This is a genomic window from Streptomyces sp. S.PNR 29, from assembly GCF_030386795.1.
Taxonomy (GTDB): domain Bacteria; phylum Actinomycetota; class Actinomycetes; order Streptomycetales; family Streptomycetaceae; genus Streptomyces.
This window is the reverse complement of record NZ_JANUQM010000003.1, coordinates 57,672-173,014: the sequence shown is the minus strand read 5'-3', so window position 1 is coordinate 173,014 and position 115,343 is coordinate 57,672. Positions and strand designations below refer to the sequence as shown.

At 71.5% G+C, this 115,343-nt stretch carries 92 protein-coding genes, 2 pseudogenes and 2 riboswitches (1 of these 96 only partly in view); of the genes and pseudogenes, 40 read left to right on the top strand and 54 right to left on the bottom strand.

Annotated elements, in window-relative coordinates; genetic code table 11:
- On the bottom strand, positions 1-8,344 hold the 5' portion of the coding sequence (locus tag NW895_RS09635) for a DNRLRE domain-containing protein (RefSeq protein WP_354670079.1). The gene continues 779 nt to the left of window position 1, outside the view; the window shows 8,344 of its 9,123 coding nt (coding positions 1-8,344); it begins with the start codon at positions 8,342-8,344; its stop codon lies beyond the left edge, outside the window.
- Positions 8,345-8,751: 407 nt separating this feature from the next.
- On the opposite strand from NW895_RS09635, the gene NW895_RS09630 reads away from it, so the two are divergent.
- Entirely contained in the window at positions 8,752-9,252 is a 501-nt protein-coding gene (locus tag NW895_RS09630; RefSeq protein ID WP_289934965.1) for a hypothetical protein, read from the top strand.
- Positions 9,253-9,455: 203 nt separating this feature from the next.
- Here the strand turns inward: NW895_RS09630 and NW895_RS09625 are convergent, their stop codons facing one another.
- Positions 9,456-9,851, bottom strand: coding sequence for a hypothetical protein (locus NW895_RS09625; RefSeq protein ID WP_289934964.1), 396 nt, complete (start codon positions 9,849-9,851; stop codon positions 9,456-9,458).
- A gap of 167 nt (positions 9,852-10,018) precedes the next feature.
- On the opposite strand from NW895_RS09625, the gene NW895_RS09620 reads away from it, so the two are divergent.
- Positions 10,019-10,513 carry a DUF1877 family protein gene (locus NW895_RS09620; RefSeq protein ID WP_289934963.1) on the top strand — a complete coding sequence of 165 codons (495 nt, stop codon included), beginning with the start codon at positions 10,019-10,021 and terminating at the stop codon, positions 10,511-10,513.
- Between the two features lie 21 nt (positions 10,514-10,534).
- On the opposite strand, the gene NW895_RS09615 is transcribed toward NW895_RS09620, so the two are convergent.
- The 3 genes from NW895_RS09615 to NW895_RS09605 all read right to left on the bottom strand — a co-directional run bounded on the left by NW895_RS09615 (position 10,535) and on the right by NW895_RS09605 (position 13,422).
- Positions 10,535-11,134 (bottom strand): hypothetical protein, encoded by a 600-nt coding sequence (locus tag NW895_RS09615; protein WP_289934962.1) that lies wholly within the window; start codon positions 11,132-11,134, stop codon positions 10,535-10,537.
- Positions 11,135-11,229: 95 nt separating this feature from the next.
- Positions 11,230-11,733 (bottom strand): hypothetical protein, encoded by a 504-nt coding sequence (locus NW895_RS09610; protein ID WP_289934961.1) that lies wholly within the window; start codon positions 11,731-11,733, stop codon positions 11,230-11,232.
- 93 nt (positions 11,734-11,826) lie between these two features.
- Positions 11,827-13,422 carry a glycoside hydrolase family 20 protein gene (locus NW895_RS09605; RefSeq protein WP_289935503.1) on the bottom strand — a complete coding sequence of 532 codons (1,596 nt, stop codon included), beginning with the start codon at positions 13,420-13,422 and terminating at the stop codon, positions 11,827-11,829.
- Positions 13,423-13,651: 229 nt separating this feature from the next.
- Between NW895_RS09605 and NW895_RS09600 the strand changes: the two genes are divergently transcribed.
- The 8 genes from NW895_RS09600 to NW895_RS09565 all read left to right on the top strand — a co-directional run bounded on the left by NW895_RS09600 (position 13,652) and on the right by NW895_RS09565 (position 19,993).
- A complete protein-coding gene (locus NW895_RS09600; RefSeq protein ID WP_289935502.1) occupies positions 13,652-14,140 on the top strand; it encodes a 2-oxo-4-hydroxy-4-carboxy-5-ureidoimidazoline decarboxylase in 489 nt (162 codons plus the stop codon).
- 189 nt (positions 14,141-14,329) lie between these two features.
- The gene (gene sdhC, locus NW895_RS09595) at positions 14,330-14,710 is read left to right on the top strand and encodes a succinate dehydrogenase, cytochrome b556 subunit (protein ID WP_289934960.1); all 381 of its coding nucleotides are present in this window, start codon (positions 14,330-14,332) and stop codon (positions 14,708-14,710) included.
- 5 nt (positions 14,711-14,715) lie between these two features.
- Complete coding sequence (locus NW895_RS09590; RefSeq protein ID WP_289934959.1) at positions 14,716-15,198, top strand: succinate dehydrogenase hydrophobic membrane anchor subunit; 483 nt, start codon at positions 14,716-14,718, stop codon at positions 15,196-15,198.
- A gap of 19 nt (positions 15,199-15,217) precedes the next feature.
- Positions 15,218-16,972 (top strand): succinate dehydrogenase flavoprotein subunit, encoded by a 1,755-nt coding sequence (sdhA, locus tag NW895_RS09585; RefSeq protein WP_289934958.1) that lies wholly within the window; start codon positions 15,218-15,220, stop codon positions 16,970-16,972.
- On the top strand, positions 16,972-17,751 hold the full coding sequence (locus NW895_RS09580; protein ID WP_289934957.1) for a succinate dehydrogenase iron-sulfur subunit: 780 nt from the start codon (positions 16,972-16,974) through the stop codon (positions 17,749-17,751). The genes sdhA and NW895_RS09580 overlap by 1 nt, the downstream gene beginning before the upstream one ends.
- Positions 17,752-18,006: 255 nt before the next feature.
- The gene (locus NW895_RS09575; RefSeq protein ID WP_289934956.1) at positions 18,007-18,777 is read left to right on the top strand and encodes a hypothetical protein; all 771 of its coding nucleotides are present in this window, start codon (positions 18,007-18,009) and stop codon (positions 18,775-18,777) included.
- A gap of 31 nt (positions 18,778-18,808) precedes the next feature.
- Positions 18,809-19,219 carry a VOC family protein gene (locus NW895_RS09570; protein WP_289934955.1) on the top strand — a complete coding sequence of 137 codons (411 nt, stop codon included), beginning with the start codon at positions 18,809-18,811 and terminating at the stop codon, positions 19,217-19,219.
- Positions 19,220-19,264: 45 nt separating this feature from the next.
- The gene (locus NW895_RS09565; protein ID WP_289934954.1) at positions 19,265-19,993 is read left to right on the top strand and encodes a TetR family transcriptional regulator; all 729 of its coding nucleotides are present in this window, start codon (positions 19,265-19,267) and stop codon (positions 19,991-19,993) included.
- Here NW895_RS09565 and NW895_RS09560 read toward each other — a convergent pair whose 3' ends face one another.
- The 3 genes from NW895_RS09560 to NW895_RS09550 all read right to left on the bottom strand — a co-directional run bounded on the left by NW895_RS09560 (position 19,994) and on the right by NW895_RS09550 (position 23,387).
- Positions 19,994-21,550: an ABC transporter substrate-binding protein gene (locus tag NW895_RS09560; RefSeq protein ID WP_289934953.1), complete on the bottom strand. Its 1,557-nt coding sequence runs from the start codon at positions 21,548-21,550 to the stop codon at positions 19,994-19,996.
- A 222-nt stretch (positions 21,551-21,772) separates the two neighbouring features.
- Positions 21,773-23,122: a metallophosphoesterase gene (locus NW895_RS09555; RefSeq protein WP_289934952.1), complete on the bottom strand. Its 1,350-nt coding sequence runs from the start codon at positions 23,120-23,122 to the stop codon at positions 21,773-21,775.
- A gap of 25 nt (positions 23,123-23,147) precedes the next feature.
- Entirely contained in the window at positions 23,148-23,387 is a 240-nt protein-coding gene (locus NW895_RS09550; RefSeq protein ID WP_289934951.1) for an SCO4848 family membrane protein, read from the bottom strand.
- 172 nt (positions 23,388-23,559) lie between these two features.
- Between NW895_RS09550 and NW895_RS09545 the strand changes: the two genes are divergently transcribed.
- Complete coding sequence (locus NW895_RS09545; protein WP_289934950.1) at positions 23,560-24,834, top strand: D-alanyl-D-alanine carboxypeptidase; 1,275 nt, start codon at positions 23,560-23,562, stop codon at positions 24,832-24,834.
- On the opposite strand, the gene NW895_RS09540 is transcribed toward NW895_RS09545, so the two are convergent.
- The 4 genes from NW895_RS09540 to NW895_RS09525 form a co-directional block, all read right to left on the bottom strand.
- A complete protein-coding gene (locus NW895_RS09540; RefSeq protein ID WP_289934949.1) occupies positions 24,782-25,690 on the bottom strand; it encodes a YihY/virulence factor BrkB family protein in 909 nt (302 codons plus the stop codon). The two genes, NW895_RS09545 and NW895_RS09540, sit on opposite strands and share 53 nt — an antisense overlap.
- Positions 25,678-26,118 (bottom strand): GtrA family protein, encoded by a 441-nt coding sequence (locus tag NW895_RS09535; protein WP_289934948.1) that lies wholly within the window; start codon positions 26,116-26,118, stop codon positions 25,678-25,680. Before NW895_RS09535 ends, NW895_RS09540 begins: the two co-directional genes overlap by 13 nt.
- Positions 26,119-26,436: 318 nt before the next feature.
- Positions 26,437-27,381 carry a decaprenyl-phosphate phosphoribosyltransferase gene (locus tag NW895_RS09530; protein ID WP_289934947.1) on the bottom strand — a complete coding sequence of 315 codons (945 nt, stop codon included), beginning with the start codon at positions 27,379-27,381 and terminating at the stop codon, positions 26,437-26,439.
- Entirely contained in the window at positions 27,374-27,874 is a 501-nt protein-coding gene (locus tag NW895_RS09525; protein ID WP_289934946.1) for a phosphatase PAP2 family protein, read from the bottom strand. The genes NW895_RS09530 and NW895_RS09525 overlap by 8 nt, the downstream gene beginning before the upstream one ends.
- 133 nt (positions 27,875-28,007) lie before the next feature.
- Between NW895_RS09525 and NW895_RS09520 the strand changes: the two genes are divergently transcribed.
- Both NW895_RS09520 and NW895_RS09515 read left to right on the top strand, forming a co-directional pair.
- The gene (locus tag NW895_RS09520; RefSeq protein ID WP_289934945.1) at positions 28,008-29,351 is read left to right on the top strand and encodes an FAD-binding oxidoreductase; all 1,344 of its coding nucleotides are present in this window, start codon (positions 28,008-28,010) and stop codon (positions 29,349-29,351) included.
- Positions 29,352-29,359: 8 nt separating this feature from the next.
- Positions 29,360-30,115: a decaprenylphospho-beta-D-erythro-pentofuranosid-2-ulose 2-reductase gene (locus NW895_RS09515; RefSeq protein ID WP_289934944.1), complete on the top strand. Its 756-nt coding sequence runs from the start codon at positions 29,360-29,362 to the stop codon at positions 30,113-30,115.
- A gap of 42 nt (positions 30,116-30,157) precedes the next feature.
- Here NW895_RS09515 and NW895_RS09510 read toward each other — a convergent pair whose 3' ends face one another.
- The 5 genes from NW895_RS09510 to NW895_RS09490 all read right to left on the bottom strand — a co-directional run bounded on the left by NW895_RS09510 (position 30,158) and on the right by NW895_RS09490 (position 35,296).
- Positions 30,158-30,736, bottom strand: a complete 579-nt coding sequence (locus NW895_RS09510) for a 2'-5' RNA ligase family protein (protein WP_289934943.1) — start codon at positions 30,734-30,736, stop codon at positions 30,158-30,160.
- A 180-nt stretch (positions 30,737-30,916) separates the two neighbouring features.
- The gene (gene trpS, locus NW895_RS09505; RefSeq protein ID WP_289934942.1) at positions 30,917-31,930 is read right to left on the bottom strand and encodes a tryptophan--tRNA ligase; all 1,014 of its coding nucleotides are present in this window, start codon (positions 31,928-31,930) and stop codon (positions 30,917-30,919) included.
- Between the two features lie 99 nt (positions 31,931-32,029).
- Positions 32,030-33,478, bottom strand: a complete 1,449-nt coding sequence (locus tag NW895_RS09500) for a glycine hydroxymethyltransferase (protein ID WP_289934941.1) — start codon at positions 33,476-33,478, stop codon at positions 32,030-32,032.
- Between the two features lie 31 nt (positions 33,479-33,509).
- Positions 33,510-33,609, bottom strand: a riboswitch (ZMP/ZTP riboswitch).
- Between the two features lie 103 nt (positions 33,610-33,712).
- Positions 33,713-34,906, bottom strand: a complete 1,194-nt coding sequence (locus tag NW895_RS09495) for a glutathionylspermidine synthase family protein (RefSeq protein WP_289934940.1) — start codon at positions 34,904-34,906, stop codon at positions 33,713-33,715.
- Positions 34,907-34,933: 27 nt separating this feature from the next.
- Complete coding sequence (locus NW895_RS09490; protein WP_289934939.1) at positions 34,934-35,296, bottom strand: hypothetical protein; 363 nt, start codon at positions 35,294-35,296, stop codon at positions 34,934-34,936.
- A gap of 318 nt (positions 35,297-35,614) precedes the next feature.
- On the opposite strand from NW895_RS09490, the gene NW895_RS09485 reads away from it, so the two are divergent.
- Genes NW895_RS09485 through NW895_RS09460 form a run of 6 tightly spaced genes read left to right on the top strand, consistent with a single transcriptional unit; the run spans position 35,615 to position 43,886 of the window.
- Positions 35,615-36,202 carry an antibiotic biosynthesis monooxygenase gene (locus NW895_RS09485; protein ID WP_289934938.1) on the top strand — a complete coding sequence of 196 codons (588 nt, stop codon included), beginning with the start codon at positions 35,615-35,617 and terminating at the stop codon, positions 36,200-36,202.
- 47 nt (positions 36,203-36,249) lie between these two features.
- Positions 36,250-38,529 carry an aminodeoxychorismate synthase component I gene (pabB, locus tag NW895_RS09480; protein WP_289934937.1) on the top strand — a complete coding sequence of 760 codons (2,280 nt, stop codon included), beginning with the start codon at positions 36,250-36,252 and terminating at the stop codon, positions 38,527-38,529.
- Complete coding sequence (locus NW895_RS09475) at positions 38,526-40,289, top strand: benzoate-CoA ligase family protein (protein ID WP_289934936.1); 1,764 nt, start codon at positions 38,526-38,528, stop codon at positions 40,287-40,289. Before pabB ends, NW895_RS09475 begins: the two co-directional genes overlap by 4 nt.
- Before the next feature lie 32 nt (positions 40,290-40,321).
- Complete coding sequence (locus NW895_RS09470) at positions 40,322-41,881, top strand: AMP-binding protein (RefSeq protein ID WP_289934935.1); 1,560 nt, start codon at positions 40,322-40,324, stop codon at positions 41,879-41,881.
- Positions 41,878-43,077 (top strand): FAD-dependent monooxygenase, encoded by a 1,200-nt coding sequence (locus NW895_RS09465; RefSeq protein WP_289934934.1) that lies wholly within the window; start codon positions 41,878-41,880, stop codon positions 43,075-43,077. The genes NW895_RS09470 and NW895_RS09465 overlap by 4 nt, the downstream gene beginning before the upstream one ends.
- A gap of 14 nt (positions 43,078-43,091) precedes the next feature.
- On the top strand, positions 43,092-43,886 hold the full coding sequence (locus tag NW895_RS09460) for an aminotransferase class IV (RefSeq protein ID WP_289934933.1): 795 nt from the start codon (positions 43,092-43,094) through the stop codon (positions 43,884-43,886).
- 81 nt (positions 43,887-43,967) lie between these two features.
- Here NW895_RS09460 and NW895_RS09455 read toward each other — a convergent pair whose 3' ends face one another.
- Both NW895_RS09455 and NW895_RS09450 read right to left on the bottom strand, forming a co-directional pair.
- Positions 43,968-44,486, bottom strand: a complete 519-nt coding sequence (locus NW895_RS09455) for a carboxymuconolactone decarboxylase family protein (RefSeq protein ID WP_289934932.1) — start codon at positions 44,484-44,486, stop codon at positions 43,968-43,970.
- Between the two features lie 24 nt (positions 44,487-44,510).
- Complete coding sequence (locus tag NW895_RS09450; protein WP_289934931.1) at positions 44,511-45,920, bottom strand: PLP-dependent aminotransferase family protein; 1,410 nt, start codon at positions 45,918-45,920, stop codon at positions 44,511-44,513.
- A gap of 47 nt (positions 45,921-45,967) precedes the next feature.
- Here NW895_RS09450 and NW895_RS09445 point away from each other — a divergent pair, with 47 nt between their 5' ends.
- From NW895_RS09445 to NW895_RS09435, 3 genes are read left to right on the top strand one after another with little or no spacing between them, the layout of a single operon-like run.
- Complete coding sequence (locus tag NW895_RS09445) at positions 45,968-46,477, top strand: carboxymuconolactone decarboxylase family protein (protein WP_289934930.1); 510 nt, start codon at positions 45,968-45,970, stop codon at positions 46,475-46,477.
- On the top strand, positions 46,474-46,920 hold the full coding sequence (locus NW895_RS09440) for a carboxymuconolactone decarboxylase family protein (protein ID WP_289934929.1): 447 nt from the start codon (positions 46,474-46,476) through the stop codon (positions 46,918-46,920). Before NW895_RS09445 ends, NW895_RS09440 begins: the two co-directional genes overlap by 4 nt.
- Positions 46,917-47,642 carry an isocitrate lyase/phosphoenolpyruvate mutase family protein gene (locus NW895_RS09435; RefSeq protein WP_289934928.1) on the top strand — a complete coding sequence of 242 codons (726 nt, stop codon included), beginning with the start codon at positions 46,917-46,919 and terminating at the stop codon, positions 47,640-47,642. The genes NW895_RS09440 and NW895_RS09435 overlap by 4 nt, the downstream gene beginning before the upstream one ends.
- A 7-nt stretch (positions 47,643-47,649) precedes the next feature.
- On the opposite strand, the gene NW895_RS09430 is transcribed toward NW895_RS09435, so the two are convergent.
- The 12 genes from NW895_RS09430 to NW895_RS09375 all read right to left on the bottom strand — a co-directional run bounded on the left by NW895_RS09430 (position 47,650) and on the right by NW895_RS09375 (position 62,865).
- On the bottom strand, positions 47,650-48,600 hold the full coding sequence (locus tag NW895_RS09430) for an ABC transporter substrate-binding protein (protein WP_289934927.1): 951 nt from the start codon (positions 48,598-48,600) through the stop codon (positions 47,650-47,652).
- 1 nt (position 48,601) lies between these two features.
- Positions 48,602-50,548: an ABC transporter permease subunit gene (locus tag NW895_RS09425; protein ID WP_289934926.1), complete on the bottom strand. Its 1,947-nt coding sequence runs from the start codon at positions 50,546-50,548 to the stop codon at positions 48,602-48,604.
- A complete protein-coding gene (locus NW895_RS09420) occupies positions 50,548-51,633 on the bottom strand; it encodes a glycine betaine/L-proline ABC transporter ATP-binding protein (protein WP_289934925.1) in 1,086 nt (361 codons plus the stop codon). Before NW895_RS09420 ends, NW895_RS09425 begins: the two co-directional genes overlap by 1 nt.
- A complete protein-coding gene (locus NW895_RS09415; protein ID WP_289934924.1) occupies positions 51,633-53,162 on the bottom strand; it encodes a GMC oxidoreductase in 1,530 nt (509 codons plus the stop codon). The genes NW895_RS09420 and NW895_RS09415 overlap by 1 nt, the downstream gene beginning before the upstream one ends.
- A gap of 103 nt (positions 53,163-53,265) precedes the next feature.
- A complete protein-coding gene (locus NW895_RS09410) occupies positions 53,266-54,795 on the bottom strand; it encodes an aldehyde dehydrogenase family protein (RefSeq protein ID WP_289934923.1) in 1,530 nt (509 codons plus the stop codon).
- Between the two features lie 167 nt (positions 54,796-54,962).
- Positions 54,963-55,925 (bottom strand): hypothetical protein, encoded by a 963-nt coding sequence (locus NW895_RS09405; protein WP_289934922.1) that lies wholly within the window; start codon positions 55,923-55,925, stop codon positions 54,963-54,965.
- A gap of 57 nt (positions 55,926-55,982) precedes the next feature.
- On the bottom strand, positions 55,983-56,339 hold the full coding sequence (locus NW895_RS09400; RefSeq protein WP_289934921.1) for a hypothetical protein: 357 nt from the start codon (positions 56,337-56,339) through the stop codon (positions 55,983-55,985).
- Positions 56,326-58,119 (bottom strand): hypothetical protein, encoded by a 1,794-nt coding sequence (locus NW895_RS09395; RefSeq protein ID WP_289934920.1) that lies wholly within the window; start codon positions 58,117-58,119, stop codon positions 56,326-56,328. The genes NW895_RS09400 and NW895_RS09395 overlap by 14 nt, the downstream gene beginning before the upstream one ends.
- A 232-nt stretch (positions 58,120-58,351) precedes the next feature.
- Positions 58,352-59,341: a malate dehydrogenase gene (locus NW895_RS09390; RefSeq protein WP_289934919.1), complete on the bottom strand. Its 990-nt coding sequence runs from the start codon at positions 59,339-59,341 to the stop codon at positions 58,352-58,354.
- A gap of 414 nt (positions 59,342-59,755) precedes the next feature.
- Positions 59,756-60,985: an XRE family transcriptional regulator gene (locus NW895_RS09385; RefSeq protein WP_289934918.1), complete on the bottom strand. Its 1,230-nt coding sequence runs from the start codon at positions 60,983-60,985 to the stop codon at positions 59,756-59,758.
- 532 nt (positions 60,986-61,517) lie between these two features.
- Complete coding sequence (locus NW895_RS09380; protein WP_289935501.1) at positions 61,518-61,958, bottom strand: DUF3017 domain-containing protein; 441 nt, start codon at positions 61,956-61,958, stop codon at positions 61,518-61,520.
- Between the two features lie 52 nt (positions 61,959-62,010).
- The gene (locus NW895_RS09375) at positions 62,011-62,865 is read right to left on the bottom strand and encodes a bifunctional methylenetetrahydrofolate dehydrogenase/methenyltetrahydrofolate cyclohydrolase (protein WP_289934917.1); all 855 of its coding nucleotides are present in this window, start codon (positions 62,863-62,865) and stop codon (positions 62,011-62,013) included.
- 274 nt (positions 62,866-63,139) lie between these two features.
- On the opposite strand from NW895_RS09375, the gene NW895_RS09370 reads away from it, so the two are divergent.
- From NW895_RS09370 to NW895_RS09360, 3 genes are all read left to right on the top strand, one after another.
- Positions 63,140-63,712: a hypothetical protein gene (locus NW895_RS09370; protein WP_289934916.1), complete on the top strand. Its 573-nt coding sequence runs from the start codon at positions 63,140-63,142 to the stop codon at positions 63,710-63,712.
- Between the two features lie 151 nt (positions 63,713-63,863).
- A complete protein-coding gene (locus NW895_RS09365; protein ID WP_289934915.1) occupies positions 63,864-64,607 on the top strand; it encodes an FHA domain-containing protein in 744 nt (247 codons plus the stop codon).
- Positions 64,604-66,178: a protein kinase gene (locus NW895_RS09360; RefSeq protein WP_289934914.1), complete on the top strand. Its 1,575-nt coding sequence runs from the start codon at positions 64,604-64,606 to the stop codon at positions 66,176-66,178. The genes NW895_RS09365 and NW895_RS09360 overlap by 4 nt, the downstream gene beginning before the upstream one ends.
- Positions 66,179-66,200: 22 nt before the next feature.
- On the opposite strand, the gene NW895_RS09355 is transcribed toward NW895_RS09360, so the two are convergent.
- From NW895_RS09355 to purN, 3 genes are all read right to left on the bottom strand, one after another.
- Entirely contained in the window at positions 66,201-66,590 is a 390-nt protein-coding gene (locus NW895_RS09355; RefSeq protein WP_289934913.1) for a hypothetical protein, read from the bottom strand.
- A 226-nt stretch (positions 66,591-66,816) separates the two neighbouring features.
- A complete protein-coding gene (purH, locus tag NW895_RS09350; protein ID WP_289934912.1) occupies positions 66,817-68,385 on the bottom strand; it encodes a bifunctional phosphoribosylaminoimidazolecarboxamide formyltransferase/IMP cyclohydrolase in 1,569 nt (522 codons plus the stop codon).
- The gene (purN, locus tag NW895_RS09345) at positions 68,382-69,011 is read right to left on the bottom strand and encodes a phosphoribosylglycinamide formyltransferase (protein ID WP_289934911.1); all 630 of its coding nucleotides are present in this window, start codon (positions 69,009-69,011) and stop codon (positions 68,382-68,384) included. The genes purH and purN overlap by 4 nt, the downstream gene beginning before the upstream one ends.
- Positions 69,012-69,337: 326 nt before the next feature.
- Here purN and NW895_RS09340 point away from each other — a divergent pair, with 326 nt between their 5' ends.
- Positions 69,338-70,117 (top strand): hypothetical protein, encoded by a 780-nt coding sequence (locus tag NW895_RS09340; protein ID WP_289934910.1) that lies wholly within the window; start codon positions 69,338-69,340, stop codon positions 70,115-70,117.
- Between the two features lie 116 nt (positions 70,118-70,233).
- On the opposite strand, the gene NW895_RS09335 is transcribed toward NW895_RS09340, so the two are convergent.
- Positions 70,234-71,643 (bottom strand): DUF6350 family protein, encoded by a 1,410-nt coding sequence (locus NW895_RS09335; RefSeq protein ID WP_289934909.1) that lies wholly within the window; start codon positions 71,641-71,643, stop codon positions 70,234-70,236.
- Positions 71,644-71,739: 96 nt separating this feature from the next.
- Here NW895_RS09335 and NW895_RS09330 point away from each other — a divergent pair, with 96 nt between their 5' ends.
- Entirely contained in the window at positions 71,740-72,825 is a 1,086-nt protein-coding gene (locus NW895_RS09330; RefSeq protein WP_289934908.1) for a helix-turn-helix domain-containing protein, read from the top strand.
- Between the two features lie 88 nt (positions 72,826-72,913).
- Here NW895_RS09330 and sucD read toward each other — a convergent pair whose 3' ends face one another.
- The 7 genes from sucD to NW895_RS09295 form a co-directional block, all read right to left on the bottom strand.
- Positions 72,914-73,798 carry a succinate--CoA ligase subunit alpha gene (gene sucD / locus NW895_RS09325; RefSeq protein ID WP_190049766.1) on the bottom strand — a complete coding sequence of 295 codons (885 nt, stop codon included), beginning with the start codon at positions 73,796-73,798 and terminating at the stop codon, positions 72,914-72,916.
- Between the two features lie 20 nt (positions 73,799-73,818).
- Complete coding sequence (gene sucC, locus NW895_RS09320) at positions 73,819-75,000, bottom strand: ADP-forming succinate--CoA ligase subunit beta (RefSeq protein ID WP_289934907.1); 1,182 nt, start codon at positions 74,998-75,000, stop codon at positions 73,819-73,821.
- 595 nt (positions 75,001-75,595) lie between these two features.
- On the bottom strand, positions 75,596-77,572 hold the full coding sequence (locus tag NW895_RS09315; protein WP_289934906.1) for a hypothetical protein: 1,977 nt from the start codon (positions 77,570-77,572) through the stop codon (positions 75,596-75,598).
- Between the two features lie 241 nt (positions 77,573-77,813).
- Positions 77,814-79,001 carry a hypothetical protein gene (locus NW895_RS09310; protein ID WP_289934905.1) on the bottom strand — a complete coding sequence of 396 codons (1,188 nt, stop codon included), beginning with the start codon at positions 78,999-79,001 and terminating at the stop codon, positions 77,814-77,816.
- A 287-nt stretch (positions 79,002-79,288) separates the two neighbouring features.
- On the bottom strand, positions 79,289-80,473 hold the full coding sequence (locus NW895_RS09305) for a VWA domain-containing protein (RefSeq protein ID WP_289935500.1): 1,185 nt from the start codon (positions 80,471-80,473) through the stop codon (positions 79,289-79,291).
- Between the two features lie 208 nt (positions 80,474-80,681).
- Positions 80,682-83,162: a DUF5682 family protein gene (locus tag NW895_RS09300; protein WP_289934904.1), complete on the bottom strand. Its 2,481-nt coding sequence runs from the start codon at positions 83,160-83,162 to the stop codon at positions 80,682-80,684.
- A gap of 120 nt (positions 83,163-83,282) precedes the next feature.
- Positions 83,283-84,413: an AAA family ATPase gene (locus tag NW895_RS09295; RefSeq protein ID WP_289934903.1), complete on the bottom strand. Its 1,131-nt coding sequence runs from the start codon at positions 84,411-84,413 to the stop codon at positions 83,283-83,285.
- A 145-nt stretch (positions 84,414-84,558) separates the two neighbouring features.
- Here NW895_RS09295 and NW895_RS09290 point away from each other — a divergent pair, with 145 nt between their 5' ends.
- The gene (locus NW895_RS09290; protein WP_289934902.1) at positions 84,559-85,914 is read left to right on the top strand and encodes an SWIM zinc finger family protein; all 1,356 of its coding nucleotides are present in this window, start codon (positions 84,559-84,561) and stop codon (positions 85,912-85,914) included.
- Positions 85,915-86,178: 264 nt separating this feature from the next.
- Entirely contained in the window at positions 86,179-87,810 is a 1,632-nt protein-coding gene (locus NW895_RS09285) for a DUF5691 domain-containing protein (protein ID WP_289934901.1), read from the top strand.
- 88 nt (positions 87,811-87,898) lie between these two features.
- On the opposite strand, the gene NW895_RS09280 is transcribed toward NW895_RS09285, so the two are convergent.
- Complete coding sequence (locus NW895_RS09280) at positions 87,899-88,315, bottom strand: cobalamin B12-binding domain-containing protein (protein ID WP_188184044.1); 417 nt, start codon at positions 88,313-88,315, stop codon at positions 87,899-87,901.
- Between the two features lie 630 nt (positions 88,316-88,945).
- On the opposite strand from NW895_RS09280, the gene NW895_RS09275 reads away from it, so the two are divergent.
- Together NW895_RS09275 and NW895_RS09270 are read left to right on the top strand one after the other, a co-directional pair.
- A complete protein-coding gene (locus NW895_RS09275; RefSeq protein ID WP_289934900.1) occupies positions 88,946-89,851 on the top strand; it encodes an alpha/beta fold hydrolase in 906 nt (301 codons plus the stop codon).
- Between the two features lie 248 nt (positions 89,852-90,099).
- Complete coding sequence (locus NW895_RS09270) at positions 90,100-91,638, top strand: M23 family metallopeptidase (RefSeq protein WP_289934899.1); 1,539 nt, start codon at positions 90,100-90,102, stop codon at positions 91,636-91,638.
- 47 nt (positions 91,639-91,685) lie between these two features.
- Here the strand turns inward: NW895_RS09270 and pcrA are convergent, their stop codons facing one another.
- Complete coding sequence (gene pcrA / locus NW895_RS09265; protein WP_289934898.1) at positions 91,686-94,163, bottom strand: DNA helicase PcrA; 2,478 nt, start codon at positions 94,161-94,163, stop codon at positions 91,686-91,688.
- A gap of 299 nt (positions 94,164-94,462) precedes the next feature.
- Positions 94,463-94,636: riboswitch (cyclic di-AMP (ydaO/yuaA leader) on the top strand.
- A gap of 8 nt (positions 94,637-94,644) precedes the next feature.
- Here pcrA and NW895_RS09260 point away from each other — a divergent pair.
- Positions 94,645-95,817 (top strand): NlpC/P60 family protein, encoded by a 1,173-nt coding sequence (locus NW895_RS09260; RefSeq protein WP_289934897.1) that lies wholly within the window; start codon positions 94,645-94,647, stop codon positions 95,815-95,817.
- A gap of 155 nt (positions 95,818-95,972) precedes the next feature.
- Here NW895_RS09260 and NW895_RS09255 read toward each other — a convergent pair whose 3' ends face one another.
- Positions 95,973-96,326, bottom strand: a complete 354-nt coding sequence (locus NW895_RS09255; protein WP_289934896.1) for a hypothetical protein — start codon at positions 96,324-96,326, stop codon at positions 95,973-95,975.
- 443 nt (positions 96,327-96,769) lie between these two features.
- Here NW895_RS09255 and NW895_RS09250 point away from each other — a divergent pair, with 443 nt between their 5' ends.
- On the top strand, positions 96,770-97,825 hold the full coding sequence (locus tag NW895_RS09250) for a C40 family peptidase (RefSeq protein WP_289934895.1): 1,056 nt from the start codon (positions 96,770-96,772) through the stop codon (positions 97,823-97,825).
- A 21-nt stretch (positions 97,826-97,846) separates the two neighbouring features.
- Here NW895_RS09250 and NW895_RS09245 read toward each other — a convergent pair whose 3' ends face one another.
- From NW895_RS09245 to NW895_RS09230, 3 genes are all read right to left on the bottom strand, one after another.
- Complete coding sequence (locus tag NW895_RS09245) at positions 97,847-98,740, bottom strand: virginiamycin B lyase (protein ID WP_289934894.1); 894 nt, start codon at positions 98,738-98,740, stop codon at positions 97,847-97,849.
- Between the two features lie 250 nt (positions 98,741-98,990).
- Entirely contained in the window at positions 98,991-99,737 is a 747-nt protein-coding gene (locus NW895_RS09235) for a response regulator transcription factor (protein ID WP_289934893.1), read from the bottom strand.
- The gene (locus tag NW895_RS09230; RefSeq protein WP_289934892.1) at positions 99,734-101,023 is read right to left on the bottom strand and encodes an ATP-binding protein; all 1,290 of its coding nucleotides are present in this window, start codon (positions 101,021-101,023) and stop codon (positions 99,734-99,736) included. The genes NW895_RS09235 and NW895_RS09230 overlap by 4 nt, the downstream gene beginning before the upstream one ends.
- Before the next feature lie 178 nt (positions 101,024-101,201).
- Here NW895_RS09230 and NW895_RS09225 point away from each other — a divergent pair, with 178 nt between their 5' ends.
- Complete coding sequence (locus tag NW895_RS09225) at positions 101,202-102,824, top strand: PspC domain-containing protein (protein ID WP_289934891.1); 1,623 nt, start codon at positions 101,202-101,204, stop codon at positions 102,822-102,824.
- Positions 102,811-103,053: a hypothetical protein gene (locus tag NW895_RS09220; protein ID WP_289934890.1), complete on the top strand. Its 243-nt coding sequence runs from the start codon at positions 102,811-102,813 to the stop codon at positions 103,051-103,053. Before NW895_RS09225 ends, NW895_RS09220 begins: the two co-directional genes overlap by 14 nt.
- 124 nt (positions 103,054-103,177) lie before the next feature.
- Here NW895_RS09220 and NW895_RS09215 read toward each other — a convergent pair whose 3' ends face one another.
- On the bottom strand, positions 103,178-103,708 hold the full coding sequence (locus NW895_RS09215) for a DoxX family protein (protein WP_289934889.1): 531 nt from the start codon (positions 103,706-103,708) through the stop codon (positions 103,178-103,180).
- A gap of 163 nt (positions 103,709-103,871) precedes the next feature.
- On the bottom strand, positions 103,872-105,146 hold the full coding sequence (locus tag NW895_RS09210) for a hypothetical protein (protein ID WP_289934888.1): 1,275 nt from the start codon (positions 105,144-105,146) through the stop codon (positions 103,872-103,874).
- A gap of 163 nt (positions 105,147-105,309) precedes the next feature.
- On the opposite strand from NW895_RS09210, the pseudogene NW895_RS41170 reads away from it, so the two are divergent.
- Positions 105,310-105,483 (top strand): annotated as a pseudogene (locus tag NW895_RS41170) (DUF4429 domain-containing protein); the annotation flags it as partial.
- Between the two features lie 97 nt (positions 105,484-105,580).
- Here the strand turns inward: NW895_RS41170 and NW895_RS09200 are convergent.
- Positions 105,581-106,384, bottom strand: a complete 804-nt coding sequence (locus tag NW895_RS09200; protein ID WP_289934886.1) for a class II aldolase/adducin family protein — start codon at positions 106,382-106,384, stop codon at positions 105,581-105,583.
- Positions 106,385-106,551: 167 nt separating this feature from the next.
- Between NW895_RS09200 and NW895_RS09195 the strand changes: the two genes are divergently transcribed.
- Together NW895_RS09195 and NW895_RS09190 are read left to right on the top strand one after the other, a co-directional pair.
- On the top strand, positions 106,552-107,178 hold the full coding sequence (locus NW895_RS09195; RefSeq protein ID WP_289934885.1) for a hypothetical protein: 627 nt from the start codon (positions 106,552-106,554) through the stop codon (positions 107,176-107,178).
- 40 nt (positions 107,179-107,218) lie between these two features.
- Positions 107,219-107,704, top strand: coding sequence for a pyridoxamine 5'-phosphate oxidase family protein (locus NW895_RS09190; RefSeq protein WP_289934884.1), 486 nt, complete (start codon positions 107,219-107,221; stop codon positions 107,702-107,704).
- Between the two features lie 12 nt (positions 107,705-107,716).
- Here the strand turns inward: NW895_RS09190 and guaA are convergent, their stop codons facing one another.
- Positions 107,717-109,297 carry a glutamine-hydrolyzing GMP synthase gene (guaA, locus tag NW895_RS09185; RefSeq protein ID WP_289934883.1) on the bottom strand — a complete coding sequence of 527 codons (1,581 nt, stop codon included), beginning with the start codon at positions 109,295-109,297 and terminating at the stop codon, positions 107,717-107,719.
- A gap of 358 nt (positions 109,298-109,655) precedes the next feature.
- Between guaA and NW895_RS09180 the strand changes: the two are divergent.
- Positions 109,656-109,943 (top strand): annotated as a pseudogene (locus NW895_RS09180) (chorismate mutase); the annotation flags it as partial.
- A gap of 758 nt (positions 109,944-110,701) precedes the next feature.
- Positions 110,702-111,667, top strand: coding sequence for an LAETG motif-containing sortase-dependent surface protein (locus tag NW895_RS09175; protein WP_289934882.1), 966 nt, complete (start codon positions 110,702-110,704; stop codon positions 111,665-111,667).
- A gap of 107 nt (positions 111,668-111,774) precedes the next feature.
- On the opposite strand, the gene NW895_RS09170 is transcribed toward NW895_RS09175, so the two are convergent.
- Together NW895_RS09170 and NW895_RS09165 are read right to left on the bottom strand one after the other, a co-directional pair.
- Positions 111,775-113,559: a GMC family oxidoreductase gene (locus tag NW895_RS09170; RefSeq protein WP_289934881.1), complete on the bottom strand. Its 1,785-nt coding sequence runs from the start codon at positions 113,557-113,559 to the stop codon at positions 111,775-111,777.
- Between the two features lie 73 nt (positions 113,560-113,632).
- Complete coding sequence (locus NW895_RS09165; RefSeq protein ID WP_289934880.1) at positions 113,633-115,246, bottom strand: succinic semialdehyde dehydrogenase; 1,614 nt, start codon at positions 115,244-115,246, stop codon at positions 113,633-113,635.
- Positions 115,247-115,343: the final 97 nt, after the last annotated feature.

The following is a 115,343-nucleotide window of genomic DNA, read 5'->3' as shown; positions in this document are numbered from 1 at the left end:
CCGGGTCGGAAGCCAGAACCAGGTCGCCCGTCTTGACGTCCTCGATGGCCTTGGTCGAGCCGTCGGCCATCAGCACCTTGGTGCCGGGGACGAAGCTGTTCTTCTTCGTCGGCTTCTTGCACTGACCGGCCTTGTTCTTCGGCTTCTTCTGCTTGGGCTTGGCATGCTTCGGCTTGCTGCTCTTTGCCTTGCTCGCCTTCGCGCCCTTGGACGCCTTGCTGCCTCCCTTGACCGCGTCGACCGCCTTCGCGCCCTTCTTGGCGTACTTGGCAGCGGTCGCCGCCATTCCCACGCCCGGGATGGCTGCCGACAGCGACAGCGCCGCGTCCGTGTAGTTGCCCTCGGCCGCGTACCAGATGCCGTTGGCGACGTCCGCCGCCTCACCGATCACCGGCACCATGCCCGCCACGTCGAGGGCCGCGTGGCCCACGTCGGACAGCGAGATGTCGAGGCCGAAGAGGTGGCCGTCGAGCTCCACGAAGGAGATCGGGTTGCCGCCCGCGAACGCGTACCGGTTGCCCGTGTACGGGTCCGTGGCCAGGGCCATGTCGTCGGCGGCGCCGCCGTACATGTCCCGGGTCAGGAAGCGGTTCAGGCCCGGGTCGTAGTTCCGGAAGCCCATGTCGTAGGTGCCGGAACCGTCGTCGTACCGCTGGGCGTTGTAGCGGTAGGCGTTGTACTGCTCCTTGTCGGGGTTGGCGGAGTCCGGCTTGTCAGCGCCCGTGAACTGCTTCTCGTCGTCCGAGCCGTACGCCGTGTAGCCGTAGGTCGCACGCGTGGTGCCGCTGTCCCTGGTGATGGCCTCCACGTCACCCTTGGGGTGGTAGAGGAACTGCGAGTACTCCTTCGTGCCGTCGGTGTTGTGCTTGATCTGGGTCAGCTTCTGGCCCCACGGCGAGTACTGGTAGGACTTGGTCGCCTTGCCGGCGACCTCCTCCCGCAGCACCTTGTCCTCCATGCCCAGGTAGGTGAAGAGCGTGGTCTTGCCGTTGGTCCCGGACGTGGTCTCCTCGGCCGTGCGGTCGAAGGCGTCGTACTTGTAGGTCGTCGTCTTCGCCGACGTGCCGCTGCCCGCCGTGTGCTTGGCGATGCGGTCGAAGCCGTCGTACGTGTACTTCTCCAGCGTCGAGCCGTTGGAGGACACCGTGTCCAGGCGCCCCAGCGGGTCGTAGTTGTACGTCGACGCGATGCCCGCCGCCGTCGTCTTCAGCAGCCGGTTGCGGTCGTACGTCGACGTCGTCTTCACGCCGCCGACCGTCTGCTCGACGATGTTGGAGTTGCCGTCGTAGAAGTACTCCTCGGTGCCCGCCGCGTCGCCGGTCTTGGTGACCTTCTGGATGCGGTCCTGCGGGTCGTAGTCGAACGTCGAGACGGTGTTCAGGTACGCCGCCGAGTTGTCGGCGTTCATGACCTTCGCGGTGTCCTTGGAGCGGTTCCCGTTCGGGTCGTACTCCAGGTCGTGCTGGGCCACGACCGTGCCGGCCGACGTCTTCTCGACCTGCTGCTTGACCGCGCCGTTGAGCCAGTACGCGTAGTCGACCGTGTTGCCGTTCGGCTTGGTCTGCTTCAGCGGCTGGCCGCGGTCGGTGTAGGTGAACGTGGTGATCTGCTGGTTGCCCGCCGTCGGCGAGTCCGCGTTGGTGATCTTGTTGACCATGTCGCGGATGTCGTACTCCGCCTTCGACCACGTCACGTCGTGGGTGGTGGTCAGCGGGTTGCCGTTGGCGTCGTAGGTCAGCGCGGTCGTGTTCCTGACCGTGCTGCCCAGCTTCTCCTCGACCTTCGACAGCTGGTCGAGTTCGTCGTAGGACATCGTGTACGTGTCGGCCTTGGCCCCGGGCGAGAGGTCGTTGACCTCCGACAGCAGGCTGTTGGCGTCGTACTTGTACGTGAAGTCCTTGCGCTCGTTGTCGGTCTCCCCGGTGTTGGAGCGCACCAGCTTGACCGTGTCGGCGACCACCGTGCCGTTCGCCGCGTCGGTCAGGGTGACCTTCTGCGTACCGGACTCGGTGAAGCTGTACGAGCCGAGCGAGATCCAGGTGTCCGACCCCGTGGACTGGTCGACCGTCTTGGTCACCGAGCCCGTGGAGTGGGTGATCTGGAACTTCGCGTCGGTGGCCGCGCCGGTCACGTCACCGTGCCGGACGAAGACCTCGTACGTGCCGTCCTGCGGGATGTTCAGCTGCCAGGTGAAGCTGTCGGCGCCCGTCCCCGCCCCGTTGGTCCGGACGTCGTAGCCCCACTGGCCCATGGCCTGGGAGGGGCTCCAGCTGCCCTGGGAGGCGGTGTTGTTGACGTCGGACGAGTCGACGACCACGACCTGGTTGCCCACCGGAATGCCGTCGTCGCTGCGCGCCTTCTGGTTGCCGGACGGGTAGAAGTCCCACGTCATCGTCCGCTGCGAGGAGCCGCCGGCGGAGATGAGCGTGTTCTTCGTCTGCTGGCCGAGGACGTTGTAGTCGTACTTCGTCGTGATGCCGAAGGGGTCCGTGGCCGTCCTGGTCCAGCCGTTGTCGTAGTAGCTGTAGGTGGTGTCGTTACGGACCGTCTGGCCCTGCGACGGCGGTGCCGAGACCCGCTCCAGCTGGCCGACCGAGTCGTAGAAGTAGTACGTCCGGTCGGGGCTGTTGTAGCGGACGTCGTCCTTGTCGAACGGCGACAGCTGCTCCTTGACCCGGTTCAGCTCGTCGTAGACCGTCTCGGTGATGTAGTCCGTCGTGTCGTCGGTGGTGGCGACGCCGCGCGGGCTGATCTCCTTGGTCTGGTTGCCGACCTCGTCGTACTCGAACTGGGTCGTGCGGTAGGTGATGGTGCCGGAGGCGTCCTTGGAGTACGGGACCTTGACCTGCTTGGTCAGACCGCGCCGGTCGTAGGTCGTCTCCGTGGTGTTGCCCTCGGCGTCGGTGGCCTGGTCGGTCCGGCCGTCGAGGTCGTAGTGGACGGTGGTGAACTTGCCCGCCGCGTCCGTCGTCTTCACGACCCGGTGGTTCAGGTCGTAGTCGAACTTCGTGGTGTAGTCGTCGGGGTCGGCGGTGGCGTTCTTCCTGGGGTCGACGACCTTGACCAGGTTGCCGACGTTGTCGTAGACGCTGGTGATCGTGTCGCCCTTGGCGTTGACCACCGAGACGGGCTGGTAGATCTCGTCGTAGGAGTAGGTGGTCGTGTAGTCGCCGACCGTGGTGGTCAGCGCGCCCTTGGGCTCGGTGACCGTCTTGACGTTGCCGACCTTGTCGTACGTCGTGACGGTGCGGCGCTCCGGGTCGGTGCTCACGTCCTTGGGTGTGAGCACGTCGGTGACCTGGTCGGCCGCGTCGTACACCGAGCTGGTCTCGGCGCCGTTCGGCGCGTACGCCTTCGTGATGTTGTTGTTGGCGTCGTAGACCGGGGCCGGAGTGGTGATGAACTCGCCCGCGGACTGGTCCTTGGGCTCCTTCTTCTCCAGCGGGCGGCCGAAGTAGTCATAGGCCTGGGTGACCTTGGCGCCCTTGGCGTTGACGACCTCGGTGGTGTTGCCGCGCTCGTCGTAGGTGAAGACCGTGGTCGACTGCTTGGCGTCCGTGATCTTCGTCGGGTAGCCGTGTGCGCCGTACTCGGCGTACAGGGTGGCGTTGCCGTTGGCGTCGGTGTCCTTCTTCGGCTGGCCGTACGCGTCGTACTCGGTCGTCGACATGTAGTCGCCGGCCGTGGCGGACGCGACGCCCTCCGGGTCGGTCACGGACGTCTGGTTGCCGAACTGGTCGTAGCCGAACTCCCAGATGTTGCCCAGCGGGGAGGTCTTGCGCCACAGGTCGGCGGAGTAGCCGTCGAGCCGGGTCTGGTACTCGTACTTGGTGGCGTTGGCCGGGTACTTCGCCGGGTCGCAGTAGTCGGTCTGGTTGAACGACGTCCACGACTTGGTGACCTCGGCGTCCCACTGGCGCAGCGGGTAGCCGGTCTTCGGGTCGTAGCAGTACGCCGTCTTGGACCCGTTGGCCTCCTCCAGGTACGTGACGTTGTTGTCGGCGTCCCAGGCCAGCTTGGTGGTCTGCGCCTTGGCGTTGGTGAGCTGCACCGGGCGCGCGAAGTCGTCGGTGACGTGGGTCGTGACGTGGTTCTCCGCGTCGGTGACCTTGGTGTCGACGAACTTCGTGTTGGAGGTGTTCGGCGCGTAGGCGAACGTCGTCGGGTAGCCCAGCCGGTCGGTGATCGTCTTGTTCCACCAGTGGAACTTGGGGTCGTCACCGGTCTGCGGCGCGTAGTACGCCAGGTCGGTCGCGTTGCCCCGGGGGTCGGTGGCCTTGACGAGCTTGACGTTCTTGTTGCCCTGCGTGGCGTCGTAGGTGAACTTGAAGACCTTCGGCTGGCTCGCCGACTCGCCGTCGATCACCTGGCCGAGCAGGCCCTTGTCGGTGTAGTAGAACGTCAGCTTGCGACCCGAGATGTCCGTGATGGACTTGACGTGGTCGTAGATCTTGGAGTTGGTGAGGTTGGTGCCGCTGACCTTCGCGCCCGTGTCGTTGATGTACGAGTAGGTCGCGTCGCCCTTCTTGTAGTAGTCGATCGTCAGCGACTGCCGGCCGGCCGGGTCCGTGATGTACGTCAGGAACTTGGTCGGCTTGTTGTTGGACTTGCGCTCCTCGTACGTGAACGTCTGCGTGTTGCCGTCGTTGTCGACCGCCGACGTCATGTAGCCGTCGCAGCCGAACAGGAACCGCGTGCCGTCCGGGCGGGTGAGCGTCCAGGCGTCCGGGATCGGGTCCTTGGCCGGGGTGCAGTCCAGGTTGGCCTTCGGCGTCAGCTTGAAGTGCACGCCCGCCGGGGCCTTCCACGTGCCGTCCGCCTGCTTGCGGAAGACGTGCGTGGTGCCGTCGCCGTCCGGGAGCTTGATCTCGGTCGGGTTCGGGTTGGGGTGGAAGTCCAGCGGTGCGCCGAGCCGGGTGGGACCGGAGATCTGCGCGGACCAGCCGTGGCCGAGGACGGTGTCACTGGTGTCCAGCGAGTTGTAGGCGATCCGGGCGAAGGTGTTCAGACCGCGGCCCGGGTTGTTGATCGCGTTGTACTGCCAGACGCTGTTGCCGGAGGCCACGTTCGTCATCAGCGACGAGCCGGCACCGGTGTTCTTGCCCGCGTAGGAGTAGAACTTCTCCAGGCCGAGCGTGTTGGAGGTCGGGTCCTCCACCGCCACGTTCTGCTTCAGCGGCGGAATGCCGCCCGTGCCCGCCGACAGCCAGCTGCCGTCGGAGACCTTGCGGATGTCCCAGCCGAGCACGTACTCGGTGCGCTTGCTGCCCGAGTCCGAGTTGATCGGCGTCTTGACCTGCGCCTGGACGGTCGCGGACTTGCCCGGCAGCAGCGCCGGGATCGCCGTGGCGACCTGATTGCCGCCGGTGGTGACGTCCGTGCCGTCGGGCAGCTTCCAGGTGTACGACAGCTCGCGCTCGCCGGCCGCCCAGGCGGTCGCCGTGGTGTTGGTGACCGTGAACTCCACCGTGTAGGTCGAGTTGGGGGTCATTCGGGCGGGGGTTCCCGGGGCGTAGTACGTGTCCTCGGTGGTCGAGTCGACGTAGATGACCTGGATGTAGGGGCGCAGCTGCGGGTCGGCGGCCTCGGCCGACAGGAACAGGGTGTGCTCCTTGGGGCCGGTGGACGACTCGTCCTTCAGCCGGACCGCGACGCCCTTGTTGGAGGTCGGGGTCTTGACCCAGGTCTGGGTGAGTCCGGTGGCGTCCCACCAGTGGCGGCCGACGTCGGAGACGCTGGCGACCGTGTCGGAGACGGTGGCGGACAGGTCACCGCCGGCCGTGGTCCACGCGGTGGTGGAGTTGGCCTTGTTCCAGGTGGCCGTCGCCTCGTCGAAGGCCCGGTTCAGGCCGTGCAGTTCGTAGATCGCGCCGTCGGAGCCGGTGGTGGTCTCCGCGCCCCACATGTACATCTTCGAGTCCAGGACCGTGGCGGTGCTGGGGATCGAGCTGGTGGGGAACTGCAGCAGCGCCCGTGTCCTGCCGTAGGTCGGTGAGTCGTTGCCGACCTCCAGCCAGGTCTGCGAGGTGCCCGTGACCGGTTCGGTCAGGCCGTTGCCGTAGTTGGTGTCCGGCTTGGTGGAGGAGACCGTGGTATCGGTGACGCCGCTCTGCGCGCCCTGGATGATCTTCATCGTCCGGCCGGCCTTGGGGATGCCCACGGTGCGGGTGGGCGAGCCGAGCAGCTGCCCGTCCTTGGTCTTCACGGCCAGCTGGTAGAAGTACGACTTGCCGATCTCGTTCGCCGAGGAGTCCGGGGTCGGTACGGCGGTGGTGTCGGTGTAGGTCGTCGCCGACTTGTCGATCGGCGCGATCAGGGTGGCCGCCGAGGGGGTGAACGCCTGCTGCGTGGAGCGGTGCAGCTGGTACTCGACGATGTCCAGGCCCGGGTCGCCGGAGGTGTTGCTGTACGCCTTCCACGACAGCTCGGGGCCCGTGGAGTGGACGACGGTCGGCGAGTTGAGGGTCGTGCCGACCTTGCCGTACGTCACCGTCAGCCGCGGGATGCTCGACGTCTCGCCGCCGTACGCGCCGTCACCCGACTCGTAGCGGGGACCGCCCACCGGCGCGGAGGTCGAGGTGTCGTTCTGGGACTGGATGACGAAGCCGTAGTTCGTCGCCGTGCCCGAGACCCACTTCTGGACGGTGTCGGTGACGGCGAACTTGTGCCACTGGTTGTGCTCGCCCTTGTTCTTGACGATCTGCGCCGGGTTCACCAGGCGCAGCGCGTCGGCGATGTTCTTCGTGGTCGAGCTGCCGGTGTCACCGAGGACGATCTTGCCCGTGGTGCCCTTCTTGAAGTAGTACTGCGTACTGCTCAGGGCCTTCCACGCGGCGGTCGTGCCGGACTGGTTGACCGTGGCGTTGGCGGTGCCGTCCCGGTGCGTGATCGTGTACGGGGCGGCCGTCGCGCCGTCCGAGGCGGGCGGGAAGCGCCCCTCGATCCGGTACGAGGCCTCCTCGTTGATCTTCGGCTGCCAGGTGTACGTCTCGCCGGTCGCGGTGTTCTTGTTGTACGCGTAGTCGTCGTTGACCGCGGCGCCGCCGGTCGTCGTGGCGCGCGGCCACTCGCCGACCGCCGCGGTTCCGGTGTCGCCGTCGTCGATCTGGACGGTGGTGCCGGACAGCTCACCGACCAGGCCGGAGGTGTTGTTCCAGGTCGCGCCGGTCTCGGTCCAGGAGCCGGTGGCCCGGTGGACCTCCATGGTGACGTCGTTGGCCTCCCCGGCGTGCACCTGGTCGAAGTACATCTCCAGGCGGGCCGAGTCGATCGTCGTCCCGGAGGGGATCTCGTTGAGCGGGAAGTAGATCAGCGACCGGGAGATGCCGCCGGTGTCGGTCCTGCCCGCGGAAAGCTTCCAGCTGGTGGCGTAGTTGGTCGTCGGGTTCTCCGACAGGACCATGGTGTCCTGGGCGCTGGAGGGGGTCGGCGCGATGGTGATCGTGGGGTCGATCTTCACCGGGTACTGGCGGTCCTTGGCGGCCAGCCACTTCGCCGAGGGGGTGACGGTGAGCTTCCAGCTCTTGCCGTCGCGGGTGAGCTTCTGCTTGACGGCGGTGGAGTAGGTGCCGCCGGTCGGTGAGCCGGGGACCTTCTTGGCGTCCGTCATGTAGGGCGCCGGGATCACCATGACCGGGGTGTTCGGCAGTTCGCCGTACAGCTCGATCGCGCCGTCCTTGCGCGCCTTCGGCGTCAGCCCGTCGGTGTCCAGGGTGAACGTGTAGCTGACCGGGCCTGAGGGGGGCTCGGTGAGGACGATGTTCTCCTTGACCTGCCCGCGGCCGACCTTGTATTCGAGGTCGGCGCCGCCGACGGCGTCCTCGTAGGTGACGGTGGCGCCCTTGGCGACGGGCTTCAGCGGGCGGTCGGCGCCGGCCAGGCCGAGCGTGACCGCGCGGCCGTCGGGTGCCTTGAAGCGCACGAGCTTGTCGCTGCGGTCACCGAACCAGCTGCGGCCGGAGTTGGTGGTGTTGGCGAACTCGTAGCCCTTGGCCCGGCTTTTGCCCACCGATGTGTCGATGGTCTTCCAGGTCTTGCCGTCCTTGTACGACAGCGGCTCGGCCGACAGTTCGGCCTCGATCCGGCCGTCGGACAGCTGCCAGTAGCGGGCCGTCGCCGTGCGCTTGGACTTCAGCTCCTTGACCCGCTTGGCGGGCGGCAGCGCCTTGCCCTTCGGCAGCTTCTGCCGGCTGGGTATCTCCAGTTTGCCGCCGACCGGCGGCTTGGCGTCGTCCTCGTCGTCGCTGAACCAGCCCGCGATCGTGTCGATGACGCCCTTGTCGTCACCGTCCGACGCGGCGGCGGGGGCGGCGTAGGCGAGCTGCGGCAGTGCTGTGGTCACCACCGCTGAAACCACAAGGCAGGAGATCAGTCTCCCGTATCGGACTTTCACGTCCAATGCCCTTTCCGTTTTAAGGTGTACCCTCCGGTAACCCACCGGAATTCGGGCACACCAAACCGCCGGGCAGGTATTCCCGACCGGCCATCTTCGTGTCATGACACGAAGAGCCGCATGTGTAAACGGAAGTTAAGGTGCAGGTCAAGCACGAGGACATAGAGGGCACTTGACGGCGAGTCCGGCATCGTACCGCATTCCGTGAGCCGGTTTGCCGGTTTTATCCGGAGGGTGGAACGGGTGGCTCTGGATGGGGTATAACCGCTCGGTTCACTCTCGGCATTGCGCGGCGTGCATTACCCGTGAATTAACCATCCATTACCTGTTCGCCGAAACAAGAGACGAAAGCCAGGGCCATGTCAGCGACCGAAACGAACGTCGAAACGAAGGCCGAAACGCAGGACCCGGCCGGGAAAGAGGAGCCGCGCGGCGGCGACCGCAGCGCCCTTGTCGTCGGCGCCGCGGTGCTGGCCGCGTGCCTGGGGCTCGTCCTGTTCGGTGTGCTCGGCGGCCTGGGCGAGGAGGACAGGCCCGAGCGGCGGGTGCCGACCGCCGCCGTGACCTACGAGGTCACCGGCGAGGGCCGGGTCGAGGTCAGCTATCTCGCCCGCAGCGAGGCGGGCAGGGCCACCGTCGAGAAGAACGTCGAGCTGCCCTGGAAGAAGACCGTCCGGGTACCGCTCGGCAAGCCGCCGACGGTCAACATCGTCCTGGACGGAAAGGGCGGCCAGGCCCGCTGCGCTCTCGCGGTCCGCGGCAAGCACGTCCAGAGCGCCACGGCGTCCGGCGCCTACGGCCGCGCCACCTGCTCCGCAGAACTGCCCGCCCCGGAGCGCACGACAGAGAGCACCGGCTGAACGCCCTCACCGAGCCCGCCGCCCTGCCGCGTGCCGTACGCACGCGGACCCGGGACCGGCTTCCCGCCGCGCGGGCCGGAAGCGCCTGGCCCCCACGCCGATTCCCTGCCCACACCCGACTTCCGCGAGCGCAGCCGAAGCCGGTCCCCCGCCCGCCCCGCCCGCCCATGCCCCACACACGCGGAACCGAGACCGGCGGCGGGTTACGGCCGCCGCTGCGCGCTCGTGGCGTCGCGGCACAGCAGCCGCAGTGAGCCGTGCCCGGCGAAGCAGCGGCGGGCCTCGTCGATCGGGTCCCACAGGCGGCCGTCGGGCGTGCGGATCCAGTGGTCGCCGCCCGTCGCCCACCACTCCCCGTCCGACTGACGGGCGATCACCTCACCGGCGTACGCCCCGAAGCCGCGCAGCACGGCCTCCACGGCGGCGAACGGTGCCCCCTCGTTCCGTATCCGTTCGATCATCCGGTCGACGCTCCAGAGGCTCTGCGCGGAGTAGTCGAGGCGCAGCCGCGCCCCCTCACGCATGGTCGCCACCGCGTCCGCCGCCCACCGCACCGGCTTCGCCGCAGCCGAGGGCCTGGTTTCCTGCTGTGTCGTCACATCGGCTAAAGCGCTGCCCAAAGGCCTTCCGTCACGCGGTTCCGGGGGGCTGCCCGCAACCGGTGCAGGACCACCCCATCCCTGCCGCAGGACGGTCACAGGACCCTTTCACCAGCGAGGTTTACGCAAGAGTGACGGTTCGGTGCCCGCGTGCGCTCCAGTCACTGATGAGCATGTACTTCCATCTGAGGGCAGTGCCGCCCCCGGCCCTGCGCAACAGCGCCACCTGGCTGCAACGGCTGTTCGAGGACGACTGGGACACGGTCCGGGAGCGGATCGGCCGGCACCGCGAGGAGGTGCTGGACAAGGGCTACCTCGGCTACGAGTTCCTGTACGCCGGAACTCCCCCGCACCAAGCCCCCGACGGCCCACGGGCCCACGTGGTCCTCGGCGGCCGCCCGCTGTCCCCGCCCGACCACGGCCTGCCCCCCTTCCTGCTGCTGACCGCGGCACAGGTGGCCCGGGTCGCCGCGTTCCTGACGTCGGCCGACTTCGAGGAGCTGTGGCGCGGCGCCCGCGACAAGCTGCTGCCGGGCTACGGCGGCGCCGACGCGGAGCCGGAGGCACGGGGCGTCTGCGCGGCGACCCACCGGGACCTGACCGCGTTCTACCGGCAGACGGCCGACCACGGGGACGCCGTGGTGAAGTGGCTGCTCGTCTGACCTGCCACGGCCACCCTGCGCTCAGCTCCGCCCGCGCGCCCGCCGCGACACCACCGCCCGCAGCACCCGCCGCCCCTCCGTCGACACCTCCAGTGCCCGGCGCAACCCCGCCGGACCGTGCCCGGCGAGCAGCTCCAGGACGGTGATCTGGCGGCGCAGCTCGGCGGCGACCAGCGGCGACACGCGCTCCGTGAGGCCCTCGACGAGAGTCCCCTCCGCCCGCACCGTGGAGAGGGCTCGGGGGAGGGCCTCGTCCGAGGACGCCTCGTCCTTCGCCGGGTCGAGGAGCCGGTGTATCCGGAGGGAGGCGACGGAGCACGCGTCGGCCCAGACCCGCATCCCGGGGGCGGACCACTCGGCCGGTGCGGCGGCGAGCATCCGGTGGGCCAGCAGCACGGCCTCGTCCTCGGACTCACCGGGGCCGGACAGCTTGCCGCGCGCCTGCTCCAGCCGCTCGCCCCAGTCGCCGCCGTCGCCGTCGCCGTCGGCGAGGCTCGCCCACAGCGGCCGGAGGATCTCGTCGTCGCCGCCCAGCAGGGGCATGCACCGATCCAAACAAGCCAGACCGCTCGCGGCCAGACCGCGTTCGTCGGCCTGGGCGATCAGTTCCACAAGGCTCATCCGCTGCCTCCCTCGGGGCCTCCGCAGGCCGCTGTCCGGGCGCCTCCCTTACGGAACCCGCACTTCCCCTTACTGCGTGCAACGTCCCCGGAGTGTCACAGGGGCACCACGCCGAGACGGTCGAGCAAGCGGAACAGAAGGTTTTCGGCCAGCGGATCAGGGTCCGAGGTCAGTACGTCCAGCAGTTCCTCCGCGTTCACCTCGTGCCCGGCCTCGGCGGCCCAGGCGACCGCGCGCTCGGCCGCGTCGGCGGGCTCCAGGAAGTAGTCCTCCAGCGTGCTCCCCTCCTTGCCGACGCCGAGGTACCCGGCCATCGCGGCCCGCGCCAGACAGGTCGTCCACGCCCCGCTCCCGGGCGCCGCCGCCTCCAGCACCACGCAGTCGCTGTCCATGACGTAGCCGAAGAGCGCGGGCGCGCCGGTCTCGCGGGCCAGGTCGTTCATGTTCCCGACGTCACCGTCGCTGCTCGGGTACTCCCACACCTGCCAGCCGCCCGGCGCCGACTCGCGCAGCACCATGCCGTCGGCGTCCGGCAGCGCGTCCAGCTCGGCGAGCGGCCGCTCGGCGCGGCCCACGACGAAATAGCCCCAGTAGCCCATGTCCCGGTCCCCCCGGCGTGTCGGTGCGGCTCGGGGCGAATACACCACAGCCGTACGCCAGTTCGCAGCGAAACGGGGCGATCCGCACCGGGCTCAGCCGAGCCGGCCCGCCAGTTCCCGGAACTGCGGCCAGGACAGCTCGGGCTGCCCGGCGTCCCACAGCTTCTGGATCGTCGCCCGCAGCGGCAGCCGGATCCCGGCCGCGACCTGCTCCTGCGTCTGGGAGCCGGCGAGGTCGCACCACACCGCGAAGCTCCCGCCGAGGATCTGGTCGTCGTACTGGGCGGGCACGGCCGTGGTCCCGCGCAGGACCCGCGGCGTCCACTGCTCGTAGATCCGCTCCCCCGTCGGATACACGAACGTCTGCGGCTGCCCGAGGACGTAGTACAGGAACTCGTCGTTGTAGTTGACGACCTTCCGGCCGGCGCTCAGATACTCCGCCGGCTGCCGGGCGCCGATCTCCTTGCCGGTCCAGTACGCGACCTCCAGGTCCCCGTCGGGCCGGACGGACGTGTTCCGGAAGAAGCCGTCGTTCCACGCCCGGGGCGTCCGGTCGTGGGCGCGGACGGTGGCGGCCCGGTCGTTGAGCCAGCCGGTGGTGAGGTCGGCGACGGTGGCGCCGGAGCCGTACCGCGCCCGCGCGGCGGTGGCCAGCTGCGGATAGGACGCCTCGGGGTCGGAGACGACCAGCGCCTGGTACTCGTCGCCGCCGAGGTGCCACTGGCCGCCCGGGAAGACGCCGGCGTACTCGTCGAGCAGGTCGTCGACGATCTCGGCGGACTCGTCCTTGGAGATGTCGATGGCGCCGCGCGTGGGCACGCCCGAGGCGTTGCGCAGCTGAAGCTCGGGATGTGCGGCGATCACGGCGCCGAGGTGTCCCGGGGAGTCGATCTCGGGCACGACGGTGATGTGCCGGCTCGTGGCGAGGTCGACGATCTTCTTCACCTGCGCCTTGGTCAGGTGCTGCCGGGAGACGATCTCCGGATGCGTGTCGGACTCGATCCGGAACCCCTGGTCGTCGGAGAAGTGCAGCCCGAGCTCGTTGTACTTCAGGTCGCCGAGCTCCCGGACCCGGTCCTCGATCCAGTCGGCCGTGAAGTGCTTGCGCGCGATGTCCAGCATGAAGCCGCGCCGCGGCTTGGCGGGCTCGTCCCGTACGACGCCCTCCGGTGCCGTACCGCCGCCGTGCACCTCCTGCTTCAGCGTGCGCGTGCCGTAGAAGACGCCCGCGTCGGCCGGCCCGCTGATGTTCACCCGCCCGCCGCGCACGGTCATGGTGTACGACTCCGGGTTCGCCCCCTCGTCGTCGCTCAGCGCCAGCCGCACGTCCCCGTCGCGCACGTCGCCCCGCTCGCCCGCGTACGTCAGTCCCAGCTCGCCGGCGATCAGCCGCCCCTCGTCGGCCAGCTCGGCGTCGTTCACGACCACGCGGTCACCGCGCTCCGGTTTCCAGCCCGGTCCGCGCGCGGGGGTGTGGGCGCTCACGGCGGGGATCGTGCGGGGCGTCCCGGACAGGGGGTACGAGCGGGTGGGGCTGGGGCTCGCACTCGGGCCCGGTGCGGTCGCCGAGCCCTGCGGCCGCGGCAGCGAACCCGCCGCCTCGCTGTCGTCGCCGGAGGCCGCCCAGATCCCGAGGCCCAACCCGGCCGCGACCACCGCCACCGCGGCGGCCACCGCCACGATCAGCACCCGCTGCTGCTTCACCTTCTGTGCCGACGCCCGGCGCCTGTGCTGACTCACTCAGCCAACCTACGACCGGTCACCCAAGACCACCTGTCCACCACGCGTTCTGAAACTCTCCCCTCCGAGTGAAATTCGGGCATCCGTCGGACACATCGAGTCCCCACTCGATAACGTATCGCCGCACCTCTCACAGGATCACCTTCCGACACACACGTGACGCCCACAAGGACCCACGCTGCCTGCTTCCACCGTCCTGGAGCACTTCAACACCGCGCCCTCCGACGAGGCCCGGCGCGCTCTGCTCGCCTGCCTGCACAGCCGGAGCTGGGCCGACCGCATCGCCGGCCACCGCCCGTACCCCGACCTGGACGCCCTGCTCGCGGCCTCCGACGAGGCCGCGTACGACCTGGCACCGGAGGACCTGGCGGAGGCCCTGACCTCCGAGTCGCTGCCAAGGCTGCCGGAGAACACGTACGCCGCCGCGCACACGGCGCTGAGCGCGGCCAACGCGGCATACGAGGCCAGATTCGGACACGTGTTCGTCATTTGCCTGGACGGCCTGGCGGAGGGCGAGGCCCTGAACCACATCCTGGCGGCCATCCGGTCACGATTGGCGAACGACCCGGAGGAGGAACGCCTGGTGACGAGAGAGGAACTCCGGCGCCTCGCGAGGGGCAGGCTGGCAAGAACCCTCAGGGGCGCGGGGCTGCATTCCGGCACATAACCGCACACCCCAACCCAGAGCCCGGCATACCCCCCGCCCGCATGCCACTTTGATCACACCGGTAGGGCCCCTGTAAGCCCAGCCGCAGCGTCTCGCTACGATGCTGGGGGCCGGTGGACCGTACCCGGCCGGGCCCGACCGACAGCACAAGCCGGCGCGGCCCCAATCCCCGCTCCCGGAGGAACTTCCGTGCCGGCTGGAACGCTGTACCGCGGCCGGGAAGGAATGTGGTCCTGGGTGGCTCACCGAGTCACCGGCGTCCTCATTTTCTTCTTCCTGTTCGTTCACGTGCTGGACACCGCGCTCGTCCGAGTGTCCCCCGAGGCCTACGACAAGGTCGTGGCCACCTACAAGACGCCGATCGTCGCGCTGCTGGAGTACGGCCTCGTCGCCGCCATCCTGTTCCACGCGCTCAACGGCCTGCGCGTCATCGCCGTCGACTTCTGGTACAAGGGCGCGCGCTACCAGAAGCAGATGCTCTGGGCCGTGGTCGGCCTGTGGGTCGTGCTGATGCTCGGGGCGATCTACCCCGTCCTCGGCCACGCCGCTCGTGAACTGTTCGGGAGCTGACGCGCATGTCCACCACTGAATCCACCGCTTCGGGTATCGGCCCCGTCGAGGGCGGCTCCGTCTACAACGTCGACAACCCGGCGCCCTACATCGAGGCCCCGCGCAAGCGCACCAAGAAGACCCCGAAGTCCACCCGGGGCAACTTCGAGATGGCCGCCTGGCTGTTCATGCGCCTGTCCGGCGTCGTCCTGGTCGTCCTGGTCCTCGGCCACCTGCTGATCCAGCTCGTGCTGGACGGCGGCGTCTCCAAGATCGGCTTCGCCTTCGTGGCCGGCCGCTGGGCCTCGCCGTTCTGGCAGGTCTGGGACCTGCTGATGCTGTGGCTCGCGATGCTGCACGGCGCCAACGGCCTGCGTACGGTCATCAACGACTACGCGGAGCGCGCGAACACGCGGCTGTGGCTGAAGGGCCTGCTGTACACCGCCACGGTGTTCACCATCCTGCTGGGCACGCTGGTGATCTTCACCTTCGACCCGAACATCCGCTAGGCACGGGGCTGCGAGAATCATGAAGATCCACAAGTACGACACCGTCATCGTCGGCGCCGGTGGCGCCGGTATGCGTGCCGCCATCGAGGCGACCAAGCGCAGCCGCACCGCTGTCCTGACCAAGCTCTACCCCACCCGCTCCCACACGGGCGCCGCGCAGGGCGGCATGGCCGCCGCGCTGGCCAACGTGGAGGAGGACAACTGGGAGTGGCACACCTTCGACACGGTCAAGGGCGGTGACTACCTGGTCGACCAGGACGCCGCCGAGATCCTGGCGAAGGAGGCCATCGACTCCGTCCTCGACCTGGAGAAGATGGGCCTGCCGTTCAACCGCACCCCGAACGGCACCATCGACCAGCGCCGCTTCGGCGGTCACTCGCGCAACCACGGCGAGGCCCCGGTCCGCCGCTCCTGCTACGCGGCCGACCGCACCGGCCACATGATCCTGCAGACGCTCTACCAGAACTGCGTCAAGCACGGCGTGGAGTTCTTCAACGAGTTCTACGTCCTGGACCAGCTGATCACCGAGGTCGACGGCGTCAAGAAGTCGGCCGGTGTCGTGGCGTACGAGCTGGCGACCGGCGAGATCCACGTCTTCCAGGCGAAGGCCGTGATCTACGCCTCCGGCGGCTGCGGCAAGTTCTTCAAGGTGACGTCCAACGCGCACACGCTGACCGGTGACGGCCAGGCGGCCGTGTACCGGCGGGGCATTCCGCTGGAGGACATGGAGTTCTTCCAGTTCCACCCGACCGGCATCTGGCGCATGGGCATCCTGCTGACGGAGGGCGCCCGCGGTGAGGGCGGCATCCTCCGCAACAAGGACGGCGAGCGCTTCATGGAGAAGTACGCGCCGGTGATGAAGGACCTGGCCTCCCGTGACGTCGTGTCCCGCTCGATCTACACGGAGATCCGGGAAGGCCGCGGCTGTGGCCCCGAGGGCGACCACGTCTACCTGGACCTGACCCACCTGCCGCCGGAGCAGCTGGACGCCAAGCTCCCGGACATCACCGAGTTCGCGCGGACGTACCTGGGCATCGAGCCGTACACGGACCCGATCCCGATCCAGCCGACCGCGCACTACGCGATGGGCGGCATCCCGACCAACGTCGAGGGCGAGGTCCTGGCGGACAACACCACGGTCGTCCCGGGCCTGTACGCGGCCGGCGAGGTCGCCTGCGTGTCCGTGCACGGCGCCAACCGTCTCGGCACGAACTCCCTGCTGGACATCAACGTCTTCGGCAAGCGGGCCGGCATCGCGGCGGCGGAGTACGCTCAGAAGGCGGACTTCGTCGAGCTGCCGGAGAACCCGGAGTCCCTCGTCGCCGAGCAGATCGAGCGCCTGCGCTCGTCGACCGGCACCGAGCGGGTCACCGTGCTGCGCCGGGAGCTGCAGGAGACCATGGACGCCAACGTCATGGTGTTCCGCACCGAGCAGACGATCAAGACGGCGGTCGAGAAGATCGCCGAGCTGCGCGAGCGCTACAAGAACGTGGCGATCCAGGACAAGGGCAAGCGGTTCAACACGGACCTGCTGGAGGCCATCGAGCTGGGCAACCTGCTGGACCTGGCCGAGGTCATGGCCGTCTCGGCGCTGGCCCGCAAGGAGTCCCGCGGTGGTCACTACCGCGAGGACTACCCCAACCGCGACGACGTCAACTTCATGCGCCACACCATGGCGTACCGCGAGGTCGGCGCCGACGGCTCCGAAACCGTCCGTCTCGACTACAAGCCGGTCGTCCAGACCCGCTACCAGCCGATGGAGCGTAAGTACTGATGGCTACCCCTGTTCTGGACAAGGAAGACGCGGCCGGCAAGCCCGAGCCCGGTTTCGCCGACTCCCCCTACATCACCGTCACCTTCCGGATCCGCCGGTTCAACCCGGAGGTCTCGGCGGACGCGACCTGGGAAGACTTCCAGATCGAGATCGACCCCAAGGAGCGCGTCCTCGACGGCCTCCACAAGATCAAGTGGGACGTCGACGGCACGCTCACCTTCCGCCGCTCCTGCGCCCACGGCATCTGCGGCTCCGACGCCATGCGGATCAACGGCAAGAACCGCCTGGCGTGCAAGACGCTGATCAAGGACATCAACCCCGAGAAGCCGATCACGGTCGAGCCCATCAAGGGCCTGACGGTCCTGAAGGACCTGGTCGTCGACATGGAGCCGTTCTTCCAGGCGTACCGCGACGTGATGCCCTTCCTCATCACGAAGGACACCAACGAGCCGACGCGTGAGCGTCTGCAGTCGGCCGAGGACCGCGAGCGCTTCGACGACACGACGAAGTGCATCCTGTGCGCCGCCTGCACCACCTCGTGCCCGGTCTTCTGGAACGACGGCCAGTACTTCGGCCCGGCCGCCATCGTCAACGCGCACCGCTTCATCTTCGACTCGCGCGACGAGGCCGCCGAACAGCGCCTGGAGATCCTCAACGACCGCGACGGCGTCTGGCGCTGCCGCACGACCTTCAACTGCACGGACGCCTGCCCGCGCGGTATCGAGGTCACCAAGGCGATCGCCGAGGTGAAGCGGGCGCTGATCACGCGCCGCTTCTGACGTCGGTCCTTGTACGTCCGCGAGGGCCCCGTTTCCCGGCTTGACGCCGGGGCGGGGCCTTCGGGCTCTTCGGGGAGACCGATCGAGTGACTCGCATGGCTCACGGCACGGCGGTGTCCAGCCCTCGCGATGATGTCCGTGACAGGACCAGCCGAAGAAGAGCGACTGACCTGATCCGGACAGAAACGGAACCCGACCGGCCACTTAGCGCGCAACCTCTGTCACAGCCGTACCGTCCGTCGCCAGACTGCCCTCATGGCAGCCCTGAGAAAAGCCGCCGCCACACTGCTGGCCGCGGCTTCCGTCCTGCTCGCCGCGGCCCCGGCGGCGCCCACCCCCCACTCCCCCCTCGCCCGGGAGACCTTCGACCGCCTCCCCCTCGGCCCGGTCACATCCGGCCGTGACTGGACCGCCGACACGTCCAACGGCACCCTCACCGTCACCCCCAGCTCCACCGGCCACGGCCGAGAACTCCGTCTCCGCACCGAGGGCAACGGCCGCGCCTTCCTCGTCTTCCCCGGACTCAAGCCGCCCGGCAACAGCTTCTGGGCCCGCCTGCGCCTGCGGGTCGACGCCTTCCCAACCGCCCCCGACTGGGCCCACTGGACGATCGCCGAGGCCTCCGGCACGGACTCGCCCACCCTCGTCCGCCCTCTGGGCGGCCAGTACGCCCCCACCGACCACGGCAACTTCTGGGGCGTCGGCTCCGACCTGGGCCCCACGGGCGACTGGACGGCGTGGAAGACCTCGGCGCCGGCGACCGCCGCGAAGTGGCAGTGCGTGGAATTCCATCTGGACGCCAAGGACAACCGCGTCACCGTCTACTTCGACGGCGTCGAACAGCCCGACCTCACCGTCTCCACCCACCACCACGGCGGCACATCGGATCCCTTCGTCTTCCCCGCCTTCGACCAGCTCAAGCTGGGCTGGCAGCTGTACCAGGCCGACCCGACGCCGTCGTCGTACGAGGTCCGGATGGACGACATCGCGCTGAGCACACGGCGCGTGGGCGGCTGCGGAGCCTGAGACCGGAGACGTCATGACCTAATCTGACGTCATGTCAGATGACGAGTCGTACGAGCTGCTCGGTTTCGACAACGTGCTGCTGCCCGTCGGGGATCTCGACGAGGCCGTGGGGTTCTACGAGCGGGCCGGCTTCGTGGTGGGCTTCCGGTTCGACGAGGGCGGGATCGCGTTGCTGAAGGTGGGGGGTGAGACGCCCGGCATTCTGCTGCGGGTGGAGGAGGGACTGGGGCACCGGACGCCTCCGTGGCCGTCGCCGCGGGTGTGGCTGGAGGTGCCCGACGCCCGGGCCGCGGCGCGGGAGCTGGCCGGTGCCGGTGTCGCGCCGCTCGACGAGCCGTTGCCCGCGGTCACCGGCTGGACCGTGGAGTTCGCCGACCCCTGGGGGAACGTCTTCGGTCTCACCGACTACACCAAGCGACCGGAGCTCGGCCGACGGCCGTGACGTCGCCCGACGGCGGCCCCGCGTCACTCGTTAGGCTCTTCTCCCGTGTCCGCGAAGAACGACGGCCCCGACGGCGGCCCCACCCCCAGCAAGTCCGAGCAGACCCGGGCCCTGATCCTTCAGACGGCCATGCGGCTGTTCCAGGAGCGCGGCTACGACAGGACGACGATGCGGGCCATCGCCCAGGAGGCCGGGGTCTCCGTCGGCAACGCGTACTACTACTTCGAGGGCAAGGAGCACCTGATCCAGGGCTTCTACGACCGGATCGCCGCCGAGCACCAGCTGGCGGTCCGTGAGGTCCTGGAGCGGGAGACCGACCTGGAGGCGCGGCTCGCGGGCGTGCTGAAGGCGTGGCTGGACATCGCCACGCCGTACCACGAGTTCGCGGTGCAGTTCTTCAAGAACGCCGCCGACCCGGACAGCCCGCTCAGCCCCTTCTCCCCCGAGTCGGCACGCGCGCGCGAGGAGGCCATCAGCGTCCACCGCAAGGTGCTCGCGGGATCCAGGACCAAGGTGCCCGCGGAACTCCGGGACGCCCTGCCCGAGTTGATGTGGCTGGCGCAGATGGGGCTCGTGCTGTACTGGATCTTCGACCGGACCGAGGGGCGTGAGCGCAGCTACCGGCTCGCCGAGCGCGGGGCGCGGCTCACGGCGCGCGGGGTCGCCCTGGCCCGGTTCCGGGTGCTGCGGCCGCTGGTGCGGGAGGTGCACGAGTTGTTCACGGACTTCCTGCCGGGGATGACGAAGGCGCTGCCCGACCCGGCCAGGAAGTGATCAGATCCAGCTGAGGCTCGACAGCCGGAAGATCCCGGTGCCGTCCGTCAGGTACTGTCCGCCGCCGACGTCCTCGCTGGTGACGACGTACTCCTTGGCCTGCCACAGCGGGATGACCGGCACGTCACGGGCGATGGTCTCCTGCACCTCGCGGAAGTCCTCACCGGCCTCGCTGCGGTCGGCGTACCGCCGGCTGTCCTTGATGAACCGGTCCACGGTCTTGCTGCTGTAGCCGGTGTTCATGGTGGCGCCGGTGCCGACGAGCGGGGCGCCGAAGGTGTCCGCGTCGGGGTAGTCGGGGACCCAGCCGACGGCGTACGCGTCGAGTCGGCCGCTCGTCCACTGCTTCTGGAAGTCGGTCCACTCGTAGCCCTTGACGGTGACCTTGAACAGACCGGTCGCCTCCAGCTCCCGTTTGATCTCCGCAGCCTCCTCGGCGCCGGAGCCGCGGCCGATCGCGTACCCGTAGGTGAAGCGGACCGGCAGCTTCACACCGGCCTCGGTGAGCAGCTTGCGCGCGTTGCCGGGGGACGGTTGGCCGTAGTCGTCGAAGAACGACGTGGTGTGCCCGGTGATGCCGGTGGGGATCAGCGAGTACAGCGGATCGACGGTTCCGTCGTACACGGTGTCGACCAGCTCCGGGCGGTTGATCAGCCAGGCCATGGCCTGCCGGACCTTGGTGTCGTGCAGCGGCGAGCCGGCCCGGGTGTCGAAGTAGAGGTTGCGGGTCTCGGAGCCGTCGGCCTCGAAGACGCGCTCGTTCGGGTCGCTCGGGTTCAGGTCGGCGAGGACCTTCGGCGGCAGCTGGCGGGTGGCGACGTCGAGCCGCTTCGCCTTCCAGGCGCTGTCGAGGGCGCCGGGGTTCGCGTAGTAGCGCAGTTCGACGGAGGGGCCGGTGTGGTGGACGGCGCCCTTGTAGTGCGGATTGGGCGCGAGGGCCGCCTTCTTGCCCTTCGTGTACGCCGTGAGGAGGTACGGGCCGGTGCCGTCGGCGGTGTTTCCGGTGCGCAGGGAGCCCGCCGGGTACTTGGTGTGGTCGACGATCGCACCGGCACCGGTGGCGACCTTGAACGGGAAGGTGGCGTCGGGCGAGGACAGGTGGAAGGTGACGGTCCGGCCGTCGGCGTCCACCGAGGCCAGGGTGTCCAGCAGGGCGGCGGGCCCGACCTCGGACTTGATCCTCTTCACCCGGTCGAAGGAGTACTTCACATCCTCGGCGGTCATCGCGCGGCCGCTCGGGAAGGTGAGGCCCTCGCGCAGTACGCAGCGGTAGGTGCGCAGATCACTGCCGACGAACCTGCAGCTCTGCGCCGCGTCGGGGACGGGCTGGGCGCCGCCCGGGCCGAAGGTCAGCAGCGACTGGAAGACGTTGTTGAACAGAGCCCAGGAACCGGCGTCGTAGGCACCGGCCGGGTCGAGCGAGGTGACGGCGTCCGTCGTGCCGACCCTGATCGTCCTGCCCGTGCCGTTCTTCGACGGCAACAGCTGCCAGCCGCCCACGGCCGCGGCCGCCAGCACGAGCAGCGCCGCGAGAATCCGCATGCGCACCGAACGCATCGGTCCTGCCCTCCCCGGGCCCCTGCGTGCCGGGGCCTGCGTGCATAGGCCACATTCCTCGTGGCGCGGCTCACCCAATCACAGGGCCTTGAGCCGAGGGAAGGAAAAACCGGGGAGTTGAGAAAACCCTTACCGCAAGCTGGCTTTCGGACAGATTTCTCACCGTTCTCACCGGGACGGCGCCGGTGGCGCCACGCGGTGCCACCTCCGGCACCGCGCGGCTCATGCCTGACGTGACGCCAGCTCGATCACCGTGATGTCCGACGGCGCCCCCACGCGCGTGGGCGGACCCCATGCGCCCGCGCCCCGGCTGACGTACAGCTGGGTGTCGCCGTAGCGCTCCAGTCCCGCCACGGTCGGGTTCGCGGCCGCCGCGATGAGATTGCCGGGCCAGAGCTGGCCGCCGTGGGTGTGGCCGGAGAGCTGGAGGTCGACGCCGTGTTCGACGGCGTCGTGGATCTGCACCGGCTGGTGGGCGAGCAGCACGCACGCGCGTGCCGGGTCCCGGTCGCCGAGGGCCCTGGCGAAGTCGGGCCCCTGGCCCTCGTCCTCGCCGGCCACGTCGTTGACGCCGGCGAGGTCGAAGTGGGGCAGTTCCGTGCGGGCGTTCTCCAGGGGGTGCAGGCCCAGGCGGCGTACCTCCTCGACCCACTGCTCGGCGCCGGAGAAGTACTCGTGGTTGCCGGTGACGAAGTAGGCGCCGTGCCGGGCCGTCAGCTGGGCGAGCGGGGCCGCCGCGGGGCCCAGGTCCTTCACGCTGCCGTCGACCAGGTCGCCGACGACCGCGATGAGGTCGGGTTGGGTCGCGTTGATCGTGTCGACGACCCGCTGGGCGAAGCCCCGGCCGAGGACCGGACCGAGGTGGATGTCGCTGACCACCGCGATGCGGTAACCGTGCGCCGCGCGCGGCAGCTTGGCCAGCGGCACGGTGACCCGCTTGACCTTCGGGCCGTTCAGGACGCCGTACGTGCCGTAGCCGACCGTCCCCACGGCGGCCGCGGCGGCGGCACCGGCGACGACCCGGGAGACGAACAGGCGGCGGGAGGGGGCGGCGAGGGGGCGCGGTGCGGCATCGGGCGCGTCGGCCCCGGGGGCCGGCTCCGGGGGCTCGGTCTCAGCGCCGGGTCTCTTCGGCCGCGCTCCCGCCGGATCCGGCTCCGCGCCGGACGCCTTTGCCGACGCTGCCGCCGGGACCGGCTCCGGGGCGGCTGCCGAAGCCGGCGCCGGCTCCCCTGCGGCCGTCGCGGCCGCCCGTCGGGCCGGCAGCCGCCGCAGCAGCGGTCGTACGGCCTCGCCCGCCAGCACCGCCAGCAGCAGGTAGACCGACAGCGCCAGCCACAGGAAGCCCGGCCAGGCCAGGACGCGCTGGAGCCAGAAGGGGGCACCGGTGCGCTCGGCGACGAGGGCGCCCACGGCCAGTGCCCAGCCGCCGGCGATCAGCACCGCGCCCGTACGGCGGACGGGACCCGGGCCACGGGTGGTGTCCCGGAACAGGCGGCGCCACATGTACCAGTTGCCCGCCACCAGCACGCTCGCCACGGCCAGCGCGACGAGCACGAAGACGACCACCATGCCGTCGTATCCCCTCGGTCGTTTCCTATGACGTGCGGCGCAGTGCCCGCACTCCGCGCAACCCGATGGCCCCGATGACCGTCCCCAATACGAAGGAAACGACGGCGAGCGTCAGGTGCACCCAGAAGTACGCCGTCGGGTGACCGTCATCGAACGCGAGCCCGCTGCTGTCCTTGATCAGGTTTTTGACGAAAGTGATCCAGATGACCCAGCTCCACACCCCGAAGGCGAGCAGGAACCAGGAGACGGGGCGGCTGAGTTTCACGCAAGCAGACCTTTCCTCACAGCGCCCGGCGCCCGGGGCCGGCCGGGGGTCCGGGGGTTGTCCCCCGGATGAGCACAGCATGCGTCCAGTATCGCCAGACCGTGTCCGGTTCCCTCTGCGGGGTAGGGGTGGGCGCGGGACTTCCCGTTCCCTGGCATGTACCTTCTCGGTCGTGCCCGCACCCAAGAAGGCCATCAGGCGATCCCTGCTGGTCACCTCAGCCGTCCTGTCGTCCCTCGCGCTCACCGCGCCCGTCGCTCTCGCCGCCCCGAAGCCCTCGGCGAGTCCGTCGGCCACTCCCCCGGCCAAGATGTCGACCGTGGGCGGTAACCGGCTCGGGCAGTCCGGCACACAGGTCAACCTGGCGGGCGGCGTACCGGTGATCCCCAAGGACGTCACCGCCCGCTCCTGGATCGTCGCCGACGCCGAGTCAGGTGAAGTCCTCGCCGCGCACAACGCGCACTGGCGGCTGGCCCCGGCGAGCACGCTGAAGATGCTGTTCGCCGACACGGTGCTGCCGAAGTTCCCGAAGACCATGAAGCACAAGGTCGAGCCCTCCGACCTGGCCGGCATAGGCGGCGGCTCCAGCATGGTCGGGATAAAGGAGAACGAGACCTACACGGTCCACGACCTGTGGCTCGGTGTCTTCCTGCGGTCCGGGAACGACGCCGTGCATGTGCTGTCCCAGATGAACGACGGCATCGACAACACCGTCAAGGAGATGAACGAGCACGCCGAGGAGCTGCAGGCCCTCGACACGCACGTCGTCAGCCCCGACGGCTACGACGCCGAGGGGCAGGTCTCCTCCGCGTACGACCTGACGCTGTTCGCCCGCTCGGGGCTGCAGAAGAAGGACTTCCGCGAGTACTGCTCGACGCTCACCGCGAAGTTCCCGGGCGAGACGAAGAAGAACAAGAAGGGCAAGAAGGTCCGCGAGTCCTTCGAGATCCAGAACACCAACCGGCTGCTGACCGGTGACTACGACATCTCCCAGTACCAGGGCATCGCGGGCGTGAAGAACGGCAACACCACCAACGCGGGGGCCACCTTCACCGGTGTCGCCGAGCGGAACGGCAGGGTGCTGCTCGTCACCGTCATGCACCCGGAGAAGGCAGAGCACAACGAGGTCTACAAGGAGACCGCCCGCCTGTTCGACTGGGGCTTCAAGGCGGCCGGCAAGGTGCAGCCGGTGGGCGAGCTGGTGCCGCCGAAGAGCGCCGTCCGGGCGAGCGCCCAGCCGGATGCCTCCGGCGAGGCCGGCGGCAGCGGGCAGGGCGGGGGCGGGACCGAGCCGGTGGCGAGCGCCCCGGCCGGGGACGGCACCAGCGGCATGGGGATCGCGCTCGCCGTCACGGGCGGCCTGCTGGTGCTGCTCGCGGGCGGTGCGTTCCTGGTCAACCGCCGCTGGCCGCTGCCGGATCTGGTACGCCGCAGGACTCGTCCGTGAGCTCCGTCTCCTTGCTCTGCGTCGCCGTCCAGGCGGCGCAGAACAGGACGAGTCTCGAGGTGAAGTTGATCCACAGCAGCAGGGCGACGGGGACCCCGAAGGCGCCGTACATGCTCTTCGTGGCCACGCCCTGCATATAGCCGCTCAGCAGCAGCTTCAGCAGTTCGAAGCCGACCGCCCCGGTCAGCGCGGCCACGAACAGGCGGTGGCGGGGCGGTTCGACGCCGGGAAGCAGCGTCAGGACGTACAGCAGGACCAGGAAGTCGGCGAGTGCGGCGACGGCGAACGCGGCGATGTGCAGCAGGACTCCGCCCCAGCCGCCCTCGTCGATGCCGAGTTGCCGGGTGATCCAGCCGACCATCGCGGAGGCGACGGTGGAGGCGGCGAGCGTGACGAGGACGGCGCCGCCGAGGCCGACGAGGATGCCCGCGTCCTTGGCCCTGCTCAGGAACGGGTTCTCGTCCTCGTCCGGCAGCTCCCACACCGCGCGCAGACAGTCGCGCATCGAGGCGACCCAGCCGATGCCGGTGAACAGCAGGGCGGCGCCCGCGATGACGCCGACGGTGCCGGCGTTCTGCACCAGGCCGTCGACGTTCAGCTGGTCGGAGATGCCGGGCACCTGCTGGGCGAGCTTGTCCTCCAGCGTGTTCTGCTGTTCGGTGCTGAGGGTGGCGGCGGTGATCGCGGCGCCCACGGTCAGCAGCGGGAAGAGCGCGACGAAACTGGTGAACGTCATCGCGGCGGCCAGCCGGGTCCACTTCACCCGGTCCAGACGCTCGTACGACCGCCACGCGTGCGTGGTCATCAGTCGTGCGGCCGCCGGCCCGACGACGGGAAGCTTTTTCAGCCAGTCCATGATCCGAACCTGCCCTCGGTGCGGAAGACCCATGTACGGGTGCCCCAAAACCTGAGGACAGTGGCGAGCGCCATACCGATTCCGGCGCCGGAGAGGATGTCGGCGCGTTGCGAGGTGAAGCCGAGGCCGTAGTGGCTGACGGCCAGGCACAGCAGTTGTACGGCGGCGCCGGCGACGTTCACCGCGAAGAAGGCGGCGTACGGGCGCAGGCCGCTGGGCCGCGTGTGCCGGTAGGTGCCGAGCGCGTTGCCCGCGTACGCCACCGTGCAGGCCACGACGAAGGCCAGCGCCTTGGCGGTGAGGGGGCCGAGGGCGGCCGGTCCGCGCAGGTAGGTGAAGAGCAGGAGGTCGACGGCGTAGGCGACCAGGCCCACGGCGGCGAAGCCGAGCACTTCACGCCGCCTTGCCCACGCACGCGCGCCGAGCACTTCACGCCGCCTTACCCACGCACGCGCGCCGAGAGCTGTCCGCCGCGCCGGCCGCTCGCGCGTACCGAGAGTGGTGCGCCGCCCGTCACGCACGCGCGTACCGAAACCCATCCGCTACCCCTCGCCCACGGCACCGAAGCCCATCCGCCGTCCCTCGCGCAGACACGCACCAAACCCCTTCCGCCGTCCCTCAAGCAGACGTGCACCGAAGCCCATCCGCCGCAGCAGCTGCATATGCGCGCCGGCCCTCCCGCACGCGGGTGCCGGGCCCAGGGGGCGGTGGTCCACAAGGACCTGCGGGGGTCCACGCGCGCGGGGTCACCAATTCGCCACCGCCAGGCCGTACATCGCCGCCCACACCAGGCCGATGAGGGTGAGGGCGCGGTCGTGCAGGACGACGTCCTCGGGTTCGCCGGCTGTGCCGCGGTCGGCGAAGACGGCGTAGCGGAGGACGGCGAGGATGAAAGCGATCATGGACAGTTGCCGCCAGGGCAGCACGCTGGTGTGCGGGACCCCGCCCTCCTCCAGGGCCCACAGGCAGTAGCCGAGGACGGCGACACCGGCCGCGAGCTGCCAGACGAAGCGGAGGTAGCCGGGGGTGTACTCGGTGAGCAACGCGCGCGTGGCGCCCGCTTTTCCGGCCATCTGGACGGCTTCGGAGTAGCGCTTGGCCGACACCATGAACAGCGCGCCGAACCCGGTGGTGATCAGGAACCAGCGCGACAGGGGGATGCCGAGGGCGAGCCCGCCGGCCATAGCCCGCATCAGGAACCCGGTCGTGACGACCGCGAGGTCGACGACCAGGACGTGCTTGAGGCTGACGCAGTACGCCAGTTGCATGCCGATGTACCCGGTCAGCAGAGCCGCGACGGGGGCCGGGCACAGCCAGGCCGCGGCGGCGGGCGCCAGGGCGCCGAGGGCGCCTCCGACGGCGTACGCGACGGGTACGGGGACCTGTCCGGCGGCGACCGGGCGGTGGCGTTTGACGGGGTGGGCGCGGTCGGCCTCGGCGTCGCGGGCGTCGTTGACGAGGTAGACCGCGGCGGCGCAGGCGGTGAACAGGAGGAAGACGAGGGCGAGCCGGCTCAGGGCGTGGGGCGTGAACAGTTCGCCGGCGGCGGCCGGGGCGGCCACGACCAGGACGTTCTTGACCCACTGCCTGGGGCGCGCGGTCCTGAGCAGGCCGCTCAGGAGGCCGCCTCTCGGGGGCGGCGCGGGCTGCCGGTGGGGGGTGCGTTGCCGCAGGACCGCCGTGTCAGCCACGGGCGTCTCCCCTCATCCAGCGGGTGCCGAGCCGGGCCGTGAGCGCGCCCAGGGCCGCGCCGGCCGCCACGTCGGAGGGGTAGTGGACGCCGGCGACCACACGCGCGAGGCACATCGCGGCGGCGAGCGGCGGGATCGGACGCGCGCCCAGTGCGCCGAAGGCGACGGCGGCGGCCGCGGCCGAGGTGGCGTGCGAACTGGGGAACGAGTGCCGGCCCGTGGTGCGCACCAGGGGCTCGACATGTGCCGGGCGCGGACGGCGCACGACCCGTTTCACCCCCATGCTGACGAGGTGCGCGCCCGCGGTGAGCGCCGTTCCGCGCAGCCAGGCGCCGCGGCGCTCCCCGTCCACGGCGGCGCCGGCGAGCCCCGCCACGAGCCACAGCGCCCCGTGCTCCCCCGCCCACGACAGGGCGCGCGCGGCGTCGGCCACGCGCGGGTCGGTGCCGCACGCCCTGAGCGCCGTAACGATCCGGTGGTCCATGTCGTCCATGTGGACTCACTGTTCACGTCCACCCGGCAGGAACTCCGGCAATATTGAGCGACATCCCATTAATCACCCATTTCGGGGAGGAATTCCATGTTTCAAAACTGATCGCTCACATAAGGGCGATACGGTCACCGACATGTCCACTGTCACCGGGTGGGGCCGTACGGCTCCCACCGCCGCCCGTCTGGTCCGCCCCCGGACGTACGAGGAAGCCGCGGAGGCCGTCCGGCGGTGCGGGACCCGCGGGAGCATCCCGAGGGGCCTGGGACGGGCGTACGGGGACGCGGCGCAGAACGCCGGCGGGGCCGTGCTCGACATGACGGGCCTGGACCGCGTCCACGCCATCGACGCCGACGACGGGACCGTGTGGTGCGACGCGGGGGTCTCCCTGCACCGGCTGATGGAGGTGCTGCTGCCGCTCGGCTGGTTCGTGCCGGTGACGCCCGGCACGCGCTATGTGACGGTCGGCGGGGCGATCGGCGCGGACATCCACGGCAAGAACCACCATGTGTCGGGCTCGTTCTCCCGGCACGTCCTGGCGCTGGAGCTGCTCACCGCCGACGGCGGGATCCGGACCGTGAGCCGCGGCACCCCCCTGTTCGACGCCACCGCGGGCGGCATGGGACTGACCGGCGCGATCCTGACCGCGACGCTCCGGCTCCAGCCGGTCGAGACCTCGCTGATGTCGGTCGACACCGAGCGCGCGAGCGACCTCGACGACCTGATGGCCCGCCTGGCCGCCACCGACCACCACTACCGCTACTCGGTCGCCTGGATCGACCTGCTGGCGCGCGGCGCCGCGACCGGCCGCGCGGTGCTCACCCGCGGCGACCACGCCCCGGTGGAGGCACTGCCGAGCGGCACACGCGCGCGCAGGGACCCGCTGGCCTTCCGGACCTCCCGCCTCCCGGCCGCCCCCGCCTTCGTCCCGGAGGGCCTGCTCAGCCGGACCACCGTGGGCCTGTTCAACGAACTCTGGTACCGCAAGGCACCACGCGCGCGTACCGGTCAGCTGCAGCGGATCTCCGCCTTCTTCCACCCCCTGGACGGCGTTCCCCACTGGAACCGCGTCTACGGCCGCGGCGGCTTCGTGCAGTACCAGTTCGTCGTCGGAGACGGCCGGGAGGACACCCTGCGCAGGATCGTGCGGCGCATCTCGCAGCGCCGCTGCCCGTCCTTCCTGGCCGTCCTCAAGCGGTTCGGTCAGGCCGACCCCGGCTGGCTCTCCTTCCCCGTGCCCGGCTGGACGCTGGCCCTGGACATCCCGGCGGGCCTGCCCGGCCTCGGCGCCTTCCTCGACGAGCTGGACGAGGAGGTCGCCGCCGCGGGCGGGCGCGTGTACCTGGCCAAGGACTCCCGGCTGCGACCGGAGCTGCTCGCCGTGATGTACCCGCGTCTCGACGACTTCCGCGCGCTGCGCGCGGAGCTGGACCCGCGCGGGGTGTTCACCTCGGACCTCTCCCGCCGACTCAACCTCTAGGAGCTGTCGTGAAGGACGCCTTCGGCTTCCCCCAGTCCCTCCTCGTCCTCGGCGGTACGTCCGAGATCGCGCTGGCCACCGCCCGCCGCCTGATCGCCCGCCGCACCCGCACGGTATGGCTGGCGGGCCGCCCCTCGCCCGCCCTGGAGGAGTCCGCCGGGCATCTGCGGGGCCTGGGGGCCGAGGTGCACACCGTCGCCTTCGACGCGCTCTCCCCCGAGTCCCACGAGGGCGTGCTCGGCAAGGTCTTCGCGGAGGGCGACATCGACATGGTGCTGCTCGCCTTCGGGGTCCTCGGCGACCAGGCCCACGACGAGCGGGAGCCGGCGAGCGCGGTGCGCGTCGCGCAGACCAACTACACGGGGGCGGTGTCGGCCGGCCTGGTCAGCGCCCGGGCCTTGCAGGCGCAGGGCCATGGCTCGCTGGTGGTGCTCTCCTCCGTCGCCGGCGAGCGGGCCCGCCGGTCCAACTTCATCTACGGCTCCAGCAAGGCCGGGCTGGACGCCTTCGCCCAGGGGCTGGGCGACGCGCTGCACGGCACGGGCGTGCACGTCATGGTCGTACGCCCCGGGTTCGTACGGTCGAAGATGACCGCCGGTCTGGAGCAGACGCCGCTCGCGACCACGCCCGAGGCGGTCGCGACGGCCATCGAGCTGGGGCTGCGGCGACGCTCGGAGCTGGTGTGGGTGCCGGGAGCGCTGCGGTTGGTGATGTCGGCGCTGCGGCACGTGCCACGGGCGGTGTTCCGGCGGCTGCCGCTGTAGCGGCCCGTCACCGGCCGTCGTCGGCTGCCCGGGGGAACGCGGTTACCGGGTCGGCAGGGAGCCGCGCTCCACGCTCCCGGCCTGAGGGGGGACCACGGACCCGCCGAAGTGGAACTCGCGCAGCTTGCGCCACACCCCGTCGGCGCCCTGCTCGTACAGCGCGAAGCCGGTGCAGGGCCACTGGGCCTCGTAGTCGGCGAGTTCCTCGAAGGCGCGGTCCATGGACGCCTCGTCGATGCCGTGGGCCACGGTGACGTGCGGGTGATACGGGAACTGCAGTTCGCGCGCCATGGGCCCGGACGCGTCCCGGACCTGCTTCTGCAGCCAGGTGCAGGCCTCGGCGCCCTCCACGACCCGCACGAACACCACCGGCGACAGGGGCCGGAAGGTGCCGGTGCCGGACAGCCGCATGGGGAACGGCCGGCCCGCCGCGGCGACCTCGGTCAGATGCGCCTCGACGGCCGGCAGCACGGCGGCGTCGACCTCCGTCGGCGGCAGCAGCGTGACATGCGTGGGGATACCGTGAGCCGCGGCGTCGCCGAAGCCCGCGCGCAGCTGCTGGAGCTGGCTGCCGTGAGGCTCCGGGACCGCGATCGAGACACCGATCGTTACGGTCCCCACGTGGTCTCCTGTCGTTTCAGTTGGTGAGCCCGTCCTGTCGGCGAGCTCGCGCCCGATGGTGAGCAGCGGTGGCCGCCGGTGCGGCCACTCGGCTATCGACTGTACGGCCACGGCGCCGCCACGGGCAGGCGCAAGCGTGGTGATGTGCAGCGCTGTGCGGTGGTACGGCCGTGGTGCGGTTCAGTGCTTGGCGGGCAGGAAGCCCACCCTGTCGTACGCCTGCGCCAGCGTCTCCGCGGCGACGGCGCGCGCCTTCTCCGCGCCCTTGGCCAGGATCGAGTCGAGGCTCTCCGGGTCGTCCAGATACTGCTGGGTGCGCTCCCGGAAGGGCGTCACGAACTCGACCATGACCTCGGCGAGGTCCGTCTTGAGCGCACCGTAACCCTTGCCCTCGTACTTCTGCTCCAGTTCCGCGATTCCCGCCCCGGTGAGGGTCGAGTAGATGGAGAGCAGGTTGCTGACGCCCGGCTTGGTCTCCGGGGCGAAGCGGACGACGGTGTCGGTGTCGGTGACCGCGCTCTTGACCTTCTTGGCGGTGGCCTTGGGCTCGTCGAGGAGGTTGATGAGGCCCTTCGGCGTGGACGCCGACTTGCTCATCTTGATCGTCGGGTCCTGCAGGTCGTAGATCTTCGCCGTCTCCTTGAGGATGTACGGCTTCGGGACGGTGAAGGTCCGGCCGAAGCGGCCGTTGAAGCGCTCGGCGAGGTCGCGGGTCAGCTCGACGTGCTGGCGCTGGTCCTCGCCGACCGGGACCTCGTGCGCCTGGTACAGCAGGATGTCCGCGACCTGGAGGATCGGGTAGGTGAACAGGCCGACCGAGGCGCGGTCGGCGCCCTGCTTGGCGGCCTTGTCCTTGAACTGGGTCATGCGGGAGGCCTCGCCGAAGCCGGTGAGGCAGTTCATGACCCAGGCGAGCTGGGCGTGCTCGGGGACGTGGCTCTGGACGAACAGCGTGCAGCGGTCCGGGTCCAGACCTGCGGCCAGCAGCTGTGCGGCGGCCAGGCGCGTGTTCGCGCGCAGGTCCTTCGGGTCCTGCGGGACGGTGATCGCGTGCAGGTCGACGACCATGTAGAACGCGTCGTGGGTCTCCTGCAGGGCCACCCACTGGCGGACGGCGCCGAGGTAGTTGCCGAGGTGGAACGAGCCGGCGGTGGGCTGGATACCGGAGAGCACGCGAGGTCGGTCAGAGGCCATGGTGTTTATTGTCGCAGAGAGCCAGGGGGGTTCGGTTCGTGGGGAACTGCGGACCGTGGTGGGCAGGTCGCGCAGTTCCCCGCGCCCTTTCGGGCCGGCTCAGCCCAGGTCGATGTCCGGGTACAGCGGGAAGCCCGCCACCAGGTCCGTCGCCCGCTGGGCGATCTCCTGCGCCACCTTCTCGTCCAGGACGTGGGCCGCCTTGGACGGAGCGCCCGACTTGGTCGTGCCCGGCTCGGTGGTGGTCAGGACGCGGTCGATGAGGCCCGCGACCTCGTCCATCTCGGCGGTTCCCAGGCCACGAGTGGTGAGCGCGGGGGTGCCGATGCGGATGCCGGAGGTGTACCAGGCGCCGTTGGGGTCGGCGGGGATGGCGTTGCGGTTGGTGACGATGCCGGATTCGAGCAGGGCGGCCTCGGCCTGGCGGCCGGTGAGGCCGTAGGAGGTGGCGACGTCGATCAGGTTGAGGTGGTTGTCGGTGCCGCCGGTGACCAGGGTGGCGCCGCGGCGCATCAGGCCCTCGGCGAGGGCCCGGGAGTTGTCGACGATGCGCTGGGCGTAGTCACGGAAGGACTCCTGGCGGGCCTCGGCCAGGGCGACCGCCTTGGCGGCCATGACGTGCGGGAGCGGGCCGCCGAGGACCATCGGGCAGCCGCGGTCGACCTGGTCCTTGAGGGAGTCGTCGCACAGCACCATGCCGCCGCGCGGGCCGCGCAGCGACTTGTGGGTGGTGGTGGTGACGATCTGGGCGTGCGGGACCGGGTCGAAGTCGCCGGTGAGGACCTTGCCGGCGACGAGGCCGGCGAAGTGGGCCATGTCGACCATGAGCGTGGCGCCGACCTCGTCGGCGATCTCGCGCATGATGCGGAAGTTCACCAGACGGGGGTAGGCGGAGTAGCCGGCGACGATGATCAGCGGCTTGAACTCGCGGGCGGAGGCGCGCAGGGCGTCGTAGTCCAGCAGCCCCGTGGACGGGTCCGTGCCGTAGGAGCGCTGGTCGAACATCTTGCCGGAGATGTTCGGGCGGAAGCCGTGGGTGAGGTGGCCGCCGGCGTCCAGGGACATGCCGAGCATGCGCTGGTTGCCGAAGGCCTGGCGGAGTTCGGCCCAGTCGGCCTCGGTGAGGTCGTTGACCTGGCGGACGCCGGTCTTCTCCAGGAAGGGGGCCTCGACCCGCTGGGCGAGGACGGCCCAGAAGGCGACGAGGTTGGCGTCGATGCCGGAGTGCGGCTGGACGTAGGCGTGGCGGGCGCCGAAGAGCTCCTTGGCGTGCTCGGCGGCGAGGCCCTCGACGGTGTCGACGTTGCGGCAGCCGGCGTAGAAGCGGCGGCCGATGGTGCCCTCGGCGTACTTGTCGCTGAACCAGTTGCCCATCGCCAGGAGGGTGGCCGGGGAGGCGTAGTTCTCGGAGGCGATCAGCTTCAGCATCTCGCGCTGGTCGGCGACCTCCTGGCCGATGGCGTCGGCGACGCGCGGCTCGACGGAGCGGATCACGTCGAGGGCCGCGCGGAAGGCGGTGGAAGCGGTGGAGAGGGGCTCGGCTGACATGGGGACCTCCGGACGTTGCGTTCAGCGTTCACGGTACGGCCCAGGCGCACGGCACTCGTTCAGGGCCCAGGACCCAGGGGCCGCTCCCCGATGGTCGGTCCCATCCCAGCGCGCCAGTCACGGCCCGCGATCAGCCTACCCGGCGCATGGTCATGCCGTGCGCCGACGTCCACCATGCGGGCCGGGGAAAAGGGGCGTACGGCAGGTCCTAGGTGTGCTGTCCGGACGGCACACCTAGAGGATCACGTGCGGCAGGAAGCGGGCGTACTCGTCCGTGATCAGGCCCGAGGACTCGCGGATGCCGAGGCCGGCGGACTCGTGCTCGACGACCCAGGCGCCGAGGACGACGTGGTTGCCGTCGAAGGCGGGCAGGGGGGCGAGCTGCTGGTAGCAGCAGGGTTCGTCGCGCACGGCGGGGGCGGCGCCCGAGGTGTCCGGCTCGTGGATCGTCACGCCGGCGCCCTCGCGGCCTAGGAGGGGCTTGGCGACGTAGCCGGTGGTGTGCGCCAGGTCGCGGGGGCCGTCCAGGTGGGCGGGGAGCAGGTTGGGGTGGTCCGGGTACAGCTCCCAGAGGATCGCCAGGAGTGCCTTGTTGCTCAGCAGCATCTTCCAGGCGGGCTCGATCCACATCGTCGTGCCGGTGCCGCCGCCGTTGTCGAGGGTGTCGAGGACGTGGTCGGCGAAGCGGTCGGTGGTGAGCCACTCCCAGGGGTAGAGCTTGAAGCAGCTGCGGATGAAGCGGAGCCGGGTGTCGACGAAGCGGCCGGAGAGGCGGTCCCAGCCGATCTCCTCCATGGAGATCCAGTCGGTGTCGAGGCCGGCCTGCTCTGCGGTCTCCTTCAGGTAGGCGACGGTCATGAGGTCCTCGCCGAGCTCGTCGGCGGAGGAGTACGCGAAGTACAGGGGACTGCCCGGCGGGAGGAGGCCGGCCTGCTTCTTCCAGGCGTCGATCAGGCGTTCGTGGAGGGAGTTCCACTGGTCGGCGCCCGGGAAGCGCTCCTCCATCCAGAACCACTGCGGCGAGGCGGCCTCGACCAGCGAGGTGGGGGTGTCGGCGTTGTACTCCAGCAGCTTGGCCGGGCCGGTGCCGTCGTAGTGGAGGTCGAAGCGACCGTAGACGGACGGGAGTTCGGCACGGCGCTGCCAGGCCTCGGCGACCGCCCGGGCCACGCGCGGGTCGGTGATGCCGAGGTCGGCGAAGCGGTCCGCTGTCACGATGTGGTCGGCGGCCGCCAGGCACATCCGGTGCAGTTCCTCGACGACCTCCTCCAGCGCCTCGACCTCGTCGAGGGTGAAGACGTAGTAGGCGCTCTCGTCCCAGTAGGGGCGCAGGGAACCGTCGGGGTAGCGGGTGAGGGGGTAGACGAGCCCCTGCTCCTCGACGGTCTGCTGCCAGCCGGGGCGGGGCTCGATCGTACGGCGTTCCATGGGCGCGGGCTCCGGTCGACGACGCGTTCAGCCGCCGCCGCTGCCGGAGCCGGAGCAGCCGAAACCGCCCCGGTCGACGGCCTCGCTGCGGCTGAAGGTGCCGTAGTCGGCGTAGCCGCCGCTGACGTCGGCGTCGTAGTACCAGGCGGCGTCGGCGCTGCTGGTCCTGCCGGTCTTCTTGCGGCTCTTGGAGGAGCCCGCCGAGGTGCCGGACGAGCCGGACGCGCAGTTCTTGTCGGCGATGATCTTGTAGCCCTCGTAGGTGTAGCTGTCGCGGTCCACGCAGCGGCGGTCGGGCTCGGAGCCGCAGGAGGTCAGGGCCGCCGCTATGACTCCCATGCCGCCGAGCACCACCGTGCTCGACCGCAGCCGTCGCCGTGTCTCCGCCATGTCCTTCTCCCCGTTGGTGATGCCGTGTCGATGCCGTTGTCCGGTGTGCCCGCGGTCCGCGGGGTGCGGCGGCCAGCCTAGTCACCCTCGGTGCGGCGGCCCGGACCGGGAGTGGGGTGCGGGTGGGGCGGCGCCGGGACAATGCCTTTTCCGCAGCTCGACAGCAATCGCTTCCGCGAATTCTCGGGAATTTACCTCTGGCATCGCTCAACAGAACACGCAAGGCCAGCTAAAGACAACCATAGGGCCACGATCCGGACACCTGAAAAACTTCGTTGAAGATTGAACGCCGAGTGCATTCTTTCCGTATTCCCAGACGTGAGCAGGAATCCCGTTACCGTCACCGTGGCCTATCAGGTGGTGCCGGGGCGTGAGGCCGACTTCCACTCATGGGGGTGGGCCCTGCTGCGTACGAGTGCGCAGCAGCCAGGGTTTCTGGGGGGTGGCGTGCTGGTCGACAAGGAAGCGGAGTGGCATGTGGTCTACCGCTTCGACAGCGAGGCTTCCGCCCGGGCTTGGGAGAACTCCCTGGCCCACGTTCAGTGGACGGCTCGCGCCGAGGGACTCGCCCGGGAGACCAGGCGCCGCAGCATGGCGGGATCCAGGGCCTGGTTCGACTCCCAGACCCCCCGGCCGCCCGCCCCGGCCGCCCCGCGGCCGCCCCCGAAATGGAAACTGTGGTTTGTGAATATGAGCGCGGTTTTTCCACCCGTCCTTCTGTTCAATCTGACCGTGCTGCCCTATCTCGACGGCATCAATCCACTGTTCCGCACACTCCTGCTGTGTCTGTCCGTAACGGCCCTGGTGACCTGGATTCTCATGCCCCGGCTCCAGGCTTTCTTCAAGAAATGGTTGTATCCCCCGTTGCAGGCGCTCCGCGGTCGGCACAAAAAACGGACCGCCTAGGTCTGCGGACCGCACAGGTCCGAGAACGATCAAAAGGAGGTGGGCGGGTGAAGACCCTGCTCATCGACAACTACGACTCGTACACGTACAACCTGTTCCAGTTGATCGCCGAGGTCAACGGCGAGGAACCGGTGGTGATCCACAACGACGCCGCCGACCGGATTCCGGATCTCGGGGGGTTTCTCGGGGAGTTCGACAACGTGGTCGTGTCGCCCGGCCCCGGGCATCCGGGCACCGCGCGCGACTTCGGCGTCAGCGCCGCCGTCCTCGCCGGGGCCACCATCCCGGTGCTCGGCGTCTGCCTCGGCCACCAGGGCGTCGCCCTGGGAGAGGGCGGCCGGGTGGAGCCCGCGCCCGAGCCGCGGCACGGGCATCTGTCCGCGATCCGGCACGACGGGCGGGACCTGTTCCAGGGGCTGCCGCAGCACTTCACCGCGGTCCGCTACCACTCGCTGTCCGTGCGCGAACCGCTGCCGGAGACACTGGAGGCCACCGCCTGGGCCGAGGACGGCGTGCTGATGGGACTGCGGCACCGCACCCGGCCCCTGTGGGGAGTGCAGTTCCACCCGGAGTCCGTCCTCACCGAGTACGGCCACCGCATGCTGGTGAACTTCCGGAACCTCACGGCGGAACGGGCCCGCAGGCCGCGGACGAAGAACACCGCGGTCCCCCCGTCCGCGGCCGCCGCCCCCCGCCCCGCGCGGCCCCGCCGGCCCGCCTACCGCCTGCACACCCGCCGGATCGCCGGCGCGGTCGACACCGAGGCCGCCTTCACGCGGATGTTCGCCGACTCACCGCGGGCGTTCTGGCTGGACAGTTCCCGGGTCGAGCGGGGCCTGTCCCGGTTCTCGTTCCTCGGGGACGGCAGCGGGCCGCTCGCCGAGTTCGTCCGCTACGACGTCGACAGCGCAGTGTGCGAGATCGAGCGGGCCGGGCGGCCGGTGCGCAAGGTCAGGGCGAGCGTCTTCGACTACCTCAAACGGCAGCTGGCGAGCCGTCACGTGGACGCGGCGGGCCTGCCCTTCGACTTCACCGGCGGCTACGTCGGCTACCTCGGCTACGAGCTGAAGGCCGACTGCGGTGCGCAGAACAATCGTCACCGGTCATCGAACCCGGACGCCTGCTGGCTGTTCGCCGACCGGCTGATCGCGGTGGACCACCAGGAGGGCTTCACCTACGCCGTCTGCCTGGCCGAGGACACCCCGCAGGCCACCCGGGAGGCGGCCGACTGGCTCGATGCCACGCTGGCCCGGCTCAGCTGCGTGTCCACGGAGTCGGACACCGCCGCGGCCGAGGCGCCCTCCGCCGCGTCGGCCGTCCCGGATCCCGGCGCCGCCGAGCCGTGGCTGGTCCGGGACCGGGCGACCTACCTCGCGGACATCGAGGCCTGCAAGCGGGAGCTCGCGGCGGGCACCAGCTACGAGATCTGCCTGACCAACGCCGCCCGGCTGCCCGCGCCGCCCGACGCGTACGCCTTCTACCGGGTGCTGCGCCGCGTCAATCCGGCGCCGTACGCCGCCTTCCTGAAGTACGGGGACCTCGACGTGGCCGGTTCCTCCCCCGAACGCTTCCTGCGGATCACCCGGGACGGCGTCGCCGAGGCCAAGCCCATCAAGGGCACCGCACCGCGCGGCGCCACGCCCGAGGAGGACGCCGGTTTACGGGACGCGCTGGCGGCGGACGCCAAGACGCGTGCCGAGAACCTGATGATCGTCGACCTGCTCCGCAACGACCTGGGCCGGGTCTGCCGGACCGGGACGGTGCGTGTCTCCCGGCTCATGGCCACGGAGACGTACGCCACCGTGCACCAGCTCGTCTCCACCGTGGAGGGCAGGTTGCGCGAGGGCACGGACGTGGTGGACTGCGTGCGTGCCTGCTTCCCCGGCGGGTCGATGACCGGCGCGCCGAAGCTGCGCACGATGGAGATCATCGACTCGCTGGAGACCGAGGCCCGCGGCGTCTACTCCGGGGCGATCGGCTACCTGGGGTGCAGTGGCGGCGCGGACCTCAGCATCGTCATCCGCACCGCCGTGCTCGCCGACGGCCTGCTGCACCTGGGCGCCGGCGGCGCGATCGTCCTCGGCTCCGACCCGGTCGCCGAGTACGACGAGATGCTGCTGAAGACCGCGGCACAGATGCGCGCCCTCCGGGAGCACACCGGCGACCGGACGGGGAGGCCTCAGGAGACCGCCGCGGCACGGGTCGGCGCGGGTCAAGGGGCCGCCGTGTCGCGTACGGGGCCTTTGAAAGAGCCCCCCTCGACGCGGTTGCGCCTCCGCCGGGAGCCCGCCGCCCTGCCGGTCGCCGCCGAGGAGGCCGCGCGATGACGATCCCCCGGGCGAGGACCCCGCAGGCCAAGGCCCTTCAGGCCGGAGCACCTCAGACCAGGGCTTCCCAAGCCAAGGGCCCTGGGGCCCCGGCCCAGCAAACCGCCGGCCCCCAAGCCGGGAACCGCCAAGCCAAGCCCTCGCAAGCCGCCGGCCCGCACACCGCGGCTCGGCAGGTCACCACCCAGCAGTCCCCGCGGCCCACGCTCCGGCAGTCTCCGACCCGGCAGCGATCCACGGCCCCCCGCCCCTCCCCACCACCCCCACCCGGCCCCGCCGCCCCCGGCAATCTGGCCGCCCAGCTCGCCGATCTCGCCGAGCGGCGTGGCTGGGGCCGCCGGGCCGCGTTTCACCAGGGCCACCGGGTCTGGACCCACGGGGAGGTGCACGAGCTGGCGGCGCGCGCGGCCGGCGTGCTCGCCGAGCGCGGTGTGCGCCCCGGTGACCGGGTACTGCTGGCGCTGCCCGACAGTGTCACGTGGGTGACGGCCTTCCTCGCCACCGCCCGCCTCGGGGCCGTGGCGGTCCTGGTCAATCCGGAACTCCCGGCGGCCGAGCACACGTTCATGGCCGAGGACACCGGGGCCGTGCTGTGCGTGACCGGACCGGGACTGGAGAACCGTTTCCCCGACAGGAAGCAGCTCGGCGGCGACCAGCTGGCCGCGCTCACCCCCGCCGCCGACCCGGCCCCCGCCCACCCGGTCGACGCGCACACCCCGCTGTACATCCAGTACACCTCCGGCACGACGGGCCGCCCGAAGGGGGTCGTACACGGGCACGGCGATCCGAAGGCCTACCACGACCTGATCGGCCGCCGGCTGCTGCGGATCACCGAGGACGACGTCACCCTGTCGGTGTCGAAGCTGTACTTCGCGTACGGCTTCGGCAACGCCTTCGTCTTCCCGCTCTTCTCCGGCTCCAGCGCCGTCCTGGTCGACCGGCGCCCCACCCCGGCCGTCGTCGACGACCTCGTCGCCCGGCACCGGGTGACCCTGCTGTACTCCGTGCCGTCCGCGTATGCCGCGCTGGTGGCCGACCGGGGCAGCGGGCACGAGGCCTGCTTCGTCTCGGTGCGCGCCGCCGTGTCGGCCGGTGAGGGCATGCCGGACGGGCTGGGCAGGCAGGTCACCGAGCTGCTCGGCGCGCCGGTGCTGGAGCAGATCGGCTCCACCGAGGCCGGCCACGCCTTCTGCGCCAACAGCTTCGACCACCACCACCCCGGCACCGTCGGCCGCCCCGTCCCCGGCTTCGAGGTGGAGCTGCGGGACCGTGACGGGCGCCCGGTGCCGGACGGCGAGGAGGGCGAGATGTGGGTGCGCGGGCCGACGGTGACGCCCGGCTACCTGAACCGCCCCGAGGAGACGGACCGCACGCTCGTCGGCGGCTGGCTGGCCACCCGGGACCGGGCGCGCCTCGAACCGGACGGCACCTACCGGCACCTGGGCCGCGCCGACGACATGGAGATGGTCGGCGGCATCACCCTCTCCCCGCTGGAGGTGGAGGCCGTGCTGCGGAGGCACCCGGCGGTGCGGGAGGTCGCGGTCGCCGCCGTCACCGACGGGCTCGGCGTCAGCCGGCTGCGCGCCTTCGTCGTACCCGCCGCACGGCCCGCGGCCGGCCTGCAGAGCGAGCTCCTCGAACTGGCCCGCGACCGTCTCGCCGCCTTCAAGGTCCCCCGCAGCGTCAGCTTCGTCCCGTCACTGCCGCGCACCCCCACCGGAAAGCTCCGCCGCCACCTGCTCCGCCGGGGCGCCTGGTGAGCCCGGCCCATCCGACAGAAAGGAGCGGTCGTATGCCGCAGCACCCTCTGCTCGTCGACCGCGGGTTCTATCTCGGCCCCATGTTCCGGCAGGCGGCCGACCGCCACGGAGCCGTGTTCGTCACCCTGGACCGCCCGCTGGACGTCTCCCCCGCGCTCGGCGTCGACCTCAGCTACACGGTGCTCGCGGATGTCGTCGACGAGCTGTCCGGGCGGCTGTGGGAGGCCGGGGTCCGGCCCTCGGAGCAGGTGGTCGTCCACAAGACGGACAACGTCGACATCGTACTGCTGACCTGTGCCGTCTCCCGTATCGGCGCCGTGCCGGTGCTGCTGTCGCCCACCCTGAGCGGTCCGGTCGTCGGACAGCTGCTCGGACGGCTCGACCGGCCCTGGCTGATCAGCGACCGCGCCAAGCTGGAGGGGTCGTTGTACGACATCGACGGCCTCGTGCGGCAGGCCCTGTCGGTGGACGACGCGCCCGGCGCCGTGCCCCTGGCGAAGTACGCCGGCGCCACCCCTCCCGCGCCGGTGCGGCTGCACCCCCGGGAGCCGTCCCTGATCACCCACAGCTCCGGCACCACCGGCGTTCCCAAGCTCGCCGTGCACTGCGCGCACACCATGTGGAACCGGCTCGTCCCGCAGAAGGCGATGGGCTGGCCCACGCGCGGGGAGACCGCGGCCCTGCACATGTCCTTCGTGCACTCCCGCTTCTACCACCTGCTCGGCGTCCTGCTGCACTTCGGCAGCCCCCTCGTGCTGATCACCGACCCGGACCCCGCCGCGGTGGGCCCGCTGCTGGCCCGGCACCGCCCGGGCATCGTCGAGACCCACCCCAACACCTTCGTGCTGTGGGAGGAGCTGGCCGACGCGCCCGGTGCGCCGCTGTCCCGGGTCCGCTCCTACGGCTCCACGTTCGACGCGATCCATCCGCGCACCGTACGGCGGCTGCTGGGCGCGTCGCGGCGCCGGGCGCCCCGGCTCATCCAGCTGTACGGGCAGAGCGAGACGGGGCCGGTGGCCTTCCAGTGGTTCACGCGGCGCAGCGCGGGCCGCGCGGACGGCCGCCGGGTGGGGATCGGGATACCCGGGTTCACCCGGGTGCGGGTGACGGACGACTCCGGTCGGCCGGTCCGGCCGGGGACGCCGGGCCGGATCGAGGCCCGTACCCGGGGCCGCATCCTCACCTACCTCGGGGCACGGGAGCGGTACGAGCGCCAACTGGACGGCGCGTGGTGGCAGATGGGCGACATGGGGTACCGGAGCCGTCTGGGCGGGCTGTATCTGATCGACCGTGAGATCGACCGGATCGACGCCGTGCACAGCAACCTGGAGGTCGAGGACACTCTGATGTCCCGGCTGGAGGAGCTGCGCGAGGTGGTCATCGTGCCCGGTGCGGACCGCGAGCCGGTGCCGGTGGTCTGCGTCCGGGGCGAACGGCCGCTGGACCCGCAGCGGTGGCGGGCGGCCACCGCCGACCTGCCGCCGATGGCCGAGCCCCGGCAGTGGCGGTTCGAGGAGCTGCCGATGACCGCCACCTGGAAGGTGAAGCGGGTGGAGATCACCCGCATGCTCACCGAGAGGGTCCGCGCATGACGCCCGGGTCTCCCGGGCAGCGCCCGGTGGTCGTGGTGGGCGCCGGGCCCGTGGGCCTGTCGGCGGCGCTCGCCCTGCGCTCCCACGGCCTGCCGGTCGTCCTCCTGGAAGCGGACCCGGAGGGCCGCCGGCGTCCGGGCAGCCGCGCGCTGTTCGTGCACCGGGAGACGCTGCGGCTGCTCGACGGCATGCGGCCGGGTCTGGCGGCCGAGATCACGGCGTACGGGCGCACCTGGCACACCCGGCGCACCCTGTACCGGGGCCGCGAGGTGTACGCCCGCACCTTCCCGCCCCCGTCCGGCACGCCGCCCTTCACCAGCCTGCGTCAGGTGGACACCGAGCGCTTCCTGCTCGCCGCCTGCGAGGACGCCGGGGTGGAGTTCGTCTGGGGCGCCGCGGTGACGGGCGTGCACGTCGGCCCGGAGGAGGCCGTGCTGACCGCCGCGGACGGGCGGACCTGGGCCGCCCCGCACGTCGTCGCCGCCGACGGCGCCCGCTCGGCGGTCCGGGCCGCGCTGGGCATCCGTATGGAGGGCACGCACGGGGAGGGTTTCCATGTCGTCGTGGACGTCGCCGACCTCCCGGGTGCCGAGGCCCCGCTGGAGCGCGTCTTCCACTACGAGCATCCGGGGGTGGGCGGGCGCAGTGTGATGCGGGTGCCGTTCACCGGGGGTTTCCAGGTCGACCTGCAGTGCCGGGACGACGACGCGCAGGAGGAGTACGGGACGGAGGAGGCCGTACGGCGGTGGCTGCCCGCGGTCGTGGGCGAGGGGTACGGCGAGCGGATCCTGTGGGTGTCGACGTACCGCTTCCTGCGCAAGGTCGCGGCCTCGTTCACCGATCCGCACCGCCGGGTGCTGCTCGTCGGCGAGGCGGCCCACCTCTTCCCGCCCTTCGGGGCGCGCGGCATGAACAGCGGCATCGCGGACGCGGCGGCGGCCGCGCGGGCGATCGCCGCGGGGACCGCTGAGGCGGTGGACGAGTTCGCCGAGGTCCGGCGTGCGGCGGGCCTGTTCAACAGTGCCGCCGCCGGTACCGCGCTGGACCATCTGCGGCCACGGCGGCGGATCGTCCGGGTCAAGCAGCGCGCGGCGGCGGCCCTGGCGCCGGTGCTGCCGTGGTGCGGGTCGTGGCTGGAGCACGCGCCGTACGGGCCCCGGCACGGCGCGCCTGCGGTCGCGGGCGGCAAGTACTGACGAAGGAGCGCGTGGTGACACAACCGGCCATCGCCGAGGGAGTGCTGGCGTGGACACCGGCCCGTGGTCCGGCCCCGGCGGCGGGGAGCGCGGGGCAGCTGCTGGTCGCGGACTCCTGGCTGCTGCGGGAGGGCCGGGTGCGCGGCTTCGACCGGCACCGGGAGCGCTTCCTGGGAGCGTGCGCGGAGTGCGGCGGGGGGTCGCCGCGTCGGCTCGTCGCGTTCTGGCAGGACATGACCGCCGCGCTGCCGCGCACGGGCGCATGGTTTCCCCGAGTGGAACTGGCCGCCGGCACTCTGGAGTTGCGGCTGCTGCTGCGGCACGCGCCGCCGCTCGGCTCCGCCGTGCGGGTCTGGGCGACCGGGCAGCCCGATCCGCGGACCGTCCCCCGCCGCAAGGGACCGGACCTGGACACCCTGGCCGGGGTGCGCGGTCGGGCGGCCGGCGAGGGCGCGGACGAGGCGGTGCTGGTCGGCCCGTCCGGGGTGGTGCGGGAGGGGGCGACCAGCAGCCTGCTGTGGTGGGAGGACGACACCCTGTGTCTGCCCCCGCCCCGGCTGCCCGTCCTGCCCGGCGTGACCACCGGCCTCATCCAGGACCGGGCCCGGCGGTCCGGGATCCGGATCGCCCACCGTGAGCGCACGGTGGACGAGCTGGAGGGCCGGGAGGTGTGGCTGGTCAACGCGCTGCACGGCATCCGGCCCGTCACGGAGTGGACGGGCCGGCCGATGAAAGCCGCACCCGCGGTTCGGGCCGCGGAATGGCGGACCTGGCTGGACGAGCTCATGGAGCCGTTGCCGGGCGACTGAACACACCCGCACGCACGGAATTCGCCGGATCACAGGAACGTGACCCGGCGGAATGATCGCTGCCCGAATTCAGGCCTGCTTTCAGTTCTTTTTCTGTACGGGCTGATAAGCCCCCGGCGCCATCCGGGTCGCGACCGCGATCCGGTTGTAGGCGTTGATGACGGTGGCCGCCCAGATCAGTGCCGCGATCTGCGCCTCGTCGAAGACCTCCGCGGCGTCGGCGTACACCGCGTCCGGCACATGCCCGTCGTGCACCAGCGTCACGGCCTCGGTCAACGCCAGGGCGGCGCGCTCCCGTCCGGTGAAGAAGGGGGTCTCCCGCCAGGCGTTCAGCGCGTAGATCCGCTGTTCCGTCTCGCCCTGCGCGCGGGCGTCCTTGGTGTGCATGTCGAGGCAGAACGCGCAGCCGTTGATCTGCGAGGCGCGGATCCTGATCAGTTCCAGGATTTCCGGTTCGATCTTGGCGTCCTGCGCCGCCGAAACGGCGGCGGCGTGCAGGGAACCCATCGCGGCGGACACGTCCGGTGTGGTTTTCTTGAGGGCTACGCGGGATATGGAGGCGCTGCCGCCCGAGACATTATTCGAAACGCTGTTGCTCATGGGGCGAATATATCCGGGGAATGGTCATCGGGACGTCGAATTCCCGAAAGAGAGCACCGCGCACAAGGCGTCCAGCGCTCCCGACCACGCGTGGTCCGGCGGTGTGCCGTATCCGACGACGACCGCGTCCGTCCGGTCGCCGGCCGCCTCCGGGTGGCGGTAGCGGTCCAGCCCGTCCACCGCCACCCCGTGCCAGGCCGCCGCCCGCAGCACCGGCTGCTGTGTTCCCGGCGGGAGCCGGAGCACGGCGTGCAGGCCCGCGGCGATGCCCGTGGCACGGACCTCGGGGGCGCGGTCCGCCAGGGCCTCGACCAACGCGTCCCGCCGGCGCCGGTAGCGCTGCCGGGCGGCGCGTACATGCCGGTCGTACGAGCCGGAGGTGATGAACTCCGCCAGCGTCAACTGGTCGAGGACCCCGCACGTGTCGACGCCGCCCTTCACCGCCACCGCCTCCTCCATCAGCGACGGCGGCAGCACCAGCCAGGCCAGCCGCAGACCGGGGGCGAGGGACTTGCTCGCCGTGCCGCAGTAGACGACGTGGTCGGGGTCGAGGCCCTGGAGGGCTCCCACCGGCTGGCGGTCGTAGCGGAACTCCCCGTCGTAGTCGTCCTCCACGACGAGGCCGCCGGTGCGCCGCGCCCAGTCGACGACGGCGGTCCGCCGGTCGGGGTGCAGGGGGACGCCCATGGGGAACTGGTGGGAGGGGGTGAGCAGCACGGCCCGTACGCCGGTCAGGTCGGACATGCCGGTGCCCAGGCCGTCGAACGGCAGGGGCGTGGTGCGCAGCCCCGCCGCCGCCAGCAGGTTCCAGTGGACGTCGAGGCCGTAGGACTCGACCGCCACCGTCCGCACGCCCCGCCGCCGCAGCAGCGTGCCGAGGACCTGCAGGCCCTGCTTGAACCCGCCGCACACCAGCACGCGTTCGGGGTCGGCGCGCACCCCGCGCACGCGGGCGAGGTAGCCGGCGAGCGCGGTGCGCAGTTCGGTACGGCCGCGCGGGTCGCCGTAACCGAGGGCGTCGTTCGGGGCCTTGGCCAGGGCGCGGCGGGCGGCCTTGAGCCACTCGGCACGCGGGAAGGCGGCGAGGTCGGGCATGCCGGGGCGCAGGTCGTGGGCGGGGCGGCCGGGTTCGGGGCGGCGGGCCGCCGAGGGACGGCTGGGGGCCGCCACCGGCAGCTCGGCCACCCTGGTGCCGGAGCCCTGGCGGGCGGTGAGCCAGCCCTCGGCGACGAGTTCCGCGTACGCGTCGGCGACCGTGTTGCGCGCGATGCCCAGGTCGGCGGCGAGGGAACGGGAGGAGGGCAGCCGGGTGCCGGGGGCCAGGCGGCCGGTGCGGACGGCCTCGCGCAGGGCGTCGGTCAGGCCGCGGCGCAGACCGGGACCGGTCGGCTCCAGGTGCAGGTCGACGCCCAAAGTGGCCCATCGTTTCGGCATGGAACTGGACCATACCCCTGGGCTGCTTCGCTCCTAGGGTCGAGTGCATGACGACGCACACAGATGAGACGACCACCACGGAGTACGCCCCCGAACGACCGGCCCGGCTGCAGTGGGCCCAGCACGCGCCCGAGGTCTACAAGGCGATGGTCCGGCTGGAAAAGGCCGTCAGGCAGGGCATCGATCCGAAGCTGTACGAGCTGGTGAAGATCCGCGCCTCGCAGATCAACCACTGCGCCTTCTGCATCGACATGCACACCAAGGACGCCCTCGCGGCGGGCGAGAGCGTGGAGCGGATCATCCAGCTCGCCGCGTGGGACGAGTCGCGGCACTTCTACACCGAGCGGGAGCTCGCGGCACTGGAGCTGACGGAGGCCGTGACCGTGCTGACGGACGGTTTCGTCCCGGACGAGGTGTACGAGAAGGCCGCCCAGCACTTCGAGGAGGCGGAGCTGGCACAGCTGATCGCCGGGATCGCGGCGATCAACGCATGGAACCGGTTCGGGGTGACCGCCCGGATGGCCCCGGGCCACTACCAGCCGGGGCAGTACAGGTGACGGCACGGACCGGACTGCTCGACCAGGCGGTCGGCCGGGCCATGTCCACGCTCAGCGCCGTCACCAAGCAGGGTCTCGGGGACCCCGCCCTGGCCGAGCTGGTGGTGATCCGGGCCTCGCAGATCAACCACTGCGCGTACTGCCTCGACATGCACCTCACGCTCGCCCGCAAGCACGGGGTGAGTGAGCGTCAGCTGGATCTGCTGGCCGCCTGGGAGGAGGCGGAGGACGTCTTCGACGAGCGGGAGCGGGCCGCGCTCGCCCTGACGGAGGCGGTCACCGTCCTGACGGACGGTTTCGTGCCCGACGAGGTGTACGAGCGGGCCGCCGCGCACTTCGACGACGTCCGACTCGCCCATCTCATCGGACTGATCGTCGCCATCAACAACTGGAACCGGATGATGGTGAGCCGCCGTATCCCGCCAGGAGGCCACACACCGTGAACAAGGCCGACACCTTCCGTGCCCTGCACCACCACCGTCCCCCGGGCGACCCCCTCGTCCTGCCCGGCCCCTGGGACGCGGCGAGCGCCCGGGTGTTCGAGGAGGCCGGGTTCCCGGCGCTCGCGACGCCCAGCGCGGGAGTCGCCGCCTCCCTCGGGTACGAGGACGGGGCGACCCCGGCCGAGGAGATGTTCGCGGCCGTCAAGCGGATCGTACGGGCCGTCGACGTACCGGTGTCGGCGGACGTGGAGGGCGGATACGGGCTCGCGCCGAAGGAACTGGTGGAGCGGCTCCTGGAGACGGGTGCCGTGGGCTGCAACCTTGAGGACTCCCACGGGGGTGTCCTCAAGGACCCGCGGGAGCACGCCGACTGGCTGGCGGAGGTGCGGTACGCCGCCGGCGACCGGCTCTTCGTCAACGCCCGCATCGACACCTTCAGCCGCGGGGTGGCCGATCCGGACCGGGCCGTGGAACGGGCCGCGCTGTACGTCGCCGCGGGCGCCGACTGCGTGTACCCGATCGGCGCCCCGCCCGCCGTACTGCCGCTGCTGCGGGCGGGGATCCAGGGGCCGATCAACGTCGGCGCGCCCGTGCCGGACGGCCCCTCGCCCACCGGACTCGGCGAGCTGGGCGAACTCGGGGCCACCCGGATCACGTTCGGGCCGGGGCTGCAGCGCAGGGCGGCCGCGGCGCTCAGGGAGGTCGCCGCCGGCCTGCGCTAGAGGGGTTTCAGGACAGCCACGCCTTCCAGGTGGACTCGTGGCTGTCCACCCACTTCTTCGCCGCCTCCTCGGGCGTCATCTTCTGGTCGGCGATCATCAGGGAGACCTCGTTCTGGTCCTCGGTCGTCCACTTGAACTTCTTCAGGAAGGCCGCCGCCTTGCCGCCCTGCTTGGCGAAGTCCGCGTTGAGGTACTTCTGCAGCGGGGTGTGCGGGTAGGCGCAGGCGACCTTCTCCGGGTCGGCGTCGCAGCCCTCCTTGTACGGCGGCAGCTTCACCTCGGTCATCGGGACCTTCTTGAAGAGCCACTGCGGCATGTACCAGTACGTCAGGAAGGGCTTCTTCTCCTTGGCGAACTGCCGGATCTGGGTGATCTGCGCGGCCTCGGAGCCGGCGAAGACCACCTGGTAGTCCAGCTTCAGGTTCTTCACCAGCGCCTTGTCGTTGGTGACGTACGACGGGGAGCCGTCGAGGAGCTGGCCCTTGCCGCCGCTCTCCGCGGTGCGGAAGAGCGAGGAGTACTTGTTGAGGTTCTTCCAGTTGGTGATGTCCGGGTGCTGCTTGGCGAGGTACGTCGGGACGAACCAGCCGATGTGCCCGGTGACGCCGAGACCGCCGCCGCGCGCGATGGTCTTCTTGTCCTGGACGTACAGCTTCTCCTGGTCGGGGTGGCCCCAGTCCTCCAGGATCGCGTCGACCCGGCCCTGGCTCAGCGCGTCCCAGGCGGGAACCTCGTCGACCTGGACGGTGTCGACGTGGTAGCCGAGCTTGTGCTCCAGCAGGTACTGGGCGACGGCAACGTTGGCCTGCGCGCCGACCCAGGACTGCACGGACAGGGTCACGGACTTGGCGCCCTGCGCGTTGGCGAAGGGCGAGGCCTGCTTGGTCATGTCGGCGGCGCCACAGCCGGTGGTCAGGGCGAGGACCGCGAGGGCCGCCGTGATGCGCGTACGGCTCATGTCACGCTCCCTTCCCCGCGCGGCGTTCGGTCGGCTGCGTCACCCGGTCCAGCATCAGGCCGAGGCAGACGATCGCCGCGCCGGCCACGAGACCGGTCGCCAGGTCGCCCTGGGCGAGGCCGAAGACGACGTCGTAGCCGAGCGCGCCACCGCCGACCAGGCCGCCGATGATGACGACGGCGAGGACCAGGACGACGCCCTGGTTGACGGCGAGCAGCAGCGCCGGACGGGCCAGCGGGAGCTGGACCTGCCGCATCTCCTGTCCGCTGGTCGCGCCCAGCGAGCGGGCCGACTCCAACGCGGCCTGGTCGACCTGGCGCAGCCCCTGGGCGGTGATGCGGACGACGGCCGGCAGCGCGTACACGACCGCCGCGGCGACGGCGGGGGCGCGGCCGACGCCGAACAGGGCGACGACCGGGATCAGGTACACGAACTGCGGCATCGTCTGGAAGACGTCCAGGACGGGCCGCAGCATCCGCTCGAAGCGGTCGCTGCGGGCCGCCGCCATGCCGGTCGCGAAGCCGATGACGAGGGTGACGGCGACGGCCGCCAGGACCTGCGAGAGCGTGTCCAGCGACGGCTTCCACACACCGAGCACACCGATCCCGGCCATGGCGAGGACGGCGGTGAGCGCGGTGCGCCAGGTGCCGATCAGCCAGGCGAGGGCGGCGACGATCAGCAGCACGGACCACCAGGGCAGCCACTGCAGGCCGCCGCGGACGGGGTCGAGGACGTAGGTGGTGAAGCGGCCCGCCCAGTCGGCGGTGCCGCCCACGTACGGGACGCCCGAGTACAGGTGGGCGGTCATCCAGTCGACGGCCCGGTTGACCGGCTCGGCGATGTTCACGGTCCAGGCGTCGGGCCAGTCGAGGCGCCCCGCCAGACGCCCGGCGACGGCCACGACGGCCGTGGCTGCCAGGACGTACAGCCAGCCCGTGGCGGGCCGCGGCTCCGGGTCGGCGAGCCGTTCCCCGGCCGCGCCCGTCACACGGTCCAGGACGACGGCGAGGAGCACGATCGGGATGCCGGCCGCGAGCGCGGCGCCCACGTCGACCGAGGCCAGCGCCTGGTAGACGCGGTCACCGAGGCCGCCGGCGCCGATCACGGAGGCGATGACCGCCATGGACAGCGCCATCATGATCGTCTGGTTGAGGCCGAGCAGGAGTTCCTTGCGGGCCAGCGGGATACGGGCGGTCAGCAGGCGCTGCCGTGCGGTGGCGCCCAGCGACTCGACCGCCTCCAGCACCTCCTTGTCGGCGCCGCGCAGGCCGAGCGCCGTGAGCCGGGCCATGGGCGGGGCGGCGTAGATCACCGTGGCGAGGACGGCCGCGGGCACGCCGATGCCGAAGACCAGCACGACGGGGAGCAGGTAGGCGAAGGCCGGGAGCACCTGCATGGTGTCGAGGACCGGGCGCAGGACGCGGTCCATCCGGTCCGACAGGCCGGCGGCCAGTCCCAGCAGGGCACCCACGACCACCGACACGAGGACCGCGACCACCATGAGCGCGAGCGTCTGCATGGTCGGCACCCACATGCCGAGCAGGCCGCAGGCCAGGAACGCGACCGCCGTGCCGAGTGCCAGCCTGACGCCGGCGACGCGCCAGGCGACGAGGGCGCCGACGGCCGTGACACCGGCCCAGCCCACGGCGAGGAGGGCGAGGTAGACGGCGCGTACGGAGACGACGACGGCGTTGCTGACGTGGCCGAGGAAGTACAGGAACAGCGGGTGGCTGTCCCGGTTGTCGATGACCCAGTCGCTGGCCTTGGTCAGCGGCCCGGACACGTCGATGGTGAGCGCGGCCGGCCAGCTGCCGCTCGCCCAGCGGGCGTTGGCCAGCGGGACGAGGATCGCGGCGGCGAGCGCGAGCAGCAGCAGCTTGCGGACGGCGCGGTGCCTGAGGATGCCGGAGAGGCTGATACGCGGGGGCTGTGCGGTGATCGTCGCCATCAGACCGCCTCCTTGGGGCGCTCCGTTCCGGCGACGACTTCCAGCAGTGCGTCGGAGTCGACCACCCCCACGCACCGTCCGCCGTCCACCACCCGGGCCGGCGCTCCGGCCCGGGCCACCGCCTCGATCGCCTCCGACACCGTGGCGTCGGGGGCGACCGCCGGGCCGTTGCCCGCGTCGTCCGCCGACACGGTGCGCATGGCGGTGCGGACGGTCATGACCTGCTCGCGCGGGACGTCCCGGACGAACTCGCGGACGTAGTCGTCGGCCGGGGAGCCCACGATCTCCTCGGGGGTGCCGAGCTGCACGATCGCGCCGTCGCGCATCAGGGCGATGCGGTCGCCCAGCTTGAGGGCCTCGCTGAGGTCGTGGGTGATGAAGACCATCGTGCGGCCCTCCTCGTGGTGCAGCCGGATCACCTCCTCCTGCATGTCGCGCCGGATCAGCGGGTCGAGGGCGCTGAACGGCTCGTCGAAGAGGAGGACCTCCGGGTCGACGGCGAGCGCGCGGGCGAGCCCCACGCGCTGGCGCTGACCACCCGACAGCTGGCCGGGCCTGCGCTGCTCCATGCCCTCCAGGCCGACCTTGGCGACGACCTCGGCGGCCCGCTCACGGCGCTCGGACTTGCCGACGCCCTGGATTTCCAGGCCGTACGCCACGTTGTCCAGGACCGTGCGGTGCGGCAGCAGGCCGAAGTGCTGGAAGACCATCGCGGCGCGGTGGCGGCGCAGTTCGCGCAGCCGGGCCTTGTCCATGGCGCGGACGTCCTCGCCGTCGATGGCGATGGTGCCCGCGGTCGGCTCGATCAGCCGGGTCAGACAGCGCACCAGCGTGGACTTGCCGGAGCCGGACAGGCCCATGACGACGAAGACCTCACCTTTGCGCACGTCGAAGCTGACGTCCCGGACGGCGGCCGTACAGCCGGTGCGGCTGCGCAGCTCGGCGGGCGGGAGTCCGGTCAGCTCGGGGTCCTCGGGCACGCGTCCGGCCTTCGGGCCGAACACCTTCCACAGGCCGTCCACGGAGAAGACCGGCGCGCCGGCGGTCTCGTCTCCCACGTTGTTGTCCTTCACTGCCGTAGCCATCACGCAGCACCTCCGATCAGGTCGGCGGCCTTCTCCCCGACCATGAGGACGCCGATCATGGGGTTCACGGCGGTCATGGTCGGGAACACGGAGGCGTCCGCGATGCGGATGCCGTCGAGGCCGCGGATCTTCAAATCCGGGTCCACCACTGCCAGGGGGTCGTCCGCCGACCCCATGCGGCACGTGCCCGCCGGGTGGTACACGGTGTGCGCGACCTTGCGGGCGTACTCGCTGAGCTCCTCGTCACCGGTGACGTCGGGGCCGGGACACACCTCCCGCTTGAGCCAGCCCGCCAGCGGTTCGGTCTTGGCGATCTCGCGGGCGATGCGGATGCCGTCGACGAGGGTGCGGCCGTCGTAGTCGTCCTCGTCGGTGAAGTAGCGGAAGTCGAGCGCGGGCTTCTCGTTCGGGTCGGCGCTCTTCAGGTAGAGCCGGCCGCGGCTCTTCGGCTTGGGGATGTTGGGGGTCATCGAGACGCCGAACTCCGGCCGCTGGTAGCCCAGTCGCTCCGGGTTGTCCGTGAACGGGATCTGGTAGAAGTGGAACATCAGGTCGGGGCCCGCGCCGGCGGGGTCGCGGCGCACGAACAGGCCCGCGTCGGAGTCCATCGCGGAGTTCTCCGGGATCGGGCCGTTCGTCTCCCAGACGATGACCGACTCGGGGTGGTCGAGCAGGTTCTCGCCGACGCCCGGCAGGTCGTGCACGACGGGGATGCCGAGGGCCTCCAGGTCGGTCTTCGGACCGATGCCGGAGTGCAGCAGCAGCCGGGGCGAGTCGACGGCGCCCGCGCACAGCAGCACCTCGCGCCGGGCGCGGACCAGGAGTTCCTCGCCGTCCTTGGTGCGCACATGGACGCCCTCGGCGCGGGTGCCGTTCAGCTCCAGCTTGTACGCCCAGGTCTCCAGCAGGATCGTCAGGTTGGCCCGCTCGTCCATCACCGGGTGCAGGTACGCCACCGACGCCGACGAACGCTTGTTGTTCTCCGGGTGGTAGGCGAGGTCGAAGAAGCCGACGCCCTCGGTGAACGGCTTCTTGTTGAAGCCCTCGACGCGGGGGACGCCGAGCGCCTGCTGGGCCGCGTCGACGAAGTCTCGGGCGATGGCGTTCCGGTCCTTCTCGTCGACCGGGACGATGTTGTTCAGCAGACGGGCGTAGAACGCCTCCATCGGGACGGCGCCCCAGCCCTTGGCGCCGGCCGCCTCCCACTCGTCCCAGTCGGACGGCAGCGGCTTGAAGGCGATGAGGGTGTTGTGGGAGGAGCAGCCGCCGAGGACGCGGGCGCGGCTGTGCCGGATGTGCGAGTTGCCGCGCGGCTGCTCGGTGGTCGGGTAGTCGTAGTCGAGGTCGCCGCCGAGCAGGCCCATCCAGCGGCGCAGCGTCAGCACGTCCTCGCGGTCTCTGTCGCTGGGGCCGCCCTCGATGACGGCGACGGTGACATCGGGGTTCTCGGTCAGGCGGGAGGCTATGACGGAGCCGGCCGTGCCGCCGCCGATGACGACGTAATCGAACTCGTGGGTGTTGTCGGGCATGGAGGTGGTACTCCCTGGGGGGATCAGGAGTCGGAAGCTGTGGGTGAGGACGGACAGGGGGAGTCGGGCCGCGATGGGGAGCCGGGCCGGGAAGCGGGGGTGGTCAGCCCGCGAACCAGCGCACCGGCTTCGGCGCGAGGTTCTGGTAGACGTGCTTGGTCTCGCGGTACTCGGCGAGTCCGGCGGGGCCGAGCTCGCGGCCCACCCCGCTCTTGCCGAAGCCGCCCCACTCCGCCTGCGGAAGATAGGGGTGGAAGTCGTTGATCCAGATGGTGCCGTGGCGCAGCCGGGCGGCCACGCGCCGGGCGCGGCCCGCGTCGGCGGTCCAGACGGCGCCCGCGAGCCCGTACTCGGTGTCGTTGGCGAGGGCGACCGCCTCGTCCTCCGTGCGGAAGGTCTCGACGGTGAGGACCGGCCCGAAGACCTCCTCCCGGACGACCCGCATGTCGCGGTGGCAGTGGTCGAGGACGGTCGGCTCGTAGAAGTAGCCGTCGGCGGGGCGTGCGTCGCCGGGTTCGGGGCGGCGGCCGCCGGAGCGCAGCACCGCGCCCTCCGAGAGCGCGGAGGCGACGTAGTCCTCGACCTTCGCGCGCTGCTGCTCGGAGACCAGCGGCCCGCACTCGACGCCGGCCTCGGTGCCGCGGCCGAGGCGGATCCGCTCGGCCCTGCGGGCGAGTTCGGTGACGAAACGGTCCCTGACCGACTCCTCGATGATCAGCCGCCCGCCCGCCGAGCAGACCTGGCCGCTGTGGATGAAGGCCGCGTTGAGGGCCTGGTCGACGGCGGTGTCGAAGGCCTCGTCGGTGGCGCAGGCGTCGGCGAAGACGACGTTGGGGTTCTTGCCGCCGAGTTCGAGGGCGACCTTCTTGACGGTGGGGGCGGCGGCCTGCGCCACCTTGGTGCCGCTGACCAGGCCGCCGGTGAAGGAGACGAGGTCGACGTCCGGGTGCTCGGCGAGCCGGGCGCCGACGGTGTGGCCGGGCCCGGTGACGATGTTGGCGACCCCGGTGGGCAGGCCCGCCTCGACCAGCAGCTCGATCAGGGCGACCGTCGACAGCGGGGTGATCTCGCTCGGCTTGATGACGAAGGTGTTGCCGGCCGCGAGCGCGGGAGCGACCTTCCAGCTGGCCTGGAGGAGGGGGTAGTTCCAGGGCGTGATCATCGCGCAGACGCCGATCGGCTCGTGCACGACGACGCTGTGGATGTCGGGTGAGCCCGCGTCGACGACCCGGCCGGGGGCCTCGGCGGCGACCAGGTCGGCGAAGTAACGGAAGGCGTCGACCACGCAGTCGACGTCGACCCGGCCCTCTTCGACGGTCTTGCCGGCGTCCCTGCTCTCCAGCAGGCCTATCTTCTCCCGGTCGCGCACCAGGAGGTCGGCCACGCGGCGCAGCAGCGCGGCGCGCTCGGCGACGGGGGTGCGCGGCCAGCCGCCCTCGTCGAAGGCGCGGCGGGCGGCCGCGACCGCCAGGTCGGTGTCCTTCTCGTCACCCTCCGAAACCACGGCGAACGGCAGAGCGTCGGCGGGATCGATGATCTCGCGCGTGGCGCCGGAGGCTGCTTCCAGCCACTCCCCTCCCGCGTGAATGGTCCTGCGTGCCTCGACTGCCTTCGGTTCCGTACTGTCCGCCATGATCCGGTATTGCCTTCCGTTCCTGTTCAGCGCCTCTGTGTCACACATGTGTCACTCACCGAGACCGTGAGCGCCTGCCCCCGACCTGCGAATGCATGCCTGATCCGTGGCCGAAAGTGCGCTGTGTCACTGAACATGCGGGCAAACCCGGACAAATCTCAGGGGTTTCAGCCCAGGCCGGTGTCCGTCCCCGCCCCGCAGGTCGTGTCCGGCGGGCAGAAGTGGGCGAGCGCGATGTCCAGCAGCTCGTGTTCGTCGTCGCGGCCGTCCGCGTCGGGGCCGTAGGCGGCGATCGCGTACACCTTGCCGTCCGGGGCCACGAAGCGTTCGTCCACCACGTGCCAGGTACCGACCTCGGGCTCGCCCTTGATGGAGTCGGCGAGGTACTCCAGCCGGGCGGCGACGAACTCGCCGTCGTTCATGTGGTCAAGATCGAGCTCCTCGAACCCCTCGGGCTTCGGGGTGTCGTCGGAGAGGAACAGCTCGAAGGACTCGTCGGGAGAGGCCTCCGCCACCTCGAACACCTGCAGTCGCCGTTCGCCGTCGGAGCTGCGGTAGCTGACCACGTCCATGCCGTGCTGGGAGGCCACCGCCTTCCGCGTCCAGCCCACGGGCCGGGCGAGGGTGAAGCCCTCGGTGTCCTCGTAGAGCTCGTATCCGGCGGGGGGCTCGGTGGCCGGGTCGGACGGTGAGGCCGTCCGGCCGGTGGTCGGCTCGGGTTCCTCGGTGGCGAACGTCGAGCTTTCGGTGGTCGGGGACGCGCTCGACGCCTTGCCGCCGCGGTCGTCCTTGCCGTCACCGCCGGCCGGCAGCGTCAGCACCAGCGCCGCGGCGACCCCTGCCGCGGCGGCCCCGCCCAGCACGGACCACACGAGCCGGCGGCTGTACCCGCGGGTGACGGCCGGTACGGGCACCGTCGGGTCCGCGGGCGGCCAGACGCCGCCGGGCGGCGGATCCTGCGGCAGCTCCGGGGTGGACCAGCTGCCGCCGCCCGGCTGATCGGCCGTGTGCGGTGCAAGGGGCACGAAGTCCGGGCGCGGCGGGGGCGGCGGGGTGACCTGAGCCGCCCTCTCGGTGCCGTCCTCCCAGCGCTGGGTCTCCTCGTTCCAGTACCGCTGTCCCCCGCTCATAGCGTTCCTCTCACCTCGCCGGACGTCTCATCTCCACACGCCACGTCCCCCCGGACGTCACATTCCCAGCAGCCCGGCCACCGTCCCGGCCGACGCGAACAGCGTCAGGACGGTCTGGGCGTCCCCGAGCAGGTCCCGCAGCCGCTGGAGGCGGCCCTCACCGGCCCGTCCGGTCCGGCTGATCTCGTCCTCGGTCTCCGCCAGGGCGGTGTCCAGCTGCGCGGTCTCCTCGCTCTGCCGCACCCGGGTCAGGTCGGCCCGCAGCTCCCGTACGGCCTTCAGCAGTTCCTCGGCGGCCTCGTCGCGCGGGGCCGAGATGCCGTGGTGGCTCTCGGCGTGCGCGTGGCTGCCGATGGCGAAGGTGCTGCGCTCGACGTTGCCGCCGATGCTGACGCTGGGCTCATCCGTTGCCATCGCTGTCGGATCCCTTCTGCGGCGCGTCGCCGCCGGTCGTGCTGGAGGAGGCGGAGGCGTGGCTGCCGACGGCGAAGGTGCTGCCCTCGACTCCGCCCTCGATGTTCACGCCGCCGCTGCTGATGTTGACGATCTTCTGGACGAACTCGCCGGTCTGGTAACCGGCGTCGGCGATCGCGGCCTTCACCCCGTTCGCGACCCGGTCCTGGATGCTCTTGAGGTAGCGCTGGACGTCCATCTCCTGGAAGAGGGACCCGCCCCGCACCGAGCCCAGTTCCCGCACCGACAGGGCGGGCCCGTCGGGCAGCGCCGCCGCGTAGCCGCCGGTCAGCAGCCGCCACGCGTACACCACGCCCTTGCCCAGGGCGACCAGCGAGCGGGCCACCGAGCCGGGCACCCGGGCGACGGCCCAGGCAGCCTTGCCGAGCACGTTGTTGTGGCGGAAGCGGTGGGCCGTGCGGTCGGCGTCCTTGAAGTCCGCGCGCACCGGCAGCAGCACATGCGGGGCGATCTCCAGCATGAGCATGCCGCCCTGGGTGTGGATGCGCACGAAGACCGTGACGACCAGCTCCTCCTCCCAGCCGCCGACGCGGATGCGCAGGAAGTGCCGGCGCTTCTCGGCGCCCTCCTCGACCGCGCGCGCCCGGTGCTCCTCGAAGGCCTGCGGGTGGTACGGCGCCTCCTCGCGCCGCCCCAGCCCCTCCGCGGGCAGGAACACGCACTCGTCGACCTCCAGCCAGCGCAGCCGGTCCCGCACCGACTGACCGGCGTACTCGGAGGGCAGCCGCAGTTGTTCGAGCAGCGGCCGGATCTTCTCCAGCACCGTCCGGTTGCTGATCGGCTGCTGCTTCTTCATGCCGTCGGGCCGCAGCTCGACGGCGAGGACCCAGGTCTCGTAGGCCGCACCGGCCCCGCAGAACGGCCGCGCCTCGTGGTACATGATCAGCGGGGCGTGCTGCTCCAGCCGGATGCGGTCCTTCAGCCGCTGGAACCGCTGCCCCTCGGCCTGCTCCGCGGGATCACCGGCGGCGTCCGGGAAGCGCTGCGGTGACAGTTCGGCGGCCAGCACGCGGGCGAACTGCCCGCGCTGCGCGGCCGTGCACAGCGCGATGAGCACGAACACGACCAGGGCGAGCCAGGCCTGCCAGGGCTCGAACAGCTCACCCATGTCACTGGAGGTGGGGAGCAGGACATCGGACAGGTCCGGCGTGCCGGCGAAGCCTGAGCCGTCCATGCCGGAGGAGTCGTACGAGTCGTAGGAGTCGTAGGACGATCCGTACGAGGAGCCGTCGTCGTTGCCGCCGAAGGCCGCGACCAGCGTGGCGACCAGCAGCCAGGCGAAGCCGATGCGGCCCCACCAGCGGAGCAGGAAGGCCGGCGCCCTCCGGTACAGGGGTGGCCGGTCGGCGCTGCCCCTGACCCAGGACGCGATCGCGAGGAAGAGGCTGGGGCCCAGGAAGGTGGCCAGCAGACCCCCGGTCAGCGCCGCGCCGACGATCCACAGGCCGAGGATCGCGCCGGCCCACAGCAGCTCGTGGCGCCGGGCCCGCAGGGCGTGGGCGAGGACGCGGGCCGCGTCGAAGCCGAGCGAGGGGGCCACGATCCGCTGCTCGTTGAGATGCAGCTGCTCGATGACGCGGTCCCGGTAACCGGAGTCCAGATAGGTGCCCGCGCACAGCAGCCGGGTCGCCTCGCTGGCGTGCGGGGGTGTGGGCGGCGGCGCCGGTGGTGCGCCGGCGTGTGTCGGCTGCGGTTGCTGCGGCACGTATGAGGTGCTCACGCCACTCCCCCGATGTGCGGAAAGAACCTTGTTCAACCTTCAGTTGACGAGCCATCAGCATAGAGTGACCGGCGAGGCCCATGGAACCGGAATGCCGGGAGGCCTGCTGTGCGGCGGCGGATGCGCACAAGGTCTTCACCACGCACCGGTCCCGGAACGCACCGCTCCCGGAACGCACCGGTCCCCGGGCCGCCGCAGCAGCCCGGGGACCGGTGAGGAGATCCGCGTCGGATCAGATGAGGCCGAGGCCGCGGACCGCCTCGCGCTCCTCCTCCAGCTCCTTGACGGAGGCGTCGATACGGGCGCGGGAGAACTCGTTGATCTCCAGGCCCTGGACGATCTCGTACTTGCCGTCCTTCGTGGTGACCGGGAAGGAGGAGATCAGGCCCTCCGGGACGCCGTAGGAGCCGTCGGACGGGATGCCCATGGACACCCAGTCGCCCTCGGCGGTGCCGTTGACCCAGCTGTAGACGTGGTCGATGGCGGCGTTGGCGGCGGAGGCCGCGGAGGAGGCGCCACGGGCCTCGATGATCGCGGCGCCGCGCTTGGCGACGGTCGGGATGAAGTCCTCGGCCAGCCACTTCTCGTCGTTCACGACCTCGGCGGCGTTCTTGCCGGCGACCGTGGCGTGGAAGATGTCCGGGTACTGGGTGGCGGAGTGGTTGCCCCAGATCGTCAGCTTCTTGATCTCGGAGACCGGGACGCCGGTCTTCTTCGACAGCTGGGTCAGGGCGCGGTTGTGGTCCAGGCGCGTCATGGCCGTGAACCGCTCGGCCGGTACGTCGGGCGCCGCGGCCTGCGCGATCAGCGCGTTGGTGTTGGCCGGGTTGCCGACGACCAGGACCTTGATGTCGTCCGCGGCGTGGGCGTTGATGGCCTGGCCCTGCGGCTTGAAGATGCCGCCGTTGGCCTCAAGGAGGTCGCCGCGCTCCATGCCCTTGGTGCGGGGGCGCGCGCCCACGAGGAGGGCGACGTTGGTGCCGTCGAAGGCGACGTTCGGGTCGTCCGTGATGTCGATGCCCTGCAGGAGCGGGAACGCGCAGTCGTCCAGCTCCATGGCCGTGCCCTCGGCGGCCTTCAGCGCCGGGGTGATCTCCAGCAGGCGCAGCCTGACCGGCACGTCCGCGCCGAGCAGCTGACCGGAGGCGATGCGGAAGAGCAGGGCGTAACCGATCTGTCCGGCCGCGCCGGTGACGGTGACGTTCACGGGAGTGCGGGTCATGGCGTTCTCCGTATGACAGCTGGCGGTGGGGCGTTCCCGCCCCTGGGTGCGGGATCCGCGCCGCGGTGATCGATCAGCGGTGCGTCTGATCGATCTCTTGGCGTCAAGAGATCCGGCCGTCAGGCTATCGCGCATCCGGCATCCCGGACGGCCGGGTCGGTGTGGCCCACCCCACAAGTCGCAGCACACGGCAACGGAAAGGCGGCCGCCTGTCCGGGAGAGGGGGGATCAAGGCGGCCGCCGTGGGGGGATACCGTTGCCGGACTCCCGTGGGGGTACGTATCGCGTGCCCGGGATCAGGCCGCCCATGCGTGTGTCACGCCGATTCTTTTGTTCCCGGCGCCGGAGTGGCCGTCTGCCGGGGGCTGCCGCCCCTTTGGGGACGCCTCCCCGCTCAACTCCCCCGGCGCCGCCCTACCCCGTGCACCCCTTCTCCCCGGAGGCCAGCGTCGCACAGGCCGTAGCCTCCGCCGCCCCCTTCACCGCCACCATCGGCGTGTAGGCGATGGTGTCCCCGGCCACCGTGATCGAGCCGGTCTGCTGGGACTTCCCGGCGGTCACCTGCACCTCGTCCCCCTGCGCGGCCTGTGTGATGCGTCCCCAGGCCGCACCGCAGGTCTCGCTGTAGCGGACCTCGACGACGGTCGTGCCGACGGTCGCGGTCTTGGCGGTGGTCACCAGGTCACCGCTGCACCCCATGCTCTCCGCGTCCTTGCCGGTGCAGCCGGCACCGCTGCACTTCACCCCGGCCGGCAGATCGGTGTTGCCGCTCACGGACGGCGAAGGGGACGCCTTCGCACCCTCGTTGTCCTTGCCGCCGCCGTCCAGCAGGAAGAACGCCCCGGCGATCACCCCCACGACACCGACCACACCCGCGACGAACATCGGCAGCCGCTTGCGCGCCGCGGAGGAGCCGCCCCGCTGACGGGAGGGCCCCCGCGGCGGCTCACCGGGCGTGCCCGGGGCCGGGCCGACCCGGTCCAGGGGCGCCGTGGGCGCGGGCGCCGCCCCGGCCCCGGGCCTGCCGGCAGGCGACGGTCCCCGGTACCCGGCCAGTCCCCACGAGTTGCCGTCGGAGGGGCCGCCCGGCGTATCGCTCGCCGAAGCGTCCGGCGACTTCCCGAGCCGCGCCCCGCCACCGACCGCGTCCGCGCTCTCGGCAGCGGTCGGCTGCTGCGGTACCGAGGGCGACACGGGCGGCACCGTCGGCGCCACCCCGGCGGGACCGGCGATGCCGGGGGTGACCGTGGCGCTGCCGCTCCTGCGGGCCGTCCTGTCCTCCTTGGCGTTCGCCGGAGGCGCCGCGAGTTCGCCGAGCGCGGCGCGCGCCTGGGAGATCCGGATGGCCTCCATGGTCATGTCGTGCCGCATCTCCGAGCGGCTCCAGGCGCGCTCCGCGAGCTCCCACATGGTGGTGAGGTGCACGGGATTGGTCCCGGTGACCTCGGCCAGCGCCACGATCGCGCCCTTGGGCGCCAGCAGCCGGCCGTTGAGATAACGCTCCCAGGACGTCTTGCTGTACCCGGTGCGGTCGGCCAGCGCCGCGATGCTCAGGCCGCTGCGGTCCACGAGCCGCCGCAATTGGCCGGCGAATTCCCGGATCTGCGGATCGAGCTCGTCCGGCAAGGCTCTCCAACGAGGCATTGCTCCCCCCTCTTCCCCCCGGTTCGTGCTGGTCGTTCCCCCGTGCGTGGTGCCCTTGGCCGAGTCCTCGTCCTGGCTACCCACTGGGATGCGGCCGGTCGGGGTCTCAGTTTCCCGGGGTGGGGGCGCACGGGAGCATAACGGCCGCGGACGTGCACCGTCGCACGCCTACGGGCCTGCGGCACAGTGTCCCATCGGCAACCGCTCTCCACCGAATACGAACCCTGGAACCCGTACGGGACGCCCCGGACCGTCCCGATTGGCCACGCTAGCCCGGTTGTCGGACGAATTCGCATCACATCCGCGAACTTGTCGGAGCGTCGACGCACGGACCGCGCATATGTGGTAACGCACGGCACCTATGTCACGCCCACCCCCGCCTGCGTAGCGGAATGGTCACTTCCGTGCCACAGCGCACTGACAGCCGTTGAACAGCCCGTTCAAGGTGCGGGAGGTTGGTCAGGGCCGCGGCCCGTCCTCCCACGGGGGAGAGGACGGGCCGCCGCCCGGCGAGACCCGGGAGACCTGGTTTCTAGCTGCTGACCGTGAAGTGCAGCGTGTCCTTCAGGAACGGGATCTCCAGCAGCGGATGCGGCTGCGCCATCAGTGCCAGCAGGGTGATCGCGAGGCCCAGTACGCCGTACGTGGCGATGTCCGTGAAGCGGGACCGTACGGCGAGCATGCCGACGCCGGGCAGCAGCCAGCGCATCGCGGCACCGGCCAGCAGTCCGGCGCCGATCAGCAGCGTCCCGTACCGGAAGACGCCCAGCGCGGTGATCAGCAGGCCGAGCCCGACCAGGGTCAGCACGGTGAGGATCGGCCACTGCCGGGCGGGCGCGGGGGCGTCGCCGGGTGCCGCCCGGCCGCCGCCCTCGGGACGCGCGGTGTCCTTGGTGAACAGCGGGAAGCGACGCGTCGTGCGCCGGGGCCTGCCCTCGGCGTCGGGCGCGCTGACGGGGTCCCGGACCGCGATCTCTTCCGGGCCTTCCGAGCTTTCCGGGTGTCCCGGGCCGTCCGGGTTCTCCTCAGCCGACACTGCGCTCCGCCGCCTCGACCACGTTGACGAGCAGCTGTGCGCGGGTCATCGGGCCGACCCCGCCGGGGTTGGGGGAGATCCAGCCGGCGACCTCGGCGACGTCCGGGTGGACGTCCCCCACGATCTTGCCCTCGGCGCTGCGCGAGACGCCGACGTCGAGGACGGCCGCGCCCGGCTTGATGTCCTCGGGGCGGATCAGGTGGGCGGAGCCGGCGGCGGCGATGACGATGTCCGCGCGCTTGAGGTGGGCGGCCAGGTCACGCGTGCCCGTGTGGCACTGGGTCACCGTGGCGTTCTCGCTGCGCCGGGTCAGCAGCAGCGGCATCGGGCGGCCGATCGTCACGCCACGGCCGACGACCACGACCTCGGCGCCCTTGATCTCCACGCCGTACCGGCGCAGGAGGGTGAGGATGCCGTTGGGGGTGCAGGGCAGGGGCGCGGGCTCGTTCAGCACCAGCCGCCCGAGGTTCATCGGGTGCAGGCCGTCGGCGTCCTTGGCCGGGTCCATGAGTTCGAGGACGCGGTTCTCGTCGATGCCCTTGGGCAGCGGCAGCTGCACGATGTAACCGGTGCAGGCCGGGTCCTCGTTCAGCTCGCGGACCACCGCCTCGATCTCCTCCTGCGTCGCCGTGCCCGGCAGTTCACGCTGGATGGAGGCGATGCCGACCTGGGCGCAGTCGCGGTGCTTGCCGGCGACGTACTTCTGGCTGCCGGGGTCGTCCCCGACCAGGATCGTGCCGAGGCCGGGCGTGACGCCCTTTTCCCTCAGCGCCGCCACGCGGGCGGTCAGGTCGGACTTGATCGCGGCTGCGGTGGCCTTGCCATCGAGAATCTGGGCGGTCATGGCCCCATCCTCGCGGATGACCGGGCCCCGGTTCCAATCCGGTCACCATCCGGGCACCGCGGCGTTCGTCCCCCCGTATCCCCTCATGATCAGTGATGTTGCACTTGCACAACACATGAGAAATGCGGCTGGACAAGCCAGTAGATGGTGAAGAACGATGAGCTGCACAGTGCCGCGGGCAGCTCATCGGGGGGACGTACCGCACATCAAGAACTCTCCTCCGTACGGTGCCGCGCGTCGTCCCCGCACTTGGAACAACGGAGGAAGAACCGCCATGAGCTTCGGCGACCCCAACAACCCCTATGGCGCGCCCCAGGGGCAGCAGCAGCCGGGCTACGGCTACCCGCAGCAGGGGCAGGCGCCCGGATACGGCTACCCGCAGGCCCCTCCGGTGCAGCAGCAGTACGGCGGCGCCCCGGTGCCGACAACGATGCCGGGCTCGGTGAGCGGCGCCCGCGTGATGCTGTGGGTCATCGTCGGCCTGCAGATCCTCGGCGTGGCCCTGTTCGCCTTCGCCGCGGTGGGCGTGAACGCCGCCAAGAACGACGAGACGCTCAAGGAGGACGCCACCTTCCAGCAGCTGGCCGACTACTCGGCCGGCATGCTCTGGGGCCTCGTCGTGTTCGCGCTGGCCTGGGCCGTGTTCGCGGCCGTGCTGGCGCTGAAGTTCAACACCGGCGGCAACGGCGTGCGGATCACGACCCTGATCTTCGGCATCATCACCGCGATCCTGGGCCTCTACCCGTTCGTCGTCATCGGCCTCGTCCACACCGTGCTCGCCATCCTGGTCGCGGTGTTCGTGGGCAACGCGAACGGCAAGGCCTGGTTCACCCGGCCGCGCTACTGAACGCTCCGGGGCCGGCGACGAACCGGCACCCGCTGAAGGCTTCACGCCATTCACACCGAAAGGGCCGTGTCTCACCCGAACGAGGGGGACACGGCCCTGGCGCGTCCCCCTACCCTGACTCAGGTAGCTGTCAGGCACGGGGAGACGCACCTTGTACAGCATCATCGTGGTACCTCCGCCGACCACGGAGGACGAGACCGACCGCGCCCAGCTCCGGCTCGCGCCCGGCGAGCGGCTCAGCTTCGGCCGGTCCGGGGACAACGACCTCCGCATCGGGCACGACGGGGTGTCCCGCAGAGCCGGTGAGATCACCGCCCACGGCACCTTCTGGGCGCTGAGCAACCTCTCCTCCCACCAGACGTACGTGGTGGAGAACCCGGAGGGCGCCGGCGAGCACATCAAGGTGGCGCCGGGGCGGCTGGACGCACCGGTGCCCTTCGAGTTCTCGCGGATCGTGCTGCCGGCCGCGGGCGACCTGCTGCCGCTGGAGGTGTGGGCGCCCCGCCACGACTATGTGCACTGCGAGGCGAACCCCGCCGGCGGGACCACCGCCCCGGCCTTCTCCGTCGACCGCACCAAGCGCTACTTCGCGGTCCTGGCCGCCCTGTGCGAGCCCCGGCTGCGCGGCGATCCGCACGCGCCGCTGCCGACCGTCGACCAGGTCGTGGAACGCCTGCGTCCCGCCTGGCCGGCCGCGTCCCGGACATCGGTGCAGTGGAACATCGACTACCTGGCCGTGAAGCTGCGCCTGAAGCCGGGCCCGGAGGAGGCCGACACCGGCCCCCGTCTCAACGGCAAGAAGGAGTCCCTGGTCTCGCTGGCGCTCCGCTTCGACCTGGTCCGGGAGGACGACCTCGTCGTCCTGACGGCACCGTCGGGACGGGCGGTCCGGTGACCGAGCCGTACGCCGTGCCGGTGCCCAAGGGCTACCGGGTCGGCGTCTGGGAGGTGCGGGAGCCCATCGCGACGGGCGCCTTCGGCAGCGTGTACGCGGCCCGGCGCACGGGCGGGGGCGCCCAGCTGCCGCGCACGGCCGCCCTGAAGTTCCTGCCCACCGGCACCGGGACACCCCGTCAGCTGGCCCACCTGCGCGAACTGATCGAGCGCGAGGTCGAGTTGCACCGCCGGCTGAAGCAGCCTCGGCTGATCCGGATGTACGAGACCCATACCGTCGACGACCCGGCCGACCCCCGGCTCGACGGCGCCACCGTCCTCGTACTGGAGAAGGCGGAGGGGTCCCTGGCGGCGCTGCTCGCCGCGTCCCCGCGCCCGGCGTCCGGTCCGGCGTCGCTGGCACAGATCTGCGAGGGCCTGGCCCAGTTGCACCGGGCGGGCTGGGTGCACGGCGATCTGAAACCGGCGAACGTGCTGCTGATGCAGGACGGTTCGGTCCGGCTGGCCGACTTCAACATGGCCGCGGAACTGGAGGGCACGCACGCCTACACCCCCGCCTTCTCCACCCCCGACTACACCCCGCCGGAACTCCTGTGGTCGGAGATCGGCGAACGCGGCCGGCGCATCCGCCCCTCCGCCGACGTCTGGGCCTTCGGGGTCCTCACCCACCTCGTCCTCACCGGCTCCTTCCCCTTGCCCGGCGGCACCCCGACGGCCCGCCGCGACGCGGCCGCCGCCTACGCGCGCGGAACCGACGAACTGCGCCTGTCTCCCGAACTGCCGGACGCCTGGCGGGAGATCGTGCGGGCCTGTCTGACCCGTACGCACGCCGACCGCATCGGCACCCAAGCGCTGCTGCGGCAGGTCGAGGCCGCCGCCGGCACGGGCCGCTCACCCCGGCTGCCCCGCCTCCTCCTGCGCCGCCGCCGCTCCCGCCGTACGGCCGTCCTGGGCGCCGCGGCCGCCGTCCTCGCCGTGGCCGCCCTCGGTTACGGCCTCGACGGATGGCCGGGCAGCGGCGACGACGGCAAGGGCTCCACCGGCGCCGAGACCGAGAAGGTCACCCCCGCCACCTACGGCGCCTCCGAACTCCGCACGGACAAGGGCGTCCCCGTGGCCTACCGCCGGCTCATCGTCGACTCGGCCCACGACTGCGTCCAGCCGGAGGTCACCCCCGCGCTGATCGCCGCGCTGCTGAAGGTGGAGAGCGACTTCGACCCGGACCTCTCCGACCCGGACGCGGGCGAGGAGGGCGAGTACGGCATCGCCCGCTGGACCCCGTCCGTGCTGCGCTGGTGGATCCGCGAGGACGGTGTGCCCGCGAAGGAGACGCCCAGGCCGCCCCTCACCCCTTCCGAGTCCATCCCGGCGGTGAGCCGCTACCTCTGCTTCATCGAGCCACGCCTGAAGTCCTCCGGTCTGTCCGGCGACCGGCGGGTCCTGCTCGCCGTCGCCTACCGCACGTCCTACGAGACGGTGAACGACGCGGGCGGGGTTCCCCCGAAGTACCGTGACCACGCCGCCCGCGTCGCCCACTACCTCAAGGAGTACACCCCGCCCGGCAGGACGTGACCCTGAGACGTCCGAGGTTGCGCTACTCGTTCAGGGACAGTCCGAGCAGGATGGTGTCCTGCGGGATGTCGTGGGTCTGGTTGCGGTCGAAGGGCAGGTCCCACACCCTGGCGCCGGTCTTCAGCTGCAGGGAGCCGCGGTTGTCCGCGGTGTGCACCTGGCGGAGCTCACCGTGCCGGTCGGGGTTGGTCGCCCGGCCCGATCCGCTCCAGCAGACGCTCATGTCCGAGTCGTCGCCGTGGACGGTGTCGTAGTCGGCGACCAGGGCTCCGTCCGGTGCGAGCGAGCAGTAGTGCCAGCGTTCGATCCCCTGCGCGGCGGCATCGGCGGGCACAGCCGTGGCTCCCAGGGCTGCGACGGCGGCCAGGGCGGTCAGCAGACCGCGTGCCTTGATACGAGTGGTGCGAGCCATGTGGATGGTTCTCCCCGTGTGGTGAGACGGTCGGGCCGGCGACGCGGAAGCGTGCGACCCGCTGTGCACCACCACCGTGCGACGCTCCGGCGCTCGGGGTCATCCTCACAACTCATAGGGCCCGCAGGCCCGCAGCGCACCATGGCTCTCACCTGGCGACAGGACGGGCGGCCCCGACGGTCATGTCGGGGCCGCCCGTCCTGTCGGTCACGGCTCAGCGGCGGGTTCAGTGGAAGAAGTGCCGCGTCCCCGTGAAGTACATGGTGATGCCGGCCTTCTGCGCGGCCTCCACGACCAGTTCGTCACGGACGGAGCCGCCGGGCTGGACGATGGCCTTGACGCCGGCCGCGCCCAGGACGTCGATGTTGTCGGGGAACGGGAAGAACGCATCCGAGGCGGCGTAGGACCCCCGGGCCCGCTCGGCCCCGGCCCGCTCCACCGCCAGCTTGCAGGAGTCCACGCGGTTGACCTGGCCCATGCCGACGCCGACCGAGGCGCCGTCCTTGGCGAGCAGGATCGCGTTGGACTTCACGGCCCGGCAGGCCTTCCAGGCGAAGGCCAGCTGCTGGAGCTCCTCGGCGGTGAGCGCCTCGCCGGTGGCCAGCGTCCAGGTGGCCGGGTCGTCGCCCTCGGCCTGGAGGCGGTCGGTGACCTGGAGGAGGGCGCCACCGTCGACCGGCTTGATCTCGACGGGGTTGGCGGGCGCGTCGGGGCAGCGCAGCACGCGGATGTTCTTCTTCTTGGTGAGAGCCTCCAGCGCGCCCTCCTCGTAGCCGGGCGCGACGATGACCTCGGTGAAGATCTCCGCGACCTGCTCGGCCATCTCCTTGCTGACCGGCCGGTTGACGGCGATCACGCCGCCGAACGCGGACAGCGGGTCACAGGCGTGCGCCTTGCGGTGCGCCTCGGCGACGTCCGCGCCGACGGCGATGCCGCACGGGTTGGCGTGCTTGATGATCGCGACGCACGGCTCGTCGTGGTCGTACGCGGCACGGCGGGCGGCGTCCGTGTCCGTGTAGTTGTTGTACGACATCTCCTTGCCGTGCAGCTGCTCGGCCTCCGCCAGGCCGCCGGTGCCGCTGGTGTAGAGGGCGGCGGGCTGGTGCGGGTTCTCGCCGTAGCGCAGGGTGTGTGCGCGCTCCCAGGTGGCGCCGAGGAAGTCGGGGAATCGGGAGTCGTCGACGGGCGCGTAGGAGGAGGCGAACCAGGAGGCGACGGCCACGTCGTACGCGGCCGTGTGCTGGAAGGCCTCGGCGGCGAGCCGCTTGCGGGCGGCGAGGTCGAAGCCGCCGGTCTTCACCGCGGCGAGGACGTCGGCGTAGCGGGCCGGGCTGGTGACGACGGCGACCGACGGATGGTTCTTGGCGGCGGCGCGCACCATCGAGGGGCCGCCGATGTCGATCTGCTCGACGCACTCGTCGGGCGTCGCGCCGGAGGCGACGGTCTCGCGGAACGGGTAGAGGTTGGACACGAGCAGATCGAACGGCTCGATGCCGAGGTCGGCGAGCTGCTGCCGGTGGGTGTCGAGACGCAGGTCGGCGAGGATGCCGGCGTGGATCCTGGGGTGCAGGGTCTTGACGCGGCCGTCCAGGCACTCGGGGAAGCCGGTGAGGTCCTCGACCTTGGTGACCGGGACGCCTGCGGCGGAGATGCGGGCGGCGGTGGAGCCGGTGGAGACGAGCTCGACGCCCGCCTCGTGCAGGCCACGGGCGAGCTCCTCCAGCCCGGTCTTGTCGTAGACGCTGACGAGCGCGCGACGGATCGGCCGCTTGTTGCTCTCGGCGGTGGCGGTCACTGGATAACTACCTTTCGTCCCTCAATGCGATAGCCGTTGCGGGCGAGCCGCCCCACGACATCGACGAGCAGCCTTCGCTCGACTTCCTTGATGCGCTCGTGCAGAGCGCTCTCGTCGTCCTCGTCCCGGACCTCCACCACGCCCTGCGCGATGATCGGCCCGGTGTCGACGCCGTCGTCGACGAAGTGGACGGTGCAGCCGGTGACCTTGGCGCCGTACGCGAGCGCGTCCCGCACGCCGTGGGCTCCCGGAAAACTGGGCAGCAGCGCGGGGTGCGTGTTCACGAACCGCCCGCCGAAGCGTGCGAGGAACTCCTTCCCCACGATCTTCATGAACCCGGCGGACACAACGAGGTCGGGCTCGTAGGCGGCCACGGCCTCGGCGAGCGCGGCGTCCCACTCCTCGCGGCTCGGGTAGTCCTTGACCTTCCGCACGAAGGTCGGCAGCCCGGCACGCTCGGCCCGGGCGAGGCCCTCGATGCCCTCGCGGTCGGCGCCGACGGCCACGATCTCGGCGCCGTACGCCTCGGGCCCGGTCGTCTCGATGGCGTCCAGCAGCGCCTGCAGATTGGTGCCGGATCCGGAGACCAGCACGACGAGGCGCTTGGCCACGGGCTTGGCGGCCACGGTGGGGCCCTTTCTCGGGAGGGTTTGTACGGGTTCGTACAGTCGGCCCGTACAGCTGGTTTGTACAGTCGTACGAGTGCTTCGCGCTCCCGGATACGGGGAAGTCTACGAAGCGGCCGACCGTCAGCAACGATACCGGCACACCGGGCGGCCCCCACGGGACGGGGGCGTGGCCGGAAGGTAGCGTCGGGGAGGAGCCGGCTCGGGAACGCCTCCTGGGCATCGTCCGTTCACTGGATGACGGAACCGGATCCCGGGACTTTCAGGGACCGCTCCGGGCCGGTCGTAACCACCGTCGTACTCACCAAGGGGAAGACGCTCACTTGATGCCGGACCGCAGTCTGCGACTCCTCACGCTCCCCCAGCAGTCGGCGCCGGGCGGGGAGCGCAGCGGCTTGCTGCTGCGGGAGCGCCCCGCCTCGCCGCCCGACGCGCCCTCGGGCAGGAAGAACGGTGACGGGCAGGGCGGCGGGGCCCAGGAGGACAACCCGTTCGCGCCGCCGCCGGAGGGCACACCGGACCGTCCGTGGCAGCCGCGGCGCCCGTCGGGCGACGACGACTCCGAGGGCTCGCAGGAGGGCGGCGGCACTCCGTGGGGCCGCCAGTGGAGCGACCGGCAGCCCGGCCGCTCCTCCGGCGGCTTCGGCGAGCGCCCCGGCGGTCAGAGCCCCGAGGGCCCGGGCGGCGGACCCGGCGGGCAGGGCCTGCGCTGGGACCCCACGGACCCCGCCCAGCGCCGCGCCCGGTACGCCCTGCTCTCCGGCATGTGGGCCTTCTTCTTCGCCCTCTTCAGCTGGCCGTACGTGGCCCTGCTGCTCGGCGCCCTGTCTCTCTACTGGGGTATCAGCGCGCTGCGGGCCAAGCCCCGCACTCCCAGCCCCGACGCCCCCGCCCCCGCGGAGGGGCGCCCCCAGACCACGGCAGCGGTCAGCGGCCTGGTCACCGCGTCCCTGGCCATCGCCCTGGTCGCCGCGTCCTTCACCGCCCAGCTGGTCTACCGCGACTACTACACGTGCGTGAACGACGCCCTGACCAGCGAGGCCAAGCAGTCCTGCACCCAGCTGCTGCCGGAGGAGCTGCGGGGCCTGCTGGGCACGAACGGCTGACCTGATCCGCACGTCTCGACGCCGGTCGGCATGTCTCAGCCCGTCCGGCGTCCGAGGACGGCGCCGTTCAGGCCGCGCACGGGTTCCGGGGGCGGCAGCCCCTGGTCCGTAACCCATTACCGCGCGGCCCCCGCTCCCCCACGCCCAGCACGTCTCCCGAGCGAGAACCTCCGGCCCCTCAGAGGCAACAGCGCCCCCCGCCACCACTCCGCACCCGGCACCTTCGCGCTCCCCGCCGCCCGGCCCCGCCACCCCCGCACCCCCAACGCCACCGGCACCCCCACCACGGACACCCACCCCAGCACCGCCGCGGCCACCTGCCACCACACCGGCCCGAAGCGGACCAACGCGGCGACACCCAGCGGCCCGCCCGCCACCGCGGTCAGCCCGGTGAGCGCCACCGCGCACAGCACGCCCGCCAACCCGGCCCCGGCGGCGGTCCGCCCCTTGGACCAGGTCCCCTCCGGTCCTCCGGCCGTCGCCGCCCCGGCCACGAACCAGCCCACCGTCACCCCCGCCAGCACCGGCACACCCACGACCGCCCAGTGCAGCGCCACCCCCGGCCCCGGCTCCGGTACAGCCGCCAGCAGCGGGAACGGCGGCAGCATCGGCGCGGGGCCGGAGGAGAGCGGACCGACGAGGTGACCGGCGCCGAGCACGAAGCCGGGGCCGAGCGCATACGCCACCGCCCACACCACCGCGTTCGGCACCAGCGCCAGACAGAGCAGCAGCACGGCGAACCGCCCCGGCCCTCCCTCCGTCAGCTCCAGCCAGGACCCCAGCACCGCTCCGCCGTGCCAGAGCAGCGACACCACCAGCAACAGCACCCCGCCGCCGGCGAACACCACCGTCCCGGCCAGCGCGGCCAGTCCGGCGCCCCCCAGGCGCGCGCCCGGACCGACGATCAACTGCCGCGCCCCCGCCGGCAGCAGGCCCAGCACCCTTTCCAGCGGCCCGACCGGACGGCCGTACGCCGTCCACACCCCCGCCCCGGCCGCGCCCATGGCGACCAGCGGCACGCACACCCCCGCCCACGCCCACGAGGGCCGCAGCGCACCCCCCGCCGCGAACAGCGTGACCGGCGCGGCGACGGCGAGGTACCCGAGGACGACGCCGGTCCAGGCGGTGCGGGCGGACAGCAGCACGGCCACACCGTCCTCACCGCCGTCGGTCGCGTCCCGCGCCGCCCGGCGCACCAGCCACACCGGCAGCACGGGCAGCAGCAACGGGGTGACGCCCATGGGCGCCGGGACACCGGAGAGCGTGTCGGTGCGGATGAGTTCCACGCCGTGCGCCAGCAGCCATACCGCCGCGGCGACGTGCAGCGCACCGCCGGGTCCGCTGTCGGGATACGGGGAGCTGATCCACAGCACCATCACGAGCACGACGATCGCGCCGAGCCCCAGCCCGGCCGCGGCCACGCCACCGAGAAGGCCGGCGGCCAGGCCGGGTGATCGGTCGCGGACCCGGGTGGACAGGGGCGGCGGCGACGATCGGCGAGCGGTCATCCGGATCACGCCCACCATGCTCCCAACGACACACGCTGTTCCGTCGCAACACGCGAACCGTCGACGTGTCACTCAATATACGTTTATGCACCTTTTCGTATGGTGGGGCACCCGGTGACGCACAGCCCTGCGACCCCGCTTCCCCCACCCCAGGAATGCCGACGCCTGCGCGAGGCAGGGTCGCTGACGCAGGATCAGCTCGCGGCGTGGGTGGGCGTCTCCCGCGCGACGGTGCGCGACTGGGAGACCGGCCGCAGGACCCCGCGCGGCCGGAGCCGGGAGGCGTACGTGCGACTGCTGAGCAGGCTGGCCGAGGAGACGGCGGGTCAGACGCGGGCCGGTACGGCCGCGGCGACGGGACGGCAGACCGAGGTCCCGCCCGTCGAGCCGCAGCCGGCTCCCGCCCTGACACCCGATCAGGCCTTCGACATCCTGTACAAGTTCTGTGTCCCTGCCCTCGTCCGGCAGACGTACGTGCTGACCGGCCGCCGGGATCTGGCGCGCGAGTCGGTCGAGCGGGCCTTCCGACTCGCCTGGGAGCAGTGGCCCGAGGTCGCCCGCGACCGCGACCCGGCGGGCTGGGTGCGGGCGGCGGCGTACGACTGCGCCCTCTCCCCGTGGAACCGGTTCCGCCTGCGTCGCCGGTTCCCGGAACCGCCGCTCGCCGACCCCGCCGACCGCGCCCTGATGGACGTACTCCTGCGGCTCCCCCCGTCGTACCGCCGCACCCTCCTGCTGTACGACGGTCTCGGTTTCGACCTGCCGGAGACGGCGGCGGAGACGGAGGCGAGCACACCGGCGACCGCGAACCGGCTGCTGCACGCGCGTGAGATCGTCGCCGCGCGCCTGCCGGAGCTGTCGGACCCCGAGGTGCTCCACCAGCGTCTGGCCCTGCTGGCCTCCACCGAGCGGCTGCGGACGGCCGAGCCGCGGACGGTGCGGTGGGGCTGCGAACGCCGGGCCCGGTTCCGGACCCACGCCGCCGTCGCCTTCACCGCCGTCCTGATCGGCGTCACGGCGCTCACGCTGCGCACGGCACCGACGCACTACGAGGCGCCGGTGGCTCCCGGGGAGACGGTTCGCGGGGTTCCGCCGCGGGTGGCGCCGGGGCCGCTGTCGGCCGAGGAGCTTCAGCTGCGGGCCAAGCTGCGCCAGGAGTGGCGGCGAGGGCCGGAGCGGCTGGCGCCGCTGGCGCGGTGAACGACGGTGGGCCCGCCCCCCGTGCAGGGAACGGGCCCACCGTCGTTCAGGAGTCGCTCAGCCGTCGCTCAGCAGCCGCTGCGGTCGCTCAGCCGGCGAGGATCTCCCGGGCCAGCTTGGCCGTCTCGGTCGGCGTCTTGCCGACCTTGACGCCGGCGGCCTCCAGGGCCTCCTTCTTGGCCTGGGCGGTGCCGGAGGAGCCGGAGACGATGGCGCCGGCGTGGCCCATGGTCTTGCCCTCGGGCGCCGTGAAGCCCGCGACGTAGCCGACGACCGGCTTGGTCACGTTCTCCTTGATGAAGGCCGCGGCCCGCTCCTCGGCGTCGCCGCCGATCTCACCGATCATGACGATCAGGTCGGTGTCGGGGTCGTCCTGGAAGGCCTTCAGGGCGTCGATGTGGGTGGTGCCGATGATCGGGTCACCGCCGATGCCGACGCAGGTGGAGAAGCCGATGTCACGCAGCTCGTACATCATCTGGTACGTCAGCGTGCCGGACTTCGAGACGAGACCGATGCGGCCCGGCTTGGTGATGTCGGCCGGGATGATGCCGGCGTTCGACTGGCCGGGGGTGATCAGGCCGGGGCAGTTCGGGCCGATGATCCGGGTCTTGTTGCCCTTCTTTCCGGCGTAGGCCCAGAAGGACGCCGTGTCGTGCACCGCGATGCCCTCGGTGATGACGACCGCCAGCGGGATCTCGGCGTCGATGGCCTCGACGACCGCGTCCTTGGTGAACTTCTCCGGGACGAAGATGACCGTGACGTCGGCGCCGGTCTTCTCGATGGCCTCCTTGACGGAGCCGAAGACCGGTACCTCGGTGCCGTCGAAGTCGACGCTGGTGCCCGCCTTGCGCGGGTTCACGCCGCCGACGATGTTGGTGCCGGAGGCCAGCATGCGACGGGTGTGCTTCTGGCCCTCGGAGCCGGTCATGCCCTGGACGATGACCTTGGATTCCTTGGTGAGGAAGATAGCCATGGTTGTTGGTACCTCGTCCCTTACTTCGCGGCAGCAGCCAGCTCGGCGGCCTTGTCGGCCGCGCCGTCCATGGTGTCCACGCGCTGCACGAGCGGGTGGTTGCGGTCGTCGAGGATCTGGCGACCCAGCTCGGCGTTGTTGCCGTCGAGGCGCACGACCAGCGGCTTGGTGACCTCCTCGCCCTTGCTCTCCAGGAGCTCCAGGGCCTGCACGATGCCGTTGGCGACGGCGTCACAGGCGGTGATGCCACCGAAGACGTTGACGAACACGGACTTGACGTCCGGGTCGCCCAGGATGATCTCCAGGCCGTTCGCCATGACCTCGGCGGAGGCGCCGCCACCGATGTCGAGGAAGTTGGCGGGCTTGACGCCCTGGTGCGCCTCACCGGCGTACGCGACGACGTCCAGGGTGGACATGACCAGGCCGGCGCCGTTGCCGATGATGCCGACCTCGCCGTCGAGCTTGACGTAGTTGAGGTTCTTCTCCTTGGCGGCGGCCTCCAGCGGGTTGGCCGCGGCCTTGTCGTGGAGCTCCTCGAACTCGGGGTGGCGGAACTCGGCGTTGTCGTCGAGCGACACCTTGCCGTCGAGGGCGATGACGTCCCCGGAGGCGACCTTGGCCAGCGGGTTCACCTCGACCAGGAGGGCGTCGGACTTGACGAAGGTGTCCCACAGCTTGACCAGGACGTCGGCGACCTTGTCGGCCACCTCGGCCGGGAACTTGGCCGCGGCGACGATCTCCTGGGCCTTGGCCTGGTCCACACCGTCGATGGCGTCGATCGCGATCTTGGCGACGGCCTCGGGGCGGGTGGCCGCGACCTCCTCGATCTCCATGCCGCCCTCGACGGAGGCGATGGAGAGGAAGGTGCGGTTGGCACGGTCGAGGAGGAAGGAGACGTAGTACTCCTCAAGGATCTCCGGGGCCGTCTCGGCGATCATCACCTTGTGGACCGTGTGGCCCTTGATGTCCATGCCGAGGATGTCCGTCGCGCGGGCGACGGCCTCGTCCGGGGTGGCGGCCAGCTTCACGCCACCGGCCTTGCCGCGGCCGCCGACCTTCACCTGTGCCTTGACGACGGACTTGCCACCGAGGCGCTCAGTGGCTGCGCGGGCCGCCTCAGGCGTGTCGATGACTTCACCGGCCAGCACCGGTACATCGTGCTTGGCGAAGAGGTCCCTCGCCTGGTACTCGAACAGGTCCACGCGCTTCCGTCCCTATCAGTGATCTCGCGGTTCGTTGGATGCGTGGGCGTGCCGCGAAGGGCAACGTGACGTCCGCATGTGTCACAAGGGAGGCGCACACGGTGTCCGAGCGCGCGGCATGTCCGTCTCGCAGGTTATCGCCGCTTGCGGAGGCTCTCTAAATCAGGGGTCACACCTGAGCGGTGATACCTGTCACATGATGCCGGGTTCTCTGGCACCGCGTGTCACGAGTGAGGGGCCTCACCGGGCTGGGGTTGACCCGGTGAGGCCCGTCGAACAACCCCGAAGGGGCGCAAAGGCCTTGACGCCGGCCGACGTCAGCGGCCTTTCGATGCCTCAGCTGCCTTCAGCGGCCTTCGGGGGTGCGGGGCGGTTGATCCCCACCCCAATGGGGACCACCCGGCCCCATCCGCGAGGCTTCGGCCGAACGCGCCGACGGCTTTCGGCTGTCCGGTCCTGACACCTCGCGGCGTCGGGTGGTGTGCCGCGGGCGCACCCCGTCATGGGCGGGGCGGGCAGCGCGGCGGGTGTGGGCGTACCGGGGGCCGTACGGGCCCGGCGCGCTGCCGGGGTGCGCTCGTACGGCCCGGCGGGGTCAGACGCGGTACGAGGTCGCCTGCTGCACGTAGCCCGGCGTGACCGAGTCGCCGACGCCCTGTGCGCCGGTGACGGCGTGGCCGGTCAGCGGGCCTCCGGTGGCCTCGAAGGTCCCGGTCAGGTCCTGCGCGAAGGGCGCGGCCTGTCCGGCGACACCGTGCGCGAACGGGTCGACCTCGCCGGCGACACCGCCGGCGAAGGGCGCCGCGTGGCCCACGGCGCCGTACGCCAGCGTCGTGGTGCTGCCGCCGACGCCCTGCACGAACGGCTGGACGGTGTCGTGGACGGTGTCGACGACGGGCTGCACGGCGCCGGTGACCCCCTGCGCGAACGCCGGCACCTCACCCGCGACGCCCTCGGCGAACGGGGCGGCCTGCCCGGCCACGCCGTACGCGAACGGGTCGACCTCGCCGACGACACCGCCGGCGAAGGGCCGCACGTCGCCCACGACGCCGTACGCCAGCCCGCCCGCGTCCGCGACGGCCTGCCCGGCGACGGGCACCACGCCGTGCACGGCGGTGTTCGCGACCGGCGGCAGGACGGTGTCCGTGGTGTCGTGGGCGACCTGGCCGGCCAGACCGGTGGCGTACGGCGGGAGGTCCGCCGCCAGGCCCTGGGACACCGGCTGCACGTCGGCGACCACGCCGGTGGCGACGGGCTGTACGCCCTGCGCGGTGTCGGTGACGACGGGTCGGACGTCGGCCACCACCCCGCCGGTGACCGACTGCACGCCGTACACGGCCTGGCCGGCGACGGGCTGCACATCGGCGGCGACGCCGTGAGCGAGCGCGGTCGCGGCGGCCACGGCGTGCCCGGCGGTCTGCTGCACGCCGGCCACCGCCTGGGTGGCGACCGGCGTCACCCCGTCCACCGCGTGTCCGGCGACCGGCACCACACCGGCGACGGCCTGCGTGGCGACGGGCACGGCTCCGGCGACGGCGTGCCCGGCCACCGGCACGACACCCGTCACGGCCGCACCGGCGACCGGCACGACACCGTCCACCGCCGCGCTCGCCACCGGCGGGACGGCCGCGGCGGACGTCTCCTCGACGACCGGAGTGACGGTGCCGGGAACGGTGCTGACGGTGCCGACCACCTGCTGCTTGACGCCCCCGACCGCGCCGGTGACGTGGCTCGGGACGGAGGAGACGGAGGCCTCGGCGGCGGTCTTGGCCTCGGTGGCCTCGCCCTGTCCGGTGGCGGTCAGGCCGCCGACGCGGTCCTGTGCTCCCGCCGCTCCGGTCTGCGCGGCGGTGTTCGCCCCGGCGGCGGTACGGCCCGCGCCCGCGACCGTCTGCAGCGCCTTCGTCCGGATGACGCCGTCGACGCCCTGCGCCTGGGAACGGGCCGCCGTCTGGGCGCCCTGGAGCTTGGTCTGGGCAGCGGCCAGGGCCTGCTCCAGTTCCGGGGCGAAGGCGGAGAGGGGGCCGAAGAGGTAGTCGATGCCGTGGTCGGGGGTCCGCGGGGTCTGGGGGACCTGGGGGACCTGGGGAGCGGTCACCTGCGGAGCCCGGGAGAGCGCGGAGTGCGCGGTGGCGGCGGCCTGCGCGGCGCGGGCGGCCTTGGCGCCCTGGATGGCGGCGGCGCCCTTGACCTTGGCCGCGTGCGGGACGGAGACCTTCGCGTCGACGTACCGGCGGGCCTGCTCGGCGGTGTCGGCGGAGGCCGTCCTCTGCGCGCTGTCGGTGGTGCCGGTGACGGTGGACGTCGCCTTGCCGGCGGTGCCCTGGACCGTCCCGGCCGCGTCGTCGGTCACACCGTCGGTCACACCGGTGACGGTGTCCTGCACGTCGGAGACGACGCCGTCGACCGTGTCGGTGACGGTGCCGAGGACGTCGCCCGTGTCAGGGGTCGCGTCCGGTACGGAGACGGCGGAGGCCGGCAGTTCGTCCGCGTTGGCCACGGTGGAGCCCAGCGCCCAGGCGCCGGTGACGCCGGCGGCTATGACGATGGAGCGGCGGATGTTCTTGTTCATGCGTGCGTCAGATCCTTAGATCCTGGGAGTTCCGGGGCTCCTTTTGCGTGGAGTTCCGGGACTTCGGAGAGCTTGGAGACATTTCCGGCGTCGGGGCAGGTGTATGTCCGGGAGTCAGGGACTGGCGGATGTGGATACACGGCCCCGGCGGCTTCCGTCCGGAGGAGGGAGGGGTGTCCGGACGGGCGGGCAGACCTGTTCCGCCCCCGCGCGGCAGGTCCAGAGCGGGGGAAGGCCTGCCCTAGGCGGGGAAGACGGGAATGTCCCGGTACCGGTCCCGGGTCTCGGCCGCGTCGGCACGCACCGCGGCGCCGCGCACCAGCGTCAGCGGCGCCCGGTGGCCCGAGGTGACGGCGTGTCCGTCGCCGTGCCGCGGCGTGCCGTTGTCGACCGCCGCGCCGTTGCACAGGGCGCCGTTCGGATAACCGGGGGGCGCCTGGTGAGCGGGGGCGTGCCCGCTGGACGCGGCACGACGTCCGTGCGCGTGCGGCGCGTCCGGTACGCCACCGGCGAGCGGCCCGTACGCGACCATCGCCGCCGCCGCGCCGGCACGTCCGGCGGAGGCGTGCCCGTCGGCCGACGGCGCGGCCTCGGAGCCCGGATGCGGGGCCGGGGTGACCGGCGTGGGCAGCGGTTGCCCGGGGGGTGAGGGGAGGGCGGGCGGTGAGGGCAGGCCGGGCAGTCCCGGGGCTCCCGGGAGCGTGGGCTCGCCGGGGAGCGTCGGCAGACCCGGCAGCCCCGCCGACGGGGAACCGGGCAGGGACGGCAGCGAGCGCACCGCCTCCGCGAGCCCTTCGGTCACGGACCTGGCCAGGTCACCTGCCGGCCGCACGACTCGGACGTCCGAGGAGCCCGGGTCCACCGAACGGATGGCGCGGTCGGTCACCGGTCGGAGGACCCGGCCGGGGGCAACCGGAGACGGACGCGTACCGCCGGTGAGCGTGCCGTGCTCGTCGCCCTTGCCTACCGTGGGGACGTCGGCGCCGGAAGCGTCGGTCCCAGAAGCACTGGTCTCAGAAGCATCGGTCCCAGAAGCGTCAGTCCCAGAAGCATCGGCCCCAGAAGCGTCCGCCTCGGGGGCCTTGCCTTCGGAAGCGTCTGCCTTGGAGGCGCCGGTCCCGGCAACGTCGGCGGATGCCGGGTCGGCCGTGGTGTCCCCCAGCCGCCCGGCCGCACCGGCGGTAACGGCCGAACCGGCCGAACCGGTGGTCACCACCCGTACGCCGTCCGCGTCGAGCGCCGATGCCGACGACGCCACCTCCACGGAGGTCGCCGACGGAGCCCTCTCGGCCGCATGCGCCTGCTCCCCACAGAGCACCCCGAGCGCGAACACCCCGCCCACCAGCAGCACCAGCTGGAGCGCACGCCGCCCGGCCGCCGTACGCATCACGCGCAGAGCGGCACCGGACAGGGCTACTGGCCAGATCAAGAGGGGGAGGTTCCTCCCGTGCGGCGGAACGGATGACGCGTCACGAGCGGAGCGCGACGCACCGCTTCTGAGGCGACGATCCTTGCATGTGACTCCTGAGGTTACGCAAGCCCCCCGTTACCGATGGGTAGTCATGTCCGCTTTGCTGGGCGAAGTCAGACGATGACGGGTCGACAAATCGTCAGCGAACGGTCGCCCGGGCGTCCCGTTTCCTGCCGTGTCGCGCCCGCGTTGTGCGCTCCGCGCCCTGTCGTGCGGGAACATGACGGCGTGTCCGGTGACCCATGTCACGCGGCGTCCGGTATCGGAAGCGGTCGCTTCTCGATCGCCGCCGCCATCACCTCCGGGAACAGGTCGGGCGTACAGGCGAACGCCGGTGCCCCCAACGCGGCGAGCGCGGCCGCGTGCTCCCGGTCGTAGGCGGGCGCCCCCTCGTCCGACAGCGCCAGCAGCGTCACGAACTGCACCCCCGACGCCTTCATCGCCGCCACCCGCTTCAGCATCTCGTCGCGTATCCCCCCTTCATAGAGGTCGCTGATCAGCACGACCACCGTCTCCGTGGGCCGGGTGATCTGCGACTGGCAGTACGCCAGCGCCCGGTTGATGTCCGTGCCGCCGCCGAGCTGGGTGCCGAAGAGCACGTCCACCGGGTCGTCGAGCTGGTCGGTGAGGTCGACGACCGCCGTGTCGAAGACGACGAGCCGGGTGCTGATCGACCGCATGGACGCCAGCACCGCCCCGAACACGGACGCGTACACCACGGACGCCGCCATCGAGCCCGACTGGTCGATGCAGAGAATGACCTCCTTCTTCACGGACCGGGACGCCCGCCCGTAGCCGATGAGCCGCTCCGGCACGACCGTCCGGTATTCCGGCAGGTAGTGCTTGAGGTTGGCCGCGCTCGTGCGGTTCCAGTCGATGTCGTGGTGACGGGGCCGGTTGACACGGGCGCTGCGGTCGAGCGCACCGGTGAGGGTGGCCCGGGTACGGGTGGCGAGCCGCTTCTCCAGGTCCTCGACGACCTTGCGCACCACGGCCCGTGCCGTCTCCTTCGTCGTCTCCGGCATCGCCTTGTTCAGCGACAGCAACGTGCCGACCAGGTGCACGTCGGCCTCCACCGCCTCCAGCATCTCGGGCTCCAGCAGCAGCGTGGCCAGCCCGAGCCGGTCGATGGCGTCCCGCTGCATGACCTGCACGACGGACGACGGGAAGTACGTCCGGATGTCCCCCAGCCACCGCGCGACGGACGGCGCCGAGGCGCCCAGCCCCGCCGAACGGTCCCGCCCCGCCTGCGGCTTGTCCCCCCTTCCGTACAGCGCGCCGAGCGCTCCGTCCATCGCGGCGTCCTGCCCGGACAGCGCACACCCGGTGCCGTCGGCCGCGTCACCGCCCAGCACGAGCCGCCAGCGCCGCAGCCGCTCCTGTGCCGGGTCCGTTGCCGGGTCCGTTGCCGGGTCCGCTGCCGGGTGCATCGGCCCGGTCGTCATCGTCTCGGTCGTCGTCGTCTCGGTCGTCATCGGACCGGTTGTCATCCGCGCACCCCCGTACGGAGCCGTTCCCACAGCGGAATCACCGGCACGGTCGTCGTCGGACCGTCTTCCGCCCGGCACCCGCGCCCGTCCCGCCCGGCGTCCACCGTTTCGGCCCTCTCCCCCGGCTCGCTCAGCCAGTCGCTCGTCATCACGCCACCCCCACGAGGTTGTTGTCGATGTCCTCTTCCCCTGCGTCCAGCCCCAGCAGCAGCCGCACCACCGGCAGCACCGCGTCCGCTCGCTCGCTGTCGAGCTCGGGAGCGAAGCCCGGTATGCCGGAGCCGGCGGTCACCGTGCCCCGGTGTCCCGGTCCACGCCGGACCAGTTCCCCCAGCGTTCGGCGCACGCCCGGTTCGTACGCCGAGAAGGTGCGCCGCAGCAGCGGCAGCACGTCCGTGAACGCCTCCGCGGGCACACCGCTCAGCCACTCGTCGACCAGCCCGAGCAGCCGCTCGTCGTGGACGAGGAGCATCCCGCCGCCGGAGCCACCGCCGACGAAGCCCTCGATCCAGGCTGCCGCGTCGGCCGGAGGCGTCCCCGGTGACAGCACCAGCCCCATGAGCCGCGCCGCCTGGTCCTGCGCCAACTCCCCGTCGTCCAGCAGGAGCCGCACGGCACGTCCCCGGATGACGCCGGGCACGGTGTCCCGCGACGACAGCACCCGGAGCACCGCCTGCCAACGGCGACGCAAGCCGTCGTAAGCCGGTGAGGCTCCCCGCCTCGCACCGCCCTGCCCGGCCACCGAGGACTCCCCCGAGGCGGCCGGCCCGGGACCGACGACACCGTCCGGAGCGGCCGCCCCCGCCTCGCCGGCGTCACCCGAGACGGCCTGCACTGGTGCAGCGGCCTCGCTCAGCAGCGCCACCGCCCCCTGCACGGCGTCCACATGGCGCCGCACCTCCTCCGCCGCGTCCGCGTCCAGCGCGGCACAGGCCGGGGGCAGGCCGACGAAGACGCGCTCCGCGAGGCCTGCGGCCACCTCAGCCAGCGCTCCGGTGTCCGTGCCGCGCACGTCTCCGTACCGAAGGGAGCGGACCAGGGCGGGCAGGGCCTGGGCGAGATGGCCGACGTCCGCGTCGAGCGCCGCCCGGTCGGCGAGGATCCGCATCACCGCGGGGAGCGCGTCCGGCAGTTCCGCCAGCAGGCAGCGCTCGGCGAGCGCGGTGACCTCGACGAGGCCCTGCGCGGCGACGGCGTCCGCCTCCACCTTGGCGGTCGCGGCGGCGAGCACGGTCGTACCCCACACCCCGGCCTCGGCGACCCGCACCGACAGCTCCGGCTCCCAGCGCAGCCGCCACGTCTCCCGGAACGTGCCCGTGCTCCCCCGCGAGGCGGCCGGCTCGCCCCAGCCGACGCCGAGCAGCCGCAGCCGGTGCAGCAGCCTGCTGCGCTCGGCGTCGGTCTCCTTGCGCAGGTCGAGCTCCAGCTCACGCTCCAGCGCCTCCGGCTTGAGGCGCAGCCGCCGCTGGATACGGGCGAGGTCGCGCTGCAAGGGCACGGCGGGCGCCGACCGCGGCACCTCCCCCAGCACGTTCCCCACGACCAGCCGGTCGTGCACCAGCGCCAGCGGCACGTCCGAGCCCTCGCACATCACCGCCCGCACGGCGTCCGTCGTCTCGCTCAGGCCGGGCAGCGGACGGCCGCGCATCGCGGCGAGCGTCTCGGCCAGCCGCACCGCCTCGATGACGTGTGCCGAGGAGACGATCCGGTCCTCCTCCCGCAGCAGACCCGCCACCTTGGTCAGCCACCGCTCGACCGGCCGGTCCGGCGCACCGAACAGATGGCCGTACCACCCCGGCGAGTCGATGCCCGCGCCATATCCACTGCTCCGGGACAGCCTGCGGTGGGTCCACGGCACCCACGTCATGTCCACTTTGGCCTTGGGCAGCCCCTTCAGCAGCGCCTTGTCGGCGGCGACGGTGGCCTTCCGCCGCAGCGCCGGCACATGCCACGCCCCGCAGACCACCGCGACCTGGTCGGCGAACTCCCGTTGCGCCGCCCGTACCTGGAGCCGCATGTAGGCCTCCCGCACGAGGTCCCGGTCGTGTCCGCCGCTCCCACAGGTCTCCCGCAGTGCTCCCATCGCCTCCTCCAGCGCGGTGAACGGCGCGAGCGGGTCGCCGTCCCCCACGCCCCGGTGCTCGACGACGTCCTCCCACCACCGCTCCGGATCGTCGTAACCGGCGGTCTCGGCCAGCACGGCGAGCGGATCGACCCGGACGTCCGCCTCGGACGCGGCATCGTCGGGCCCCTTCTGCGCAGAGGGGCTGTGCCACGCCAGCGTGTGGGTGGCCGGCAGGTCGATGAAGCGGGCCGGGACGTCGTGGTCCAGGGCCCAGCGGATCGCCACCCACTCCGGGGAGAACTCGGCGAGCGGCCAGAACGCCGAGCGGCCGGGCTCGTCCACGGCGTGGGCGAGAAGGGCGACCGGCGGCCGCATCTCCTCGTCGGCGGCCAGCGGGATCAGCGCGTCGGCCTCCGGCGGTCCCTCGATCAGCACGACCCGGGGCCGAGCCGTCTCCAGCGCGGCCCGCACCGCCCGCGCCGACCCCGGTCCGTGGTGCCGTACGCCGAGCAGCAGCGGCCCCGCGTCGAAGGCCCCGCCCCCGGTCCTTTCAACTCCCGTCACATGATCCCCCTCGCCGCCGGGCCCGGCCCGCCTCCTCGTCCCCGCTCGTCCGCCGCGCCGCCCGCCCCGCGGTGCCGGAGGCCGACGCTCCCTGGCGCTTTCCGCCCCACATCGAGGTGTTCACGCGCCCACCTCCCGGCAGGCCCGGTAGAAGTCCTTCCAGCCGTCGCGCTCACGGACGACCGTCTCCAGGTACTCCTGCCAGATCACACGGTCGGCCGCCGGGTCGCGGACGACGGCGCCGAGGATGCCCGCGGCGACATCGCTCGGCCCCAGCACGCCGTCACCGAAGTGGGCCGCGAGCGCGAGTCCGTTGGTGACGACGGAGATCGCCTCGGCCGTCGACAGGGTGCCGCTCGGCGACTTCAGCTTCGTACGCCCGTCGGACGTCACCCCGTCACGCAGCTCGCGGAAGACGGTGACGACGCGACGGATCTCGTCGATCCCGTCGGGCGCGGCCGGCAGGTCCAGGGAGCGGCCGATCTGGTCGACGCGGCGCGAGACGATGTCGACCTCGGCGTCGGCGCTCTCCGGCAGCGGCAGCACGACGGTGTTGAAGCGGCGGCGCAGGGCGCTGGACAGGTCGTTGACCCCTCGGTCACGGTCGTTGGCCGTGGCGATCAGGTTGAAGCCGCGGACCGCCTGTACCTCCTGGCCCAGCTCTGGTATCGGCAGCGTCTTCTCCGACAGGATGGTGATGAGCGTGTCCTGCACGTCGGCCGGAATGCGGGTCAGCTCCTCGACGCGGGCCGTCATGCCCTCCGCCATGGCCCGCATGACCGGGCTGGGCACGAGGGCGTCCCGGCTGGGACCGTGGGCGAGCAGCTGCGCGTAGTTCCAGCCGTAGCGGATCGCCTCCTCCGGTGTGCCGGCCGTGCCCTGCACCAGCAGCGTGGAGTCGCCGCTGACCGCCGCGGCCAGATGCTCGGACACCCACGTCTTGGCCGTGCCGGGCACGCCGAGCAGGAGCAGGGCGCGGTCGGTGGCGAGCGTGGTGACGGCGACCTCCACGATGCGGCGCGGGCCCACGTACTTCGGTGTGATCACCGTGCCGTCCGGCAGTGTGCCGCCGAGCAGGTACGTCGCGACGGCCCACGGGGACAGCTTCCAGCGGTCCGGGCGCGGTCGGTCGTCCTGCGCGGCCAGCGCGGCGAGTTCGTGGGCGAAGGCGTCCTCGGCGTGCGGCCGCAACTCCTCGGGCAGCTCCCTCTCGCTCGGTCCCACGGACGTCGGTTCAACGGACACAGGCATGGCTGATTCCCCCTCCAGCTCGGCCGGTTCGGATCTGGTATCCACCGTGCACCACGCCACTGACAATCCGTGCTGACCTGCAAAAACGCTCTCGCGAGGCCGCTCGTCGGACCGATTGTCAGTGGTGGGATCTACCTTCGTTGGCATGACTCAGCAGGGGGTGCGCTGGACCGCGGACCAGGTGCTGGCACTGGCGCCTGACGCCGCGTCGCGCAAAGCGGGAAGCAAACTCGGCGCGGCGGGGCCGTGGTCCGAGGCGGGGAGTTCCGACGAGGGGACGGTGTGGGGGCTGTGCAAGGGCAGTGGCAGCAAGCCGTATCAGACGGTCATCGATATCGCGGACGCGTCGGGTCCCGCGTACAAGTGCAGTTGTCCGAGCCGGAAGTTCCCGTGCAAGCACGCGCTCGGGCTGCTGCTGCTGTGGGCGGGCGGAGACGGTGCGGTGCCGCGGGGACAGGCACCGGACTGGGCCGAGCAGTGGATGGCAGGCCGGCGTCAGCGCGCGGAGGAGAAGCGGGCCGCGGGCGCGCCCGGTTCCTCCTCCGGGTCGGGTGATCCGGAGGCGGCACGGCGCAGAGCGGAGCGCCGGGCCGAGCGGATCACCGCGGGGGCGACGGAGCTGGAGCAGCGTCTGGTGGACCTGCTGCGCGGCGGCCTGGCCGGCGCGGAGCAGGCGGGGTACGGGCTGTGGGAGGAGACGGCGGCCCGCATGGTCGATGCCCAAGCGCCCGGGCTGGCCGCTCGGGTGAGGGAGTTGGGGGCGATCCCGTCGTCGGGCCCCGGCTGGCCGGTGCGGCTGCTGGAGGAGTGTGCTCTCCTGCACCTCCTCGACCAGGGCTGGCTGCGCCGCGGACGGCTGCCGGACGGCCTGGCGGCGACGGTCCGCTCACGCGTCGGTCTGCCCACGTCGGCGGACGGCCCGCCGGTGCGGGACCGCTGGCTGGTCCTCGCCCAGTACGACACGGCGGACACACGTCTGACGACCCGCCGGATATGGCTCTACGGCGCCGAGTCGGGCCGCACCGCGCTGCTCCTCTCCTACGGTGCCGCCGGCCGCGCCCCTGAGCTGGCGCTGCCGGTCGGGCTGACCCTGGAGGCGGAGGTGACCGCGTACCCGGGCGCCGGCCGGCAGAGGGCTGCCCTGGGCGAACAGTTCGCCGCACCCGCGCCGGCACCGATCAGACCGCCGGGTGTGACGACGGCCGAGGCGGCCGCCCTCTATGGCGAGGCTCTGCGCGACGACCCGTGGCTGGACTCGGTCCCGGTGACCCTGGACTGCGTGATACCGACCCCGGACGGCGACTCCTGGCAGCTGGCGGACGCCGACCAGGACACGGCGCTCCCGCTCACCCCGGCCGCCCGCGCCCGCCCGGGCCTGTGGCGCCTCGTCGCCCTGTCGGGAGGCGCGCCGGTCAAGGTCTTCGGCGAGTGCGGCCACCGTGGTTTCACCCCGCTGGCCGCCTGGCCGCAGGGGCCGGGCGACGCGGTGGCCCTGTGCTGAGCCGACGCCCCGCCCACGGGCCCGGGCACCTCAGGACACCACCCGCGTACGCCCTGGCCCCGGCACACCCCGGACGCCGCCCGGGTACGCCCTCCGGGCCCACGGGCCCAGAACCGGGTGAGCCGTGAGCCACCCCAGGCACCACAGCCACCCCGGACCAGCCACCTCAGGCACCCACGCACCCAGGTACGCAGACACCCAAGCACCCAAGCACCCAGGCACCCAGGCACCCAGGCACCCAGGCACCCAACGGAAAGGAACCGCATGACCAGGACCTCCGCACCCGCGGACACGCCCGCGCCGGGCGCCTGGGAGGAGCTCGTCACCGCGGCCCTGCTCGGCACGGCGCGGCGTACGCCCCCGAACTGCGAGCCGGGCCGGGAAGCACCGGTGGCCCTGCTGGACGCGGCGGCCGCGGAGACCGTACGGAGGCGTGCCGGACTGCGGCCGGCGCCGGCGGCGGAGCGTCCGGCGCCGGCTCCCGAGGACCCGCGCCCGCCCCTGCCGGCCGCGGCCGCCCGCAGACTCGCGATGCTGCTGGCCGACCGCCCCGGCACGGCGGGCGGGGGTCGCAGGGGCACGACACCGGACCTGATGGAGCTGCTGCCCCAGTGGCTCTCGGCGGCCAACGCCCACGGTTACGCGGCTCCGCCGCAGGCGCTGCCCGCGCTGCTGGACGCGGCACGGGGGCGGACTGATCTGCGGCCGGCGGTGCTGACCTTCGCCGGGCCGCGCGCGCTGTGGCTCGCCCGGCTGAACCCGGACTGGCGGTTCGCCCTGCGTGCGACGCCGGGCGGGGGCACGGCGGTGCCGCGTCCCGAGGACACGGAGAAGGTGCACCGGCTCTGGCAGGAGGGTCTCTTCGCGGAGCGGGTCGCCCTCCTCTCCGCCATCCGCGCCCGTGAGCCCGCCGCCGCGCGCGAACTGCTCGCCACCACCTGGGCGTCGGAGCGGGCCGAGGACCGGCTGATGTTCCTAGACTCGCTGCGGACGGGGCTGGGGCCGCAGGACGAGCCGTTCCTGGAGCAGGCACTCACCGACCGGAGCCGCAACGTGCGGGCGACGGCGGCGGAGCTGCTGTCCGCGCTGCCCGGGTCGGCGCTCGCCGCCCGGATGGCGGTCCGGGCCTCGGCGTGCGTGGCCGTCGACCACACCGGGAACGCACCGACGATCACCGTGGAGGCGCCGCACGAGTGCGACGCCGACATGGAGCGTGACGGCGTCGTACCCAAAGCTCCTGCGGGTCGAGGTGAACGGTCGTGGTGGCTCGGCCAGTTGGTGGAGGCGGCACCGCTCGGCACCTGGCGCGGGCGGCTCGGCGGGCGGACGCCCCAGGAGATCGTCGCGCTGCCGGTGGCGGACGACTGGCGGGGCGAGCTGCACGCGGCGTGGTGCCGGGCGGCGGTACGGCAGCGGGACGCCGACTGGGCGCGGGCGTTGCTCGGGACGCCCACGGCAGCCGAGGCCGGTGGTCCGGGGGCGGTGTCCCTGGCCGAGCGGGCGAAGCTGCTCGGCACGCTGGACGCAGGGGAACGAGCGGAGTGGGTGGCCGGGTTCATAGCGACGCACGGACTGTCCGAGGCGTTCCAGCTGCTCGGAGTGTGTGCGGTGCCGTGGGCCGCGCCCCTGGGGCGAGCGGTCGTGGACGCGCTCAACATCGCGCGTGACGCGGGGAGTTACCCATGGAGCTTCAGCGGAGTCATGGGCCTGGCCGAACGCTGCCTCGCTCCCTCCGAAGCGAGCCGGCTCGACGGTCTGCTGGCGATACCGGACGAACCGGAGGACGCGTCGCCGGGAGCGGGCGGGTACTGGGCGGAGGCCTTCCAGCGCCTGGTCACGACATTGCGTCTGCGCGCGGCGATGGCCGAGGAGTTGAGGGCGGCACCAGCGAGCTGACGTCGGCCGAGGTGGCCGCCGCGCCTGCCCTGTGGCGGGCTCGTCACACCGCCACGACCCCGTCCCTCAACGTCCCCGGACAGCCCACCTAGGCCTGCGCAGGCTGCCGTACGTTCGCCCGTACCCAGTCCACGATCGACGCGGTCGTCGCGCCGGGCGTGAAGATCTCCGCGACGCCCTTCTCCTTCAGCGGAGCGATGTCCGCCTCGGGGATGATGCCGCCGCCGAAGACCAGGATGTCCTCCGCGTCCCGCTCCTTGAGCAGGTCGATCACGGCCGCGAAGAGCGTGTTGTGCGCACCGGAGAGGATGGACAGCCCGATCGCGTCGGCATCCTCCTGGATCGCGGTGTCGACGATCTGCTCGGGGGTCTGGTGGAGCCCGGTGTAGATGACCTCCATACCGGCGTCGCGCAGCGCCCGCGCGATCACCTTGGCCCCGCGATCGTGGCCGTCGAGCCCCGGCTTGGCCACCACCACGCGGATCGGACCGGCTGCCACACCCATCACTGCCTCCATGAAGCGACTACATCCATCCGTACCGACAAGTACCGCACACATCACTCATGTCGTACATGCCACGCAGATCACACACATCGAGCACGCGATGCGCGACACGCACGCCATACAAGAGCAGCGCGGCACGCGGTCCGCGCGTACGTCACATTCCACCACCCGCCGCACCGGATGCGCCGCCACAGCACGGAACCCCCGCACCACACCGTCCCGGGGAAGTGAACGAACGTTATCTCCAGCATCCCGCAACCGGCAGTTTCGCGGTGGATACCGAGGGGGAAATCACACAATGGGACACGTTCGCCGCGCACCGTTCCGAGCTTCCGCGGCCCACGCGCCGCACACCCCGCGGCACCCGGGGCCACGGCAGGGACACGCGCAAGGAGAGCCGCGACGAGGGCGCGCGGGGCACGTAGGGCAGGCAGGGCACACGACGGCGGGGACCCTCTCATCGGCACACCGACAGGGCCCCTCCTCGCAGCACCGGCGTCACATGCGCCACTCGCCAGTCTTGTCCCACGTTACTCGCGTATGCCCCATCCAGCATCTGGTGTCACGGCTCTCCATGAGGGCACACGGGGAACAGAGGAGTTCCACCGCGTGCCGACAGGAGGTCGGCCAATGAAGGTCACCAGGGCGGCTCTGCCCTTCCTGCCGTTCTGCCAGCGCCTCCTCCCGAGCCGACTGGCAGGCCTGTCCCTGGCCCTTCTGAAAGCGACCGCACTGGAGTTCGCGATCCTCGCGGGGCACCTGCTCCTCTATCCCTCCGGCATCACCAATGAGCGCCGGCCCACCCCCACGCCCCCCTCGCCGAGCTCACCGGACCTCCTGGAGTCACCGGACTCCCCGCACCCCGCCGACACCGCCCGGCTGCCGGCCCAGGCGAAGCCCCCGGTCGTTCTGCTGCACGGCTTCATCGACAACCGTTCGGTCTTCGTCCTGCTGCGCCGCAGCCTCGCCCAGCACGGCAGGCAGCAGATCGAGTCGCTCAACTACTCGCCGCTGACCTGCGACATCCGCACCGCGGCCGAGTTGCTCGGCCGGCACATAGAGGAGATGTGCGAGCGCACGGGCTACGAGCAGGTCGATGTCGTCGGGCACAGCCTGGGCGGGCTGATCGCGCGGTACTACGTGCAGCGGCTCGGTGGAGACGCCCGCGTCCGGACACTGGTGACGCTGGGCACCCCGCATGCCGGCACCCGGGTGGCGCCGCTGGCGAACGCGCACCCGATCGTGCGCCAGATGCGCCCCGACTCCCCCGTGATCGAGGAACTGACCCAGCCCGCGCCCGGCTGCCGTACGCAGTTCGTGAGCTTCTGGAGCGACCTCGACCGCGTGATGGACCCGTTGGAGTCGGCCTGCATCGACCACCCCGACCTGAAAGTGCAGAACGTGCAGGTCACGGGGATCGGCCATCTCGCCCTGCCCGTACACCCCGCCGTCGCGGCCGGGATACGGCAGGCCCTCGACACGCCCGGGACGGAAACCGGGTCCGCCGATCACGCCGACGGACTGACCGTCGCATGACGGCGGGATGAGCGGGGCGGCGCGAAAACCACCCCGTCACCGCCGGCCCACAGCGCCCCGACACCCGACCAAAATCGAACAATCTTCGAACACAAGGCCAAACTCGCGCCCGCACTCCCCCGAAACACGGCCGATTGCCCTTTTCCTGCGCGCACGAAACCCGCCGAAGATTGTCGTGCCCGCGTACCGCCGGGTACAGTCGCCGCACTGCTCTGGCAGCCCCTGTTGTCGAGGCGAAAGAGAAGTTGGTGAACGACCGTCACCCGTCGGGGACCATGACCCCGGCTCCGGCTTCCGACGCCGCCTCGGCGCACTACGCGTCGTACGGCACCCAGGAAGCCCAGTACGGCGACTTCACCACATACGGCGGCTACGACACCACCGGATTCGACGCGGGCGGCCACGCGACGGCGGCCTTCGAGACGGACCCCCTCTTCGGCAGCCTCCCGAGCCAGAACACGGGCTCGTACGACACCGGCCAATGGGCCACCGGCAGCCAGGAGACCCTGAACTACGACGCCTACGCGGCCCACCACCACGCCGCCTACGACACCGGCGCCTACGACACGACCTCCTGGACGCACGACCACCAGCCGCTGTCCGTCATCCCGCACCAGGCCACCAGCCCGGACGCCACCGGCCAGTGGGACGCGAACGCCTGGCTCCAGCCCGACCAGTCCGGCAATCCGGCCGACCAGACCCAGCAGTGGGACTGGGGCACGCAGACCTTCGACACCGGCGCCTACGACGCCACGCAGTGGAACTCCGACGGCGCGTCCGGCGGCACCCACCAGCCTGCCGACGAGTACGAGTCCCCAGGCGAATCCTTCGGCCAGCCGGGCACCGCGGTCTTCGAGCAGGCGGAGCAGGCCGACTACGGCGAACCGGCCGCGTACGACGACCACACCTCGTACGACCACGTCACCACCTATGACCAGGCCCGCCCGGACGACAGCGAGTTGGCCTCCACCGGCGAGATGCCCGCCGTGGCGCCACTCCTCGACGGCCAGGAAGAGGCCGCCCCGGCCCCGCGCGCGGCCTCCCGGTCGTCCCGTTCCCGCCGCCGCCCACCCGCCAAGCGCTCCGCGCTGCTGACCATCGCCGTTCCCTCGGCCTGCGTGATGGGTGTCGCGGGGATCGCCGCCGCGTCCGTCGGCAGCTTCACCGACGACAGCACGGACGCCTCGACGCTCGCGGCGGACGCACCGCCGGTGCAGCCGTCCACCGCCAACAGCAAGCTGGACACCCAGCTCGAAAGTCTCTCCGCGGGCGCCGACGACTTCGCCGACCGGGCCAGCCGGACACAGGAACGCATCGACCTCAAGGCCCAGCAGGAGGCCGAGAAGAAGCGAGCGGCGGCGGAAGCGGCCCGCAAGGAGCGCCTGCGCCCGAAATACGCCGTGCCGGTCGCCCAGCACGGGCTCAGCGCCTACTTCGGCCAGTCCGGCATCAACTGGATGTCCCAGCACACAGGCATCGACTTCCCCGTCTCGTACGGCACGACGGTGATGGCCGCGACCGACGGCACCGTCCGTACGCAGTACAACGTCGCCTACGGCAACATGATGATCGTGACCGCGAAGGACGGTACGGAGACGTGGTACTGCCACCTCTCCAGCTACCGGGTCGCCTCCGGTACGACCGTGAAGGCCGGCCAGCCGATCGCGTACTCCGGCAACTCGGGCAACTCGACCGGCCCGCACCTGCACTTCGAGGTACGGCCCGGCGGTGGCTCGGCGATCGACCCGCTGCCCTGGCTGCGCAGCCACGGCCTCGACCCGACGTAACGTCCCGGCAGGCCCCCGCCGATCAGCGGGGGGCTCACGTCACCGAACTACAGCTTCTCCACCGGCGCGTACCGCAGCAGCAGCCGCTTCGGCTTCGCGTCCCCGAAGTCGATCGTCGCCTCGGCGTTGCTGCCGGTGCCCTTCACCGCGACCACGGTCCCGAGCCCGAACTGGTCGTGCGTGACCCGGTCCCCGACCGCCAGCGCGACCACCGGCTTCTCCGAGGACCGGCTCGTGGCGAAGCCCGACGCGCCCGACGCCGACGAGCGGGAGCGGGACGACGACAGTGAGGCCGCCACACCCGAGACCGCCCTGGAGGGCGGGGACGCGCTCGCTCCGGTGCGCTTCCACTCCACGTGGGCGGGCGGGATCTCCTCCAGGAAGCGTGAGGGCGGGTTGTACGACGGCTGCCCCCAGGCGCTGCGCATCGTCGACCGCGTGAGATACAGCCGCTCCCGCGCGCGCGTGATGCCTACGTACGCCAGGCGCCGCTCCTCCTCCAGCTCCTTGGTCTGCCCGAGGGCGCGCATGTGCGGGAAGACGCCGTCCTCCATGCCGGTCAGGAAGACGACCGGGAACTCAAGGCCCTTGGCGGTGTGCAGGGTCATCAGGGTGATGACGCCGTCGCCCTCCTCGTCGGGGATCTCGTCCGAGTCGGCGACGAGGGCGACCTGCTCCAGGAACTCGGCGAGGGTGCCGGGGTTGTCCTCACTGCGGGCCTGCTCGAACTCCAGGGCCACGGCGGCGAGTTCCCGGAGGTTCTCGATCCGGGTCTCGTCCTGCGGGTCGGTGGAGGCCTGCAACTCGGCGAGGTAGCCGGTGCGTTCGAGCACGGCCTCCAGCACGGTCGCCGGTCCCGCGCCGGACTCGACGATCGTACGGAGGTCCTCCATCAGCGTGTTGAACCGCTTCACGGCGTTCGCCGAGCGCGCGGCCATGCCGTACGCCTCGTCGACGCGCTTCAGGGCCTGCGGGAAGCTGATCTTCTCCCGCTGGGAGAGGGCGTCGATCATGGCCTCGGCACGGTCACCGATGCCCCGCTTCGGGACGTTGAGGATGCGGCGCAGCGGCACCGAGTCCTCCGGGTTGGCCAGCACCCGCAGGTAGGCCAGGACGTCCCGGACCTCCTTGCGCTCGTAGAAGCGGACACCGCCGACGACCTTGTAGGGCAGGCCGACGCGGATGAAGACCTCTTCGAAGACACGGGACTGGGCGTTGGTGCGGTAGAAGACGGCTACGTCACCGGCCTTCGCCTGGCCCGCGTCCGTCAGACGGTCTATCTCGTCGGCGACGAACTGCGCCTCGTCGTGCTCGGTGTCGGCGACATACCCGGTGATCAGCGCGCCGGCGCCCGCGTTGGTCCACAGGTTCTTGGGGCGTCGGGACTCGTTGCGCTCGATGACGGCGTTGGCAGCGCTCAGGATCGTCTGGGTGGAGCGGTAGTTCTGCTCCAGCAGGATCGTCGTCGCGTCCGGGTAGTCCTCCTCGAACTGGAGGATGTTGCGGATGGTCGCGCCGCGGAAGGCGTAGATCGACTGGTCGGCGTCACCCACCACGCAGAGCTCGGCGGGCGGGATGTCGTCCGGGCCGGGCGGCACGTCCACGGGGTGTTCCGCGGTGCCGACGAGTTCACGCACAAGGGCGTACTGCGCGTGGTTGGTGTCCTGGTACTCGTCCACGAGGACGTGGCGGAAGCGGCGGCGGTAGTGCTCGGCGACGTCCGGGAAGGCGCGCAGCAGGTTGACCGTCGTCATGATCAGGTCGTCGAAGTCGAGGGCGTTCGCCTCGCGCAGCCGCGACTGGTACAGGGCGTAGGCCTGGGCGAGGGTCTTCTCGAAGCCGTCGGAGGCCTGTGCGGCGAAGTCCTCCTCGTCGATCAGCTCGTTCTTCAGGTTGGAGATCTTGGCGCTGAAGGACTTGGGCGGGAAGCGCTTGGGGTCGAGCTCCAGGTCTCGGCAGACCAGGGCCATCAGGCGCTTGGAGTCGGCGGCGTCGTAGATCGAGAAGGACGAGGTGAAGCCGAGCCTCTTCGACTCCCTGCGCAGGATGCGCACGCACGCGCTGTGGAAGGTCATCACCCACATCGCGTGGGCCCGCGGGCCGACGAGCTGCTCGACGCGCTCCTTCATCTCGCCCGCGGCCTTGTTGGTGAAGGTGATCGCGAGGATCTGGCCCGGGTGCACGTCCCGCTCGGCCAGCAGGTGGGCGATGCGGTGGGTGAGCACGCGGGTCTTGCCGGAGCCGGCGCCGGCCACGATGAGCAGCGGGGAGCCGGAGTGGACGACGGCGGCGCGCTGGTTGTCGTTCAGTCCCTCCAGAAGAGCGGCCGGGTCCGTCACGGGGCGGGGGGCGCCGTCGCGGTAGTACGCGTCCCGGTCCGGTGGCACGTCGAACTTCCCGCCGAACAGATCGTCCGGAATCGGCTCCGGTACATGATCGTCCTCGGGCGGCGGCGGGGGTTCTTCCTCGTGGCCCCGCGGGGCCTTGAGGTCCGCCAGGAAGCTGTCGTCAAAGAGGCTGCTCATCGCTCTCCGAGTCTAGGGCGCCCCACTGACAGCCCGCCGCCGCCCTGAGAACTTCCCGGCCGGCACAAGCCCGGCCCGTCACCCGCTCACCCTCCACGACCGCTCCGCCACATGCCGTGACCAGCCCCATCGCGCCCCGGAAGCAACAGATCACTTCCAACAGGTCACCGTGAGCGACAAATATGCCAAGGTCACGAAAATGTATCGGGCATATCGCCCACCAACCTTCACAGCGGCCACACGAGTTGGCTACCGTTCCGGCAGGCCGTACGACCCCCACCGGCGAACGTCGCCGGGCCGCACGGCCTCCGCCGAGTCCGGCGCGCCCGCACGGCAGCCGGAGCCGGGGACCCACCGAGACCTTGGGGTGAATCGGCCCACCCCGCCCTTCGGGGCGCGGGCCGTAGGGCAACCCTTCCGAACCATCCGCCCGAACCCGACAGCTAACCCGGTAGGCGGAGCATGGAAGGAGTCGCCTCCCTTGGCGTCGCACCGCAAGTCGCGTCCCGCGGGTACGCGTGTCGCAGGCATACGGACCCCCGCTCTCGCCACAGCGGCCCTCACCTCCGTGGCCCTGCTCTCCCAGTCGGCCAACGCCGCCCCCTCGACCGACGACAAGCCCAGCCTCGAAGAGGTCGAGAAGAAGGTCGACGACCTGTACCGCCAGGCGGGGTCGGCGACCGAGAAGTACAACGCGGCCAAGGAGAAGACCGCGAAGCAGCGCAAGCGCGTCGACACCCTCCTCGACGACGTCGCCAAGCGCACCGAGAAACTCAACGAGGCGCGTGAGGAGCTGGGTTCCTTCGCCGCGGCCCAGTACCGCACCGGGGCTTCCGTCCCCGACACCGCGACCTTCCTGCTCGCGGACTCCCCGCAGGACTACTTCGACCAGAACCAGCTGATGGGCCGGCTGACCTCCCGCGAGAAGGAGGCGGTCGACGCCTACTTCACGCAGCAGTCCGAGACGATGAGGAAGCGTCAGGAGGCCACCGAGAGCCTTGAGACGCTCACCGAGTCGCAGGGCGACCTGAAGACGGCCAAGGCGACCGTCCAGAAGAAGCTCGCCGATGCGCGCGAGCTGCTGTCGAAGCTGACCGCCGAGGAGAAGGCGCGGCTGGCGGCGATCGAGAAGCAGAAGCAGGAGGAGGCCGCCCGCAAGGCCGCGGAGCTCGCCCGGCAGCAGGCGGAGGAGGCGCAGCAGCAACAGCAGCAGCAGCAGGACAGCACCCCCAGCCCGTCGGAGTCGGCCACGACTGCGCCGTCCCCCTCGTCCCCGCCCTCCGACTCCTCGTACGCCACGAAGGCCGAGAAGGCGATCGCCTTCGCACGCGCGCAGATCGGCAAGCCGTACGTGTGGGGGGCGACCGGCCCCGGCTCCTACGACTGCTCCGGCCTCACCCAGGCCGCCTGGAAGGCCGCGGGCGTGAGCCTGCCGCGCACCACCTACGACCAGGTCAACGCCGGCACGACGGTCTCGCTCGCCGACGCCCAGCCCGGCGACCTGGTCTTCTTCTACGACGACATCAGCCACGTCGGCATCTACATCGGCAACGGCATGATGATCCACGCGCCCAAGCCCGGCGCGTACGTCCGCGAGGAGTCGATCTACTACGACGGCGAGTCGTCGATCCACAGCGTGGTACGACCGGCCTGAGCCCCCGGCGCCTGTGTGCGCCCACGGCGTTTCCCTCTTCCTCACGCACGCGCGCGTGGCCCTTTTCGCTCCCACGCGCGCGTGCCCTCATCCCTACGCACGCGCGCGTGCCCCTGCTCGGGACACGCGCGCGTGGTTCGGGTTCACCGCGTGGCTCAGGTCCACAGCACGGCGATGAAGATGTTCGCCGTGGTGAGCAGGCCCACCAGGCCGAACAGGCTCTTGTCCACCTTCTCCTCGTCCCGCTTCACATAGACGAGGCCGAGGATCACGATCAGCAGCGCCAGCTTCACGCCGATCTTGATGTTGTCGACCGGCTGATCGTCGGCCTGGTTGAGGCCGACCAGGATCGCTCCCGTGACCAGCATCGTCAGCGCGCCGTGCAGCATCGCCGGGGTGAAGCGGGCGGCGCCCTGGCCCATCGCCTTCATCTGGGTGAGGAACCCGCCGAGGAGCGCGGCGATGCCGATGATGTGCAGGCCGACGAAGAGGTGGATGAGTACGTCCATGACGCCGGAGCCTAATCAGGGGGCCGGGGCCGCCCGACACCGGGCCGCCTCAGCGTGCGCGCGGTCGACGCGTGCATTTATGCGCCCCCATAACACCCCCTCGCCCACCCATGCCCCGAAACCGGTACATCGGTCACCACTCTGCGTGTAGCGGGCGGACGCGAGGTGGGATCACGGTCGCATACGGTCACCCGCCGGACCGCTCGCGTCAGTTCCGCGCTTTCCCTCACCGGCCCGGCTCGGCAAGGTTTAGCGTCCTCCACCAGGTGCCCGGCTCCCCACGCCGCCCGGGCCAGGGGCGGCAGTCGGCACCACTGCCCAAAAGGTCCGGCGGCGGCCCGTTCCCCCTGTGCAGGCCGCCGCCGGACGCGTTCACCGGTCGTGCCCCTCCTCGCGGCCGTACGGACGGGCTGGGCGGCCGTACGAAAGGACGTGGAGCCCAGGTGGCAGCGCACCGCAAGCCCCGGCAGCGCCTGGTGGGCCGCAACTCGGCCCGTACCGCCGCCACGATCGCCCTTGCGGGCGCGGCGACAACGACGGGCTTCGACGGAACCGGGCACGCCGAACCGGAGCTGACGCCGGCGCAGGTCAAGTCCAGCGTGGACAAGCTGTACCAGGAGGCGGAGGCCGCCACCGAGAAGTACAACGGTGCCAAGGAGGAGGCGGAGTCGGCCGAGCAGCGGCTGAAGGAGCTGCGGGACGAGGCGGCGCGCAAGGAGGACCGGCTCAACTCCGCGCGGGACGCCCTCGGTTCGGTCGCGGCGGCGCAGTACCGCAGCGGAGGGCTCGACCCGGCGCTGCAGCTCGCGCTCTCCTCCGACCCCGGCCGGTATCTCGACGGGGCCGAGTTCGTCGAGCGGGCGGGCAGCAGACAGACGGCGGCCGTCCGGCGCGTCCGCAGGCAGCTGCGGGAGATCGAGCAGCTGCGCGGGGCCGCGCACATCGAGCTGGAGTCGCTGCAGTCTCGGCGGACGGAGCTGAAGCAGCATCGGGCGACGATCACCGGGAAGCTGGGTTCCGCACGGCGCCTGCTGTCGCAGCTGACGGCCGAGGAGCGCTCTCGGCTCACCACCGGCACGGACCGTGCCTCACGGTCCTCGGCAGGCGTACTGCAGTCCTTGGCGGCCCCCGGTTCCGTGCGGTCCCCCGACTCCCGTGCGGCGGCAGCCGTCTCCTACGCCTACCGCAAGCTCGGCAGCCCCTATGTGTGGGGCGCGACCGGCCCGAACGCCTTCGACTGCTCGGGCCTCGTCCAGGCCGCGTACCGCTCCGCGGGCGTCTCCCTGCCCCGCACGTCCTACGCCCAGATCAGCGCGGGCCGCCGTGTGTCCCGGTCCGAACTCGCCCCGGGCGACCTGGTGTTCTTCTACTCCGGGATCAGCCATGTGGGCATCTACGTGGGCAACGGCCAGATGATCCACGCACCCCGTCCGTCGGCCCCGGTGCGGGTCGCCCCGATCACCGAGATGCCGTTCGCGGGGGCCACACGGGTGGTGTGAGGGACGATCCCCCGCCGGTCGTCACGGGACCACCTGCGCGACCTGACCTGTCTCCAGGGCCACCCACAGAGCGCCGTCGGGACCGACGGTGATGCCGTGCGGTTCCGAGGAGGGTGACGGCAGGTCGTACTCGGCGATCTCGCCGGTCGCGGTGATGTGACCGACGCGGTTGGCTCCCCATTCGGTGAACCAGCAGTCCCCGGCGGAAGTAGCGGCGATGGCGTGGGGCCTGGCGGTGCGGTCAGGGAGCGGGAACTCCTCGATGACGCCGTCCCGGGAGCACCTGCCGACCTGGCCCGCCGCGATTTCGACGAACCACAGGGCGTCGCCGTCGCAGGTGATGCCCACCGGTCCGGCATCGGGGGTGGGCAGCGAGTGCAGGGAGACGTCGCCGTCGAGGCCGATACGGCCGATCGCGTTCGCCCGGTTGAGGGTGAACCACAGGGCTCCGTCGGGTCCTGCCGTGATCGCCGAGGGAAAGGCGCCCTCGACGGGCAGGGGAAACTCGGTGATCTCACCGGCGGTGGTGATGCGGCCGACGCGGTCGGTGTTCATCTGCGTGAACCACAGCGCGCCGTCCGGGCCGGCGGCGATGCCGAAGGGGCCGCTTCCCGGCGTCGGCGAGGGAAAGGCCTGCGTCTCACCGTCGACGGTGACGCGGCCGATCCGGTGATCCTGGGATCGGGCGAACCACAGCGCGCCGTCGGGCCCGGGGGTGATGATCGTGGGCTGACACGTCGGAGAGTCCAGGGGGTACTCCCGGAGTTCACCGCCGATCGTCAGACGCGCGATCCGGCCACTGCCGGCGAAGGTCAGCCACAGAGCTCCGTCCGGGCCTGCCGTGATGCCGTAGGGCCCGGCCTCCTTGCCTGCCACAGGTATCTCCCGGATGGACGGGGCCTGGGATCGGGGCACAGCAACTCCTTCTGGGCGCGGAGAATCAACCGGCGTCACCGGGCGACGCCGGGGCTCGGCATCGCACCGGGTCGAGAACGACTGCGGCGGGGTCGGCCGGCCGGGTCATGGGAACGTTGTGGTCCGAGGTGCGGTTCGGGGAGACGTCGACAAGCGTGCGGCCTGGGGCGGCGCCGACGACGGCCCGCACCTCGGCGCCGCGCGCGGCACAGAAGCCGCCGTCGGGCTGGCCCGCATGGCGGGCGAGCCGTCACACCAGCCGTCGAGCCGTGGCCCACCGCGTCAGCTCGTGCCGGTTGGACAGCTGGAGCTTCCTCAACACCGCCGAGACATGGGACTCGACCGTCTTCACCGAGATGAACAGTTGCTTGGCGATCTCCTTGTAGGCGTAACCACGGGCGATCAGGCGAAGGACCTCTCGCTCGCGCTGGGTGAGCCGGTCGAGGTCCTCATCGACGGGCGGGGCGTCGGTGGAGGCGAACGCGTCGAGGACGAAGCCGGCCAGGCGGGGCGAGAAGACGGCGTCACCTTCCTGAACGCGGAAGATGGAGTCGATGAGGTCCGAGCCCGTGATCGTCTTGGTGACGTAGCCCCGGGCACCGCCGCGGATCACGCCGATCACGTCCTCCGCCGCGTCCGAGACGGACAGGGCGAGGAAACGGACCGGCTGCTCGGCGTCGGCCATCAAGGGGGCGCAACGGCGCAGGACTTCGACACCGCCGCCGCCCGGGAGGTGCACGTCCAGGAGGACCACCTCGGGGCGGGTCGCGGTGATGACCGTGACCGCCTGGTCGACGTCGGCGGCCTCACCGACGACCTCGACGCCGGTCTGCTCCGTCTGTCCGATCTCGGCCTGCACTCCCGTACGGAACATGCGGTGGTCGTCGACGAGGACCACGCGCACATGGCGCCGGCCCGCGCCGCTCCCGGCGGACTCGGCGGACTCGGCGGCCTCCGCCGCTCCCGCCGTTCCGTTCGCCTCGGTCGGGTCGCTCATGACGTCTCCGCCCTCTCCATCTCCAGCTCGACCTCCGTGCCGCCGTCCGGCACCGCGCGCAGCCGCGCCGTACCCCCGTTGCGTTCCATGCGGCCGATGATCGATTCTCTGACACCCATACGGTCGGCGGGTATCGAGTCGGGGTCGAAGCCGGGGCCGCGGTCCCGGACGGACACGAAGACCGTCCTGCCCTCGACTTCGGCGTAGACCTGTACGGCGCCGCCCTCGCCACCGTACTTGGCGGCGTTCACCATCGCTTCGCGCGCGGCCTGCATCTGCGCGCCGACTCTCTCGTCGAGCGGGCAGTCGCCGACGACCACGACCTCTATGGGCACGCCGTGCTTGTCCTCGACCTCGGCGGCGTTGCGCCGGACCGCGTCGGCGAGGGTGGTGGGTTCGTCGGCCTCGTCCTTGCCGGTGCCCTCGGGCTTGTAGAGCCAGGTGCGCAGGTCGCGCTCCTGGGCGCGAGCGAGGCGGCGCACCTCGTTCGGGTTGTCCGCGTTGCGCTGGATCAGCGTCAGGGTGTGCAGCACCGAGTCGTGCACATGGGCGGCGACCTCCGCTCGCTCCTGGGCGCGGATGCGCATCAGGCGTTCCTCGGAGAGGTCCTGGGTCATGCGCACCAGGTAGGGACCGGCGAGGAGCGTTATGCCGACCAGGACCGCGAGGGCGGCCTGCAGGATCGAGCCGAGATGGGCCGCGGATCCTTGCAGGACGAAGATCCCGGAGACGCCGGCCGTCACCAGCAGCACCCCGGCCACGGCGCGCAGCAGTGTGACCGTGCGCCGACGGCTGCCGACCTCCGCCCAGCGGGCCCGGCGGGCGTTGTCCGCCTGGCGCCAGACGAGGGCGACGCCGGCGCCGACGAGCACGGTCGGCCAGAGGTAGGCCCTGGCCCCGCTGCCCACGTTCACATTGCCCACGAAGACCATGGCCACGACGACCATGAGGAGCAGGGCGACGATCTGGCCCCTGTCCGGCTTGCGGGCGACGAGTCTGCGGCGGCCGTCCGGCGAGGTCTCGGTGGTGACCAGGGACGGCGGCTTCTGCGCGTCGACGCCGCCGACGCCGAGCGGCACGAAGAACCAGAAGGCGGCGTAGAGCAGCGCGCCGAGGCCGTCGGCCATGAACAGGCCGACGAACACGAGCCGTACCCAGATCACGGGCAGCCCGAGATGCCCGGCGAGCCCCCGCGCCACGCCACCGAGCCAGCGTCCGTCACTGCTGCGGTAGAGCTTGCGCGGCGGCCGCGGTTCGACGAGTGGCGCTGCTGCGGCTTCCGGCATGCCAACGATGGTCACACGGTGGGAGAGCCGGGGCATCAGGGTTGTCCCCCGAGACGCCCCTGATCTTCGACGGGCGGGTCGTCGAACGGTTCCCCGGCGTCGGTTCAGGGGCGATATCAGGGTCCGGCCAGGGTCGTTCCGACTGCCGCGACGGCGTCGCGCCCGTCACCATGGACACATGACAGATCACGAGCACGCCGCGACGGGTCCGGGACCCGGCTCCGGCCCGCGCCCCGCCCCGGGCGCCGGGCCGCAGGATGCCGCGCCCGCCGCGGATGCGACACGGGGCGCCGACGCCGGGGCGTCCCACGGGAGGGAGGAGACCGGCGCGGACACGGCGGCCGACGCCGGGAAGGCTTCCCCCGCGCACGCGCACGGGCGCACGGGCGCACGGGAAGAGGGGGAGGCGACGGCGAAGCCCGACGCGGCTGCGACCTCGGCCGCAGCCGGCGGTGCGGGTACGGCCGCCCCGGCCGGTGATCCGTCCCCGGCTCAGGACCCGGCCCCCGGCGAGGCCGACGCACTCGGCCCTCCCCACACGTTCCGGCGTGATCGGCGGCACAAGTTGCTGGCCGGGGTGTGCGCCGGCCTCGGGCGGCAGTGCGACATGGACCCGGTGATCTTCCGCATCACGCTCGCCGTGCTCTCCGCGACCGGCGGCATCGGCCTCATCTTCTACGGCTTCGCCTGGCTCTTCGTCCCGTACGACGACGAGGACGAGAACGAGGTGCGCAAGCTGCTGACCGGCCGTGTCGACGGCCAGGCGCTGACCGGTGTGCTCTTCGCGCTGGTCGGCTGCGGTGTCTTCCTGACGATGCTGAGCAACGGCGGGGTGCTGGCCTTCGCCGTCGTCCTGTCCCTGCTGCTCGCGGGCGCCGGGTACTGGTCGCGGCAGCGCGGCGCCCCCGGCCCCGACCCGCTCGCCGCGCAGGCCGTCGCCGACGCGCCGCCGGAGGCCCAGGCGCCGCCGGTGCCCTCCGCCTACCCCTCCTGGTGGCGCGACCCCATCGTCAAGGACGGCACGCACGTCGGCGGCACGGGGTATCTGTGGGGCCCCCGGGACTCCCGCGACCGGGACATCGCGGCGGCCGTCAACATCAGCGCCGGCACCTACGGGAGTGGCAGGGAGGACGTCCGCGTCCAGCGTCCCCGGGCGCCGAAGCCGCGCGGTCCCCGCTGGATCGGCGGCTGGGTCTTCCTGTTCGCCCTCCTCGCGGGCGGTCTCGGCACGAGCCTGACCTGGGACGAGCGCCCGCTGGGCACCAGCCTGCAGGCCGGCCTGTCCTGCGCGCTCGTGGTCTTCGGCGTCGGCATAGCGGTCAGCGCGTTCCTGGGGCGCACGGGCGCCGGATCGATCTTCCTGGCGATCATCACGGCGGCCCTGCTGGCAGGATCCGCCGCGCTGCCCAAGGACATCGGTACGCAGTGGATGCGCACGACCTGGGAGCCGACCGCGGTGGCCGAGGTACGGCCCCAGTACGACCTCGGCACCGGCGTCGGCACCCTGGACCTGTCCCGGCTGCAACTGGCCGAGGGGCAGACGGTGGCCACGCGGGCCGACGTGGGAGCGGGCCGAATACGGGTGATCGTGCCCCCGGACGTGACGGTGAAGCTGAGCATCGACGTCGGCATGGGCGACATCCAACTGCCGGGTGACGACAAGAGGGACGTGGACGTGGCTCCGGGCAAGCACAAGGAGGTGACCCTGTCACCGCCCACGAGCGACAAGGATGCCGGCACGGTCGACCTCGACCTCCAGGTCGGTGTGGGACAGGCGGAGGTGAGCCGTGCTGCGTCATGAGTTCCAGCCCGGGAGGCTGGTCGCCGGCGCCTTCCTGACCCTGGCGGGCGTCCTCTACGCCGGTGACGCGGCCGGCGCCTGGGAGACGCCGTGGTTCGTGGCGATACCCGTCGTCACAGGCGGCCTCTGCCTGGCAGGTGCGGTCGCGTTCCTGACCCGGGGCATACGCCGCCGCAGCGGGGCCGGCCGCACGGACCCCGACGAGGCCGGAGCGGACACGGTGGGCTGACAGAGACACCGGGCCGCCACTGGAGCACCGCCTCACCGGACCGGACGGCACGTCCGACCGACACGAACCAGGCGGCACGCATACGTCCGTGGGACGGCGCGCCCGTGTAACCCCCAGAAGGGAGCTACCGGTACTCCTCCGCCCCCTGTCGTCGTCGGGCGCGGAGGGCGGCGTCCACGGAGAGCATGGGGGCGCCGGCGAGGACGAGGGGGAGCCAGGCCATCAGGTAGGCGAGGTCGTTGCCGTAGTAGTACGGGTCGGAGGCCCAGCTCACGGTCAGCCACAGGCTGAGGGAGATCAGCGCGCCGCCGAGGGCCGCCAGGCGGGCGAGCAGACCGAGCAGGATGCCGATGCCGACGGCCAGTTCACCGAAGGCGATGACGTAGCCGAAGCCGACGGGGCTTTTCAGGGCCAGGTCGACGAGGCCGGGGATGGCCGAGGAGTCGCGGACGGTGCGCATCATGTCGCCGATGGAGCCGGCGCCGGCTTCCTTCAGGAAGGCGCTGTCGGTGAGTTTGTCCAGGCCGGCGTAGATGAAGGTGACGCCCAGGAAGATGCGCAGGGGAAGGAGGGCGTAGCGCGTGGCGGCGTCCCGCCAGTCTCTGCCCCCGTCGTGGTGGGAAGGTTGCGTGTCCGTGCGAATGTCCTGAGTCATCGTTGCCAGCCGCCTCTCGCCCGAGCGTGCCGAGACCCCTCAGCAGACCATACGTACGACAAGGAGGACACGCTCAATCCTGACCCGGCAGGTTTTTTACACAGATCCGGTGTTTATGGCCAATCCTCGGGCCAGTGGCTGGAGACAAGCCACGCCACCCGGGTCACTCCGTGACGTCGATCGCGTACCGGTTGGTCTCGGCGCCCGCTGCCGTGACCACCTGGACCTCCACGCGGCCCGGTTCGACGTCCGCCGGTACCGGGACGGTCAGGAGGGTGTCGGTGGGGTTGCTGAAGCCTCCGGTGACCGGTACCAGCGGGACGTGGACGTGGACGGCGCCGATGCGGACGACCATCCGGGACAGGCGGTCGGCGCGTTGCGCGCCCGGCGGGACGAATCCGGCGCCCCGGATCTCGATGTCGTCGCCGGTGCGGATCGGGGCGTCCAGGTCGCCGGCCTCGCGCGCCCGTACGACGGAGAGGATCACCGGGCGGCCGCCCTCGGCGTACTTCCCGGCGAGGTATGTGGCCGCGGACACCAGCACGACCACCGCCAGCCCCCACGGCAGGTCGGGCAGCTGGTCCGGCCTCCGCGCCAGCCGTACCGCCGCGAAAACCAGGGCGACCGCGCTGATCACGACGTACTGGATGTCGGCGAAGGTGCCCCGGCCCGAGTCGTCGGTCAGCAGGTCGGCGGCCCGGGGGCGGTCCGCCCGTACCTTCTGCAGCCGTTGGGACAGGACTCGCAGCCCGACGACCCGCCGCACCAGTACGGCGATCCCGCACATCACGGCGAGGACGGTCACCACGCCGGCGCCACGGGCGAGTTCGAGCCCGGAGATCAGCGCGTCGCGCTCCGCGTGGTGGGAGGCGGCGGCGAGACGGCCGACCAGCACCAGCACGGCAAAGGCCACGAACAGCACCCAGGCCGCGGCCACGGCACGCGAGGTGGACAGCCGGTTGTCCTCGCCGATCACCGGCGCCAGCACCCCGCCCCGCGCCCGGTGGAACCAGGACGCCGCCGTGAGGGCGACGGCCACCGTCAGCGCGGCCAGCAGCCCGGCGGTGCGCGCCGCCGTCCAGCCGGCGCCGATCGCGGTGAGCGCCTGGACCAGGAGCAACAGCACGACCGCCGCCCATACGGCACAGGCCGTGCGGCGCCAGAGGCCGGCCAGCCATGCCTCGCCCTCGGCCCGGCCGCGTTCGGCGACGGTCTCCGCGGACTGCGTGAGCTCCTCCGAGACCCACTGGCGGGAGGCGGAGGCCGAGTGGGCCACCGCGGCCGGCAGGCCCTGTCCGGCCGCGAACTCGTCGCGTCTGAGCAGGAACGCGGCGACGGCCCTCCGGTGCCCCTCACGCGCCCCGTGCGGGCAGTCCCCGCAGGTGCAACCGCCTCCGTGCGCGTCCGCGCCGCCTTGTCTCGCCTCCTGCACCGCCACGCCCGACGCCCGCCTTCCCCGCGACCCGTACCCGTACCTGCAGAACAACTGACCTGCGACGACAGCGAATTGTGCCCTACACCGCCCACCCCGCGTCCGACTGGTGTGGTCAGCGCGGGTGAACTACGGCCCGCGATGTTGACCCGGCTGCGAGAATTCCCTTATGGCCGAGATCATCCAGCGGGACGGGACCTGGGCCTTCGACGGCAGCACGGTCCGGATCACGCCGGGTCTCCACCGTTCCGTGCCGCTGTTCCGGCAGACGTACGGAGAGGTCGCCGTGCCGCTGGAAGCCGTCGCCGGCGTGGCCTTCGCACCCGAACGCAGGCACGGACGGCACCTGGACGGGGTGCTCACGGACGAGGAGTTCGCGCTGACGCCGGCGGCCGTCCTGCGGGGCTTCCGACAGAGATCCCGCGAGGCTCTGACAACCGTCAGCCCAGCAGATCCGGCTCGCTGCGGCTGATGACCTGCCACAGCGGCTGGTAGTTGATCCACGCCACCAGGTCGCCGCCGAGCTGCTCCCGCGTGGCCACCGCGAGCCTGTGGTCGATCAAGACCGGCCGGCCCGCCGCCTTCGCCGTCAGCTGCACCTGGCAGGACCGCTCCATCGACAGGAACCACCAGGCCGCCGCGTCCACCGAGTCGCCGACGGTCAGCAGCCCGTGGTTGCGCAGCACGAGTGCCTTGCGGGAGCCGAGTGCGGCCGCGATGCGCCGCCCCTCCTCGGCGTCGACGGCGACACCGGTGTAGGAGTCGTACAGGGCGTGATCCTCGTAGAAGGCGCAGCTCTCCTGAGTGATGGGGTCGAGCAGCTCACCGAGCGCGGACAGGGCCCGGCCGTGCACCGAATGGCAGTGGGCGACCGCGACGACGTCCGGGCGGGCGGCGTGGACCTGGGAGTGGACGGTGAACGCCGCCTGGTTCACGTGGTAGCGGCCGTCGACCACCTGCCCGTCGGCGTTGGCCAGCACCAGGTCGCTCACGGTGACGTGGTGGAACGGCATCCCGAACGGGTTGACCCAGAAGCAGTCGCTGAACTCGGGGTCGCGGGCGGTGATGTGCCCCGACACCCCGTCCTCGAATCCGTACCGTCCGAAGATCCGCAGCGCGCCCGCGAGTCGCTCCTTGCGGTGCCGGCGTTCCTCCTCGACCGACTCGTGCATGGGCGGCATGGCGAACTGCAGCCGGTCGGTGGGCAGCGGCGGGGGTGGGGTGGCCCCGGGCGTGCCGTACATCTGTCCTCCAGCACTGGGTGGCTTTACGGGGCGCGAAGTTACCGTCGGTCGGCCCGAAAGGGCAGCGCTGTTTTGTAAAGATGAGGAGGGCAACCCTCGCGGGGACTGATGGGTCTGGAGTGCGGAACCAGAAGTTCAACATCCGTTTCAAGCCCAGGGAGTCATCCGTGAGCCTCGCCGACCGTCACATCACCGCCCTCATGCGGCAGCTCGCGACCCAGGACGTCGTCGAGCTGATCCATCCCTTCGCCGAGTGGCAGACGTTCGGCGCGCTCGCGTACATCGCCGAGTGCTACGGCTTCCGGTACGCGGACGTCCGTCTCGTGGGCAAGCACAGGATCGCGCACATCTACCTGGTCCGGGACGACAGCCCCCAGGCACAGCAGCGCGCGGCGGCCAACCGGTCGGCCTTCCCCGACCCCGGCCCCGGGCGGCCGGTGCCGGGGATGTACCTGGGCTCGCTCACCCCGGTCCCCGAGGCGCAGCCGGACGTCGACCTGATCACCACGCTCATCCGGTACGACGCCGCCGGCGCCGCCGCCAACCGCAAGCAGTTGCTGACCATGGCCTGGGCCTTCCCGCTGCTGTTCCTGCTGCTGGCCGTGGTGACCGGCAAGTACGCCGTCATCCTCCCGGTCGCCGTCCTGACTCCGGTGTTCGTGCTGGTCTCGCTGCGGATCAACGCGACCCGGCGCGCCAGACTGGCCGAGCGCCTGACGGCCGCCGGGTGCACGCCGGTGCGGGACGAGTCGGGACGGGAGCGGTTCGCACGACCCGTGCCCCACACGGCGTAATCGGACAGAGGATGTCGGGTATCGGCGCCACACTCACGGTATGAGCCGTACGAACCACACGAACTGGGCCGCTTTCACCAGCGCCGAACCCGACCTCGCCAGAACCGTCGAGGAGCGCTTCGGCGCGTACACGCACCACGTCCTCGCCACCCTCCGCAAGGACGGGTCCCCCCGCACCACCGGTCTGGAGGTGCGCTTCCTGGACGGTGAGCTGTGGCTCGGCATGATGCCGGGCTCGCTCAAGGCGCGCGACCTGCGCCGGGACCCGCGGTTCGCGCTCCAGGCGAACCCCGGGGAGGGCACCGGCATGGGCGGCGGCGACGTCCGGATCTGCGGACGGGCGATCGAGGTCGAGGACGCGGAGACGAAGGCCGGATACGGGAAAGAGGTGGAACCGCCGGAGCCGTCCCACCTCTTCCGCACCGAGCTGACGGAGGTCGTGAGGACCTACGTCGAGGACGACACCTACCTCGTCGTCCAGGTCTGGAAGCCCGGCGAGCCCCTGCGCACGATCAAGCGCGCCTAGGGGCACTCAGGGTCACTCCCACTCGATCGTCCCCGGCGGCTTCGACGTCACGTCGAGGACGACCCGGTTGACGTCCTTGACCTCGTTGGTGATCCGGGTGGAGATCCGGGCGAGGACGTCGTACGGCAGACGCGACCAGTCGGCGGTCATCGCGTCCTCGGAGGAGACGGGCCGCAGGACGATCGGGTGGCCGTAGGTCCGGCCGTCGCCCTGGACGCCGACGGAGCGGACGTCCGCGAGCAGCACGACCGGGCACTGCCAGATGTCGCGGTCGAGGCCGGCGGCCGTGAGCTCCTCGCGGGCGATGGCGTCGGCCTCGCGGAGCAGGTCCAGGCGCTCCTTGGTGACCTCGCCGACGATACGGATGCCGAGGCCGGGGCCGGGGAACGGCTGGCGCTGGACGATCTCCTCGGGCAGGCCGAGTTCCTGGCCGACCATGCGGACCTCGTCCTTGAACAGCTTGCGCAGCGGCTCGATGAGCTTGAACTCGAGGTCCTCGGGCAGGCCGCCGACGTTGTGGTGCGACTTGATGTTGGCGGTGCCGGTGCCGCCACCGGACTCGACGACATCCGGGTAGAGGGTGCCCTGGACGAGGAACTCGACCGCCGGCCCCTGGTCCGCGATGATCTCGGCCTGGGCCTGCTCGAAGACCCGGATGAACTCGCGGCCGATGATCTTCCGCTTCTCCTCGGGGTCGCTGACCCCGGCGAGCGCCTTGAGGAAGCGTTCCTCGGCGTCCACGACCTTCAGCTGCACGCCGGTCGCGGCGACGAAGTCCTTCTCGACCTGCTCGGTCTCGCCCTTGCGCATCAGGCCGTGGTCGACGTACACGCAGGTCAGCTGGGAGCCGATGGCCTTCTGGACGAGGGCGGCGGCGACGGCGGAGTCCACACCGCCGGACAGGCCGCAGATCGCGCGCTTGTCACCGACCTGCTCGCGGATGGCGGCGACCTGCTCCTCGATCACGCTGCCGGTGGTCCAGGACGGGGTGAGCCCGGCGCCGCGGTAGAGGAAGTGCTCCAGCACCTGCTGCCCGTGCGTGGAGTGCATCACCTCGGGGTGGTACTGGACGCCGTACAGCTTCTTCGTGTCGTTCTCGAAGGCGGCGACGGGCACGACGTCCGTGGAGGCCGTGACGGTGAAGCCCTCGGGGGCGGCGGAGCAGGCGTCGCCGTGCGACATCCACACGGCCTGCTCGGCCGGGGTGCCCTCGAAGAGGGTGGAGGAGGACTTGGCGACGTGCAGGTCCGTACGGCCGTACTCACGGGCGCCGGTGTTGTCGACCGTGCCGCCGAGGCACTGCGCCATCAGCTGGAAGCCGTAGCACATGCCGAAGACGGGGACGCCGGCCCGGAACAGCGCGGGGTCGACGGTCGGGGCGCCCGCCTCGTACACCGACGAGGGGCCGCCGGAGAGGATGATCGCCGCCGGGTTCTTGGCGAGCATCTCCTCGACCGGCATCGTGCTCGGCACGATCTCGCTGTAGACCCGCGCCTCGCGGACGCGACGGGCGATGAGCTGGGCATACTGCGCGCCGAAGTCGACGACCAGGACGGTGTCGGGGGCGGCGGCAGCGGGAGTCGCTGATGACACAGGGTGCCTTCCGGCGGTCGGGCGGGGGTCTTGTGCTTGCCGATTCTACCGGGGTGGCCGCGAGTGACCTCGCGTCGCTCCCGGGGACGGCCACAGAGGACAGCCACAGCAGGGAGGACGCCCCGTCTCATCATGTGAACGGCGTTGGACCTCCCCCTCCCCCACGGCATACTGGCCCCATGCTCACGCACTCGGCCTTCCTCTTTACCTATGGCACCCGGCCCGCCGGCTGCCATGGTCGTGCTGCTTGAGCAACTGACAAGCGACTTCCCAGGCGCCCCGGGCCGACAAGGTCCGGGGCGCCTGGCGTTTTCCGGGCCCTGCCGCTCCGGGGCACCCCGTCCCATCCGATGAGGAGCTCGACATGACCACCCTCGACGTGACCGGCGCCCACACCACCGAGGCCGCCGGCGTGATCAGCGGCGCCCGTGAACGCATCGACGCGCTGGACGACCGGATCATCGGTCTGATCCAGGAACGGATGGCCGTCTCCGCCGTCGTCCAGGAGGCACGGATCGCCTCGGGCGGCAGGCGCGTGAACCTCTCCCGGGAGATGGAGATCCTCGGCCACTACAGGGAGGCGCTCGGCAAACCGGGCACGGCCCTGGCGATGACCCTGCTGGAGCTGTGCCGCGGCAAGATCTGAATCCGCGTTCCCGGTACAGACGTACGCATCATTTCTCACCCGTCCGGCGCGTGACCGTTGCGGCTGAGGCCTCGTTGGTTCCGGTGTCCGTGCCAGCCAGGGGCGGGCCCGAAAGAACCACGCGTGGCTCGCTGGAGCGAATGAGACGGACGGATCGTGCCGTGCGTCGTGGGACCTCGCTCCAGGGAAGTGACCGGACGGCAGGGGACAGCAGCCCGGTCACCAAGTGAACGGTCGGCTCCGGGGACGCCCGGGGCCGACCGGCGGAAAATATCCGAGTCCGGGTCAAACGGTTGCGGAGGCCGCTCCCATCCAGCACGATGCGTAGAAAGCCCAAGTCCCCCCGCGCACCACTGCGTTCGACGACACTGGCTTGTACTGACCCACTGCCAGAGGTTGAGACCAATCACGCTCCGAGGCACTCGAAGCCGGCGGCGCGACCCCCCGGCGCCGCTTCACAGGCACCGACGCTGCCCTGACGTCGGTGCTGACGAAAGAAGGGCCCCGCGGCTCCGTCCCGCGGGGCCCTTCGCATGCCCGCACATATGCACCACATGACCCCGCATGCCGACAGAGATGTGACGCAGGCCACATAAGAATTTGGTCAGTGCGGGGGCAACCATCCACAGGCTTCACTGATCAAACCTGGCGAACCAAGGGCCACACCCGCGCCCCACACGCGGAGGCCTCCCCCAACGCGTACTGCGAGGTCGCAGTACGCCGGACTTCCCGAGGTCTTCATGAAGCTTCGCCGTGCCATGGCAGCAGCGGCCGCGACGGCAGTGATCGCCCCGGTGGCGCTGCTTGCGGCACCGGCTGCGTACGCCGAGGAGTCGTCCAGCCCCTCGCCGAGCGTCTCCGCGAGCGAGTCGCCGGCCGAGAGCGAGTCGCCCGCCCCGACCGCGTCCACCACCGAGTCCAGCCCGGCGCCCACCACCTCCGCGCCCGAGGCCACCACCTCCGCGACGCCGTCGGTGGCCCCGAGCACGTCCGCCTCGGCGACCAGCCCGGCGCCCACCACCTCCGCGCCCGAGGAGTCGGAGTCCCCGGACCCGGAGCCGTCCGTGTGCACGGACTCCAAGGTCGACGTCAGCATCACCGGTCTGCCGGGCAAGATCTCCGCGGGCAGCGGCTGGCACAAGTTCTCGCTGAACGTGCTCAACAACTCCGACTCCACCCTCAACGACCTCGACTTCTTCGCCGGGGCCTCGTCCGACAAGGACGGCAACGACCTGTTCAAGAGCAAGCAGGTCCAGCTCCAGGCCTGGAACCCCGAGGACAAGATCTGGGAGGACCTCGACGAGGGCGGCTACGCGGTGGGCTACGTCGGGTACACCGACGAGCTCAAGCCCGACTACGAGGTCGACATTCCGCTGCGCCTCAACGTGAAGGCGTCCGCCCCGGTCGGCGCCGGCTTCTCGCTCGGCGCGACCATCTACGGCGACACCGAGGGCGAGTGCACCGGCTTCGGCCAGATCTCCTACAAGTTCCAGATCGTGGCCGCCGGCACGGACACCGACGGCACCAAGCCGCAGGAAGGCGGCAAGGCGCCCGTCACCGACGAGAAGCCGAGCGGTGACACGCCGCAGGTCGACGGCAGCCTCGCCGAGACGGGCTCCAGCTCGGCCCTTCCGGTGATCGGCCTCGTGGGCGGCTTCGCCGTCGTCGCCGGTGCCGGTGCGGTGTTCGCGGTGCGGCGGCGCAAGGCCGGGGCCGACGCCTGAGACACGCGTGAGTCACGCCCGTAAGGCTTGACGCAAGAGCAGAGAAGGACCTGCGCTCGGAGGGGGGCACAGGTCCTTCTCTCGTTTCCGTCACCGCACAGGTGTGGTCACTTCTTGGGCGGCACCGCCGGGATCCCCAGGAACGGCAGCCGCAGTGCGCCGAAGGCGTCCGACGGCACCGCCGGTGACTTGGGCTCGACGGGGGCGAGGCGTTCGTACGCCGCTCCCTGCCGCGGGCGCGGGTCGGGCTCGCCCTTGTTGGGCCAGTACGACATCGCCCGCTCGGCCTGCGCCGTGATGGTCAGGGAGGGGTTCACCCCCAGGTTGGCCGAGACCGCGGCGCCGTCGACGACCGAGATGCCGGGGTGGCCGTACAGGCGGTGGTACGGGTCGATCACGCCGGTCTCCCGGGAGGCGCCGATCGGGCAGCCGCCGAGGAAGTGGGCGGTCAGGGGCATGCCCATCAGCTCGCCGACGTTGGAGCCCGCGAAGCCGTTGATCTCGGCGGCGAGCGCCGAGGCGCCCTCCGTGGCCGCCTTGATCTGCTTGGGGTTGGGTGAGCCGTGGCCCTGACGGGCGGTCAGCAGGCCCTTGCCGACGCCCGCCGGCTTCAGGTACGTCGTCAGGGAGTTGTCCAGCGACTGCATCACCAGGCCGATGATGGTCCGCTCCGACCAGCGGCGGTTGGAGAGGGAACGGACCACGAGCCACGGGTGCCTGGCCGCGTGCGCGAGCCAGCCGAGGACCCGTGAGGCGCCCGAGCCGCCGTTGGCGTACGGGACCTGGAGGATCGACAGGCCGCCCATCGAGTTGGAGCCCTTGCCGTAGCGGACCGGCTCGATGTGGGTGTTGGCGTCGGGGTGGATGGAGGACGTGATGGCCACGCCCCGCGTGAAGTCGACCCTCTTCTCGCCGGTGACCTTGCGGTAGCGCCGGTTGTCGGTCTGGGCGCCGACCAGGGCCTCGGAGTTGGTGCGGGTGAGTTCGCCCAGCCTGTCCGAGAGGAAGGGCAGCTGGCCGTTCGCCTTCATGCGGTGCAGCAGGGTCTGGGTGCCGTACGTGCCGGCCGCGAGGACGACCTGGCGGGCCCGGAAGGTCTTCCCCTTCGCCTTGCGGTCGCCGGTGGGGAGCGTGGCGACCGCGTAGCCGCCCCGGGAGTCGTCGGTCACCGACACGACCGTCGTCAGCGGGTGCACGACCGCGCCGGCCTTCTCCGCGAGATACAGGTAGTTCTCGTTCAGGGTGTTCTTCGCGCCGTGCCGGCAGCCGGTCATGCACTCGCCGCACTCGGCGCACGCCCGGCGGGCCGGACCGGCGCCGCCGAAGTAGGGGTCCGGGACCTGTTCGCCCGGCTTCGCCTTCACCGTGCCGTCGGCGTCCTCACCGTCGCCGAAGAACACGCCCACCGGCGCCATGTGGAAGGTGTCGCCGACGCCCATCCGCTCGGCGGCGCCCTTGAGGTGCACGTCGGACGGGGTCATGGTCGGGTTGAGCCGGACGCCGAGCATCCGCCGCGCCTGGTCGTAGTACGGCTTCAGCTCCTCCTGCCAGTCGGTGATGTCCCGCCACTGGGGATCGTCGAAGAAGGCCTTCGGCGGTACGTAGAGGGTGTTGGCGTAGTTGAGGGAACCGCCGCCGACGCCGGCTCCCGCCAAAACCATGACGTTGCCGAGGAGATGGATGCGCTGGATGCCGAGCATGCCGAGTTTCGGGGCCCAGAGGTAGTTCTTCAGGTCCCAGGAGTTCTTGGGGAGCGACTCGCGGGTGAAACGGCGGCCGGCCTCCAGGACGCCTACCTTGTAGCCCTTCTCCGTGAGACGCAGGGCGGTCACCGAGCCGCCGAAGCCGGAGCCGACGACGATGACGTCGTAGTCGTAGGTGTCCTGGGGCACGGGTTCTCCTCGTCGGGTGATGCGTGCGGGCCGTCTGTGGCTGGTCGCGCGTCCTTCGCGCCCCTGACGGGCGTTACCGGAACCGGAAGGCCTTCATGAGCCGGAGACTGCGGCTCATGAACTGCGCGTACTTCTCGTCGTCCATCCCCAGCGACGGCGCCATCGGCAGCAGCCGCTGCTGGGCCACCGTCTGGGCCTCGGTGTACTTGAGGATGCCCTCGGAGCCGTGGCGGCGGCCGAGGCCGGAGTCCTTCATGCCGCCCATCGGTGACTGGACGCTGCCGTAGGCGGGCGCGTAGCCCTCGTTGACGTTGACCGTGCCGGTGCGCAGGCGCGCGGCGACCTCGCGGCCGCGGCGGGCGTCCTTCGTCCAGACCGAGGAGTTCAGGCCGTACGGGGTGGAGTTGGCGCGTTCGATCGCCTCGTCGTCGTTCTTGAAGCGGTAGATCGACACCACCGGGCCGAAGGTCTCCTCCGTGCACACGGACATCGGCTCCGTCACGCCGTCGAGGATCGTCGGCTCGTAGAAGTACGGCCCGATGTCCGGGCGCGCGACCCCGCCCGCGACGACCGTGGCCCCCTTCGCGACGGCCTCCTTCACGTGCCGCTCGACGGTCTCCAGCTGGCGTTCGCCGACGAGGGAGCCCATGTCGGCGCCGTAGGCCAGGGACGTGCCGAGGCGCAGGGCCTTCGTGCGGGCGGCGAAGCGCTCCAGGAAGGCGTCGGCGACGGACTCGTGGACGAACAGCCGCTCGATGGAGATGCACAGCTGGCCGGCGGAGGAGAAGCAGGCGCGGACCGCTCCGGCCGCCGCCTTCTCGATGTCGGCGTCCTCCAGCACCAGCATGGCGTTCTTGCCGCCGAGTTCCAGGGAGACGCCGACCAGGCGGGCGGCGGCGCCCTGCGCGACCTCGCGGCCGGTGCGGGTGGAGCCGGTGAAGGAGACGTAGTCGGCGTGCCGGACCACCTCGGGGCCGACGACCGGGCCCTCGCCGAGGACGACCTGGAAGACCTCCGCGGGCAGCCCGGCCTCGATCAGCAGGTCACGGGCCCAGAGAGCGGTCAGGCAGGTCTCCGTGTCCGGCTTCATCACCACGGCGTTGCCTGCGACGAACGCCGGGAGCGCGTCGCCGACGGAGAGTTCCAGAGGGTAGTTCCAGGGGGCGATCTGGCCGACGACACCGCGCGGGTGACGCAGTTCGGTGGCCTTGGTGAGGACCGGCACGGCACCGGCGTGCCGCTTGGGCCTCAGATACGCGGCGGCCCTGCGACCGTAGTGCCGGGCGGCGACGGCGACGGCCTGGACCTCCTCGTGGGCGTGCAGGCGGGCCTTGCCGGTCTCCAGCTGGATCAGGTCGAGGACCTCGGCCTGGCGTTCCAGGAGCAGGTCGTGGAAGCGCAGCAGGACGGCGGCACGCTGCCGTACCGGGGTCTGTCCCCACACCGACTGGGCGGCGCGGGCCAGCTCGAAGGCCCGGGTCACGTCCTCGGGCGTCGACTCCGGGAGGTCGGCCAGCTTCTCGCCGGTGAACGGCGTGTGGTTGGCGGTGCGACCGGAGCCGACCACGCCCTTGGTGAGCTGGGCGACCAGCTCTGGGGTGACCACGTCGGCCGCGGTGCGGGCGCCCGCCGGGGCGGGGGCGAGGGGATTGGTGCCGGTCTTTTCCGGGGCGTGCGCGTCCGTCATGAGGCGCAGGGTATGCCGCGCGGGGAGGTTTGTGTACCCGTCGGTAACGCGACTTCACCGACCGCTCACACAGCGCCAGTGGCTGCTGGCAACGAAT

Excerpts from the sequence above, each read along its gene's own strand:
- NW895_RS09430 (WP_289934927.1), bottom strand. The coding sequence starts at position 48,600 with ATGAGCCGTACGCGCATCACGGCGGCCCTCGCGGTCCTCGCCCTGACC.
- NW895_RS09520 (WP_289934945.1), top strand. The coding sequence starts at position 28,008 with ATGTCCACTGTCACCGGGTGGGGCCGTACGGCTCCCACCGCCGCCCGT.
- NW895_RS09400 (WP_289934921.1), bottom strand. The coding sequence starts at position 56,339 with ATGGCAACGGATGAGCCCAGCGTCAGCATCGGCGGCAACGTCGAGCGC.
- NW895_RS09235 (WP_289934893.1), bottom strand. The coding sequence starts at position 99,737 with ATGAGCGACCCGACCGAGGCGAACGGAACGGCGGGAGCGGCGGAGGCC.
- NW895_RS09285 (WP_289934901.1), top strand. The coding sequence starts at position 86,179 with ATGACCAGGACCTCCGCACCCGCGGACACGCCCGCGCCGGGCGCCTGG.
- NW895_RS09335 (WP_289934909.1), bottom strand. The coding sequence starts at position 71,643 with ATGGTGGGCGTGATCCGGATGACCGCTCGCCGATCGTCGCCGCCGCCC.
- NW895_RS09620 (WP_289934963.1), top strand. The coding sequence starts at position 10,019 with ATGAGCATGTACTTCCATCTGAGGGCAGTGCCGCCCCCGGCCCTGCGC.
- sucD (WP_190049766.1), bottom strand. The coding sequence starts at position 73,798 with ATGGCTATCTTCCTCACCAAGGAATCCAAGGTCATCGTCCAGGGCATG.
- NW895_RS09225 (WP_289934891.1), top strand. The coding sequence starts at position 101,202 with ATGACAGATCACGAGCACGCCGCGACGGGTCCGGGACCCGGCTCCGGC.
- sdhA (WP_289934958.1), top strand. The coding sequence starts at position 15,218 with ATGAAGATCCACAAGTACGACACCGTCATCGTCGGCGCCGGTGGCGCC.
- NW895_RS09470 (WP_289934935.1), top strand. The coding sequence starts at position 40,322 with ATGCCGCAGCACCCTCTGCTCGTCGACCGCGGGTTCTATCTCGGCCCC.
- NW895_RS09385 (WP_289934918.1), bottom strand. The coding sequence starts at position 60,985 with ATGCCTCGTTGGAGAGCCTTGCCGGACGAGCTCGATCCGCAGATCCGG.
- NW895_RS09405 (WP_289934922.1), bottom strand. The coding sequence starts at position 55,925 with ATGAGCGGGGGACAGCGGTACTGGAACGAGGAGACCCAGCGCTGGGAG.
- NW895_RS09295 (WP_289934903.1), bottom strand. The coding sequence starts at position 84,413 with ATGCCTGTGTCCGTTGAACCGACGTCCGTGGGACCGAGCGAGAGGGAG.
- NW895_RS09410 (WP_289934923.1), bottom strand. The coding sequence starts at position 54,795 with ATGGCGGACAGTACGGAACCGAAGGCAGTCGAGGCACGCAGGACCATT.
- NW895_RS09165 (WP_289934880.1), bottom strand. The coding sequence starts at position 115,246 with ATGACGGACGCGCACGCCCCGGAAAAGACCGGCACCAATCCCCTCGCC.
- NW895_RS09450 (WP_289934931.1), bottom strand. The coding sequence starts at position 45,920 with ATGCCGAAACGATGGGCCACTTTGGGCGTCGACCTGCACCTGGAGCCG.
- NW895_RS09465 (WP_289934934.1), top strand. The coding sequence starts at position 41,878 with ATGACGCCCGGGTCTCCCGGGCAGCGCCCGGTGGTCGTGGTGGGCGCC.
- NW895_RS09370 (WP_289934916.1), top strand. The coding sequence starts at position 63,140 with ATGAGCTTCGGCGACCCCAACAACCCCTATGGCGCGCCCCAGGGGCAG.
- trpS (WP_289934942.1), bottom strand. The coding sequence starts at position 31,930 with ATGGCCTCTGACCGACCTCGCGTGCTCTCCGGTATCCAGCCCACCGCC.
- NW895_RS09500 (WP_289934941.1), bottom strand. The coding sequence starts at position 33,478 with ATGTCAGCCGAGCCCCTCTCCACCGCTTCCACCGCCTTCCGCGCGGCC.
- pcrA (WP_289934898.1), bottom strand. The coding sequence starts at position 94,163 with ATGAGCAGCCTCTTTGACGACAGCTTCCTGGCGGACCTCAAGGCCCCG.
- NW895_RS09570 (WP_289934955.1), top strand. The coding sequence starts at position 18,809 with ATGTCAGATGACGAGTCGTACGAGCTGCTCGGTTTCGACAACGTGCTG.
- NW895_RS09475 (WP_289934936.1), top strand. The coding sequence starts at position 38,526 with ATGACGATCCCCCGGGCGAGGACCCCGCAGGCCAAGGCCCTTCAGGCC.
- NW895_RS09560 (WP_289934953.1), bottom strand. The coding sequence starts at position 21,550 with ATGCGTTCGGTGCGCATGCGGATTCTCGCGGCGCTGCTCGTGCTGGCG.
- NW895_RS09615 (WP_289934962.1), bottom strand. The coding sequence starts at position 11,134 with ATGAGCCTTGTGGAACTGATCGCCCAGGCCGACGAACGCGGTCTGGCC.
- NW895_RS09525 (WP_289934946.1), bottom strand. The coding sequence starts at position 27,874 with ATGGACGACATGGACCACCGGATCGTTACGGCGCTCAGGGCGTGCGGC.
- NW895_RS09495 (WP_289934940.1), bottom strand. The coding sequence starts at position 34,906 with ATGGAACGCCGTACGATCGAGCCCCGCCCCGGCTGGCAGCAGACCGTC.
- NW895_RS09190 (WP_289934884.1), top strand. The coding sequence starts at position 107,219 with ATGAGCCGTACGAACCACACGAACTGGGCCGCTTTCACCAGCGCCGAA.
- NW895_RS09375 (WP_289934917.1), bottom strand. The coding sequence starts at position 62,865 with ATGACCGCCCAGATTCTCGATGGCAAGGCCACCGCAGCCGCGATCAAG.
- NW895_RS09315 (WP_289934906.1), bottom strand. The coding sequence starts at position 77,572 with ATGAACAAGAACATCCGCCGCTCCATCGTCATAGCCGCCGGCGTCACC.
- NW895_RS09175 (WP_289934882.1), top strand. The coding sequence starts at position 110,702 with ATGGCAGCAGCGGCCGCGACGGCAGTGATCGCCCCGGTGGCGCTGCTT.
- NW895_RS09290 (WP_289934902.1), top strand. The coding sequence starts at position 84,559 with ATGACTCAGCAGGGGGTGCGCTGGACCGCGGACCAGGTGCTGGCACTG.
- NW895_RS09420 (WP_289934925.1), bottom strand. The coding sequence starts at position 51,633 with ATGGCTACGGCAGTGAAGGACAACAACGTGGGAGACGAGACCGCCGGC.
- NW895_RS09490 (WP_289934939.1), bottom strand. The coding sequence starts at position 35,296 with ATGGCGGAGACACGGCGACGGCTGCGGTCGAGCACGGTGGTGCTCGGC.
- NW895_RS09455 (WP_289934932.1), bottom strand. The coding sequence starts at position 44,486 with ATGAGCAACAGCGTTTCGAATAATGTCTCGGGCGGCAGCGCCTCCATA.
- NW895_RS09580 (WP_289934957.1), top strand. The coding sequence starts at position 16,972 with ATGGCTACCCCTGTTCTGGACAAGGAAGACGCGGCCGGCAAGCCCGAG.
- NW895_RS09445 (WP_289934930.1), top strand. The coding sequence starts at position 45,968 with ATGACGACGCACACAGATGAGACGACCACCACGGAGTACGCCCCCGAA.
- NW895_RS09610 (WP_289934961.1), bottom strand. The coding sequence starts at position 11,733 with ATGGGCTACTGGGGCTATTTCGTCGTGGGCCGCGCCGAGCGGCCGCTC.
- NW895_RS09415 (WP_289934924.1), bottom strand. The coding sequence starts at position 53,162 with ATGCCCGACAACACCCACGAGTTCGATTACGTCGTCATCGGCGGCGGC.
- NW895_RS09275 (WP_289934900.1), top strand. The coding sequence starts at position 88,946 with ATGAAGGTCACCAGGGCGGCTCTGCCCTTCCTGCCGTTCTGCCAGCGC.
- NW895_RS09390 (WP_289934919.1), bottom strand. The coding sequence starts at position 59,341 with ATGACCCGCACTCCCGTGAACGTCACCGTCACCGGCGCGGCCGGACAG.
- NW895_RS09575 (WP_289934956.1), top strand. The coding sequence starts at position 18,007 with ATGGCAGCCCTGAGAAAAGCCGCCGCCACACTGCTGGCCGCGGCTTCC.
- NW895_RS09305 (WP_289935500.1), bottom strand. The coding sequence starts at position 80,473 with ATGCACCCGGCAGCGGACCCGGCAACGGACCCGGCAACGGACCCGGCA.
- NW895_RS09340 (WP_289934910.1), top strand. The coding sequence starts at position 69,338 with ATGCCGGACCGCAGTCTGCGACTCCTCACGCTCCCCCAGCAGTCGGCG.
- NW895_RS09255 (WP_289934896.1), bottom strand. The coding sequence starts at position 96,326 with ATGGACGTACTCATCCACCTCTTCGTCGGCCTGCACATCATCGGCATC.
- NW895_RS09540 (WP_289934949.1), bottom strand. The coding sequence starts at position 25,690 with ATGGACTGGCTGAAAAAGCTTCCCGTCGTCGGGCCGGCGGCCGCACGA.
- NW895_RS09555 (WP_289934952.1), bottom strand. The coding sequence starts at position 23,122 with ATGGTGGTCGTCTTCGTGCTCGTCGCGCTGGCCGTGGCGAGCGTGCTG.
- NW895_RS09200 (WP_289934886.1), bottom strand. The coding sequence starts at position 106,384 with ATGTACGGCACGCCCGGGGCCACCCCACCCCCGCCGCTGCCCACCGAC.
- NW895_RS09590 (WP_289934959.1), top strand. The coding sequence starts at position 14,716 with ATGTCCACCACTGAATCCACCGCTTCGGGTATCGGCCCCGTCGAGGGC.
- NW895_RS09280 (WP_188184044.1), bottom strand. The coding sequence starts at position 88,315 with ATGGGTGTGGCAGCCGGTCCGATCCGCGTGGTGGTGGCCAAGCCGGGG.
- NW895_RS09355 (WP_289934913.1), bottom strand. The coding sequence starts at position 66,590 with ATGGCTCGCACCACTCGTATCAAGGCACGCGGTCTGCTGACCGCCCTG.
- NW895_RS09425 (WP_289934926.1), bottom strand. The coding sequence starts at position 50,548 with ATGGCGACGATCACCGCACAGCCCCCGCGTATCAGCCTCTCCGGCATC.
- NW895_RS09230 (WP_289934892.1), bottom strand. The coding sequence starts at position 101,023 with ATGCCGGAAGCCGCAGCAGCGCCACTCGTCGAACCGCGGCCGCCGCGC.
- NW895_RS09630 (WP_289934965.1), top strand. The coding sequence starts at position 8,752 with ATGTCAGCGACCGAAACGAACGTCGAAACGAAGGCCGAAACGCAGGAC.
- NW895_RS09215 (WP_289934889.1), bottom strand. The coding sequence starts at position 103,708 with ATGACTCAGGACATTCGCACGGACACGCAACCTTCCCACCACGACGGG.